Origin of the sequence: Spirillospora sp. NPDC048823 (assembly GCF_043198445.1) — a bacterium.
In the GTDB taxonomy this organism is placed as follows: domain Bacteria; phylum Actinomycetota; class Actinomycetes; order Streptosporangiales; family Streptosporangiaceae; genus Spirillospora.
Genome location: NZ_JBICUT010000021.1, coordinates 1 through 111825, shown reverse-complemented (window position 1 = coordinate 111825; position 111825 = coordinate 1). Strand labels below are relative to the sequence as shown.

Sequence of the window (111825 nt, the reverse complement as noted above, 5' to 3'; positions counted from 1 at the left end):
GGCGCGATCCTGTCGAGATAGACGTTGTGGAAGCCGCCGCGGTCTTCTTCGTGGTAGCTGATCTGGGCGCGATGGCCCTCGTACCTGTGGGCCTCCCGTCCTATCTGCGGGCGGAAGGTCGTGTACTCCGCACCATCGTCGTCCCGGACGACGTACCGGGTGTTGCCCGAGCGGCTCCGCACCTCCTCGACCTCTTTGACAAGAATTTCGGCTTTCATATACGCCGCCTACCCGAGCCGTTGAAGGCCATTCGCGCTTCTGAGGCTTGTCGACTACGGCCGGCACTCCCTGCTGGATGGCGACGTGGCGGGTGAACAGACATCGACCAGACGGGCATCACAGTGCTCTCCGCATCACCCGGCCGGGCCGCCGGTGTGGTCAGCCCTTGTCGCGGGCGTCGCGGATCATGTCGCGGACGCGGTCCATCATCGCGGCGGGCGGGCCGGCGAGCAGATTCTTGGTGGCGCTCTCGGTCCCGGGATGAGGGTGGGTGGGGGCGGTCGCCTCGGCGGCGCGGACGGCGGCGGCGAAGCCCTTGAGCTGAACCGGGCTGAACTGGCCGGCCAGCCGGTCGAACTCGTAGCGCTCCTCGGCGCGGGCGTGGGTCAGCACGTCGATGCGGAGCTTGTCGATCGACTTCAGGAACGCGGGGTCGTCGGTGTCCATGCCGTCCAGCTCGGACAGCAGTTCCTTGGCCTCGCGCTCTTCGGCCAGGCGGTCGTCCACGATCCCGTCGCCGCCGGGCAGTCTCCGGGCCACCGGGTGGACGATCTCCTCCTCGGCGGTCTCGTGCACGGCCAGCAGCCGGACCAGCGCCCGGAACGCCTCCTTGCGCTCCCGCCCTTCGGAGTGCATCACCTCGTCGAACAGGTCCCGGATCCGGCCGTGCTGCGCCTTCAGCAGGTCGACCAGGTCGGTCGTGGACGAGACGTCCGTCGTCTTGGTGCTCACAGGTTTCCCTCGCTTCGTCGATCGGTCCGCTACTGGTAGCGGTTCTGGCGCATGCTCGGGACGGGGTGCGGCCCCTCGGTCTCCAGCCGGTACTCCTCGCCGAACTTGTGCTGGTGGTCCTCCATGACCTGGTCGCTGGGCGGCCGCTCGGCGTTGATCTTGTCCTGGTACTCCTCGAACCGGCGGTGGGCCTCCTGGACGTAGCCGGTGCCCAGCGTCGTCCAGTCGATCTGGGTGGCCAGCAGCTCGCGGACGAGTTGCTTGTTCGGCTCGAAGGTGACCGGCTCGGGCAGCGACGGCGCCAGGACCTGTTCGGGGTCGCGGCCGTCGTGGCGGCGCATCAGGTCGCACGCGATGCGCAGGTGCTCCAGCTCCATGTTCAGGTGCAGTTCCCAGATGCCCTTGATGCGCGGGTCGGTCTCGGTCTGCATGAACGAGTAGTACAGGTAGCACTCGTTGTACTCGTGGTTGACCAGCCGTTCCCACCAGGTCTCCCCTGGGTCCACCAGCGACTCGTAGTGGGTGACGTGCTCCTCTTCGACCAGCCCGATCTCCTGGTAGAGCTGCCGGGCGATGGGCTCCATGTACATGGGGCCGACGTTCATGTAAAAGTTCATCGTCTGCTGCTCGGCCGCCATGATCGTCAGCGCGTGCAGCCTCGAGATCGGCGCGGCCGCCTCCCGATCGTAGGGCTCGCGGACGTTGTCGATCGGGTGGCGGTGATGCAGCCGCGTCGGCCGTCCCGGAATCGCCTCGGTGAGCTGATCGATGATCTTCTCGGCCTTGCGGTGCTCGATCATCTCGTACAGGTTGGCGTACCGGTACAGGTGGTCGAAGTCCTCCAGCAGCCCGAACTGGTAGGCCTGCTTGAGGTGGGGATCGGGCTCCTGCCGGGCGACCCAGCCGGTCAGGTCGACCGCGACCTGCTCGTAGGAGATCGTGGTCTCCAGCACCGACGCCTGGCCGGGCAGCAGCCAGTTGACGACCTTCTGCTGCTGCTGCTCGATGTTGCGGACCTGCGCGAGCTGCTGCTTGACCTCCAGATCCGGGCAGACCCGGTTGAAGTGGTGACTGAACATGATCGCCTCCACCTCGATGCCGTTCATCGCGATGATGCGGCACTTGGTGTAGGGATCGGAGGTGTCGGGATCGACGGGCGCGACGTCCAGCTGGCCCCAGTTACGCAGCTGGTCGTTCAGCGGGATACCGCGGTGTTCGAGCGGGTTGAACGCCACCAGGCTCACCCCTTCTGTGAGAGCGGATCGGCATGACGCTCGGGTGCGCCTACCCGGCACCACCCGTTCCGCACCTCCACAGCCGAACGACTTCAAGGTTTTGTCGCCTCCGTCCAACGGCTGAGGTCCGGCCTGCGAACCGGCCTCCCGCGACTCGTCGGCTACCCCTGGGGCACGGTGACCCTTCTGGTTCGAAGGCGGCGTGGGCCAGGCGACCTGGTTTGAAAGCCGGTCAATGGGAACCGGTGTTCGGTGCGATTCCCGGGGCTGCGAAGCCGTCTGAAACCTGTTGCCGGACGCCGATACCGGGGAGAGCGCCTCAAGCTGACGTTGAAGGCCGTCGTGGCGGCCTCCGTCGCATGGCTGGTGGCCAGATACCTTGTCGGTCACCCCCAGCCTTATTTCGCTCCACTGGCGGCGCTGCTCGGCGTGTATCCGACGGTGGCGTGGTCCCTCACAGAAAGCCTTGCCTACGGTGCCGGATTCGCCGTCGGTGCGGGCATCGCGATACCCGTCGGATTGTTGATCGGACCGAACACGTTCGGGATCGCCGTCGTCCTCTTCGTCGGGATGATGATCGCGGGCTGGCGCAGGCTCGGCGACCAGTCGCCGCAAGTCGCGTTCATCGCGCTGTTCGCGCTGCTGTTCGGGGGCCACCAGGTCGTCGATTATGTCTGGCCTCGTCTCGGCGATGTCGGGATCGGGCTTGCCATCGGACTGGCAGTGAACGTCTTGATCTTCCCCCCGCTGTACGTGCGGCGAGGCGAGTACGCCATCGCGGAAGCGCGGCACCCTGATCGACGCCATGGAGGCACTTGCCGAATACGTCGTCGAGCCCGACGAGTGGGGGCCGGTCTGGGATGAGCGCCAGTCGTGGCTGGTCACCGTCCAAGAGCAGGCACGGTATTCGGTCGAGCGAGGTAAGACGAGCCTGCGCGCCAATCCACGCGCGATGTGGTGGGGCTACCGGCTTCGCTGGCGCGAAGACTCGGATCAATGGTCTGCTCCCAGCCAGTTGAACAAGCTCGAACGCGATGTCGTACACACGCTCGATCGCCTGGACCTTTGCGTCTGGCTGCGGACGCGGACGAAGAACGCCTGCAGATCGACGTAGAGTTCCGGCGCGGCTACGCTGCCCTCCTCCGCAGGATCGCCGATCTCACGCGGATGCTCCCCGAGCCGCCGGACGAGGAGAAACTCGCCGAGGCCGAACGGATACAGGACGCGGTGGCGGGGCCCCGTCTCGGCCCGGGGGCGGATGTGTCCGGCCTCTGGGATCCGTACAGGAACTCTTGCGGCTCAGCCGCCAGCTGCTGGACCTGTTCCCCACTCACCAGCCCTGAGCCCGTTTTGTTCCGGTGCAGCCCGGCCATGCCCGCCGTCATCCGCACCGTGTGCCTCGGGCGCGAATCACCTGACACTTCGTCTACCGGCGACTTTGCAGTGACCCCTTTTCATCCTCGGGTGACCTCGTAGTTCTGTAGGACTGCGATTGCCTTGACGAGGTGGCCGGCCTTGCCAGGGCTGCAGCGGAGCTTGCGGAGCAGCTTCCATGACTTCAGTTGGGCGTTCGCGCGTTCACCGGGTCCGCGGAGCTTGGCGTGCGAGCGATTCGCCTGTTTCTGGGAGAGGGGCTTGTCCCGGCCCTTGTACGGGGTGATGACAACCTGGGCCTCGGCGCCTTGATATCCCTTGTCGGCCAGCGTGAGGACCCCGGCCTTGTCCAACTCGCGCAATATCCCCCACACGCGGGCGGCGGTCAGGTCGTGGGTGCGGCCGGGCAGCGCTCCCGAGGTCCACAGGATCGTCCCTTCGGGACCCGCGATGACCTGCACATTCATCCCATGGCAGCGGTGCTTGGCCGAGTAGTACGGCCGGTCGGCCCGCACCCGGTCGCACGCGATGAGCGTCCCGTCCAGTACCAGCAGGTGCAGCCCGTCCTTGGTCGCCTTTCGCAACGCCGCCGTCAGTTTCGGCGACCGCGCCGACAGCAGCGCCACCGCCTCCTCGACATACCGCCAGGCCGTGCTCGTCGACACCGCGAACCCGGCCCCGAGTTGGGCGAGGGGGTCCCCTTTGCGCAGGTGGACCATGACCAGCAGAGCCTGCTGCCCGGGGTTCAGTAGCCGCCAGGCCGACCCGATCGTCTTGCGGCGCCGCCGGATCAGCCCCGCCAGGTAGTTCAGCGTTGAACGCGACAAATCGACGGCGGCACGGTAAAACAGCATGCAGAGCCCCTGGTCCGGACGCGGTGGTTGTGGTGATCAACCCGTCTACCAGGGGTTTCTTTGCGTCATCGACCGAACGCCCACATCGCGATCATGCCGTGATCGGCGCTCGCCCAGACGGATGAAAAAGGGTCAGTCTTCGTTGTTTAGGCCCTCGGTTCTCGGCAATGTGTCGAAACACCTATAGGGGATTTCGTTCCCGTTGAACCGCAAGGCCGGTGTCTACGAAGAGGACGCCGCCGCACCCCCTGACGCTGCGCCGAAAGGTGCTTATATGCGTGTGCTCGGAATCAATGCGATCTTTCATGATCCGGCCACCGCGCCGTAGTCGCACTGACCGCGACCGAGGCGGTGCCGCCGGAGGCCGGGGTGCTGTCCACGCGCGTCGCCACGCTGGCGGACGCCGCGCGGACCCTGGCCGCCGACCCGCCGCGCGCCCGCCAGATGGGCAAGGAGGCGCGGGCCCACGCCGCCAAGCGGTACGGCCTGACCCGGTTCCTTCGCGACTGGCGGCGGACTCTCCAGGAGGTAACGCGATGAGGATAGCCATGATCTCCGAGCACGCCAGCCCGCTGGCCGCCAGGGGCGGCCCCGCGGACAAGGGGCTGGGCGGAGCCGACGGCGGCGGGCAGAACGTGTTCGTCGCGGAACTGGCCGCCGAGCTCGGCAGGCAGGGGCACTACGTCACCGTCTACACGCGGCGGGACGCGCCCGTCCCGTCCGGCCGGGTGCGGTTCGCCCCCGGCGTGAGCGTCGAGCGCGTCCCGGCGGGCCCGCCCGAGCGGATCGCCAAGGACGACCTGCTGCCGTGGATGCACGACTTCGGGCGCTACCTGGAGGAGCGCTGGGCCGCCGACCCGCCCGACGTCGCGCACGCCCACTTCTGGATGAGCGGCCTCGCGGCGATCCAGGCCGCGCAGCCGGCGGGGCCGCGGCGGGTGCCGGTGGTGCAGACCTACCACGCGCTCGGCACCGTCAAGCGCCGCCACCAGGGCGACAAGGACACCAGCCCCGCCTCCCGCGTCCGGCTGGAACGCGCGATCGGGCGGGCCGCCGACACGGTGATCGCGACCTGCTCGGACGAGATCGCCGAGCTGAGCGCGATGGGCGTCCCCCGCGACCACGTCCGGGTGGTGCCGTGCGGCGTCGACCTGAGCCTGTTCGCACCCGGCGGCGGCCCCGCCGGCCCGGCCGCGGGCCGGCACCGGCTCGTGGTGCTGTCGCGGCTCGTCGAGCGCAAGGGCGTCGACACCGCCATCCGGGCCCTGGCCCACCTCCCCGACGCCGAACTGGCCGTCGCGGGCGGGCCGCCGCACGGCGACCTGGACGGCGAGCCCGAGGTGCGCCGGCTCCGCCGGGTGGCGCGGGACGCGGGCGTCGCCGACCGCGTGGAGTTCCTCGGGCGGCTCGGCCGCGACGAGGTTCCCGCCCTGCTGCGGTCGGCGAGCCTGGTGCTCACCCTCCCCTGGTACGAGCCGTTCGGCATGGTGCCGCTGGAGGCGATGGCCTGCGGCGTGCCCGTGGTGGCCAGCGCCGTCGGCGGCCACCTCGACACGGTCGTGGACGGCGTCACCGGGACGCTCGGCCCCCCGCGCGACCCGGAGGCCGCCGCCGGGGCGGTCCGGGCGCTGCTGGACGACCCGGCCGGGCGTGCCGCGATGGGCGCGGCGGGCGGCGACCGGGCGCGCGGCCGGTACTCGTGGGCCCGCGTCGCGGAAGGCACCGCCGAGGTCTACCGGCACGCCGCCGCGCTGAGCGAGGTGGCGGCATGACGGCCCCGGCCGCGCACACCGGCACCGCGCGGACCAGGACCGCGACCGCGCAGGACCGGCGGCTGGAGGCCCTCGCCGAGGCCGCGCTGCGGTTCCGCGAGCACGTCCCCGCGATCGAGGAGTGGGGCCGCCACCTCGTCGGCGTGCTGCGCGGCGGCGGGCGGCTGCTGGCGTGCGGGAACGGCGGCAGCGCCGCCGAGGCGCAGCACCTGACCGCCGAGCTCGTCGGCCGGTTCGAGGACGAGCGGCGGCCGCTGTCGGCGATCCCGCTGCACGCCGACACCTCGTCGGTGACCGCGATCGGCAACGACTACGGCCCGGTCAACGTGTTCGCGCGGCAGGTGCAGGCGCACGGGCGGCCCGGCGACGTGCTGGTGTGCCTGTCGACCAGCGGCCGCAGCCCGAACGTGATCGCCGCGGCGCACCGCGCCCGGCAGCTCGGCATCACCGCGTGGGCCGTCACCGGGCCGGGGCCCAACGCCCTCGGCGGCGCGTGCGACGACGCGATCACCGTGCGGGCCTCCGCCACCGCGACCGTCCAGGAGATCCACCTCGCCGCGATCCACCTGCTGTGCGGCGTGGTCGACGAGGCCCTGGGGGTGAGACCATGACCGGCCCGCTGGTGGTCGCCGGCGACGTCCTGCTCGACATCGACATCGTCGGCAGCAGCAGCCGGCTCTGCCCGGACGCGCCCGTGCCCGTCGTCGAGCAGGCCGAGGAGCGGCCCCGCCCCGGCGGCGCGGACGCCAAGCTCAACCGCCCCGAGGACGTGGCGGCGACCGTCGCGTTGGTGCTTTCCCAGACCCCCGGTGCGAGGTGCGGGAGATGGTCGTTTGCCCGTCACAGGAAAGGTCGTGGCCGTAGCGGTCCATGCGTCGGCAGACTGGGCGCTCCACCTCGGCGACCCGCTGACCGCCCCCTGCCTTACGGGCGCTGCGGCGCGGAATGCCCGACATGCGGATCACGCTCGCTGCACCGGCCCTCCTCAGCCCCACTCGCCCTCGATATCCGCACGGTCGATGACGTCCTGCCCACAGTCGGCCCGTGAGGCCCGCTTCCGCTCAGCGGGCCCTTGGACCTCGCGATCAACCTACTTGGAAAGAATAGGCTCAGGTCGTCCGGTCAGCGCGGCCTGCTCCCGATCCATGCGGCACGCTGGCGGAGCTACCTCGTCCCCCGGATCGCGCCGCACGGCTCAGGAGCTCATTCCGGCGCCCGCTTCATCGATGGCCTCGTCCAGTCGGGAGGCGAGTTCGACGTCCAGAGCGGTGACGGCTTCCACGGAGGCGGTGCGGACGGCAAGTTGGACGCCGTCGGCGCCGCGGCGTACTTCAGGTCCGCGGCCCATCTCCTCGCGGAGCAGGTCGATTCTGCGCAGCACCCGGTCGAGGTTGCCGGGTGGGAGTACGAGGGTCCGCCGTAGTTCGCCGGTATCGCCCGACCAGTCCGGGAGGGCACCCAGTGCGGCGTCCACCTCCTCGGGGGTAAGCGGCGCCTCCTGTCCGGCGGGGCCGGTGACACCGCCGCCCACCGCGGGAGGAGCGAACATCTCGCGGAGCTGTTCGGGCACGTCCAGCTCCGCGATCAGGTCGGGTTCCTGTTCGGCCAGCGCGGCGAGGACCGCCCGCACCCGAAGCCGCGCCTCGTCGGGCGGCCGATGCGCCAGCAGCGAGACGGCGCGGACGAAATCCGCCTCATCACCCTTGCGCACCTGCTCCTCGACGGGTAGGCGTCCCTTCAGCTGACCTGGCATCGCATCCATGAAGCGGTCCCGGTCGGGTTCATCGAGCGTGCGGGCCAGCACGGTCACGGTCGCCTCCGCGGCCGCTCGCGCAACCCCTGAGTCCAGCCCGGTCTTCTCCGAGACCTACTCCAGAAGATCCTGATACTTGACGGCCATACTCGGTCCCCCAACTCGGTAGGCCCTGGTCAGGTCCCTCAGCGATACCCGCCACCCCTGCTCCTACGCCCCAGCTCCCACTCGGCGACTTCGACCTGAAAGCAGTCCCAAGGCTCACGCCAGGAGATCCGGACCCAGGCATGTGCGCCGGGAGCACTGGCGCCGCCTCCGAAAGAGAGACGACTTTCAGGTCCGCTTCACCCGCGGGGCCACAAGAACTCGAAGCTTTGCCTGGTCAGTCGCTGCCGCGGCCGGACAAGCGGTCGCGGACCCGGTCGACGAGTCCGGCACCGGGAGCCAGCAGCTTGTTCAGCGGCGGCGTGTTCGGCGCCGAGGGGTGCGGGCGGGTCGGCGCCACACGCTTGGCGGACTGGACCTTGTCGCCCAGTTCCAGCAGCTGGTCGGCATCGGCGTGCTCGGCGAGCTTGGGAAACAGATTCCCTTCCTCGTCCTCGACGTGGGCGGACACGTCCTCGATGAGCCGGTTGACCAGCGTATTGAAGCTTTCGTGTGCGGCGTCGGCCTTTTCGAGCTCCTTGAGGATCCGCTCCACTTCGGCGTGCTCGGAGATCTCCCTGTCGGCGATCTGATCGCCGTCCGGCACGACTTTGCGGACCGCGGGATACAGGTAAGCCTCCTCGGCGATCGAGTGCCGGACCAGCTCGATGGTGACGTCATCGATGATTCGCCGCCGCTCGTCCGCGTCCGTCGCGGCCGACAGTTCGTCGAACATCTCCTCGACTTCACGGTGATCGTGCTTGAGAACCTCGATCACATCGCGCTTCTCGTCTCCCATGAGACCTCTCCCTCTGGTGTTCGCGCTCGGGCCGGGAGAACACCGCGTGCCGCGCCGTAGGGCCGGCAGGCGGCAATGACCTGCGGTGATCCACCGACACGGCACCTGGTACCCGAGCGAGCGAGCCCCACTCGCCTTCAGAAGACACGGATTCGTCGGTGAGCCAGGGGTACCAACGGGAAGGACGCAAGCACTACTGAGGGGGGATCATGGCGGACAACCCGTCGTTCATCGAGGTGCAGAAGTCCTTGGCCGGGATTGACTACCCGGCGTCCAAGGACGACCTCGTCAAATACGCGCAGCAGCACGGCGCCGAAGAGGGCATCGTGCAAGCGCTTCAGGCGATGCCCGACCGGGAATACGACGGGCCCAGCGGCGTCAGCAAGGAGATCACCAAAACCTCCTGACGCCCGACGTATCTCAAGCGGCCGGGGCCGGTTAGGTAGGCTCGACCGGCCCCGGGCACGGTCGCTGGACGGGCCCGTTACGGCGAGGAAGCCGCGGGTAGAGGCACCGGCATGGCTGATATCGGAGACAGCTTCAAGCCCGGAGAACGCGCACCGGAAAGCGGCTTCTACCAATGCGACTGCCCCAACTCCCACCGCTGGAGCACCGACGTGGCAGGCCACCCACTTCCACCGCTTCCACAAGGATGCAGCGGAAGCCAATGGACCCTGAAGGAACGCCGCCCCGTCGCATGACCATCACCGGCGGGCGACCACGTCCGCGAGGAGCCGAGAAGCCGCCGTGAACGCCGAGGGGGCCGACACAGCCGCGAAGGAGATTGACCAGCGGGATGCCACCCGGTCGTCGGCCTCAAGAACGAGGGCCTCGCCAGCGCACTAAGTGAGTGGCGGCCGTGGCCGGTCAGGTGGATGCGGGCCGAATCCACAGCCAGCCCGCACCCCGGACGGTCACCGTCAAGACGGGGCAACGCCTATGCCGTATCCGCTGATGGACCGAGTTCGTATCCGTCGAATGGCCTTCAGCAGATGATCGAGGCCTCGTCTTAGCCCGACACCGCCGTGCCGACGAGCGAGGCGCCGGCGCTGGGAGAAGCCGACCGGACCCCGTGAGCCGCTCTCCCGCAAGGGTATGCGGCTTCCCCGACTCCGACCACCCGCTCAAGGCGGGCCCGCGGGCGTGACGATACTGCGCTTGCCCACCCGACCCCCCGCCGTCCCGAACAGGCCGTCTCTTGCAAACCGGTGACTGCTTCTTGAGCTTCGTCGGTCCGGTACGCCGGGCACTGTATGCGGCCGGATCCACTACGGGACGGGCTCCCACGTCCCGCAGGCCAGTCCTCGTCTCAGCCCTCAACCAGCGCCTCGATCGTTAGATGCGCCGAATCTGGGGCATACGGTCCGTTTCGGCCCCGAAGAAGGACGACATGAACGCCGAGGCTCAGAGCCTCGGCCGGGCGCCTCGGCGCGCCGTCCGGCGAGCCGGGGACGAAACCCGAGACGAGGCACCAGATGCACAAGACCGACCCGGACGCGGACCGGGCCAGGAGGCGGTTCGAACGGGACGCGTTGCCCTACCTCGACCAACTCTACGCTGCGGCATTGCGGATGACACGCAACTCCGCGGACGCCGAGGACCTCGTCCAAGAGGCCTATGCCAAGGCCTACGCCTCGTTCCATCAGTTCAAGGAAGGAACCAACCTGCGGGCCTGGCTCTACCGCATCCTGACCAACACCTTCATCAACGAGTACCGCAAGAAGCAGCGGCGGCCCGCCGAGGCGACGGGCGAGACGATCGAGGACTGGCAGCAGGCGGAAGCGGCATCGCACAGTCCCGGCGGACTCAAATCGGCCGAGACCACCGCGCTCGAACACCTCCCCGACTCGGAGGTGAAACAAGCCCTCGGCGACCTGCCGGAGGAGTTCCGTATGCCCGTCTATCTCGCTGACGTGGAGGGGTTCTCCTACAAGGAGATCGCGAACATCATCGCGGTCCCCATCGGGACGGTCATGTCCCGGCTGCACCGGGGTCGCCGCCGGCTGCGCGCGCAATTGGAGGACTACGCCCGCCACCACGGCTTCGCCGCCTCCGCCTGATCCCCTTTCTGTCAGACCGCTGAGATGATCTTCTCCGGCCCACCGCTCTCGGGCGACAGCGGCCGGGCGTGCGCCGGGAGGGCGGTTACCCAAGTTCCGCCGCCCAGCCGCCCGCCGCCATATCGAGACAACCCACAAAAAAGACCTTCAGGTACGCCGGTGGCTGGCCACTCCGAGGAAGACCGCGGTCGGAGCTGTCAGCCTTCGCCGACCTGCACGGCCTTGGCGTACTGGGCAACACCTCTTTGAACTTCAAGGGCACAAGTTTCATCAACACGATGTCGGACCTGGTGGAGTTTAGCTAGACACACGGTCTCGACGGGATGGTCGTGGGCGACACCTGGTACGAACGGCGCCGCCTATCACCGCGTGGACCAGGCTGAGCCGCATCAGCCGACCGACCTGGTCGCTCTGTCGCCATCACCATGCGGCTTGCTCCTCGTATAGGTGAAGCGTGGAGTCACGCCCAGCCACCGCGCACGACGGCGCCCACACCGGCCTGGAACGGCTGGCCCGCCAAGGCACCGGGCGCCTGTTCGCGGCGATGGACTGGGCCGTCACTCCGGGACGCCCGCCCGCGCGCGGAGCGCGGCCGGGTCGAGCTCGGGTCTGCCTCCGGGACGGCCGACGGTGTCGGCGGCCGCCGCGACGGCGAGGCGGGCCGCGCGTTCCGGGTGGTCACCGCCGGCCAGAGACGCGATCAGCGCGGCGGTGAGGGCATCGCCGGCACCGGTCGTGTCGGCCACCGGCGTGTTCTCCAGCGGCAGGACCAGGTGACCGCCCCGCCAGACGAAGACGTTCCCCGACTCGATGGCCAGGGCCGCCAGCGACGGGCCGCGCCGGACGATGTCCGCCCCCAGGCGCACCGCCGCGTCGGCGTCGGTGAGGCGGTCCCCGGCCAGCATCTCTGCCTCCCGGGCGTCGGCGCGAACGAGATGGGCGGTGGCCAGCACCGCATCACGGTCCGCGCCCGACGGCGCCCCATCCAGCGCGACCCGCGCGTCTGCCGCGTGTTCCAGCGCCGCCTGCACCGCCTCCGGAGGTTGCTGCAGCTGGACGCTCACCCAGGCGGCCTCACGCAGGGGGTGTCCGGCCGCCGCGACGTCGGCGCCGGTGAGCAGGACGGGCTCCGGCAGGTCCTCCAGGTAGCGCCACCGGCCCGAACCGTCGACGACGTCCACGATCAGGCCAGTCTCCGCGTCCTCGCGCCGGACGACGTGCGACACGTCGATCCCGTCGCGCCGTGCTTGACCGAGCAGGCTCGCGCCGACGGCGTCGTCCCCGGCGACCCCGACCAGACCGGGCCGGACGCCCAGTTGCGCGAGAGCGACCGCCTGGTTCGCGCCCTTGCCGCCGAGCATCTCCCGGCGCCGCCGGACGTTCGCCGACTCCCCTGGGCCCGGGACATCATCGACGACAAGGACGAGGTCGCGGGCGATCTGCCCGACCACCGCGACGTCGATCATTGGCCCGGTCACGTGCCCGCCGACGGTGGGGCCTCGATCGTGAGGGCTTCGCAACGTCCGCCTTGAGCGGGCAGCGCGGTGTGGCCGGTCTTCTCCAGTCGCTGCTGCCCGTCCTGTATGTCCCGGAGGAGGACGTGCGCACGGGCGTCCCCGATCCAGTCCAGGACCGGATCGAGATCCTCCTCGTACTCCAGCGGGAGCGCCGCCCCACGGATGCCGTCGGCATCGCTCACCGCGATTCCTTCCGCTCCCCCTTCGGGCCCTCACCCCGCTCACTGGCACGCCGGGGTCTGCGCTTCTCGTCCATCTGGAGCTCGTCGTTCGCGCGCTCGCCGGCCTCGGAGTCGGCGGCGAACCCCTCGTTCTCCATCCGCTTGCGGATCTTCGCGCGCTTGATGTCGTACTTGTGACTTCCTGGGCGTGGCATGACGTCGCCCCCTTTCCCCTCGTCCTCCTCGCCTTCCCCGGATCCGGGAATCGATGCAGCCGGACGGGCCACCAGCATCAGCTTTCGTTCCCCGATCGTCTTTATCCCAGTCACCGCGATGCCTCCGATCGGCCGTCGTCCAGGTTGAACGAGCCGGTCGCCCGACCTCAGGCGCCAAGGTCTCTGGCCCTGTTGTCGAGGCGGTGCGCAATCGCATCGAGCCTGTCCTCGGAAACGGCGCCCCCGAAGAGTTCCGCCTCGATCTCGTGACGGCGGGCAATCAATACTCCGGCGTTGGGGACGGCACTTCCAACAGAAACGATGACACACTCACCGTTAGTAAAGACCAGCGCAGCTTCAGGATCCGGGGACTTCGCCAACTCCCGGACAATCTCCCGGTCAACGAGTTTCATGAGCGCCCCCTCGATGTCACCCGTCTATCGACGGGTATCCCTTCCCTCCACACGCAGACATTCCCGAACGGCCGTCTGCCTAAAATTCAAACGCCAAGGGCAGCGGGCCTTCAGTGCGACCACTCCAAGCGGGGGCACGAGGCCGTAATGAATACTATTGCCCTGATGGCTAATGCCAGCGGCCGCATCGGTCACCTGGGGATTCCCGGCGGTGGCCACCGTAGTAACGCGCAGAAACCGCCGGGACCCCCGGTAGGAAACGGTGCTGATGTGCGATTCGGACTCAGTCCTCGCGGCGTCGCTTGGAGCCGGGGACGCCGTACCCGGGCTTGGGCTCGGGAGAACTCTCCTGCTGCTTGCCCTTGTGGATGTCCTCCAGCCGCTCGGCGTGATGGTGCGGCTCATGCTTGGGCCTGGTATGCGGCTGCTTGGACGCACCTGTGGTCACGTGCTCAGCACTCGGCGTCGAGCCGTCGGCCCGTGCCTCGCGAGCCTTCGCCCGCCGCTGAGCGTCGTTCCCCTCCATCTTCTTGCCTGGCATGTGTGCTCACCTCCATTCGTTGGACGCGGCCCAAAACGCCCCCTACCCATGAATCCCCAGGTCTATCGGTGCCCGCAGGCTGTTGGGATGGCGGCGCGACGGCTGTGGACGACCTCGATCTACGACCGGCTTGTGTGTGATCCAGCCCACCGGGGGTAGGCCGCCGGACGTGTCTCAGGTCGGCCGCCTTGCCCATCGGGTGCCGCCGTGTGGGCTGGTCCTGGCCATCGATACACCGCGCAGGCATCGGACTGGCGCCGGGGAAGGAGGAGTGATCATGGCAGGCGACGGACGCGATGTGATCAAAATTCTTACCCACGAGCATCGTGAGGTCGAGGACATGTTCGATGAACTGTCGGCCGCGACCGAGCCGGCCGAGCGGCGGCGGATCACCGATGACGTCACCATCGAGCTGGTGCGGCATTCGGTCGCCGAGAAGATGTATCTGTATCCGGCGGTGCGCCGGTTCGTGCCCGGCGGCGAGGAGCTGGCCGATAAGGAGATCTCCGACCACGCCGAGGTCGAGCGAATCCTCAAGGAGCTCGAACAGGTCGACACCGAGCACCAGAGCTTCACCACGCTGGTGCGGCGGCTCATCGACGACGTCTCCGCGCATGTCCAGGACGAGGAGGGCAACCTGTTCCCCCGGCTGACCGACAAGGCCACCGGCGATGAGCTGCGGGTGCTCGGAGAGCAGGTGCAGTCCGCCAAGCGCATCGCACCCACCCGGCCACACCCGTCAGCGCCGAACACGCCGCCGCTGAACAAGCTGCTGGCGCCCGGCGCCGGCCTGGTGGATCGCGTCCGCGATCACCTGTCCGGACGCGGACGTGGCTGACGCCGCCGTCCACGACACCGCCGTCCACGACACCGCCGTCCACGACACCGCCGTCCACGACACCGCCTTGCGCGACACCGCCTTGCGCGACACCGCCTTGCGCGACACCGACCCCAACGACCTCACCGCAAGCAGCAGGACTCGGGACGACACCATGACCGCCACGCCCACCGACCAGGTGAACCACACGGCGGCCGCTCCGAGGGCGGAGTGGCCCGCCAACCGGTTCGAGGATGCAGACGCACCTACCCATACGCTGCTGGAGGAACTTCACCGCTTGGGGCCGGACGATCCCCGCCGAGAGCAGCTGCGCACGGAGATCATCACGCTCAACGCCACCTTCGTGCGGGGCATCGCGCGCCGCTATGCCGGCCGCGGCGAACCCTTGGAAGATCTGGAGCAGGTCGCGTTCATGGGGCTGGTCCAAGCCATCAACCGGTTCGACCCGACCCGGGGCATCCGTTTCTGGGGGTATGCCTACTCGGTCGTGCTCGGTGAGGTCCGCCGCCACTTCCGGGACAAAACCTGGGGGGTGCGGGTCCCGCGCCGCCTCCAGGAGTTGCGGCCGCTGCTGCAGCGCGCCATCGCCGCCCTCACCGCCGAACTCGGCCGCTCGCCCACCACCACCGAACTCGCCGACCGGATCGGCATCGACCAGGAAGAGACCGTCGAGGCGCTGCTGGCCGCCGAAGGCTACCGGCCGCTGTCGCTGGACGCACCGGCCGGTGGACCCGCCGACACCGACCCCGGCACGGTCGGTGAACACATGGGCACCGACGACCCAGACCTGGAAGACATCATCGACGAGCACGCACTGCGCCCCCTACTGGCCCGGCTGCCTGAACGCGAACGCACCATCGTGCTGCTGCGGTTCTACGGCAACCAGACCCAGACACAGATCGCCACCCAACTGGGCATCTCCCAGATGCACGTCTCCCGGCTCTTGGCCACCACCCTGCAACAACTCCGCCACGGCCTGCTGGCCGGACCGTGACGCCGGTCCGGGAGTTGGCACAAGGGACCGGACCGGCGGGCGGGCGCCCGGAGACAGACACAGGCAGCACAACCCGGGCTTGTCGTGCGAACCCCCGATCAACCTGTTGACTCCCTGAATTATGTGGTGCGTCCCGTGGTCGTCCGGGGTGATCAGGTTTACGGTGCGGGCATGGGTGATCTTCCTATTCCGTCACCGGAGATGGTGCACGCCGCGCGCGCCCATCTGACCCGCCGCTTCGGGAAGGGAGTCGATGCCCTGTTGTGGCAGGAACACGATCACCCGCTGCCGGACGTGGACGCCGTCGCCAAGACGATCGCCGCGATCCGCGCTGTGCACGCCGACGGGCAGCAACCACCGGACCCCACCGACCTGGGCGCGGCCCTCCTGGTGCTACAGGCCGCGCGACTGGACATGGACCGGCTGGAGGCCGATCTGCTCGCCGCCGTGCACGAGGCCGGTTTGAACTGGGCGCAGATCGCCGCGGTGCTGGAGCTTCCCGACGCTGCGGCAGCCCAGGAGCGGTTCGAGAAACTGCGGCCGCGACTGGATGCGCCGGTCGACCAGGTCGAGCCGCCCAAGCCCGGTGCCGATTCCCCGGCGCCCAGTCAGCCGCAGGACGATACCCCCGACTGATCAGCGATCACGAGGAAACCACGTCCGGTGCTGGGCCAGCCCGACGCAGCTCCGCTCCCTGCGAGGGTGACGGCGGTACTTCGGGCTGAGGCGAACGGGCGGGTTAGACGGGTTGCGGTCTTGTGGTTCTGGTGGGCCGCGAGCGGGCGGCCCTGCTGGTGGCACTGCCGGTTGCCGGGGTGCTTACGGTTGGTCTTGGTCGCCGAGTCAGACCGGATCAGGATCAGGCTCAGGCGCGGCGTCGGAAACAGCAGGTAATGCTGAGCAGATGCGCAGATGGCGGTCCAGTCCGACCCTGTCCAGCAACTCGGCCAGCCAGGCACGCGGACGCAGCAGCACCAGTTACCCGCCGTCGGCGGCGGCGCGTTTCCACAGCCGGACGAAGGCGTTGATCCCCGAGGAGTCACAAAAGTCCACCTGCGACACCTCCAGCGCGACATGCGGCGGTGTGTCCTGCGCGATCAGCACGCCGACCTGGTCGAGCAACGCCGGAGCGGTGGCCCGTCCGCAAGCCGCTATCTCCGCCGGCCGTTCGCGTGCTGTCCGCAGACTCCCACACGCGGTGTCCATCGGCCGCGGTCCGACTGGACCCCTCGCAAGCCCTACTTTGGGGCTGGAATCAACTTCGGGATCAAGACGCCTACACCGAACGCAGCCCGCCACCGCCAGAATCCGATCCTCCTCGCGGGCCAGTGCGACACGACTCGGCACAGTCCCCGAACGCGGCGATGTCCGGCGGGGGGGCACTCACCCTCCCAGGAGTCACCCAATGTGGTGGAGTATTCTCACTTAGTGATGTGTGACGTCGGTGCCCCGGACACCGGCCATGAACGGCGCGAGGCCGCCGAGCTGGCCGCCATCGCCCGCGACATCCTGGCCGCGCTGACCCGTCCGCCCGCCGGGGCCAGTCCCGCCGTCCTGGCCGTTGTATGGCGGCAGGCCGCGCCCGCCTGCCGTCGGCTGGCCCAACGTGAAGTGCTGCGCGACACTCTCGACGCCCCGGGGGCGGCCGACCGCCGCCGGCGACTGGCGGAGATGGCGGTCCGCCTGGCGGTCAACGCCGAATGGGCGGCGGTTGTCTGCGATGGCCACACCACCCCGATCACCTCCCTGCCCTTCGCCGCGGCCCGTGACTGGGCTCGCGCCCGTGACGCGCTGCGCCACACCACCCTGGGCATCCTGCTGCATCTCCCGATCAGCCACGGCATCACGACCTGAACGCCTCTACCCGCGCGGTCATGATCAGGTTTATGGTGCGGGCCATGAACGATCTTCCTGTTTCTCGCCGGAGGCGGTGCAGGCCGCGCGGGCACACCTAGAACCGTTGGGTGGGGCCTACTGGGCAATGTCAGGCGCGTGACGTGGGTCTGCGGTGTCAGCCATATCCGTCCCGTTAGCACCGGTGTTGCGGTTGTCGGGTGTGGCGCCGGGTGAGGGGAGCCGCAGGGCCAGCAGTGCGACGTCGTCGGTGGACTCGGCGGCCATGCTGTCCAGGAGTTGATCGCACAGATTCTCCAGGGGATGGCGGGCCAGTGCGGTGGCGTGCTGGCGCAGCCGGGTCAGGCCTTGGTACAGGGGTTCGCTACGGCGTTCGATGAGCCCGTCGGTGTAGAGCAGGATGGTGCTGCCTGCGGGCAGTGCGCGGGTGGTGCTGACTCGTGGGCCGGCGTCGACGCCGAGGAGGGGACCGAGGGCGTCGTCGAGGTAGGAGGTATCGCCCTCGGGTGTGATCAGGAGCGGTGGAGGGTGGCCGGCAAGTGCCCAGTGCATTTCCCAGGGGCCGCCCTGTGGGCCGCTGATCAGGGCGTATACGCAGGTGGCGGTGATTTCGTCGTACAGAGCGTTGATCGCGGCGTCCAGGCGTCGGAGGATGTGGCCGGGTGGTTCCTGGCGGTCGCAGGCGATTCCGCGCAGCATGTTCCGCAAGTGGCTCATGGTGACGGCAGCACGGAGGTCGTGGCCGGTGACGTCTCCAATGATGAGGGTGGTGTCGCCTTGGGGCAGTAGGAAGCTGTCGTACCAGTCGCCGCCGACCTCGGCGGTGGTCGCTGCGGGGGCGTAGCGGGCGGCGATCTGCAGGTCGCCGGCGTCCGGCAGGTCGGGTAGCAGGGACAGCTGCAGGCGTTCGGCGATCCGCTGGGTCTCGTGGTGCAGGCGGGCGTTGTCGAGCGCCAGCCCGATGCGGTGCGCCAGATCCTCCACTAGCGCGAGGTCTTCCTCGGCCAGGGGCGGGCGATCTGCTGTGCGGACCACGGTCAACGCGCCCAGGACCTGCCAGCGTGTCCGCAGAGGTGCAACGATCATGCTGTCCACGCCGAGCTGGCTGAACAGCTTGAGGTTGTGGGCGTGGAAAGGGTCGGTGGACTGGCCGGGAGTGAGGAGGTCGGCAGCCGACAGCAGCATCGCCCCGGCACCGCTCAGCACCCGCGACAATGGCCCGACCGTGGACTCGGGCAGCGTCGGCAAAGGGCCGAGCAGACCCGCCAGCGGCGCCTCTCGGTCCATGTGGGTAATGCAGACCCGTTCCACGGTTCCGGTCTGATTCACCAGGTCCGCCACGCACCAATCCGCCAGTTGAGGCACCAGGATCCGGCACACTCGCCGAAGCCCCTCCACCGCATCAAGTGTGCCGACCAGCGCAGTGGCCGTATCGTTCAGCAGCGTCAACCGGTCCAGCGCCCGCTGCAACGCCGCATCCACGTCATAGTCATCCATGGACTGATCCCTGCCCGAGGATCTCTTCACACCCTCGGTTTGACACCGCCAGGGACCGCCGCATCATCTGCGCGTGGAAAGGGTGTGGTTGCGAAGTATCGCTTTGGCACGAGCATGTGTTCGCGTTCGGGTAGAGCGGCCAGCCGGGGCCGCAGCGCCTGGCCGTCCCCATGTGTGGTCGCATGCCGATGGCTTTTCGCCGGGGGAGCCGCTCGGGACATCGGCCATCGCCCGGGTAGAGGGCGGCCATGGACATTAACCATCCGCGGGCGCCCGACCGGATAGAGGTGACGTACCGGAACCTTCCGTGCGGGCGGATGCGGGCGCGAACGGTGGGGCAACCGGTGCCCGGCGTGCCGGAGGTCGTCCTGGTTCAGGGGATGGCGGTGTCGGACTACCTCATGCCCGCGCTGGCATGCCTGGGCGAATGGACGCGTGCGCACCTGGTGGACCTCCCCGGCCTGGCCGGCAGCGGCGATCCCCCGCACGAGCTGGACGTTGCGCAGTACGGCACGTCCGTGGCGCAGTGGCTGGACGCCGCCGATCTCGGGCCGGTGATTCTGGCCGGGCACAGCAGCGGGACGCAGGTCGCCGCGCACACCGCCGCGCAACGACCGAACGCGGCGGCCGCGCTTGTGCTGGCCAGCCCGACGGTCGACCCGATCGGGCGGTCGCTGGCGCGGCTGCTGCTGCGGTGGCGGGCGGACGCCCGGCATGAACCCGGCGATCTCAGCCATTCGCACCGGCCGGAATGGCTGCGCGCGGGCCCGCGTAGGCTGCTGCACATCGTCCGGGCCCATCTCGACGATCACCTTGAGGACGTCCTGGCCGAGATGCCCGTCCCGGTGCTCGTCCTACGGGGCCGTGAGGACCGGCTCCTCACCGCTGGGTGGGCGCGTGACCTGGCCCGGACGGCGCCCGACGGAAGATACGTTGAGGTACCCGGAGCGCACACCTTCGTGTGGCCCCACCCCGACGCGTGGTCGGAACCCATCAGGCGGCTGCTCGCATGACCACCGGGGGGCATGAAGTCCCCCGCCGGTGGTAGGGGACGGGGATGCCCTCTCCTGCACGCCAGGTCGCCGAGTTCGACTCGGCCACCGCGATGCTCCGCGTCCTGGCGCGGTGCTTGGACGGCCGCGACGCGCCCCTGCTCGGGATCATGCCCGGCTACCTCCAAGCGCCGATGTCGGCTCTGCTGCGCGCCGCCATCCGGTTACCGAGCCGGGTGACCGAGAAGGCGTACGCGATGTCGGGCTGGGCTGAGGCGCTGTCCCCGGGCCGCACCGGTGACATCCGTTCAGAGGCCCTGGCCGAGTGGATCGTGTCGCATTACCCGCGCCGCCGGTACCCCGCCGTGTTCATCGGCTCCTCCGACGGCGCACTGGTCCACCTCGCCGCCGCCCTGGGCGTCCCATGGCTTCCGCAGACCGTCCTGGTCCCGGTGCGGCGCCGCGGCGGCCACCCCGACGACTCGTGCGCGGGGCTGCGGCTCTCGGAGCCGGCCGGCCACGCCCTTGTCAAAGCCAACCCCGATCTTGTCCTGCACCACATGCACGACGCCAACCAGGACAGGCTCATGATCGCCGGAATGTCCTACTTCCGCGTCAAGTGGCGCCGCCTGCCCGCCGCCTACCGCGGCTTCCTGCGCGACTGCCTTGCCCCCGGCGGGACCATCATCGTCACCGACTGCGGGCTGCGCTGGCCCACAACCCGTATCGGCGAGCGCTATGTCTTCCAGCACGGCGCCTACGGCGGCATCACCGCCGAGGAGTTCCACGAAGGCAGCCCCCGCGTCACCGACTTCCTCGCCCGCAACGGCTCACCACACCGCACCTGGCACGCTCCCGCCCCGGACGGCGACAGCCCCGAAGCCGAATGGGGCTTCGACCCGTCCCTGCTGGCCGACCTGTCGGACTTCCCGGTCCACCGGCTGCGGTTCCCCGCGCCGCAGGCCCTCAGCCCGGCCGTCGCCGACCTGTACCGCGCCTGGTACCGGCAGCGCGGCATCCCCGACACCCGCATGTTCGCGTCGTGCTTCCTGCTCCTGGAGCCGTGGTGGACGCTGCGCACCGGCTCGGTCCCGTACTGGCTGACGTTCAACACCGAACCGGCGCGCCGGAACCTGCTCGAATACCTCGACGGCACCGACCCCTACGACGAGATCCGCATGACCCTGTTCTCCAACGGCGTACCCGCCCTGGGCCAGGCGCCGATCCAGGCCTGGCGCGAGGTCCTCACGCGAGCCCACGCCACCGGTACGTTCACCGGAGTGGACCCCGCCGCCTACCCCAGGGACTTCGCGGCGTTCGCCCGCATGCACCAGTCCCTCGCACGGGTGCGCCCCATCTACCCCATGCCCGACCCGCTCGATCTCGATTTCGCCCTCGACTTCCTCACGCACCACTCGTAACCCACCCCGCCGTCCGTCAACCCTCCGCCCACGGCCCCACCCGATCACCGTGAACGGCCACCGGCCGTAGAGCCGGCAAGGCGACCCGGCGCCGCCGACTCCGGTATGTTCCGCTCGGCGACCAGCCCGGTCTCCTCTTCGGCACAGTGCAGGAAAGAACTGCTTGCGCGCGAAGCCCGACCTCCCCATGTGGCGGCGGTCAGCAGCGACAAGATGCGGACCAGTTCCCGCTCGTCACAGCCACAAAGAGCAACCACAAAGAAACAAGCCGGGCTGCTGGCTGCGGCCGCGCCCTTTTGACCCACGACAGTTCACCGCCGGTGAACCGGGCGCCATCCCTCCGCACGCGCGTCCGCAGGGAAAAGGCCCAGCCATTCGAAGGGAATTCGCGCCAGACCAGTACAACCGCACTCCCCCCGATACCCGAGCCCCAAAAACGAATGCCTACAAGTGCCTGGTTTGGGCATCAGCACCGTGGAGAACCGGCCGACTCCTCACACAGGCGGAACCCGTGCCGGTGCACTTCCACGAAGCCGAAGGAGGGCACGATGAACGAGGCAACCGGGCCGCTGGCCCTGGTCACCGGTGCGTCCAGCGGGATCGGCCGCGAGCTGGCGGCGGAGTTCGCCCGGCACGGCTTCCACGTGATCATGGCGGCCGAGAACGAAGAGATCGCGACCGCCGCGCGGGAGGTCGGCGAGCACGCCGAGGGCGGCACCACGCCGGTCCGGGTTGACCTGGCCCACCACGAGGGCGTCGAGGAGCTGTACACGGCGGTGGTGGCCACTGGACGGCCGCTGGACGCCGCGGCGATCAACGCCGGCGTCGGCGTCGGCGGTGACTTCGCCCGCCACAACGACCTGGCCGACGAGCTCAACCTCATCGACCTCAACGTCCGGTCCTCGGTGCACCTGGCCAAGCTCGTCCTGGAAGAGATGGTCCACCGAGGCCAGGGACGGCTGCTGTTCACCTCCTCGATCGCCGCCACCACGCCCGGCCCGTACCAGGCGACCTACGCGGCATCCAAGGCCTTCCTGTACTCCTTCGCCGAAGCGCTGCGCCACGAACTGAGCGACACCGGCGTGACCGTCACCGCCGCCCTACCAGGCCCCACCGACACCGCCTTCTTCGAACGGGCGGGCGTGCTGGACACCAAGCTCGGCCAGATGCCCAAGAGCGATCCCGCGGACGTCGCACGCGAGAGCTACCAAGCCCTCATGGCGGGCAAGGATCACGTCATCACCGGCTCGACGAAGAACAAGGCACAGGTGGCGGCGGCCAAGGGCATGCCGGAAACGGCAAAGGCCAAGATGCACGCCAGGGTCTCCGAGCCTGGCTCAGGCAACGCCTGAACCTCATTCGGTCCACAGACCATCTTACATGCACACCAACGACCAATCCTGCATATCGGTACACTGCCCAATCAATATAGGATTGATAATGGCGGGTAACCCCATAATTCATTGATGTTCCGAAGTGCCTTGTCGGAGCGGAAGCCGTGAATCCCGTGACGGGCAGCACTTCCGGAAAAGTGCCAAGACCTGCGATGGACAGATGCGTTCCAGGGCCGGATCTTCCCCGTCGCGGCCGGGCTTGCCTGCCCGAGCGATTACTCGGCTCGGTGCCGGGTAGCGGCACCTGTTGCCGGGGCTGATCTTGGCTCCGCCGCACGTGCGCTTGGAAAGGGAGAGATCATGGCCGCCACTACCGACCGCACCGGCACCAACGCCGGACCGGCCAGTCTCCAGTTGCCGGGGATCGTGCTAGGGGTCGGTCTCGGCGGCTTCGTCGACGGAATCCTGCTGCATCAACTCCTGCAGTGGCATCACATGCTCACCAGCACCAACACCGACAACATCGGCGTGAAGTACTACAACCCCCACACCGTCTCCGGACTGGAGATGAACACGGTATGGGACGGGCTGTTCCACGTGGTGTGCTGGCTGGCGGTGCTGACCGGCCTGGCCATCCTGTACTCGCGGGTGACCCACCGGCGCCGCCGAGTCTGGACCTCCCAGGTCCTGTGGGGATGGGTACTGGCCGGCTGGGGCCTGTTCAACCTCGTCGAAGGCATCATCGACCACCACATCCTTGGCATCCACCACGTGCATGGCGGCCCCCACCAGATCTGGTGGGACATCGGCTTCCTCCTGCTGGGCGCGGTCCTGGTGGCCGTCGGATGGCTGGTGCAGCGCACCGGGACGCCGTTCGACCCCGACCCCCCTGACACCGCCACCCGCCCACAGAGCGTGTGATGCACGATCACCCGCCACCCGCTCACCCGATGCCCGCACACAACGGCGGGGGGTGGGACACCGTACTCGCGGTGACCGGCGTGGTCGCTCTCGCGGTCGTCTACCTGCTGCTGGCACACCGCGGAACCGACCGGGCGGCCCGGCCCAGGGACCGGTGGCGCACGGCGATGTTCCTGACCGGATGCACCCTGCTGGCGGCGGCGCTGCTACCGCCGATCGCGCCATTCGCACACCACGACTTCTGCGGCCACATGCTCCAGCACATGCTTCTGGGAATGTACGCACCGCTGGCCCTCGTCCTGGGCGCCCCGATCACCGTGCTACTGCGCGCACTGCCGACCCAGCGGGCCCGGAACCTGACCGGCGTGCTGCGCAGCAGGCCGATGGCAGTGCTAGCCCACCCGATCACCGCACTGACGCTGAGCACCGGCAGCCTGGCCGTGCTGTACTTCACCCCGCTGTACGACGCCACGACCACCCGGCCAGCCCTGCACTGGCTGCTGCACGCGCACTTCGTGCTCTCCGGATGCCTGTTCGCCTGGGTCATCGCCGGACCCGACCCCGCACCATCGCGTCCCGGTGTCAAAGCACGGCTGCTCGTCCTCGGCGCGGCCATCGCCTTGCACGCCGCCATCGCCCAGCTGATGTATGGCGGGTTCTTCACCGACGTACACGCACCTATCGCCCAGGTCCGCGGCGGCGCGGAGATCATGTACTACGGCGGCGACATCGCCGAACTCCTGCTCGCCGCCGCCCTCGTCGCCAGCTGGCGCCCCGGCCGCCGCAACACTGCCAGTCGACCGCGCCCACAGCGCGCCCCCGGCGCCACTGCTCGATAACCCGCGATCGGAACATATCGACATCGCGGAACAGAACGCTACGCAACGCTGCCGTGCTCGGAGCCTGGTCGCGGTCCTCCAAGCTAGCGCCCTGACGCTGCAGTGGCCGATAGGCGGCGTGAGGCGTTATGAGCGAAGGGGCGATGGGTACCGCGGTGCTAGAAGGGGGTCGGGGGCGATGCCAGTGCCCGGCCCGCCCCGGTGGGCGTTGTTGCCGTGCGTTCTGGTTCCCCTATCTCTTGGTCGGGCCAGCTGCCCTAGCGGTGCCCGCCATGCTCCCTTGGTGCCCGTGCGTAGCCTGCGTTCGACGTAATTCAGCGGGCTGGAGTCGCGAATCTGGGTCCTGACCTGGGGTGACATGCTTGTGGCCGCCTGGAGGGCGTTTCTCTAGGCGGTGGTGTTCGTGCTGGTCAGCGGGGTGTCGGGTTGAGGTCGATGACCTGCTTGGGGGCGGGGATGTCGAGCGCGGACAGCAGATCGGCCTGGGGCTTGGTCAGGGTGGTGGTCCGGCGGAACACCCCGGTGGGGCCGGTGAAGGTGCCCAGGTGGACCCGGTCGAGCTCGCGGCGGATGTTCGGCCAGGTGGCGCCGGTGGTGGTCTCGGTGATCCGGATGAGCAGCAGAGCGAGCCAGCAGAGGACGACATGGGCGCGGATGCGTTCTTCGAGCCGGTGATAGACCGGCCGCAGATCGATGACCTGCTTCATGTCGCGCCAGCCCCGCTCGACCTCGAGGAGCTGCTTGTAGCCCAGGGCGATGTCCTCGGCGCTCAGGTGCGGGTCCGAGCAGCGCAGCAGGTACTTGCCGTCCAGGTTGGCCTCGGCCTTGACCTTGGCGGCGTCGATGCGGAGCTTGCCGGCCGGGGTGGTGCGCAGATACCGGTTCAGCCCGGGCTTGGCGGTGATCTTCCCGCGCAGTTCGCCCCGCTTGAACTCGCTGAGGGCGTCCGACCCCTCGATCACCTCGGCCAGCTGGGCCAGGAGCTGCTCGCGCATGTGCTTGTCGCGCTCGGCGGCCTCGGGGGTGTGGCAGATGACGAACCGCTCGGTGTCGCTGATGCGCACCTCCTTGACCCGCATGTTCCCGGCGATCTCGGTGTAGCGGCCCTGTCTCGACAGGGCGGCCTTGATCTCGGCCGATCCGGAGCGCAGCTTCTCGCCGATGATGTAGGAGTGGTCGCCGCTGCGCAGGTAGCGCCGGTTGCGCGACGAGGAGAACCCGCGGTCGGTCACCCACACGATCTTGGACAGGGTCCAGTCCCGCATGTCGTCTTTGACCTGCCGGATGACGACCTGGTCGGAGGCGTTGCCGGGCCAGCACCAGACCCGGACCGGGATCCCGTCGCGGGTGACGGCCATGCCGATCACGATCTGCGGCAGGTCGTCGCGCGAGTCCTTGGACTTGCCGTGCGTGCGGAACCCCACCGGGTCGCCGCCGGCGGCCGGTCGACCGCCCGCGGCCAGGACCTGGCCGCGTTCGTCCCGCTCGACGGGCTCGTCGGCGTCCTCCAGCTCGAAGTAGGTGCTGGTGGTGTCAAAGAACAGCAGGTCGACCTCGAGGTTGAGCAGGGTGGCGACCTCGTCGAACACCTGCTTCTCCACCTCGTCGCGCACCCGGTGCAGCCAGTCCATCGCCCGGTAGCAGGCCTGCTCGCCGATCTCGGCCAGGCCCTCGATGTGCACGTCGCGGGTGATCCACTCGGCGGCGGCCAGCTTGGAGGACGGGGCCAGGGCCCGGTTGGCGACCAGGGCGAACAGCACCCGCTCGGTGGTGGTCATGTCGCGGCGCCGACCGCGCTTGGGCCGGCCGGCTCCGGTGACGATCCGGTCGATGCGCAGCCGCCGCCACAGGTGGTCCAGGACGTAGGCGCCGCCGAACGGGACCGATGCGCTGAACTCCAGGTCCGAGGCCGCCGTCGCGGCCGGGGTCTGGCCCGGTTCCAGCAGCCTCGATAGAGACGCGATCAGCCGCTTGACCGCGTCGCGGTCCAGTTCGTCCTCGCGGCCGAAGGTGAACAGCACCTTCGGCACGGCCCGGCCCTTGGCCGGGTCCCACTGGTTGTGGGCCAGGTGCAGGTAACGGACCGTCCCGGACTTGTTCTCCCGCTTGGTCGTCTTCACGTACACGACTCCAGACGATAGAGCCGCGCCCCTGGTCGCCGCATGCTAATCCTTGAAATCGCGTCTCTAGGCGATTCTGGCGCTTAGTCCAGCCCTCGACCCGCTGACCTGCAGGTTCAGGCGGTGGAGTGCTCCAGGACCCCCGAATTATGTCGAACGCAGGCGTAGGCGCCGCAAGGTTTGGAGCAGGAGCCGGGAGACGTGCATCGGTGCGAATCGGGGGACTGTAGGCGTCGAAGACCTCGTCGGGGGTCGCGGGCAGATCGCAGGTTCGGTCAGATGATGGCCTGCGCTTGGCCAGTGTCGACTGGAGTCTTCGCCAGTGCCGACTGGGCTCGGACAGCTGGGGCATTCGTGAGGCCGTGACCTGGCGCCGTCCACGAGCAGCCGGCCGGAGTAGCTGATCAGCGGCCTTAGCAAGGCGCGCAAGGAATACCGCCGTTCGGGTCCGTTTCATACCGGTATGCCAAAGTGGGCGGGGGGCGAGCGTTGTCCCGGGTGGAGGTTGGGAGGGATTTCTCAACTCTGTTGTGGGCCGTGGCTGGTCCACAGCACTGTGGCCATTAGTTCGTCCAGTTCGGCCGGGTCGGTGGGCGCCGGATGGGGTTGATCCAGCAGGGCGGTCAGGCGGGCGACGTCGGGGTCGCGGGTGTTGGCCTTCAGCCAGCCGGCGCAGTCGGCCACCGCCGCCAGCAGCCGCTGCAGTGTCGGCGGTCCGATCCGGTCGGCTTGCCCGGGTCAGGTGGGTCAGCTGGTCTGGCGGCCGTCGACGACCAGGGCGGTGTCGGTGGTGAACGCGGCGTCTTGGGAGCACAGCCACAGCACTCCGGAGGCGATCTCCTCGGGGGTGCCGAGGCGGCCGATGGGTTCGTCGGCGATGAGTCCTTCGCGGCCGCCGGGGCGGGTGGCGCCGAGGTGACACCGGTCGGCTCGATGTGCCTATGGGTTTCCTACAGGATCGAGGCGGCCGGTTGCTCCGGCCTGTTTGACCAGGCGTCCCCAACCTTCGCGGCGCCCGAAACGCTCCGCGATCGTCTTTCCCGAGGGAAGGTCACCCGCCGCTGTGCGGTTGGCCAGCGCCCACTGCCATGCCTGGCGTTGCAGCCCCGAGACCGGCCGGCCGTGTCGCGGATGAGCCCGTGTCGCTTCTCCGGAATCCTCACCCGCTGCGACCTCGTCTGCGTTCCGTGTGAGGTTCGCAGCGCTGCTCGTCTGAGCGTCGTAGAAGTCATCCGGCGGATTCGATTGGTCCGTATGAGCTTCGTATGAAGCAACCTCTTCCTTCGTCAGGTTCGTATGAGGGCCCATATGAGTCCCATATGAGGCATCCAACTTCTCTTCCGCTTGCCGTGGGGACTCGTATGAGGCGGCCAGGACCTTCCGCTGCGAACCGTTCCTGTGCGAACCGTTCCGGACCTGGCGCATCAAGAGCTCATACGCTCCGATCAGAGCGCAACTCGGCCAGGCGGCAATCAGCCGCCCGACCACAGAAGGCTCGGCGACAGCGACGTTGGCCGCCAGGCTCGCGGCGCTGCCCAGCACCACCAGCGTCCACGGCAACAGCCCACTGCGGCGGCCCTGCCGCGAATCGACCAGCAGCGACATCGAGGCCACCACGATCATCCCGTCCACACTGACCGGCAGCAGCGCCGCCGTCCAGGAGGTCTCCCCGTACTGCAGCACAAGCTGATACATGTGCTTATAGGAGATCACCGCAGCGATACCGGCCAGCACGATGACACTGACCGTGGAGGCTGACCGGATCACCTGATCTGCAGGGGAAGTCTTTGCGCTCCCGCCATGACCGCTCAGCCCTCCGGCTCTTCGACCAGGGCGGAAAAATCGAGAGGGACGTAGCCGAGTGGTAGAACAATGGTGGGAAATTGGTTCGACTCCGGCCCCGGACACAATCCGCCTGTTGTGCAGGCTTCAGTCCCCTCACGAGACAGTGACCGGTGTTCACCCCCACCGCACGCTCCGGGCGGCCGAGCGCGGGGCATGCCACGGCCCAAGCAGCGCTGCCCCTACCCGGGTCCGACTCGTGATGGGGCCGCCTTGCACCACGGCCGACGGTCCGGACGGTGTACCACAACGACCCGTACAAGGATTCGGGCGGAATTCACAAAGGAGAGACCCGTGATAAAGATCGAACCCGCCAAGGTCCGCGGCGCCATCATCGGCGGTATCTACGCAGCCTGCCTGGTCGGCGTACCCACGTCCTGGTGGCTTCACCTCACCGGCGCGGATCATGCAGGCACGTTCCTCAAAGCCGTCGTGGTCTGCGCAGTCTTCGGCGCGATCAGCGGACGCGGCGCCGGCGCGCGGCCTCCGTTGCTGGGGCTCCGCGAACTGATCAAGTTCAGCATCGACATCGGTGTCGTGAACTATGCCGCGACCTTCGGGCTGCTGCTACTGGCGGCGACCCCGCTGACCGACGCGCTCGTCCTCAGCTTCAGTAGCGCCGCCTCCGTGGTCATCGGTTTCACCGCCGACCACTGGTCTCGGCGCCGGTTACCTCGCTGCACCGCCCGTCAGGGGCGGCCAGCACCGACCTGCGGGGGTCTCGGCGACAACGTCGAGGCCCCCGACCCTTTAGTAGCGCCGAGCCGCCCGGCAAGACCTGCCTGCTTGACCAAGCGCCCCCAACGTTCGCTTCGCGAAAACTGACGTGCGATCACCTTCCCAGGCGGAAGGTCTCCTTCCGTCGTCCGATTGGCCATTGCCCAAAGCCACGCGCGCTGTTGAAGATCAAGATTTTCCCTATCGCGGGTGCGTTGCGTCGACTGCCTTGCCTGTGCGCTGTCGCCCGCATCAACGGGATGAAGCCCCTCTGAAGAACGTATGAGTTCGAAAGCGCGCACCCTACGAACTTCCTCTGAGTTCTCACCTGGGCCTATGTGATCCGTCATAGAGGCAGTCGAGGATGCCGTAGCGACGCGTGGCGCTTTGTGAGATCTCCCAGCCAACCTGTGAGTTGCCTCGGAGCCAGCGTGAACGTTGTCTGAGGCTGCGGTGCCGGACTCGGCGTCCGGTCCAGCACCGTGACGGACCTGGCGCATCAACAGCTCGTAGGACCCGATCAATGCCGCCGATGGCCAAGCCGCGATCAGCCTTCCCACCATCGAGGGCTCGGCCACGGCCACGTTGGCGGCCAGGCTGGCGGCGCTTCCGGTCACCAGCAGTGCCCACGGAAGAAGGCCACTGCGCCGCCCCTGTCGGGAGTCAGCCAGCAAAGTCATGGAAGAGACCGCGATCATCCCGTCCACCGACACCGGCAGGAGTGCCGCTGTCCAAGAGGTCTCGCCGTACTGGCGGACCAGCATGTACATGTGTTTGTACGACAGCACTGCCGCGATCCCGGCCAGCACGATGACGCTGATGGTCGTCGTCCACCGGATCGCCCGATCGCTCCAACCCTCAGTCACTGCCGTTCCCCCTCCCCCGCGGCTTACCAGGTAGGGAGAACCGCTCTTCCACGATAAGAAGCCTGGTCGAGCTTGTTCCCATGTTCTGCGTGCCCTGCAGGGGGCACCTCAGATGATCTCGGAAAACCCCGGTTGACCAGGCGCTTCGCCAGGCACCGGGGTTTGTTGCGTATGCAGCCATGTGCCAGCGGAAGCCGCCGATTGTCACGGTTCCCGGAACATACGCGGAACGCGGTTGAGGCCATCTGCCCAGGTCACCCCCAGAAAAGTGCCCCGGTGCGGAACCGGGCCCTAGGTTAGCGGCGTAGCGCCGCATCCATCCGTTCGAACCAGTGTCGTTCTTGGCGTGTTTTCCGGAGTAGTAGGGGCGGTCGGCCCGGACCCGGTCGGTGTGGATGAGCGTCCCGTCCAGCACCAGATGGGTCAGCCCGTCCCTGCTCGCCTTCCGCAGCGCCTTCGCGAGCTTGGGTGAGCGGGCCGACAGCAGCATGACGGTCTGGTTCAGGCGACGTGATTGTGGTGATCAACCCGTCTACCAGGGGTCTCTCTGTGTCAGGCTCCCAACCGACGCATCGCGATCATGCTGTGACCAGCGGACTGCCGCCACAGGGATGAAATGGGCTCACTACTGTCGTTCGTGACCACCAATCCCGCCCGAGCCGCCGGATTGGAATCGCGAAAGGGACACATCGGCATCGGAGCCGACGCTGAGCCGACGCAGACCTCGTCGTCATCGATCCCGACATGAGAATCGAGCACGTGATCGCGTGGCAGGCATCTGGTCGACCACGGCCGCCCGACCATCACGTCCCTTTTCGAACAGGGCGCCGGATGACCGCCACCACGTGGCCGAAGTAGCTGTTCAGCTCTCGGGCGATGCCCAGCGGGGTATGCGCGGTGGGCGCTTCCCACAGCGCAGGCGGGTCGTCGAGCCGTGTGTTCACGTCGGCCCCGGCGGCCACGAGCAGTTCGATGGCGCCGGGTGTCATCGGCTGCCCGTGGTGTCGCCCCGATTGCGTGTCCGCCTGAGAGAGCGCGACCCGCTGGAGTGGAATCCAGCGGTCACGGGTTCGGTGCGGTTCGAGACCTACGCCCGGGTGCTCAACGAGGCCGTCACCGGGATGATCCACTCGGCTCTCGGAGCCGGCGCCATGCGGGAGATCGCCTACGACATCGCTCTGGGCGACCTCGGAACCGTGGCGGTCGCGGGTCTGCGCGCCGCGACCACCGGCCTTCCGGGCCTGACCGCCACCCCCGGCCGGACCGGGGTGTGCCGGGAACGGCCGACCGCCCGGCCGGCGGGTGCCGCGAATCGATGACGCCCGCCCCGCGCCGGCGCCCCCTCAGCCTCGCCGGGCCCGGCGAGGCTGAGGCGCAAGGCCGAGGCGCAGCTGCGGCAACTCGTCGGTGACCGCATCGAACGAGAGGGACGGCGGCGAGATGCCGCTGCGCGGGGGGACGGGTTCGGTGAGCTTGCGGGTGACGGCCGTCAGCAGCAGGCGGGTGCCGTGCCGCGTCTTGTACAGTTCGTCGCCCGGCCCGACGAGAATGGCGAATCCGCCGGTGGTCTGATAAGTCGACACCTCGTCGTTGAGGATCTTGTCGAGACGGTCGGCGAGGAATCGCAGCACCATCGTGGCCCGCTCGCCGTCGAGCGTCGCGAGTTCCCCCACGTGGACGGTCACCATTGCCCAGTAGCCCTCCCGCCCCGACGCCAGGACGCGGTGCAGGGCGCGCTCGTCCGGCAACCCGATGCGCCGGTCGCGAGGGATCCCGCGGACGGTCCTGATGGGAACGACGCTGTCCAGCAGGGCGCTCCCGGCCCTTCGGAGTTCCAGCATGAGACTCTCCAAAGTGTGCTGTCGCAGGTCGGACGCTCACTCCCCCGCCATGCCTTCGACGCCGGGCGGCTTCCCGCGACGGTGATGTCGTGGGGACCGTCCGGCTGACACACCATCTGTCAACACCGGGTCACCGAACCTCCGAGGCCGATCGAGGTCCGGCTGCCGGCCGCGCCGGTGCTGTCAGGTCCAGTGGCGTCAGATGTCGAGCTGTCCGATTCGATGCCGGACGAACTCAGTGGTGGTGCTGGTGCACGACCGCGTGTCCCTTGCCACGGGACATCATCCAGCGGTTGACCGGGGTCGTGAGCAGGAACGCCACGAGGAGCGCGAAGGCCAGCGCGCCCCAGAACAGCGGGCTTGCCAGGCCGGTGTGCATGGCCCCGGGGACGGCGAGCATGACCCCGTTGTCCAGCACCTCCATGACCGCGATCGATATCGTGTCGGCCGCCAGGGCGACCCTGAACGCCGCGCCCAAGGGCAGGCCCGCCTTGAGGACGCCGCGCATGGTCAACGCGTACCCGAAGACGAACGCCAGGAAGACCGCCAGGACGATGGTGGGCAGGTTCGGCCAGCCGAGCGCCGTACCGATCACCATGCCGAGCACCTCACCGATCGCACACCCGGTCAGGCAATGCAGGGTGGCCTGAGCCGCCATGCCCCAGCTCACGCCGCCGCCGGTTCCGTGGTGCTCGTGACCTGCACGCTCATGATGGTGGGCGCCGTGTTCGGAACCCGTCGCGGACGGCGGTGGAACATGCCGGTCATGCGTGCTCATCCGGAATCTCTCCCATTTCGGCTGACGGCCGGGTGATCGGTGTATCGGGGTGGGCGTCGTCGCCCGTCCGCGTCGGGTGTCGACGCGGACGGGTCCGGTGTTCAGCCGCGGTAGGTCTCCAGGAGCCGGAGCCAGACCTCGCTGAGGGTGGGGAACGACGGGACGGCGTGCCACAGCCGGGAGATGGGGACCTCGGCGGTGATGGCGATCGTGGCCGAGTGGAGCAGTTCGGCGACGCCCGCCCCGACGAAGGTGGCGCCGAGGAGCGTCTCGCGGTCCAGGTCCACCACGGCCCGGGCGCGGCCCCGGTAGCCGTCGGCGTGCAGGGCGGCACCGGCCAGACCGCCGAGGTCGTAGTCGACCGCCCGTACCCGGCGCCCGTCGCGGGCCGCCTCCTCCAGGGTGAGGCCGACGGACACGGCTTCGGGGTCGGTGAAGACGACCTGCGGTACGGCCCGCTCGTCCGCGGTGGCCACGCTGCGCCCCCAGTCGGCGGTGTCCAGCGGACGGCCGGCGGCGCGGTCGGCGATCACCTCGCCGAAGACGCGTCCCTGGTACTTGCCCTGATGGGTGAGCAGCGCACGACCGTTGACGTCCCCGGCCGCGTACAGCCACCCGTCCGGGACACCGGCCGCCAGGCCGGTGGAGTCCACCTCGACCGGCCGGCCCGGTTCCAGGCCGACCGTGTCGAGCCCGAGGTCGGAGGTGGCCGGCACCCGGCCGGTGGCGAACAGCACCTCATCGGCGGTCACCGTCTCGCCGCCCTCCAGCGTGAGCGTCAGCGATCCGACGCGGCGCACCGCGGTGACCGACGCGCCGAACCGCACGTCCACCCCCGACGCCCGCAGGCTCTCGGCCACCAGTTCCCCGGCGAACGGCTCCATCCGGGGCAGCAGCCGTGATCCGCGCACCAGATGCACCACTTCGCTGCCGAGCGCCCGCCAGGCCGTGGCCATCTCACACGCCACCACGCCGCCGCCGACCACGGCCAGCCGCGGCGGCACCCGCGGGGACGCGGTCGCCTCACGGCTCGTCCAGGGACGGGCCTCGGCCAGTCCCGGCAGATCGGGCAGTGCCGCACGGGTGCCCGTGCACACCGCGACGGCGTGCCGGGCGGTCAGCACCCGCTGCCCGCCCTCGGGAGTGCGCACCACGACGCGCTTGGGTCCGTCCAGCCGGCCGTACCCGCGTACCAGGACCAGTCCCGCGCTCTCCACCCAGCCGGCCTGGCCGTCGTCCTTCCAGTGCGCGGCGAACCCGTCCCGGCTCCTGAGGACCGCCGCCGCGTCCAGCCGTCCGGAGACCGCCTCGCGGGCGCCGGGCAGACGCCGCGCGTCCGCCAGCGCGGCGGCCGGGCGCAGCAGCGCCTTGCTGGGCATGCACGCCCAGTACGAGCATTCCCCGCCGACCAGATCGGCCTCCACGACCGCGACGCTCAGCCCACCGGCGTGCGCCCGTTCCGCCAGGTTCTCCCCCGTCGATCCGGCCCCCACCACCACGACATCGAACTCGTCCACAACGCCTGCCTCTCGTTCAACGCGACCTGCTGGTCGTGCATCTTCCTTGGAGTCCGTGCACCGGGCGTCCGGTCACCGTCATCGCCGCCGGCCCCGACCACGCCGCCCGGTCGCCGGGACGGCGGGTGCGGCCGGTGCCGGGGGGCGGTCAGTGGCGGACGACCGGCCAGTCGATGTCGGTGCCGGCGGCCTTGTTGAAGTAGTTGGTGAAGACGTTGAGCGCGACGTGGCCCACGACTTCGGCGATCTCTTCGTCGGACAGTCCCGCCTGGCGGGCCTGCTTGACGTCGGTGTCCTCGATGCCGCCGCGGGTGCGCAGCACGGTGGCGGCGAAGGCCAGCACGGCCTCGGCCTTGGGGTCGCCGGCGCGGCCGCCGCGGGCCGCTTCGGCCTCGTCCTGGCTCAGCCCGGCCAGCTTGGTGCCGATGTAGGTGTGCGCGGAAAGGCAGTAGTCGCAGCCGTTCTGCTGGGCGACCAGCAGCGCGATCCGCTCGCGCACCGCGGCCGGCAGCACGCCGCCCGACAGCGCGCCGGAGAACTCCAGGTAGGACTTCAGCACCGCGGGGCTGTTGGCCATCGCCTTGGTCATGTTCGGGGTGACGCCCAGCGCCTTCTGCACACCGGCCAGCAGCTCGGCGGCCTGGGCGCCCGCGGTCTCCGGCTGGATCAGGGGAAGTCGGGACATGGTCAGGTCCTTTCAAGCGGGGGATCGGGAACCGGTGAGCACCGGTGATCTCAAGCTAGAACCGACACAACTCCCGACACAGGGACCGAATACGCCACCGACAGGACCAAACCCGCCATCGCCTCTCGCGCCGCGGACAGCCGGGCAGCCTGGACGGGCGTGCCTTACGCGGACCGGCCCTCGCGACACCGGCGATGGCCGGGTCACGGCCGTCACCAAACCGCTTACGTACACGCTCGTACATGCCGAGCACGGCGGCGATTTGAGGGGATGAGTGGTCGCGGCCGGTTCGGCCGGCAGGCGCTGGCCGGGTCCTTCGGTCAAGTGCGGTGGAGATAGCCCCCAGCACCCTGCGTGGATCAGACACGCCAAGGAATGCCATGTAACTTCGCGCTCCGTGATCGTCCCTTGCCATGCCTCCTACCTCGAAGGCGCCGTACCTCTCAATGAGGGCGACGAAAACCGCAGGCAGGGCAGTGCCCAGCTCGATGAAACACGGCGAGCCGTCGATGCTGGTCGATTCATCGGCCGCTGGTCTTCCGTGCGGGCGGTCACCGGGTCGGCGCGGTCGAACCACTCGGGGCGGATCGCAGTCCGCCCCTGTGCTCGGACGGGCCCGTTCTTGCGGTGGTGGCCGGTGAGGAACCCGAACGCGAGCGGACTCCAGGTCAGCACGCCCATGCTCTCCCGCTCCGCAACCGGGAGGACGTCGCGTTCGGCGCCGCGGGCGAGCAGGTTGTAGGGCGGCTGTTCGGTGCGGAACCGCATCAGCCCTCGCTGCTCGGCCACCCGGTGGGACTCGACGATCTCGAAGGCCGGGTACGTCGAGCATCCGAAGGTACGGATCTTACCCGCGCGGATCCGCTCCGGCGTCCTCGCGGGCGACTGCTCGCCCTAACGCGTCCCGGCGCGGGTCAGGCGGGGTCGAGCCGGTAGAAGCGCCACAGGTCGTGGTCGATGGGCAGCTCGGTGCAGCTTCCGTAGCCCGCCTCCTCGGCATACCCGCGCACGACGTGGGGCCGCAGCACGGTGCCGGCCTCCACGGCGGTGCCCTCGGCCCGTGTGACGGGCAGGCAGTGCAGGACGCTGACCGCGTAGTTCAGCCGTTCCACCAGGTCGCCCGGGGCGGTGAAGTGCTCGGCCACCTTCTCGTCGCCGATCAGGACCGCTCCGCCGGGGGCGAGCCTGTCCCGCGCCGCCCGCAGCACCGCCACCGGATCGGCCATGTCGTGCAGCGCCTCGAACACGCACACCATGTCGTAGCGTCCGCCGGCTCCGGGGTCGGCGGCGTCCCCGAGCGCGAACGTCACCCGGCCGTCCAGCCCGCGCCCGGCGGCGTTCCCCGACGCCTCCGCGACCGATGCCTCGTCGAGGTCGATGCCGTGCACGCTGGCGGACGGGAACGTCTCGGCGAGCGTGATGGCCGACCAGCCGGTGCCGCAGCCCAGGTCGAGAACCTTTCCCGGGCCGCCGGACAGCCGCGCCGCGATGTCCGGCATCGCCGCGACCCAGTCCGCCAGGCCCGCGCGGAACATGGGCCGGTTGAGCCCGCCGATGCCGTGCCTGGTCCCCGCCCCGTAGGCGGCGTACGGGATGCCGCCGCCGGACTCGAACGCCCCCGCCACCTCCGGCAGCACCTCGGCGATGGACGCCACCATCCCGGGCAGCGTCCCCACGAAGAACGGGCTGTCGGCTTCCAGCAGCGCCTCGCCGGCGTCCGCGGGCAGCGCGAAGGCGCGTCCGTACGGATCATGGTCGTCGGCAGCCACGGTGAGCATGCCGCTCACGCCCTGCTGTTCGAGCCATTCGCGCGCGTAGCGCGGGTGGACGCCGGTGGCCTTGGCCAGGGCGCGGGCGTCGGCAGGGCCCTCTGCCAGCGCCTGGTACAGCCCCAGGCGGACGCCCAGCGCGACGTTGAGCATCTCGATGGTGGTCACCGCGTCCGCCATCAATCGCTCGGTGATTTCCTCGGTCGCCATTCTTCCTCCCCGTGTCGGTGGATCCCCCGCATCCTCCGGGTGGCGCCTCACCGCAGGTTCACACCGCGCCCACACCGGTCTTACCCAGGCCTTACCCCGGTCGGGACCGCCCGATCGCGGACACGAGCCGGGTGGGTGTCGATTTGGGGGCGGGGCGTTCGTGTAGGGGGTGAGACGTCGAAAAAGGGAGTGTGATCACGATGGGTGAGGTCCGGACGCTGGTCGGCGGGCGGGGGCTGGTGGAGTCGCCGCGCTGGCACGGGGACCGGTTGTACTTCTCGGACTGGTCCGCGGGCGAGGTCGTCGCCGTGGGCCTGGACGGCGGCAGCGAGGTGGTCGCGCGGGTGGAGTCGCTGCCGCTGTGCACCGCCTGGCTTCCGGACGGGCGGATGGTGATCGTCTCGTCCGCCGACGGGCGGCTGCTGCGGCGGGAGCCCGGCGGGGCCCTGGCCGTGCACGCGGAGCTGGGCGAGCCGGGGTGGAACGACATCGTGGTGGACGGCCGCGGCAACGCCTACGTCAACCGGATCGGGTTCGACGCGATGGCGGGGGACGAGGTCAAGCCGGGTTTCGTCTTCCTGGCGGCCGCCGACGGGTCCGTGCGGGAGGTGGCCGGCGACATCGGCTTCCCCAACGGGATGGCCGTCACGCCGGACAACTCCACGTTGATCGTCGCGGACTCCTACCGGAGCGCCCTGGTGGCCTTCGACGTCGGCGCCGACGGGGGGTTGTCGAACCGGCGCGTCTGGGCCGACCTGGGCGAGGGCGCCCCGGACGGCATCTGCCTCGACGCGGAGGGCGCCGTCTGGTACGCCGACGTGCCCCATCAGCGGTGTGTGCGCGTCGCGGAAGGCGGCACCGTCCTGGACGTGGTCGAGCTGGACCGCGGCGGGTTCGCCTGCGCGCTGGGCGGCCCGCAGGGCACGACGTTGTTCGTCGTGGCCGCCGAGTGGCGCGGCATGACCGAGGAGAACCCGGTGGCGCCGGGAAGCGGCCGGGTGCTCGCGACCGAGGTCGATGTTCCGGGTGCGGGCTGGCCGTGACCGTCAGCGGGTGAGGCCGGGGTGCGAGGCCCAGCCCCCTTCGAGGTTCTCGCGGGTGATGCGGGCGAGTTCTCTCCGGGCGAACGGCGTTCCTAAGTGGAGCGGACGGCCCTCAACGATTCCTTCAGCGAACTCACCGTGCTGAAGACGGCCGTGGGCTCGTAGCCGCAGTGGGCCATGCAGTTGGCGCAGCGGGGGTCGCGGCCCCGGCCGTAGGACTCCCAGTCGGTCTCGTCGAGGAGTTCCCGGTAGGTCTGGGCGTAGCCGTCCGACATCAGGTAGCAGGGACGCTGCCACCCGAACAGGGAGTACGACGGGATCGCCCAGGCCGTGCAGGGAAAATCGATCTTGCCTTCCAGGAAGTCCAGGAAAAGGGGCGAGTGGTTGAGCCGCCACCGTTTCCGGTTCCCTCCTGAGAAGGCCTTGGCGAACAGTTCCCGGGTTTCCTGGACGCCGAGGAAGTGCTCCTGGTCGGGTGCCTTGTCGTAGGCGTAGCCCGGAGAGATCATCATCTCGTCGACCTTGAGGTCGTCGTTGAGGTAGTTGAGGACCTCGATGACGGTCTGCGGGGTATCGGTGTTGAAGAACGTCGTGTTCGTCGTGACGCGGAAGCCGCGGCGCTGGCATTCGCGGACGGCCGCGACCGCGTCGTCGAAGACGCCCTCCTTGCAGACGGACTCGTCGTGGCGTTCCTGGAGCCCGTCGATGTGCACCGCCCACGCGAAGTAGGGCGACGGCGTGAACTTGTCGAGCTTCTTGGGGATGAGCAGCGCGTTCGTGCACAGGAAGACGAACTTCCTGCGCCTGACGAGTTCACCGACGATCTCGTCGATCTGTGGGTGCATGAGCGGTTCGCCGCCCGCGATGGACACCATGGGCGCGCCGCATTCCTCGATCGCGGCGACGGCCTGCTCGACGGGCATGCGCCTCTTCAGCACATCGGCGGGATGCTGGATCTTGCCGCAGCCGGCGCAGGACAGGTTGCAGGCGAACAGCGGTTCCAGTTCCACGATCAAAGGGAACTTCTTTTTGCCGCGCAGCTTGTTGCGGAGAATGTAGGTCCCGATGCGAGCGCTCTGGCGTAGCGGCATGCTCATGGTGTCCCGACCTCCTTTGGCGAGATGGATTCCGTGGCCTCCACATAGCGGCCCAGGGCGCTGATCGGGAACACCAGCCGGTAGAGGTGGTAGTTGATGTAGAAGTCGCCGGGGAAACCGGTGCCGGTGAAGTGCTCCTCGTCCCAGTTCCCGTCCGGGCGCTGATGGTCGACGAGCCACCGGACGCCGCCGTCCACGGCCGCGGTGCGTTCACCCGCGGCGAGCAGCGCCAGCAGCGCCCACGCCGTCTGGGACGCCGTGGACGCCCCCCGGCCGATCCAGGACGGGTCGTCGTAGGAGCGCAGGTCCTCGCCCCAGCCGCCGTCGTCGTTCTGGTGCCGTTCCAGCCAGGCCACGGCGCGTCGGATCGCGGGCTTGTCCGGGCGGACGCCGGCGGCGATCAGCGCCGGCACCGCGCTTCCCGTCCCGTAGACGTGGTTGGCTCCCCAGCGCCCGAACCACGAACCGTCCGCCTCCTGGGCCTTCAGCAGCCACACCACGGCCCGTTTCACGACGGCCGTCTCCGCGAGGCCCTCCCCGGAGAGCGCTTCGACGACGTGTGCGGTGACGTCCGCGGACGGCGGGTCGATGACCGCGCCGAAATCGCAGAACGGCAGCTTGGTGCACAGCTCGCGGGTGTTGTCGGCATCGAAGGCGGCGAAGCCGCCGTCGCGGGAGGCCATGCCGGTCAGCCAGCGGACGGCGCGTTCGATCGGCGCCGCCGCGTCCGGGACGTCGGCCCTGCGGAGAGCGAGGATCGCCTCGGCCGTGTCGTCGGTGTCGGGGTAGCAGTCGTTGTCGAACTCGAAGGCCCAGCCGCCCGGCGGGACGCCGGGCCGCCGCACCGACCAGTCCCCCGGCCCCCTGACCTCCTCGCCGACGACCCAGGCGGCGGCCCGCACCATCGCGGGGTCGCCGCCGGGCAGGCCGGCGTCGCCGAGGGCGTTCATGGCCAGGACGGTGTCCCATACCGGCGACTGGCACGCCTCCATCCGCCGGCCCTTCTCGTCCCGGATCGTGAACCGGTCGAGCCCGGCGAGGCCGCGCTTCATGACCGGGTGGTCGAGGCCGTAGCCGAGTTCGTGCAGGGCCATCAGCGAGTACACCCACGGCGGCTGGATGCCGCCCCAGCAGCCGTCGGCCTCCTGGCGGGCGATGATCCAGTCGGCGGCACGGCGGAGCGCGGCGGTCCGCAGCGGGCGCACCGGCCGCTTCTCGTACACGTGCAGGACGCGGTCGAGCGTGTCGAACACCCGCCCCCAGCCCTTCGCCTCGTGCGCGGGGCGCACACCGCTGCGCAGCTCCGGCAGGTCGAACGGCAGGGCCCGGACGGGACGCAGTGACCCCAGAACCGTCAGCGGGACGATCGTCTGCCGCGCCCAGCAGGCCCAGTCGTAGACGTTCAGCGGCACCCGGCTCGGCAGGAACATCAGCTCGGGCGGCATGACGGGCAGGTCGTCCCACGACCACTGCCCGAACAGCGCCAGCCAGATCCGGGTGAACACGCGGCTTCCCTCGATGCCGCCCGCCTCCCGCACGTGCGCGGCGGCGCGCCGCATGTGCCCGGCGTCCACGGGGTCTCCGGCCAGCCGCAGCGCGACGTACGCCTCGATCGTCGTGGACAGGTCGGGCGGGCCGCCGTAGAAGTTCGCCCACGTCCCGCCGGGACTCTGCCGCGACCGGATCCAGCGTGCCGCCTCCCGGGTGTCGCCGTCGGAGCCGACGCCGAGGAACCGGCGGAGCAGCAGGTCCTCCGCGTCCATGGTCACGTTGGTCTCCAGCTCCGCCTTCCACCAGCCCTCCGGCGACTGGAGGCCGAGCAGGTGGTCGCGGGCCGCCGCGGCGGCGGCTGCGGCCGCGCCGGTGAGTCCGGGGACTTCGGTCGTGGTCATTCGCGCTCCTTCTCGCGTTCGCGTGCGTGCGGGGGGGCAGTGGTCCCGGGAGGTCGGCCGCTCACCTCGTCCGTGCTCGTGGACGTTCTCCGGTTCGTGCTCGGGTCGTTCAGGTGCCGGCGGACGAGGCGGGCCGCGCTGAGGCCGCTGCGCACGGCTCCCTCCATCGTGTCGGGCCAGCCCGTGTCGGTCCACGCGCCGGCGAGGAACAGCCACGGCAGCCGTGTCGCGGACGCGGGACGCAGCGCGCCGCTGCCGGGGCTCTGACGAAACGTGGCGTGCCGTTCCCGCGTCACGAAGAAGTCGGTGACGCGGGCGCGGCGGGCCGCCGGGAACAGCCGCTCCAGTGCGGGCAGGTAGACCTCCCGCAGTGCGGCGGCCGGGGTGTCGATCCAGCGGTCGGCCGCCGACACCGAGACCGCGAGGTACTGGCCGCCGGACGGGCCGTCCCCACCGGCCAGGCCGCTGACGCCGGTCCGGTCGAACACCCACTGGACGGGTGAGCCGACCGCCGCGGCGAACGCCTCCCGCATGACCGGCCGGTCATAGACGACGTGGACGTTGACGATGGGGCTGGAGCCGAGGCCCGCCCAGCCGTCCCGGTCCGGGCACGCCTCCGCGGGGACGAGCGCGGCCGCCGCCCGGTGGGGCACCGCGACGACGACGGCGTCCGCGCCGGCCGGCGAGCCGTTCACCACGAGCTTCGGCCCGGCCTCGATCGCCGACACCTTCGCCCCGAGTCGGATCCGGCCGCCGCCCCGCTCGATCTTCCACGCCGCGGTCGTCCCGTGCAGGTCGCCGAGCGGGACGGACGCGACGCCGATGTCGGCGGCGTCGGACCGTCCGAGCAGCGCCGTCTGGCACACCATCGCGGCGGGGCCGAGCGCGGCGTCGTCCAGGCCGGCGTTGAGCGCCGCCGTGACGAACAGCTCCCAGAGAGCCTCCCGGGCCCGGGGCCGCTGCCCGTGGCGGGCGAGCCAGCCGCCCATGCCGACCCCGTCGAGGGACGGGTCGCCCGGGTCGAGGCGGTCCAGCGCCAGCGACGCGCGGACGGCGCGCAGCCGGTCGGCCGGGGACAGCAGCGTGTAGCCGGCGAGCGCGGGCAGGAAGTGCAGCGGGCCGGGCGCCTTGGCGCGGCGGAGCCGTCCGCCCGGCCCGCCGGGGGTCAGGACGCGGACGTCGAAGCGGTCCTGGACGCGGACCCGGTCCAGCGCGTCCAGCCGCTCCAGCAGCCCCCGGTACGCCGAGCAGCACTTCAGGAAGATGTGCTGGCCGTTGTCGACGGTGAGGCGCCGCCCGGCCGACTCGCGTTCGAAGGAGTGCGCGGCGCCGCCGAGCCGGGGACGCGCCTCGTAGATCGTCGTCCGCAGGCCCGCCTCCTGGAGGGCCAGCGCCGCGGTGATCCCCGCGAGACCGCCGCCGACGACGGCGACATGGCCCGCTCCGGGTGCGTCGAGGCCCCCGGCGGCGCTCATCGGTGGATTCCCGACAGCGCCTTCGCGGACACGGCGGCCTTCTCCCACGCGGGCAGGGACGTGCGCGCGTCCAGCGCGGCGACGGGGTCGGCCGTGATGCGCCTCAGCAGGCGCCGGTAGATGCCCGCCATCGCACCGGTGCAGGCGGCGCTGCGGCGGTCGAGCATGGGCAGCAGCCTGAGCCCGGTGGCGTACCACTCCTGCGCACGGGACGCCTCGAACCGGACGAGGGACGCGAGCCGTTCCGGCGGATCGGTCCACCGGCCCGCCTCGTCCCGGTGCAGCGTGCACCCGAAGCGGGCCAGGTCCTTGGCGGGAAGGTAGACGCGGCCGTTCTCCCCGTCCTCCCGGACGTCGCGCAGGATGTTCGTCAGCTGCAGCGCGACGCCGAGCGCGTCGGCGCGCGGCACGGCCGTCCCGGGGGCGGAGGTCCCGAACACGCCGAGCGACAGGCGGCCGACGGTCCCGGCGACGCACCGGCAGTACCAGAGCAGGTCGTCGAAGGTGTCGAAGACGCCGCCGCGGACATCGGCCTCGCAGCCGTCGATCAGCTCCCCGAACGCGTCCAGCGGGATCGGATGGCGGCGTGCCGCGTCCGCCAGCGCCACCAGCACCGGATCGGACGGATGGGCGCCGGGGTCGGTGAGGTGCGCGCGCTCGTCCGCGAGCTTCGCGAGCCTGTCCGCGGCCGGCGCCCGATGGTCGTCGCCGATGTCGTCGATCCGGCGGGCGAAGGCGTAGACGGCGCTCAGCGCCCGCCGCTTCGGCGCGGGAAGCAGGCGGATCCCGTACGAGAAGTTGCGCGCCTGCGTGCGGACGACGTTCTCGCAGTGCCGGTAGGCACCGGCCGGCGCGGATTCGGCCAGGTCGTCGGCCATCTCGTCATCTCCTTCCCAGAGTCCGCGACCACTCGGCCAGCAGCCGCGCCTTCCTCGGCCGTGGCGGTGCCCCCAGGACGTCGTAGGCCCCGCGTTCCAGCGCCGACAGCGCCGCGAGTCCGCCCGCGACGTATCCGGCCACCGCGACCCGCGCGAAACCGCGGAGCCGCCCGGTGAGCACGGCGCCGTCGGCCAGCATCCGCCCGGCCCGTCCCGCCTGGAGGGCGAGCACGCCCCGCAGCCGGGTCGGGGTCACGGCGGCGCCCAGATCGCTCTCCTCGCATCCGAATCGGCGCAGGTCATCGCCCGGCAGGTAGATCCGCCCGTTCCGGTAGTCCTCCCCGGCGTCCTGGCAGTGCTCGATGATCTGCAGCGCGGTGCACACCCGGTCGGACAGTGCGAGCCGGTCCGGGGTGGCGGCGCCGAACACGTGCAGGACGATGTGCCCGACCGGATCGGCGGACAGCGCGCAGTAGCCGACCAGGTCGTCGAACGTGCCGTACCGTGAGACGGCCTGATCCTCGCGGTTGGCCCGCAGCAGCCGGCGGAACGGGTCGGCCGGGATCGCACGGGCGGCGACCGTCCCGGCCAGGTTGCGCATCGCCGGAAGCTCCGGCGCCTCCCCCGCGTAGATCCGGTCGAGGTCGCGTTCGACGAGGCTCAGCAGGGCGGCCCGCTCGCCGGGGGGCGCCTCGTCGCCGATGTCGTCGACGAGCCGGGCATAGCCGTACACGTTCAGCAGATGGGCGCGGTGCCGCGCCGGGAGCAGCCGCGTGGCGACCGGGAAGTTCTCCCGGGCCTGGAGCTCGTTCCGGGACCGGCGTTCCTCGGTCTCGTTCCACAGGCGGGTCTCGTTCCACAGACGCTCGCTGACGGACATGGTGTTCCTTCGAGGGCGGCGGCGTGGGGCGTCAACGATGCCCGGTAACCGGGTGGCCGACCGGCAAACATGGGCGTCGTCGCGAGCCCCTGTGGCCTACGTCCCCGAACCGCCGCGCCACCTCTCCCGAATATGCGTTATTTATGGGAACAGGCCGGAAGTGGTCAGCCGTGGATATGTGATCGTCGAACGGAACGGGACACTCCGTGCACGCGGAGAGTCAGTACGTGCCGAGGATCCCGGCGAGAATCCGCGGCGTGTGCTCGGGCGGGGCCGCCTCGGTCACCAGGGTGTTGAAGACGTGCCAGTGCCGCTCGATCTCAGCCCGCCGTACCGGGTAGACGGCGCTGTTGGCCCGCTCCAGGTAGACCATGTCGGGCAGGCCCTGCTGAGGGAACCGGACGAGGGTGAGCGGCCCGTCGCCGGCGACGCGCCCGCAGATCCCGAACGGCGCGATCTGGACGGTGACGTTCGGCCGCCGGCACAGCTCGACGATGTGCCGGATCTGGGCCCGCATCGTCTCCGGGTCGCCGATCGGACGCCACAGTGCCGCCTCGTCCAGCACGACCCACAGGTTGAGGGGACGCGGGCGGCGGCGCAGGACGCGCTGGCGCACCATCCGGAACTCGACCCGCCGCTCGACCTCCGGCTCGGGGCTGACGCGGCGGATCAGGGCACGCGCGTAGTCCTCGGTCTGCAGCAGGCCGGGGACGAACTGGGCCTCGAACGTGCGGACCAGTCTGGCCGCCTGCTCGGCGCTCAGGTAGGGCCGCACCCACGCCGGGACGATGTCGCCGTCAGCGGACCACCACGGACGCGCGGTGGTCCGCTCGGCGAGGGCCAGGAGCGTCGCGCGCTCGTCGCCGTCCGCGCCGTAGAGGGTGAGGAGGGCGGCGACGTCGGCGGGCCCGCACCCCGAGCGGCCCAGCTCCATCCGCCCGATCTTGGAGCTGGATCCGCGGATTTCCCGCGCCGCGTCCCTCCGGCTGATGCCGGCGGCCTCCCGCAGCGCGCGGAGCCGCCGGGCCAGGAGCATCCGGGGGACGAGCGGGTCCCCCTGGGCGTCTGTGGGCTGTCTTCTACCGGTGATCGTGACGGAGGCCAAGGGGACTCCTCATCGGGGGACAGGCGCGGACGAACGCCTCACTATACCTTTACGCATTGCGCCGGACACGGAACGGTGAGCGACGTGGTGGCTCCGCGTCAGGGTTTGCGCGCCACCGCGCAGAGGGTCGGGAGCTCCTCGCCCTCGACGCCGACCTCCGGGCGCCACGCCGCGCTGGTCACGAGCCCCGGCTCCTCGATCTCCAGGCCGTCGAAGTAGCCGCGGATGAACTCCGGGCTGCGCAGCCGGAACGGGATGGCGCCGGTCTCGTCGTAGGCGCGCTGCGCCGCGTTGAACGCCTCGTTGGTGTCGTTGGAGTCGTGCAGGATGAGGTAGCTGCCGGACGCGAGCGGCTCCATCAGCCCGCGGACGACGCCGATCGCCTCGTCCGGGTCGACGATGTGGCCCATGACGCCGATCAGCATCAACCCGACGGGCCGGGACAGATCGAGCAGCTCCGACGCCCTGGTCATGATCGTCTTCGGGTCGTGGAGGTCGCAGTCGATGTAGGCGGTGCGGCCCTCACCGCTGCCGGTCAGCAGGGCGCGGGCGTGCGCGAGGACGAGAGGGTCGTTGTCGACGTAGACGACCTTCGCGTCGGGGGCGGCGCGCTGGGCCATCTCGTGGGTGTTGTCGAGGGTGGGCAGCCCGGTCCCGCAGTCCATGAACTGGCGGATGCCGCGCTCGGCGGCGAGGTACCGGATCGCGCGGTCCATGAAATAGCGGCCGGCGCGGGCGATCGGCACTATCCCCGGATACAGCGAGAAGTACTGGTCGCCGGCCACCCGGTCGATCTCGTAGTTGTCGGTGCCGCCGAGCCAGTAGTTCCATATCCGGGCCGACTGCGGAACGTCAGTATTGATCTTCGTCTCCGGCGCCTGTTCCGGGCCGTGGGGGGCATCCGTCATCGGGTCTGACGCTCCTTTCACCGGTACGGCTCTGTCACTCGCACGCGTCGCTTACACGCGTCCTTTACACGGGCGTCACGGACCAACCTAGACCCGCCGATCCGGGGCGGCCAGAAGAACGCGGAATTCGGGCCTGTCCGCATTCCCATTGGGGACATTCCCGTTCGGGGACACTAATGAATACGCGAAGCGGACGTGACGCCGATCCGACATTTACCGCTATTTCGCAACATTCGGCCGATTCGGGCGATCCAGCCGATTCGGGCGATTATTCGGCTCAGCGCGCCACCCAGACCGCTATCGCCAGCGCCACCCGGTCGTCGAACCGGAGCGGGTTGCGGCCCGTGAGCGCCTCGATCCGGGCGAGCCGGTGGCGGAGCGTGTTCGGATGCAGGTAGAGGGCGCGGGACGTGGCTCCGACCGCGCCCCCCATGTCGAGGAACATGCGGAGCGTCTCGGTGAGACGGGTTCCGTGCGCGGCGTCGTACTCGCTCAGCGGGCGGGCGATCTGGTCGACGAACGGGGCCAGCTGGTCCGGGGTGAGGCGGCCGAGGAGCGCCTGGAAGGTGGCCAGATCGGAGGCGTGGACGATGCCCCCGGTGCGGCGCGCGGCGTCCAGCGCGGCCATGCTCTCGGTCAGCGACACCGGCAGGAACTCCAGGGGGCCGGGGCTGCCGACGCCCGCCGGTTCCGACCACGCGTGCTCGTCGTTGGTGACCAGGATGGCCGTGTCGCCGTCCACGCCGAGGAGACCTGGAAGATCCCCCTCCATCGCGTCCATCGCAATCGCGAGAAGCGACTCGTGATCGAGCCCGGCCTCGTCGATCCGGGGGCGGAGCACCTCCGCGGACGCGAGCCCCTCCCGGACCATGCGCAGCAGCCGCCCGATCTCCTCCCGCTCGTGCCGCTCGTCGTGGGTGGACGCGAGCCGTTCGGCGAACCACTCGGTGAAGCTCAGGAACGGAACCTCGGGCGGGACCTCCACGAGCGGCAGGGCGAGGCGGTCGCAGGCCCGGCACAGGGCCTCCGGAGCGGCGGCCGTCACGTCGCCGACGCCGTAGCCGATCGCGCTGGCGCGGCTGGCCTTGGCGGACCCGGCGAACGTGACGCACGCCTCGTCGTCCCGCAGTGACGCGCCGACCGTCAGGACGATCTCGTTGCCGCGCAGGTAGGGGCCGGGATCGAGCAGCTCGGTGGAGTGGGCCCAGCGGATCGGCCGGTCCAGGCCGTCCTCTCCGGCGACCAGGCGCAGCCGGAAGCGCGGCACCTCAAGGAGCTGCCGGACGGTGAGGCGCAGCACCGCGGGATCGCTGGTCACAGCCTCAGCCTCTCACCTCGATCCTGCGGTGGCCCGTGATCATGACCGTGTTTTGGAGAAGGGCACGACAGCCCGGGCATCGCACGGTGCATTTGGCCAAGAAATCACCATGGCCCTTGTCACCAGGGGTTATGGCGGGTTTGCCTGATGTCTTCCCCACCTGTTCGCCCGGCTGTTCGGAGGTCACATGCGGGAGCGAGTCGCACTCGTCACCGGAGCGGCGAGCGGCATCGGCGCCGCGATGGTGCGCGAGCTGGCCGGGCGCGGCTGGACGACGGCCGGCCTGGACCTGGGCCCGGCCGACGACGCCCATCACTCGGTCGGCGTGGACGTGTCGGACCCGGCGCAGGTGACCGCCACGGTCCGGCGGATCGAGCGCGAGCTGGGGCCGATCGAGACGGCGCTGTGCGCGGCCGGGCACTACGCGATCGTGCCGGTGCTCGACATCGCCTGGTCCGAGTGGCAGCGGATGCTCCGCGTGCACCTGGGCGGATTGGTCAACGTCTGCAGGGCCGTGACGCCGGGAATGACGGAACGCGGCCGGGGCAGCGTCGTCGCGGTCGCGTCGGAGCTGGCCATCGGCGGCGGGGACGCCGAGGCCCACTACTCGGCGGCCAAGGGCGCGGTGATCGGGTTCGTCCGGTCGCTGGCGGCCGAGCTGGCGCCGTCCGGCGTGCGGGTGAACGCGGTGGCGCCCGGCCCGACCGACACGCCGCTGCTGCCGTCCGACTCGCCCTGGCGCAGGCCCGCCTACCTGCAGACCCTCCCGGCGGGGCGGCTGACGACCGCCGAGGAGGTCGCGCTCGCCGCCGCCTACCTGGTCGAGGACGCGACGTTCTGCGCCGGCGAGATCCTGTCCCCCAACGCCGGGGCGGTGATCTAGATGACGGTCGCGCTCATCACCGGCGCCGGCGGCGGCCTCGGCACGGCCGTCGCGCGGCGGCTCGCGGCCGGCGGGCACCTCGTCGCCCTCAACGACCATCCCGACCGGGACGTGGCCGGTCTCGCCGCCGAGCTGGGCGGCGTGACGGCGCCGGCGGACGTGTCCGACCCCGAGGCCGTCGAGGCGATGGTCTCCGGCGTCGAGCGGCAGGCGGGCGAGCAGATCGCGGTCCTCGTCGCCGGGGCCGCCCGCCCGGCGATGGCGCCGTTCGGGGAGCACGACCTGGACGACTGGTGGCGGATCATCGACGTCAACCTCGGCGGGACGTTCGCGTGCGTGCGGTCCGTCCTGCCCGGGATGGTCGAGCGCGGCGGCGGCCGGATGGTGCTGATCTCGTCCGAGTGGGGGCTGATCGGGTTGCCGGGCGCGACCGCCTACTCCGCGTCCAAGGCCGGGATGATCGCGCTCACCAAGTCGCTGGGCCGCGAGCTGGGCCCGCTCGGCATCACGGTGAACGCCATCGCGCCGAGCGCGATCGACACCGCCCACCTGGAGGTGGACGCGAAGGCCGCCGGGGTGAGCGTCGACGAGATCCGCGCCCGGTACGCCGACCGGGTGCCGCTGGGCCGCATCGCCGCGCCCGAGGAGGTCGCCGAATCGGTCGCGTTCCTCGCCGACCCCCGGCTGCCGACGCTTCTCGGGCAGGTCCTGCACGTCAACGGCGGTACCACGATGGCCCGCGCGTGAACCGGCGCTCATTCACGGGTGCCGATGGCGCCGGCGATGTGAGACTTCACCCATCGAGCACACCGCCGACCAGTGCGCCTGGCTCTTCTACACCTCCGACTGGCATATCCAGATCCACCCCTCGATGGACGTGGGCATAGCCGCGCTCCGACCGGACCGTCGGACCGTCGCGATCCTCGCCGCCACCGACGCGGACTGAAAGGTTCGACGGACCGGCGATTTCGCCGATGTTCGCGGGGCGGGCGCCTGCCGACAATGGCGGCGTCCTGGAGCCGGCCCCCCGGCTCCACCCCCGTTCTGGAGCCGTTCCCCCCGGCTCCATCGCGAACAGGAGCGAATCGACGTGCTATCCACCCCCAGGCTCGCGGCGAAAATGGTGTTCGCCGCGGCGCTGACCGCGGGAGCCATCGCCGTCCCGCAGACCGCGCAGGCGGAGGACAATCCGTACGAGCGCGGTCCCGACCCGACGGAGTCGAGCGTCGAGTCCCCGCGCGGCCCGTTCTCGGTGTCGGATGACAGCGTCTCGTCGTGGTCGGTCACCGGCTTCGGCGGCGGGACGATCTACTACCCGACGACGACCTCCGAGGGCACGTTCGGCGCGGTCGCGATCGCGCCCGGGTTCACCGCGGACCAGTCCAGCATGTCGTGGTACGGGCCGCGGCTCGCCTCGCAGGGCTTCGTCGTCTTCACGATCGACACCAACACGCGCTTCGACCAGCCCGACAGCCGCGGCCGGCAGTTGCTGGCCGCGCTCGACTACCTCACCGAGCGCAGCAGCGTCCGGAACCGGATCGACTCCTCCCGCCTCGCGGTGATGGGGCACTCGATGGGCGGCGGCGGAACGCTGGAGGCGTCCCTCGACCGCCCGTCGCTCCAGGCGGCGATCCCGCTGACACCGTGGGACCTGAACAAGAACTTCCGCAACGACCAGGTCCCGACCCTGATCATCGGGGCCGAGAACGACTCGGTCGCGTCGGTGACCACGCACTCCGAGCCGTTCTACGAGAGCATCCCCGCGTCGTCGGAGAAGGCGTACCTGGAGCTGAACAACGCCAGCCACTTCGCGCCGAACACCTCGAACACGACGATCGCGAAGTTCAGCATCTCCTGGCTCAAGCGGTACGTGGACAACGACACCCGCTACGACCAGTTCCTCTGCCCCCCGCCGAGCCGCAGCAGCGACATCTCCGAGTACCGCGACACCTGCCCGAACTCCTAGCCGCCACCGCCGCCTAACGGCCGGGCCGCCCGTTGCCTCCCCGCACGGGCGGCCCTTCGCCGTCCTCGGGGCCGATGCCGTGCAGGCGCAGGGCGCTCAGCGCGAGAACGAGCTCGACCAGGTCGCGCGGGCGGGCCAGCGTCCGGCCGGTGAGCTGCTCGATCTTGCGGAGCCGGTTGAGGACGGTGTTGCGGTGGCAGAACAGCCGGTCCGCGGCGCGGGCGGCGGAGCCGTCGCAGGCCAGCCAGGTCCCGAGCGTCGTCAGCAGGACGTCGCGGAACGCGGGGTCGACGTCCGTGAGGCCGCCGAGCGCGACGTGCCCGAGCCGCCCGGCCAGGCGCGGCTGGGACAGCACGAGGGCGTCGGGGAGGCGGCGGTCCAGGCGGGCGATCTGGTTGCCGGGGCCGCGGCAGGTGCGCAGGGCCAGTTCGGCGAACCAGCGGGCGCCGCCCAGTTCGGCGAGGGAGCCGACGACGGGGCTGACGCCGGCGTGCGAGCGCGCGTAGGGGCGGACGGCGTCGACGAGGTCGTCGAGTTCGGCGGCGCCGAGCGCGACGAGCGCCACCTGGGCGTCGGTGCGCAGCCGCCAGATGAACCGCATCCCGGCCGTGTCGCCGGGGCGCCGTTCCGCGCCGTCCCCGAACCCGCTCTCCGCGCCGAGCATGACGACGGCGTAGCGGCCGGTCGCGGGCAGCCCGAGGACGGACGTGGCGGTGGACAGCAGCCCGCCGTCGGCGCCCTGGCCGTCGAGCAGCGCGTCCACGATCGCCTGGACGCGTTCCTCGCTGCGGCGGGCCAGCGCGAGTTCGGTGCGGTGGTAGGACGCGGCGGCGGCGCCGGACTGCTGGTCGATCGTGTCCCAGGTGCGGGTCGCCTGCCGGATCAGGGTCGGGACGTTCTCCGGGTCGTGCCGGTCGACGACCTCGACGACGGCCTCCCAGAACACCTTCCCGGCGAGCCGGTAGGACCGCAGCAGCTGGTCGAGCGGCTGTCCCTGGTGGGCGCGGCGCTGCCCGAGCCGCTGCGCCCATTCGAGGTCGGCGCGGCCGCGGCCGGGTTCGAGGATCGTCTCGAAGCCGTGCCCGAGCCCGGTGTGGCACATCTCCCACACATCGCGGGAGAACGACTCGTCGCGGTCGACGCCGTCGCCGGACAGGATCTCGGCGGTGAGCCGGTCGGCGAGGTCGGGCAGGCGGTCGGTGAGGCGCAGCACCGCCTTGCGCATGATCTCCCGGTCGGCCCGGTGGTCGGTGCCGCGGTCGGTGCCGCGGTCGGCGCCGCGGTCGGCGTTCATTCCGCCGGTCGTCCCGACCCGTCCTCCCATCATCGTGGGCCACCTCCAGCACAACGCGGGGGCCTCATCGTGCCATTTCGGGCACCTACCGGCCATCGTCCGGCGGCCAGACTGTGCCGGGGCACAATCGGGGCCCGCTCTGATTGCACCCCGTCCCCGAAACAGAACGGCGCTCTGGACCCGTCCGGGGGGTGCGTGCTGACCTATGGGCCCGCCCCCTTTTGAGGCCCCGTCCAATAGGTTTCATTGTAGAGGCTCGTTCTAGAGGTTTGTTCTAGTCGAGACCCCGGTCCGGTCGAGGTCCGCGCCTGGCCGAGCCCGCCCCCCGGCGAAGCTCCCAAGAGAGGCTCACACCAGGCGAGGCCTCGCACCGGCCAAGGTTCGTTCCCGCAGAGGAGGACCGGCATGGCACAGGCACACCCACCCCAACGGATCCACGGACGTGACCGCGAACTCGCCGCCATCGGCGAGACCCTCGACCGTGCCCGCGACGGGCACGGCGGCTCCCTGGCGATCGTCGCGGACGCGGGCATGGGGAAGACGACGCTGCTGGAGGCGGCGGCACGCCGGGCCGCGCCCGGCTTCCGGACGCTCGGCACCACCGGCGTCGCGCGCGAGACGACCGTCCCGTACGCGGGGCTGCACCGGCTGCTCCGGCCGCTGTCCGGCCTGATCGCGGAACTGCCGCCCGCGCACCGGGACGCGCTCGGCGCGGTCACCGGCGGCGACGCGCGGCACGGCACGCCGTTCGTCCTGTACGCCGCGGTGTGCGAGCTGCTGAGCCGGGCGGCCCGGGACCGGCCCGTGCTGTGCCTGGCCGACGACGCCCAGTGGCTCGACCGGGTGTCGCTGGAGGCGCTGGCCTTCGCGGCACGCCGCGTCCAGGACGAGCCGGTCGTGGTCCTGTTCGCCGCACGCGGCGACCGGCGGGACCCCGACGGCCTCGCCGGCATCCGGCGGCTGCGTCTCACGCCCCTCGACGAGGACGCCGGCCGCCAGGTGTTCCACGATGCGCTCGGGGACGCGATGGGCTGCGCGGTCCCGCACGGCTCGACCTGCGGTGACCTCGCCGAGGAGATCGTCGACCTCGCCTGCGGCACACCCCTGGCGATCCGCGAACTCGCCGCCGCGCTGACCCCCGGGCAGCTCTCCGGCACCGCGCCGCCGCCCCGCTCGCTCCCCGCGGGCAGCGTGCTGCGGGACCTGCACCGCCGCCGCTACCTCCGGCTTCCCAACGGCGCCCGGCGGCTCGTCCTCATGGCGGTGGCGGACGAATGGCTCAACGCCGCCACCGTCACACGGGCCACCCGCACGGACGGCGTGCTCGGCGGAGACCTCGGCCCGCGCGACCTCGACGCGGCCCGCGCGTCCGGGCTGCTGCGGTTCGAGGACGATGCGGTGACGGTGCGGAACCGGCTCGTCCGGTCCTCGCTGTGGGCCGACGCGTCCCGCGAGGAACGCCTCGACGCCCACGCGCTGCTCGCCGAGGTCCTCGTGCACGAATGGCAGCGGCCGTGGCGGCTGTGGCATCGCGCGGCCATGACCGGCGAGCCCGACGACCGCCTGGCGGGCGAGCTGGCGGCCGCGGCGCGGGCGTCGCAGCAGGCCGGCCGGTACGCCGACTCGTGGCGGGTCTGGCAGCGCGCCGCCGCCCTCACCGCCGACCACGCCGCCCGGACGGACCGGCTGCTGTCCGCCGCCGGCGACGCGTGGAGGAGCGGCCGGTCCCGGCGCGCCCGCTCACTGCTGCGGCAGGTCCGCCCGTTCACGTGCGCCGAGACCCGCGCCGCCCACGCCGGGCTGCTGCGCGGCGAGATCGAGGTGGCGACGGGATCCCCGGCGACGGCGGTCCCCATGCTCCGCGACGCGGCGGAACGGCTCGTCGGCGGCGACGCGGACGCCGCGGACGCCGCACTGACCGCGCTGATGTGGGCCGCCGAGGCCGCCGACGCGGCCGGCGACCACCGCGCCTACCTGGAGATCGCCGACCGTGCCGCGACGCTGCCCCGCGTCCCCCTCGGCGGCCATGCCGGGGCCGGGGTGCGCGGCGAGTTGATCCGCGCCCATCTCGCGGGCGTCGCCGCCACGATCCGCGGCCACTACGCGGAGGCGGTGGAACGGCACGGACGCGCCGTCCTGCTCGGCGCGGAGGTCACCGACCCGGCCGCGCAGGCGTGGGCGGCGCTCTCGGCGTTCACGCTCGGGGACGGGCCGTCCACCCGGACCCTCGCCGCCGGGGCCGTGGCATCCGCCCGGCGGGCCGGCAACGTGCCCATCGAGTCGTACGCGCTGGTGATCGCCGGACGCTGCGAGGCGCTCCTCGGGCACCCGCCGTCCCCCATCGCCGCCTGCCACGACGGGCTGCGCCTCGCCCGCGCGACCCGGCTGCACGCCCACGCGGCCGAACAACTCGCCACCCTCGCGCTCACCGCCGCGTTCAACGGCGCCGAGGACACCGCGCACGGGCACCTGGAACGGCTCACCGGCGCCGCCGACCGCCGCGGCCTCACCCGTGCCGCCGCGTTCGGCTCCTGGGCGCCCGCCTGCCTGGACCTCGCCGCGGACCGTCCCGCCGACGCGGCGGCCCGTCTCCGCCTGCCCGGCGGCGCCGGGCTCGCCCACCCGCCCGCACGGATGATGGCCGTCCCCCACCTGGTCGAGGCGCTCGTCCGCGACGGCCGGCGGGGGCATGCCGCCCGCGCGTTCGAGCACTACCGCCGCTGGACGGACGGCCTGAACGGGACGGCACGCGCCCCGGGCCGCACGGCGCTCGCGCGGCGCTGCCAGGCGCTCCTCGCCGACTGCGACACCGAAGCCGAGGAGCACTTCACCGAGGCGCTCCGCCTCCACGAGGCCGCCGACGCCGTGTTCGACCTGGCCCGGACAGAGCTGCTGTTCGGCCACCGGCTCCGGCGCGACCGCCGCCCCCGCGCCGCCCGCGAGCACCTGCGCGCCGCGCTGCGGATCTTCGAGCGCTACGACGCCGCCCCGTGGACCGGGCGGGCCCGCGCGGAGCTGCGCGCCGCCGGCGAGACCATCGCGCCGCCGCCCGTCCTCGAACCGGCCCCGGCGGCCGGCGCACGCGAGATCGGGGCGGACGGCGGCCCGGGCACCGCGACCGCGACGCGCACCGGCACCGGCACCGGCACGGCGAACGGCTTCGGGAAGCTGACCGCCCAGCAGGCCCACATCGCCCGGCTGGCCGCCGAAGGCGCCACCAACCGCGAGATCGCGGCTCGTCTGCTGCTCAGCCCGCGGACCATCGACCACCACCTCCGCAACGTCTTCACCCGCCTGGGGATCCGCTCGCGCGTCGAACTGGCCCGGCTGATCCGCTGACCGCCGGACCGGCCGACGCCACGGGTGGCCGGTCAGCGGACGGTCTCGTACTCCTCGGTCTCCTCCGCAGCGTCCCGCTTGCCCTTCTTGTTCTTCTTCCGGGCACGCTCCTCTTCGTCCATCGCTTCCTCGTGCGTCCGGACGACCTCGCTGTCGTGGATCTCGCCCCGCCAGCCCTCGACCTCGTCCTGGCGAGTGAGCGACTGCGTCATCACGTACCGGCGGAAATGCTTGAGCTCCAGCCGGACGCGGCGTCCCTGGGCACGCCAGAGGTTGCCGGTCCGCTCGAAGAAGCCCTGCGGGTGGTACTCCAGGACGAGCAGGACGCGGGTCAGGTTCGGGGACAGCTCGTGGAAGCTGACCGTCCCGTCCACGTGGCCCTTGGACCCCTTGGACCGCCACACGAGGTGCTCGTCCGGGACCTGCTCGACGATCGTGGACTCCCACGTCCGGCTCGACCAGAAGATCTTCGCCTTCCAGTTCAGCTTGTTCTCGTCGGCCTGGTCGACGCTGATGACCTTCTTCATGAAGGACGGGTAGTCCTGGAACTGCGTCCACTGGTCGTAGACGAGACGGCGCGGGGCACCGATGTCGGTGTGCTCGACGATGTTGGTGACCTTCACCTTCTTGCCGCCACCGCCCTTGCCGCCGCCCTTGCCTTCGTCCTCGCCCTCCTCGTCGTCCTTGCCGCCGCCCGGGATGGCGCCGCCGACGGTGTCCTTGAGACGTCCGAACACGCCATGGCCGTTCTTCTCACCGGCCTGCTCGTCGGACTCGTTCTTCGCCTCGCTCTTCTCCGAGGCGTTCTTCTGCCCGGACTTCTGCCCGGACTTCTGCCCGGGCTCTTCCGGGTTGGACGAGCCTTCCGCGCCCCGGCGGCCGCTGAGCGCCCGGCCCGCCGCGACGGCCGCGCCCGCACCGAGCAGGACGCCGCCGGCCGTGCCGATGGCCCGCCCGCCCGGCAGGCTCTTCACGATCCCGCCGCCGCCGGGGAGATTCTTGGTGATGTTGCTCAGGCCGGGCATCCGCTTGCGGCGCCCGCCCGGCAGTCGTTTGGCGATGTTCCCGACGGGCAGCCCGCCCAGCCGGCTTCCACGTTTCATCATGTGTTCCTCACTTGGGGGTTGTGACGGTCTCGCCGTCGCGGATCTCGCCGCGCCAGCCCTCGACCTCATCCGGACGGGTGAGCGACTGCGTCATCACGTGACGGCGAAAGTGCTTGAGTTCGAGGCGGGCACGGCGCCCCTGGGCGCGCCAGAGGTTGCCGGTCCGCTCGAAGAGGCCGACCGGGTGGTACTCCATGACGAGCAGGACGCGGGTCAGGTTCGGGGACAGCTCGTGGAAGCTGACCGTCCCGTCCACGTGGCCCTTGGACCCCTTGGACCGCCACACGATGTGCTCGTCCGGGACCTGCTCGACGATGGTCGACTCCCACGTCCGGCTGGACCAGAAGACCTTCGCCTTCCAGTTCAGCTTCTCGTCGGACTCCTGGTCGACACTCTCCACCTTCTTCATGAAGGACGGGTACTCCTGGAAGAGCGTCCACTGGTCGTAGACGAGACGGCGCGGGGCGCCCACGTCGGTCTGTTCGACGATGTTGGTCGGCCTCCCCCTTCGTCCACGCCCGAAGATGCGGGCGAGGGTCTCCTTCAGAGCCGTCCAGCCGAAGCTCAGCAACGCCCGCAACGGGGACTTGCCCTCGTGCAGCGCCCTGACCCCGGCCAGAGCGGCCTTGACGAGCGGACCACCCTGCTCGGCCTTGGCCGTGAGGTCCCGGACGGCGCTCTCCAGCCGCCGCTCAAGCCGCTGGACGATCCCGCCCACGACCCGGCGGCCCAGGCGCCGTACCGACAGCGCGGCCAGGGCTCCGCCCGCACCGACGGCCAGACCCGTCCGGAAGTTCATGTCGTATCCACCTCATCGTCCACTCACGTACGGCGCCGCATTACCCGGTCAAGCAGGGGCAAAACAGGCCGCAGGCCAGCGGGAGGCCGGTCGAGCCGCCGGGAGCCACCGCGACGACACCGCCGGCCGGGCGGGATAACGTCTTTCAGGCAGGTGAAGCCGGCCCATCGGCAAGGAGGGCAGGATGCCATTCCCGTTCTTCAAGCAGACAATGCGAATTCTTTCGGCATCGAGTGACACCAATGGCGTGCTCGGCGCCGTCGAAGTGGCGGGTCCGAGAGGGTCCGTGCCCCCTCTCCATGTGCATCGTCGCGAGGACGAAGCGTTCTATGTCCTTGAAGGTGACTACAGCGTCTTCGTCGGGGACGACGTGATCCCGGCGTCTCCGGGCACCTGGGTCTGGGGACCGCGAAACGTGCCGCACGGCTATCAGATCCATTCGGAGCACGGCCGCCATATGAGCCTCGTCATGCCGGGAGGCTTCGAGGCGTTCTTCGAGGAGGTCGCGGCGATCGCGACGCCGGACGCCGATCCCCAGAATGAGATCAGCAGACTTACCGAAATCGCCGCCCGGTACGGCGTCGAGCTCCTCGGCCCCGCTCCGGCACCGGACTAGCAGGTCCGCGCGGTGGCCGGCGTGCGCGGCGCGGGTGGCCGGTCGCCCTTCGTACGTGTTGGCTTACCGCATGGAGCACCCCTAGAGTCCGGTGGCCGGACTACCGGAAGGGGTGGCATGTCCGAGTCTCCGGGCGCGGCCGGCCAGAGTGACAAAGGGCTGCGCAGGACACGTGAGCGAACTCCATTGCAGCATGCGCTGATATGGGTGTGCCTCGCCGCGGTCTCGTACGGGCTCACGCTCACCGTAATCAGCGACACGTTCTTCTGGTTCGCGATCCCGGGATTGCTGGGTCTCCTCACCGCCGTGATGCTGGCCTTGCATGTGGTGTTGAACAGGTCGCCAGAGAACGATTCCAAGGATCTGGTGAAGCGCTATGCCGCGGTCCTGCTGGTCGCCGTCGTTATGGTGGCCGGGCCGATGGCGGTGGACGTCCGCTACCTCTATCCGTTCGTGGGGATAGGGATGATGACCTTCATCGTGGCGACGAAGACTCTGTTCGACCGGAGGCGCGCGGCCTGAACCGCGCCGGTGGGCGGCGGATTCAGCGGGTCCGGCTGAGTTGCATCGCTTCCCCGAGCCGGGCGAGTTTGTGCGGGTTGCTGACCGCGTAGATGCGGGTGATCCGTCCCCCTTCGATGACCAGGCTGACCGCGGTGTGGAGTTCACCTTCGAGATCGATCCGGAGTGCGGGGGCGCCGTTGAGCCACATGGCCCCGATGCGGGCGCCGGGGGCGAGCCTGGGGACGCCGGCGAGCAGCCTGGACACGCGCTTCGCGCCCCGCACCGGTCGCCGGACCGTTCGCACCAGCCCGCCGCCGTCGGCGACCAGCACCACGTCGGGGGCGAGGACGTCGAAGAGGCCTTGGAGGTCACCGGTCTGGATCGCCGAGCGGAACCGCTCGACGGCGGCCTGCTGCTCGGCCCGGCTCACCTCCATGCGGGGACGACGGTCCGCCACGTGCTGCCGGGCCCGGCGAGCGATCTGCCGGACGGCGGCCGGGGTCTTCTCCAGCGCGGCGGCGATCTCGTCGTAGGGGGCCTGGAAGACCTCCCGCAGAACGAACACCGCCCGCTCCGCCGGGCCGAGCGTCTCCAGCACCATGAGCATCGCGATCGAGACGCTCTCGGCGAGTTCGACGTCCTCGGCCACATCGGGACTGGTCAGCAGCGGCTCGGGCAGCCACTCCCCGACGTAGTCCTCCCGCCGCCGCGCCAGCGTGCGGAGCCGGTCGAGTGCCTGCCGAGTCACGATCCGCACCATGTAGGCCCGCGGATCGCGGACCTCGGCCTGGTCGACGGCCGCCCAGCGCAGCCACGTCTCCTGGACGACGTCCTCGGCGTCCGCCGCGGACCCGAGCATCTCGTAGGCGACCGTGAACAGCAGGCTGCGGTGGGTGACGAAAGGGTCGTCGCTCATGCCGGAGAGGTCACGTCCCTCCTGTCGTCGGCGGCCTCGACATGGAGACGCCGCACGCCGCCGTTCTGTGACAGCCGAGCGTATTCGGTCGCGGGACTTCGGCAAAGGTCCGGCTCGAGCGGCCGGGTCGGGGCGCTAGGAGTTCGTCCACACGGCGGCCGGCCCCCGCGCCGAACTGGAGGTCCTCGGCGACCGTCCGGCCGCACGCACCGGGGACGCCGACCCCCTGAAGCGGCTGACCCACAGGAACTGCAGGTCGTGCGGCTCGCGGCGGCCGGGCTCAGCAACCGCGAGATCGGCGCGCAACTCTACCTGAGCCCCCGCACCGTCGGGCATCACCTCTACAACGCGTATCCGAAGATCGGTGTCACCCGCCGTATGGAACTGGCGCGCCTGCTATCGATCACATGACTTAACCGCACCGCGGCGCCGGTGCCGCGTGCCCCTTCCAGAGCCAACCCGGATACGCGCATTCCCGCTCTGACCAGTGACGTTCGACACCCGTTCCCCGACTGATGCGGGCTGTCGGGTGGGGGCATCTGGGTCGGGATGGAGAACGAGCAGGACGGCCGGGACCGGGCCGGTAGGCCGCGCGGCTCACATGCGGGCGTCGAAGCGCCTGCGAAGCGGCTCGTAATCGTGTTCGGGAAAAATCTCCGGAAGGATGGTGAGGTAGAGCTCCAAAGCGTCGACGACGCGAGGATGCTCACGCAGAATATTGACGTCGGCGAAAAGGTACTGCCACTCGTGGGCGCCTGCGGTGAGCAGTACCGAGTCGAGGTAGCCGGTGTAGTCGATGTCCAACGGATCGAGCCGGTGTTCACCCGCATCGTAATACCAGACCTTCGTGTCCGCGCCGAGAGACAGCGGGCGGCGTTCGGGTACGGAGATCAAGACGACCGATCCCGACCCGGCGTGCGGCTCGAAGTCGATGGTGTAGAGGTCTGCCAGTTTGGCGTACTCCTCGGGAGGCATCGTCCAGTCGTCGGGACGCCACCCGTTCACCGCCCATTCGGTGATGTTCTGAAGGCAGAACTCGCCGCCGCGCGTGCTGTCGGCTGTCAGCCGCCACACGACGTGCAGTTTCTTGGACGGGAAGTACAGGCGGCGGAAGACCCGGTCCAGGTGAAGGTCATACTTCTCGGCCAACGTTGCGAACACGAGGTCGGCCCCGATGCCGTCCAGCACGTCCTCGCCGGACTCCTGGTGTTGGACAGAGACGAGCGGGCTTGCCACCAACTGCTCAACGACGCGGACATAGCGTTCCTGGAACGGGGCGAAGCCGTTCATCATCCTCCCCGTATGGTCGAAGATCGCGATCTCTCTGGATCGGCAGGGCGTGCGACACGAGACAGCTGTTTATTGACGTGGCTGGTGAGGACCAATGATCATGGTGCGCTGCCGCCGCCATCATAGAGACCGAGGCCGCCGGCGGTCACCTCGACGACCTGATCACGATTTCGGATGCTCGGGCTCCTCACCGTCGTGATCATCGCCACGCAGGCGGTCCTGAGCCGGGCGCCCGGGAACGACGATCTCAGGGTGCTTTCGAAGCGCTACGCCGGGATCGTGCTGGCCTCGGCCGTGCCGGTGGCCGTGCCGTTGGTGGTGGACGTCCGCTACGCCTACCCGCTGATGGGCGTGGGGATGATGGCCTTCGTCGTCGGCAGGAAGGTCGTGGTCGAGCAGAGGCGCCGCCCCCAGGCGCAAGGGGCCCGACGCTAGCGGCCCACGCGTTGGCAGGACTTCGACTGTTCACTTGGAGCCATCCTGTCGCGTGGCGTGCGTCGGTTGGTTGGCGCGCAGCTCGGCAACCTTCTGTCCAGCAACGCCTAGGACGGCGAAGCTCTTTTGCAGGCGCGTGCGGGCGGCTGCGGCTCAGGGTGTGATGATGAGTTTGCCGCGGGTGTGGGTGGTGCGGCTGGCGTCGAAGGCGTCACCCACCTGGTCCAGGGAGAACGTGTCGGCCACGTCCACCTTGAGGGTGCCGCGGTCGGCCAGGGCGGCCAGTTCGGCGAGCTTGGTTCCGTTCGGGCGGACCCAGATCCAGTGGCCGCCGTGCTTCTCCACCTCGTTGTCGGCGACGGAGACGTGGCGTCCATCCGGCTGCAGGACTGCAAGCGTCGTGTCGAGCTGGCCGCCGGCGAAGTCAGCCACCGCGGAGACGCCGCTGGGCGCCAACTCCCCGACGCGGTCGGCCAGCCCCTCGCCGTAGGTCACCGGCTCGGCGCCGAGTTCCCGCAGGTAGTCGTGGTTCTTCTCGGAGGCCGTGCCAATGACGCGGGCACCCCGCTCCCGTGCGAGCTGGACGGCGAGGCTCCCGGTGCCGCCGGACGCCGCATGGATGAGCAGCACGTCGTCAGGGCGGACCTCCAGGCGGTCCAGGGCTCGCTGCGCGGTCATCCCCGCGAGGGGCAGGCCGCCCGCCTGGTTCCAGTCGAGCGCGGCGGGCTTGCGCGCCACGTCGTCCGCCGAGACGGCGACGTACTCCGCGAACGTCCCCGCGCCGACGACGTCCTTGCGGGCGTAGGACATGACCTCGTCGCCCGGCGCGAACTCCGGCGTGTCGGGGCCGAGGCCGCGCACCACGCCGGCGACGTCCCAACCCGGGATGACGGGGAACACCGCCTCCATCATTCCGTCCAGGCCACCGGCCATCACCTTCCAGTCCACCGGGTTGACCCCGGCCGCGCGCACCTCGATCAGCACCTGGCCGGGGCCGACCTTGGGATCGGGCACGCCACCGACCGCCAGGCGCGAGTTGTCAGGGGAGAACGAGTCGTAAGTGACGGCACGCATGCCACCAGCCTGCCTCCGCGCCCACCTTCTAAACTCGCCGGGTATGTACGCGTAAGGAATTTCCTACACTTGACATGTAGGAGAAATCCTACATATCGTCGTGAGCATGAACATCACACATGTGCGGATGCTGACCGTGCCGGTCTCCGACCAGGACGCCGCCAAGACCTTCTACGCGGACACACTCGGGTTCGAGGTCGTCTCGGACCAGTCCACGGGGCCGGTCCGCTGGCTTCAGCTCGCCCCCAAGGGCGCGGAGACGAACGTCGTCCTGGCGAACCACATGCCCGGCATGGCGCCGGGCGGGGTCCACGGGCTGATGCTGGAGACGTCCGACCTCGACGCCGACTGCGAACGGCTGCGGCGCGCCGGGGTGGACGTCGACGGGCCGCAGGATCTGCCGTGGGGACGCCAGGCCGCGTTCACCGACCCCGACGGCAACGGCATCGTCCTGGCCGAGGCCGAGGGCTGAGGGCCGAGGTGGCGAGGACCGGAGAGGCGAAGGCCGACATGGACGTCTTCGCGGCGCTGGCGAGCCCCGTCCGCCGGGAGCTCACCGCACTGCTGCTGGACGGGCCGCAGCCCGTGAACGACCTGGCATCCCATTTCGCGATGAGCCGCCCGAGCGTCTCCGAGCACCTGAAGGTGTTGCGGGACGCCGGGCTGGTCAGCGAGCGGCGCAGCGGCCGGCAGCGCATCTACCGGCTGGAGGCGGGCCCGCTGCGCGACCTGTCGGAGTGGCTCGGCCCCTACGAGCGGTTCTGGCGGGAGAGGCTGTCCGACCTGCGCGAACTGCTGGACGAGGAGGACGACCTGTGACGCCGGTCATGGAGAACCCGGGGAGCGGCATGAGCGACGAACGCGCGGCGATCGAGGTGGACGAGTTCCTGCCGCATCCGCCCGCCAAGGTGTGGCGGGCGCTCACCGAGCCGGACCTGCTGGCCCGCTGGCTCATGCCGAACGACTTCGAACCCGTGGCCGGGCACCGCTTCACGTTCGCGACGAGACCGATCGCCGGCATCGGCTTCGACGGGACGATCGCGTGCCGGGTCCTCGACATCGACGAGGAGCGGCTGCTGCGCATCAGCTGGGGCGGCGGCGGGCTCGACACGACCGTGACCTGGCGGCTCGTCCCCGAGGGGCGCGGTACCCGGTTGTTCATCGAGCACGCCGGGTTCGATCTGGACGACCCCGTGCACGCCTTCGCGTTCCGCGGCATGGGCAGCGGCTGGCGCACCCACGTCATGCGCTCCCTCCTGACCGCGCTCGACGGACTCCGGCCGCGACCGGTCAGCCGACGGGCTCCAGGGGCGGCGGGCCGGACTGGTCGCTGAACTGGGTGCGGTAAAGGTCGGCGTAGCGGCCGCCGGCGGCCAGCAGTTCCTCGTGGGTTCCGCGTTCGGCGATGCGGCCCTCCTCCACGACGAGGATCAGGTCGGCGGCCCGGATGGTGCTGAGGCGGTGGGCGATGACGACGGCGGTGCGGCCGTCGAGGGCCTCCGCCAGGGCCTCCTGGACGGCGGCCTCGGAGGTCGAGTCGAGGTGGGCGGTGGCCTCGTCCAGGATGACGACGCGCTGCCGGGCCAGGAGGAGGCGGGCGATGGTGAGGCGCTGGCGTTCGCCGCCGGACAGCCGGTAGCCCCGTTCGCCGACGATGGTGTCGAGCCCGTCCGGGAGGCCCTGGATGAGGGTTTCGAGGCGGGCGCGGCGCAGGACGTCCCACAGGTCGTCCTCGGTGGCCTCGGGACGGGCGAGGAGGAGGTTCTCGCGGATGGACTCGTGGAACAGGTGCCCGTCCTGCGTGACCATGCCGAGCGTGTCGCGGATGCCCTGGAAGGACAGGTCGCGGACGTCGACGCCGCCGAGGCGGACCGTGCCGGAGTCGACGTCGTAGAGGCGCGGCAGGAGCTGCGCGATCGTCGACTTCCCGGCGCCGGACGAGCCGACCAGCGCGACCGTCTGGCCGGGTTCGGCGCGGAACGACACGTCGTGCAGGACCTCGACGCCGCCGCGGGTGTCGAGGGTGGCGACCTCTTCGAGGGAGGCCAGGGACACCTTGTCGGCGGACGGGTAGGCGAAGTGGACGCCGTCGAACTCGACGGCGACGGGGCCGTCCGGGACGGTGCCGGGCTCGGCCTTCTCGGCGACGAGCGGCTTCAGGTCGAGGACCTCGAAGACGCGCTCGAAGCTGACCAGGGCGCTCATCACCTCGACCCGCGCGCTGGCGAGGGCGGTCAGCGGCGCGTAGAGGCGGGTGAGCAGGAGGGCCAGGGCGACGACCGCGCCGGCGTCGAGGCTGCCGCGCAGGGAGAAGTAGCCGCCGAGGCCGTAGACGAGCGCGAGGGCCAGCGCGGACACCATGGTGAGGGCCGTGATGAAGACGTGCTGCACCATCGCGGTGCGGACGCCGATGTCGCGGACGCGGCGGGCGCGGGCGGCGAACTCGGCGGACTCGCGGGCGGGGCGGCCGAACAGCTTCACCAGCGTCGCGCCGGGTGCGGAGAAACGCTCGGTCATCTGCGTGCTCATCGCGGCGTCGTGTGCGGCGGCCTCGCGTTCGAGGCGCGCCAGGCGGGTGCCCATGCGGCGTGCCGGGAGGACGAAGACGGGGAGCAGGACCAGCGCGAGCAGCGTGATCTCCCACGAGATGCGGACCATCACGGCGAAGGTCAGCAGAACCGTCACCAGGTTGCTGACCACGCCGGAAAGGGTGTCGCTGAAGGCGCGCTGCGCCCCGATCACGTCGTTGTTGAGGCGGCTGACCAGGGCGCCGGTGCGGGTCCGGGTGAAGAACGCCACCGGCATGCGCTGGACGTGGTCGAAGACGGCGGTGCGCAGGTCGAGGATCAGCCCTTCGCCGATGCGGGCCGACAGCCACCGGTTCGCGAGGCCGAGGCCGCCCTCGGCGAGCGCGAGGAACGCGATCAGGATCGCGAGATTGACGACGGTGGACGTCGGGGAGTGCTCGACGATCGCGTCGACGACCTGGCCGGCCAGCACGGGGGTCGCGACGGCGAGGACCGCCATCACCACGCTGAGCAGGAGGAACAGCGCCAGCCGCCGGCGGTGCGGGCGCGCGAACCGGCCGATGCGGCGCAGCGTCGCCTTCGAGAAGGGCCTGCTGTCGCGCGCGTTCATCGCGTGGTGCAGCGACATCCACGCGGTGACTTCCATGTCCATGACGAACCCCGTTGATCGTTAGCCTGGAGGAGCAAGCATGCGACCTCAACGACGGTTGAGGTCAAATCGCCACCCGTGACCAGGGTCGCGCAGGGGTACGACATTTTCGAGGGAAGGGCGGCACGTGGACATCGGCAAGCTCCGGACCGACACCCCCGGCTGCGCAAGAGTGGCCCACCTCAACAACGCCGGCGCCGCGCTGCCGCCGCGTCCCGTGATCGACGCGGTGGCGGAGCACTTCACGCTGGAGAACACGATCGGCGGATACGAGGCGGCGGAACTGAACGCACCGGCCGTCGAACGCTTCTACGACGCGGTGGCAAGGCTGATCGGCGCGCGCGCGGACGAGATCGCCTACGTGGAGAACGCCACCCGGGCCTGGGACATGGCGTTCTACGCGATCCCCTTCGCCGAAGGCGACCGCATCCTCACCACGACGAGCGAGTACTCCAGCAACACCATCGCCTACCAGCAGGTGGCGGCGGCCAAAGGCGTGAGCGTGGAGGTCGTCCCGGACGAGGCCGACGGGACCCTCTCACTGGACGCGCTGGAAGCCGCACTGGCCGAGGGCGACGTCCGGCTGGTGTCGCTCAACCACATCCCCACGCACAACGGGCTCGTCAACCCGGCCGCCGACGTCGGGCGGCTGTGCCGGGAGCACGGCGTCCTGTACCTGCTGGACGCGTGCCAGTCGGTCGGCCAGCTCACCGTGGACGTCGGCGAGATCGGCTGCGACATGCTGTCGGCGACCGGCCGCAAGTTCCTGCGCGGCCCGCGCGGGACCGGGTTCCTGTACGTGCGGCGGCAGATCGTCCCGACCCTCGAACCCCCGTTTCTCGACCTGCACGCCGCCGCCTGGCAGGCCCCCGACGCCTTCGAGATGCGGGAGGACGCACGGCGCTTCGAAACATGGGAACGGTACGTGGCCGGGCAGATCGGGCTGGGCGTCGCCGCCGACTACGCGGCCGATCTGGGGATCACGGAGATCGAGGAGCACGTGACCGGGCTCGCGTCCGTGCTGCGCCGGAAACTGGCCGCCCGGCCTGCGACGACGGTCCTCGACAAGGGCGAACGGCCGTCCGGCATCGTCACGTTCACCGTGGACGGCCACGACCCCACCGCCATCAAAGCGGCCGCAAGGGATCGCGGTGTCAACGTCAGCGTCGCGATCCCCCGCGCACACGGATACGACCCGGACACCGTTCCGGCCGCCGTGCGGGCCTCCGTGCATTACTACAACACCGAAGACGAACTGGACCTGCTTCTGTCCGTCCTCCCCTGACCGGGGCGGGCGGGCTCAGGCGTTCGGGCGGGCGGAGCTGATGTCGGCGAGCGCCGATACCTCGTCCCTCTCCATCGCCAGGTCGCCGATCGACACGATGCCGACCGGGCGGCCGTCCTCGATGACCGGGAGCCTCCGCACCGCCCGCTCCCGCATGACCTGCGCGGCCTTGTCCAGCGGGTCGTCCGGCCCGACGGTCGCGGTCGCGGTGCTCGCGATGCCGCCGATGTTCAGCTGCGTCGGGTCACCGCCGGCGGCGAGCCCGCGAATCACCAGGTCGCGGTCGGTGACGAGCCCCAGGAGTTCGTCGCCGTCGGCCACCAGCACGGCACCGATGTCCTCATCGCGCATCGCTCGGGCCACGGTCACGATGTCGAGTTCCGGAGACACCGACGTCGGCGAACCGGTCATGATTTCGCGGATCTTCGTTGCCATACAACGCTCACTCCTTGAGCCTCGTGGGTCGTCGCCGGGGGCCCGGGATGACTCGGCCCTACCCGGCAGGGACGGGCTCACTCATCGCTCACTCCCGGAACGGCGCGAACAGCCGCTCGGCGGCCGCACGGTCCCACGCGAGCCGGTCACCACGGCGAGGAACTTCTCGAACCGCGCGGGATTCGTCCGCCGCTGCTCCTTGACCTCTCAAGCGAACCTTCTCGCTAAACTGCGCATCCTTCAATAAGCACGGGGTTTGCCGGGGAGACCGCTCCGTCTGCCGGAGGGGACCAGTCGAGAAGGGTCGGGCCATGGACGACGCCAAGGGGGAACCGGTGACGTCCGGCTCCGAGGACGAGCGCGAACCCGCGCGTACCGCCACCGCGGAGTTCCGCCTGCCCGCGAAGGTCTCCTTGACCAGACCGGACATCCCCATCCGCCGCTCCGCCAAGCCGAAGGGCGACTCGTCCGGGGGATCCGCCTCTCCCCCGACGGGCCCATGGTACGTCAAGCTCCCGAAGCCCCCCGAGGACAGCGTCGCAGAGGACGCCGCCGAGCCCGGCGCGCCCAATCCCGACGCGGCCGATCCCGGCACGGCCGAGCCTGACGCCGCCGAGGACACCGCGGCCGGCGCCCCGCCCGCCGCCGAGGACGAATCACCACAAGCCGCCTCCCCGTCCAAGGCCCCGCCCAAGAAGGACGCGCCTCCGTCCGGTGGGACCGGCCCTACACGGGTTGAGCGCCTACCGGTCCTCTCCTCCCACGCCCCGCCACCACAAGCCCCACCACCCCAGACCGCGACTCCGCAAGCCTCACCACGTCAATCCGCACCACGTCAATCCTCACCGCCGCAGCCCGCGTCTCCGCAGCCCGCGTCTCCGCAGGCCGGGGCTTTGCAGGCTGTGCCGCAGGAGCAGGCTCCGGTCGTCCGGTCTTCGGGTCAATGGACCGTGCCGTGGGACGGGGCGGCTCCTCTCGCTCCCCCGGCTCCGCCTGCGGCGCCGGCCGCGGAGGAGACGGGGGCCAAGCGGGGGCGGCGGGGGCTCATCATCCTCGTGGCCGTGTTGGTGCTGGTCGCCGGGGTCGTCACGGGGCAGCTCGTCCGGCCGGTCCCCGACCCGGCCGTTGATCTGGCCATCACCTCCAGTCACGCGTTCCCGGGGCAGGCCCCGGCGCTGCCGTGGCCGTCCGGAGGGCAGTCGGTCGTCCACGTGGACGGGCTCGGGACGATGGGCTCGTCAGGGGGGTCGGCGCCGACGCCCACCGCGAGCGTCGCCAAGGTGATGACGGCGTACGTGTATCTGCGCGAACACCCGCTGAAGCCGGGTGAGGCGGGGCCGGTGATGACGGTGTCGCCGCAGGCGGCGGCGCAGATCCCGATGCGCAAGCAGCGCGGGGAGTCGATCCTCGGGGTGACCGCGAACCAGAGGCTGACACAGCGCAAGGCCCTGGAGGCCCTGCTGGTCATCTCGGCGAACGACGTGGCGCATGAGCTGGCGCGGTGGGACGCGGGAAGCGACCAGGCGTTCGCGGCGAAGATGAACGCCGCCGCGCAGTCGCTGGGTATGACCGGCACCCGCTACACCGATCCGAGCGGCTACGACTCCACTACGGTGAGCACGGCCGCGGACCAGGTGAAGCTGCTGCGGGCGGCGATGCGGATCCCGGCCTTCGCGGAGATCGTGAGCAAGCCAGCATATGTTCCGGACGACGGCGGAGCGACGCGGCAGGGCGGCAACTACCTGCTGGGTCAGTACGGCGTCATCGGCGGGAAGACGGGGTACACGGACGCGGCGGGCGGGAACTTCGTGTTCGCGGCGCGCAAGGACGTCCAGGGCGTGAGCACCGTGATCGTGGGCGCGGTGATGGGGCAGCAGTCCCCGTCGGCGGCGGGCGCCGTCGACGCGGCGCAGCAACTCGTCATCGCGGCCGAGAACGCGCTGGTCGCGGCGACCCTCGCGCCGAAGGGCGCGAAGGTCGCACACGTCGACGACGGGCTCGGCGGCATGACGCCGCTGCGCGCCGCGTCCCCGGTGACCGTCGTCGGCTGGCCCGGGCTGACCGTGCCGGTCGGCGTCGAGGGCGATCCCCCGCGCCAGGCGGGCACCGGTGAGCGGGTCGGCACCCTGACGGCGGGCGCGGCGAAGGTTCCGCTGGAGCCGGCGCGGACACTGGACGAGCCGTCGATCATCGAGCGGCTGATCCGCCTCGGCTGAACCGCCCGTGCCGGGAGTGGGCGTCAGGCGTATGGGACGTCAGGCGTAGAGGACGGACAGGAAGCGGATCAGCAGGGCCTCGCGGGTGGCGGGCGGCAGGGCGTCCAGGATGGCGTTGACCACGGCCATCTCGGGTTGGGCGGTCGCGGGTTCGCCGCCGGCCAGGTCCACGCCGACGGACGCGAGGAGCCCTGCGAAACCGGCGTCGTCGATGCTGTCGAGGTCGAGGCCGGCGAGGGCGTCGACCAGGTCGGACGGGACGTCGGGCGGTCCGGCGGCGCGGGCGGCCTTGGTGGCGTCGGCGAGGGCCGCCAGCAGCGGTTCGATGTCGCTGACGCCGGTCAGCGTGAAGTGCAGGTTCGGCGGGATGTCCTGGTAGGACAGCTGCGGCTGGAAGAACCAGCCGCGTGACCGGGCCTCGTCGGCGATGACGAACACGTCGAGGCCGGGGTCGGAGGACGCGACGGCGACGAGCGGGGCGACGGGCTCGCCGAGGACGCGCAGGCCGGGGATCTCGGCGACGCCGGCGATGAGGCGTTCGGCCGCCTTCATCGCGTTCTCCGCGAGTTCGCGGTAGCCCTGGGCGCCGATGGCGTTGAGGGTCGCCCACGCGGCGCCGAGCGGCCCGGCGCTCTTGCTGCTCTGGACGGTCGCGTTGATGATCGTGTAGCCGGGCCATTCGGCGGCGGCGAAGTAGGCGCGGCGGCGGAGCGACTCGTCCGCGAACAGGACGACGGAGGCGCCCTTCGGGGAGTAGCCGTATTTGTGCAGGTCGCAGGAGAGGGACGTCACGCCGGGCACGGACAGGTCGAACGGCGCGACGTCGCGTCCCCCGTCCCGCAGCCAGGGCAGGACCCAGCCGCCGACGCACGCGTCCACGTGGCAGGGGACGCCGGCGGACGCGGCGATCGACGCGATCTCCGGGATCGGGTCCATGACGCCGTGCGGGTACGAGGGGGCCGAGGCAACGACGAGGACGGCCCGCGGGGTGAGGGCGGCGGCCGTCGCGGCGGGGTCGGCGCGGAACGACGCGTCGACGGGGACGTGCACGACCTCCATGCCCAGGTAGTGCGCGGCCTTGTGGAACGCGGGGTGCCCCGTCGTGGGCAGCACGATCTGGGGTTTCCCGTCGACCGGGCGGGCGTCCCGGGCCGCCTTGACCGCCAGCATGATCGACTCGGTCCCGCCGCTGGTGAAAACGCCGGAGCCGCCGCCGAGCTTGTCCGCGACGACGGCGACGATCTGGCGTTCGAGGGCGACGATGCTGGGGAACGCGGTGGGGTCGAGGCAGTTGACCTCCAGCATCTCCAGGTAGGCGGTGGCGGCGAGGTCGTGCACGGCCTCGCGTCCGGTGTCGTAGACGTAGGCGGTGACCTGGCCGCCGCGCACGGGAAGGTCGGCGTCCCGCAGCCGGGCGAGTTCGGTGAGCAGTTCCCCGGCCGGGCGGCCGTTCTCGGGCAGGTGGTCAGACGGCATGGCGTTGCGGTTCCTCAATGCTTGTGTGGGCGGCGGCCAGCCGGCGGTACGCCAGCAGCAGGGGGATGCTCAGCAGCAGGAGCAGGGCCGGGACGAGCGTGAAACCGGCGGTCAGGCCGGTCAGCGCCGACCCCGGCTGGACGACGGGGGTGTCGAAGACATTCTGGGGGGACGACCCCCCGGCGACAGCATCACGATCGGACGAGTTGAACGACGAGACGGCGAGGATCAGCGCGAAGACGCCGGGGCCGAGGGCCAGCGCGCCGGTTTCGGCGGCCGTCCAGAGGCCGGTGAAGGCGCCGGACTGCGCGTGCCCCGTCCGCCCCGCGTCGGCGTGGACGGTTTCGGGCAGCAGCGCGAGCGGGAGCAGCTGGACGGCCGCGTAGCAGACGCCGATCAGGGCGCTGAGCGCGAGGACGCCGCCCACCGAGGTGATCACCGGGTACAGCGCGGCGGCCGCCCCCGCGAACAGCAGCAGCCCCGCCAGATAGCAGCCGACCTCCCCGTACCTGCGCGACAGCCGGTGCCACATCGGGACGGCGAACGCGCTCGGGCCGACCATGCAGACGAACATCGCGGAGGTGAGCCCGTAGTCGTCCAGCCGGTAGGTCGCCACGTACGGCGCGCCGGCCAGCATGATCGCGACGGCGAGGGTGCTGGTGACGTAGGCGCCGAGCAGCATGAAGAACGGGCGGTTCCCGCGGGCGGTGCGCAGCGCGGCGACGAGCCCCAGCGGGCGGGGCCCGGGGCGGGACGGGATCCAGCGGTTCGCCAGCGTGCTCGCGATCATCGCGGCGCCCATGGCGAGCCCGACCACGGCCCCCATCAGCGCGTACCCGGCGCGTCCGCCTCCGCCCGCGTCCGCGAGGGCCGGGGCGAGCCCGCCGGCGACCAGGATGCCGAGGGTGAGGCAGACGACGCGCCAGGCCATCGCGCGGCCCCGCTCGGACGGCTGCGCGGAGATCTCGGCGGGCAGCGCCACGTAGGGCACCTGGAAGCAGGCGAAGGCGCTCGCGGCCAGCAGGAACATGATCCCGGCCCACGCGGCGGCGAACCCCGCGGATTCGACCGGCACGGCGAACATCGCGGCGAACAGCAGCGGCAGCGTCACGGCGCCGAGCAGCAGCAGGCGGGTGCGGCGGCCGGTCCGGACGGCCTCGCGGTCGCTGGCGGCGCCGACGATCGGGTTGAGCAGGACGTCCCACGCCTTGGGCACCACGAGGACGACGCCGGCGAGCGCGGCGGACACGCCGAGCACGTCGGTCAGGTAGAACAGGAGCAGCAGGCCGGGGACGGCGGAGAAGACGCCGGTGCCGACGGAGCCGATGCCGTAGCCGAGGAGGCGGCGCCGGGGCAGCGCAGTGGTCATCAGGCGTCCGGGCCGGTGGGCAGCCCGATCGCGTTGGAGACGAGGCGGCGGAGGTGGGCGCGGAACCGCGCCACTTCGCGGGGATCGTCCAGGCCGCGGCGGTGCCCGTCGGCGTCCATGACGCCGCCGGTACCGAATCCGTGGGTGCACCAGACGACCGTCCAGATGACGTACTCGACGTCGACGTCGTCGGGCACGACCTTGCGGGCGGCTGCGCCGACCAGGTCGAACTGCGGCCTGACGAACTGCGCCTCAAGGTCGATGAGGTCCCTGGCGTCCGACAGCCAGCGGTGCATCCACAGGGCGGGGATCTCCGGGTTCTCCACGCAGAAGTCGATGTAGCGGTCGAGGAGCTGCAGAATCCCGTCGGGCTCGGAGCCGATCTGCGCGATCGCGTCCTCCAGTGCCGCGCGTTCGGCCTGGTGGGCACGTTCCACGACGGCGAGGTACAGGTCCCGTTTCCCGCCGACGTGGTAGGCGACGGTGGCGACGTTGAGCCCGGCCGCCTCGGCGATCATGCGGGTGGAGGTGCCGTCGTAGCCGAGCGCGGCGAACAGCCGGGTGGCCGCGTCGAGGATGCGTTCCGGGGCTGCGTCGCTGCTGGTCATACGGCCAAGCTAGGCGGTGGCCCGCCCCCCGGTCAATCGATTGATTGAGACTGCTCGGGTGCGGTGAGCCAGACGGTCAGCGCCATCTCCATCTCCAGCCGCGTCTCCGGCGCGTGCAGCCGCCCTCCGAACAGCTCCTCCAGCTGGTGCAGCCGGTACCGGACGGTCTGCGGGTGGACGTGCAGGCGGTGCGCGACCTCCGTGGCGTTGAACCCGTTCTGCAGGCAGGCCAGCAGCGTGCGCATCAGCCGCTCGCGATGCCGCGGCCGGACCACCTTCAGCGGCGCGAGCCGCAGTTCGGCGACGGTCCGCACCAGTTCCTCGTCCTGGAACATGATGAGCACCGGCATGTGGTCGGCGCAGCGGATGAGCCCGTCGGACGGCAGAACGCCGCGGCGCGCGAGCGGCAGCGCCTCCCGTGCCCAGCGCAGCGACTTGGCCGCGTCCTCGACGCGGACGGTGGGGCCCATCGCGGCGACCCAGTCGCGCAGCGCCGGATCCAGCATCCGGCCGCGTCCCGGCCCCTCCGGATCGGGGATGATCAGGCACGGTTCGCGGCGGTTGAGGTCGGCGAGCACGTCGGGCGGCAGCGACGGGTACGAGAAGGGCTGCTGCCTCCGCTCGTACAGGACGACCGCCGCGACCGTCCGGGGGACGCGCCACTGCGCGAGGCGCGCCAGGTCGGCGATGGCCTGCGTGGCGGCGGGCGGTTCGGCGAGCAGCAGGTCCAGGAGCCGGCGGCGGCGGTGCTCCAGCTCGCCGGCCTCCTGCTCGCGCGCCTTGGTGTAGCCGTCGGTGGCGGCGCGGGCGATCTCGTCCAGGAACGCGAAGATGGCTTCGGCGATGCTGGCGAGCGTGCGGCGGGAGATGTTGTAGTGCTCCGACTCGGCGGCGAGCCGGCGCCAGGCGACGCGGGCGCCGAGCCGCAAGGACGTCTGCAGGATGTCGAGGTTGCGGCCTTCGCGGGCCTCGGCCCAGCCGATCTCCCGGTAGACGGCGGCGACCGGCTCCCACGAGCTCTCCGGGTCCATGATGAGGTCGACGAACTGGCGCAGCGCGCCCTCGACGGCGAGGCGCACGAGCCGCGCGTACTCCTCGTCCTGCGGGCGGGAGTACTCGGGGATCCCGGCGAGGATCTCCCCGATCATCTCCTCGGCGAGGGCGTCCAGATGGGGCCGGAACAGGTCGGACAGCTCACTCGGAACACCGGCCCATGGCTTGAGTGGCGAGCGCTCCCCAAGCGTCGAGCGCTCCCCAAGCGTCGTGGTCACCGTCGGCACCTCCCCCGCCCCCTCGGTGTGCGGGGCTCTCCGGAAGCTACCGATGACGGATCGGGCGGGGCTGCACCCCCGTGTGAACAATGCTTGGGGATGCTTGTCACCTGGGTGACAATTCGTCCGCGACCCCCGCCGGGAACGCCGGGCGGCGGGAACGCCGGACGCCGCGGGAGGTCAGGCGCGGCGGGTGCCGGGCGCGGCGAACACGGCGACGGCGCCGAGGCCGAGGTAGACCAGGCCCGTCGCGTACCGCTGCCGCCGCCGGAAGACCGGACGGGCGCGCAGCCATGTCCCGATGGAGCCGGCGGCGAGGGCGTATCCGATGTCGCTGACCAGGCCGATCAGCGCGGTCGCGACGCCCATCACCAGGATCTGCAGCGGGACCGCGCCCGCGCCCTGGTCGACGAACTGGGGCAGGAACGCCAGGAAGAACAGCACGACCTTCGGGTTGAGGATGTTCACGAACATGCCGTCGAAGTAGACGCGGTGCAGCGGCTGCGGCACGGGTTCCGGCTCACCGATGTCGTCGCGGCTGCGCAGCGTCCGGTAGGCGAGGTAGACGAGGTAGGCGGCGCCCGCGTAGCGCAGGAGGCCGAATGCGGTCGCGGACGCGGCGACGACGGCCGACAGCCCGGCCGTCGCGGCGGCGACGTGGACCAGCGTGCCGGTCTCGACGCCGAGCGCGGACGCGATGCCGGCCCGGCGTCCCTCGCCGATGCTGCGCGTGGTGATGTACAGGTGGTTGGGGCCGGGGATGGCGACAAGCGTCAGCGCGGCCAGCAGGAACAGCAGCGGATTCGTCACAGGAGCACGCTAGGGAACGTGGTGGTCCATGCGACAGGTCCAATCAGGCCCACGGAAAGTGGACCATCAGGGGGCGGTGGCCGCGGCGAGCGCACCGGCCAGCACCAGGCGGCCGGCCGTGCGGACCATCGTGGCGACCTCCTCGGCCGGCCGGCGCAGCGACGCCAGGCTGATCAGCGCGGAGAGCAGGATGTGGCCGAGGACGACCTCGACGTCGTCCCGCTCGGGCACCGGGTCGCCGATCGCCGTCGAGAGCCGGTCCCGCAGGAACAGGAACAGGATGGTGCGGGGGTCGTCGACGCTGGAGTCGTCCGAGGTCACCGCCTGGATGATGGCCGAGGTCAGCGTCGGCTCCTCCGCCGCCACGTACACGATGCGCTCCAGCATCGCGGTGAGCCGCTCCAGCGGGGTGCCGCCGACCGCGAGCGCGTCGACGTCGTCCATGACCCGGTGCGCCCAGGCCGCCGCGACCTCGGTGAGCAGGTGGTCCTTGGTGGCGAAGTACCGGTAGACGGTCGCGCGGGCGACGCCGGCGCGGTCCGCGACGTCGTGCATGGTGACGGCCGCGTAGCCGCCTTCGAGCGCGAGCCCGCGCGCCGAGTCGATCAGCCGTTCCCGCCGCGCCTGCTGATCCTTGCTCAGCGTCCGCGTGACGGTGAACCGCATGTCGCCGCTCAAGACGTCCTGCCTTTCCGCGTCCCCCGCTGTGCCGTGGCCATTTTCCATTCTCCCGTACATCCGCCTCGAACGCGTACATCAGGGGCCTTTCGCCCTTCCGGGCCCTCGCCCTTCCGGGCAACTTCCCCTTGCCGACCCCCATGACCCTCACGCCTCGCTAGCGGACGGCCGCGGGCGGCCGGTCGCGGTGCTGGCACAACGCTCAGCTCCGGCGGGCAACACGGCTCACCCTTGAGCAATCCGCTCAACTACGGTCACAGCATCTTGCACGACGCTCACCGATGGCGGCTCAATGAGTCCGATCGACGGTGAGAGGGGCCAGACCATGACCGGACGCACACGGGCACCGCGGTCCGCACTTCGTGACCGGCTCGAACTGGAGCGGGGCCGGATCGCGATCGGCGGGGTGCACGCGCTCGTCCGGCTGCTGCTCGACCAGCGGCGCGCGGACGCGCGGCGCGGCTGGACGACGGCCGGGTTCGTGTCCGGGTACCGGGGATCGCCGCTCGGCGGCCTCGACCAGCAGCTCATGCGGGACGCGAAGCTGCTGGAGGGCCACGACATCCGGTTCGTGCCCGGCGTGAACGAGGAACTGGCGGCGACGGCGGTCTACGGGTCCCAGCTCGTGGAGCACCTGCCGGGGCCGCGGTACCAGGGGGTGTTCGGCCTCTGGTACGGCAAGGCGCCCGGCGTCGACCGTTCGCTGGACGCGTTCAAGCACGCGAACTGGCTCGGCACGTCCGAGCGCGGCGGGGTGCTGGCGGTGGTGGGCGACGACCCGTCCGCCAAGTCGTCCACGCTGCCGTCGGCGACGGAGGGCGCGCTCGCGGAGGCGTTCATGCCGGTGCTGGTCCCGGCGTCGGTCGGGGACGTGCTGCGGCTGGGCCGGCACGGATTCGAGATGTCCCGGTTCAGCGGCGCCTGGACCGGCTTCAAGGTCGTCACCGATGTCGCGGACTCGCACGAGGTCGTGGACGCCGCCCAGGTACCCGATCCGGTGCTGCCGGAGTTCGCGTGGCGGGGCCGCCCGTGGAAGCCGACGCGCAGGCCGGGCGTCGACCTGCAGGACACGACGTCCCTGGAGACCGAGGTCCTGCAAGGCCGGCTGCAGGCCGCGACGGCATACTCCGCGGCGAACGGCCTCGACCGGATCGAGGGCGCCGCCGGCGACGCGTCCATCGGGCTGGTCGCCGCCGGGCGCACCTACCTTGAGCTGCGCGAGGCGCTCGACCGGCTCGGCCTGGACGACGCGGCCCTCGCCCGGCGGGGCGTGCGGCTGCTGCGGCTCGCCATGATCTATCCGCTGGACGGCGGCCGGCTGCGGGAGTTCGCGCGCGGGCTCCGCGAGATCGTCGTGGTCGAGGAGAAGCGCGCGTTCATCGAGACGCAGATCCGGGACGTCCTGTACGACCAGGCGGAACGTCCCCGGGTGTACGGCAAGAACGGGCCGGACGGCACCGGTCTCGTCCCGCCCGACGGGGGCCTGGACGCAGACCGCATCACCAGGGCCCTGGCCCGGCTCCTCGCCGACCGCGTCGGCGAGGAGCACCTGGACCTGCGCGACCCGGTGCTGCGTCCCCGCAAGCCCCGGATCGACCTGCTCGCCCCCGCCCGCACCCCCTACTTCTGCTCGGGCTGCCCGCACAACCGGTCGACGGTCGTCCCGGACGGGTCGGTCGCCGCGAGCGGCATCGGCTGCCACGTCATGACCGTGTTCACCGACCGCAGCATCGGCACGACCCAGATGGGCGGCGAGGGTGCGATGTGGGTCGGGGCGGCCCCGTTCAGCGACACCGCCCACATGTTCCAGAACCTCGGCGACGGGACGTTCTTCCACTCGGGGAGCCTCGCCGTCCGGCAGGCCGTCGCCGCCGGGACGAACATCACCTTCAAGCTCCTCTACAACGCGGCCGTCGCGATGACGGGCGGGCAGGCCGCCGACGGCGGCTCCGACCCGGCCGCGATCACCCGGATGCTGCACGCCGAGGGCGTCGCGGAGATCGTCGTGGTGGCGGACGATCCGTCCCGCTACCCGCGCGGGACGGACTGGGCGCCCGGCGTCCGGGTCCGCCACCGCGACGACCTCGACACCGTCCAGCGCGAGCTGCGCGAGGTGCCCGGCGTGACCGTGCTGCTGTACGACCAGGCGTGCGCGGCGGAGACGCGGCGCAAACGCAAGCGCGGGCTCCTCCCGGACCCCGAGAAGCGGGTGCTGATCAACGAGGCGGTCTGCGAAGGCTGCGGCGACTGCGGCGTGAAGTCGAACTGCCTGAGCGTGGAGCCGGTCGAGACGGAGTTCGGGCGCAAGACGCAGATCAACCAGACGTCCTGCAACAAGGACTACTCGTGCGTGGACGGCGACTGCCCGTCGTTCGTCACGGTGATCCCGGGCGGGCGGAAGGCGGCCGGCCCGTCGCTGCCGGAGATCGGTGCGCCGGCCGAGCCCGCCGCGCGGCCCGTGTCCGCGGACGTCCTGCTCGTCGGCATCGGCGGCACGGGAGTCGTGACCGTCAACCAGGTCCTCGCCACCGCCGCGCTGATCGACGGGCGGTACGCCCGCGCGCTCGACCAGACCGGGCTGAGCCAGAAGGCCGGCGCGGTCGTGTCGCACCTGCGGATCGGGGACGCCACCCGGGACCGTCCGGGCATGGTCGGCGCGGGCGGCGCCGACGCCTACCTCGTGTTCGACTCGCTGGCGGGCACGTCGGAGACGAACCTGCGCCGCTGCGCGCCGGGCCGCACCGCCGCGATCGTGTCGACCAGCGAGGTCCCGACCGGCCGGATGATCACGGATACGGCGGCGTCGCTGCCGCCCGGCGCCGCGCTCGTCCGGCAGATCGCCGACCGGACCGATGCCGGGCGCCTCGTCGCGTTCGACGCCCTGGCGCTGGCCGAACGCTGGTTCGGGAGCACGACCACGGCCAACTTCGTCGTGGTCGGCGCCGCGTACCAGTCGGGGCTGCTGCCGCTGTCGGCGGACGCGATCGAGGAGGCGCTGGCGCTGAACGGCGTGCAGGTGGAGGCGAACGTGCAGGCGTTCCGCGCGGGACGCCGCCTCGTCCTCGAACCGGGCTGGGCGGACGCGGCCGAGCCGGCCGCGCCGGCCGCGTCGCCGGCCTCGCCGGACAGGCCGCTGGACAGGACCGCGCGGGACGCGATGCGCCTCGTCGAGGGGTCGGGCGCGGACGGCGAGCTGGCCCGCGTCCTGCGGATCCGCGTCCCCGACCTGGCCGCGTACCAGAACCTCGCACTGGCCAGGCGGTACCTGGACACCGTCCTGGGCGTCGCCGCCGCCGAACACGCGGCGGGCGCCGCCGGGCAGCGGCTCGCGGTCGCCGTCGCACGCAACCTCTACAAGCTGACGGCGTACAAGGACGAGTACGAGGTGGCCCGCCTGCACCTCGACCCCGGCCTCACCCGGCGCGTCGAGGAGCAGTTCGGGCCGGGCTCCACCGTCCGGTACATGCTGCATCCGCCGATGCTGCGGGCGATGGGGCTCGACAAGAAGATCGCGCTCGGCCGGACGGCCCGCCCGGCGTTCCGCGTCCTGCGCGCGATGCGGCGGCTGCGCGGCACCCCGCTCGACCCGTTCGGCCCGGCGGCGCAGCGCCGCGCCGAACGCCGGCTGATCACCGGCTACCTGGCCGTCGTGCGGGAGCTGGCGGCCGGGCTGACCGCCGGGCCGGACGGCGCCGGGGAGCGGCTCGACGCCGCCGTCCGGATCGCGGAGCTGCCGGACATGATCCGCGGATACGAGGACGTCAAGACCGCGAACATCGCCCTCTACGAAGAGCGTCTGCGCGAGCTGCTGGCCGAGTGGCGTGCCGAGCGCTCCCCGGCCGGAGTCTGATCGAACCCCCGTCACCGGACGGCGCGTACCACCGGGCAAGCCAGGGACCACACCTGGCCAGGATGTGCGACGAGGGTTGGTTCGCGTGGAATCGGGCTTGCGGCTGACGGAACGCTACCGGCTGGTGGAGCGCCTCGACCACGGCGGTGCGATGGAGGTCTGGCGGGCGTGGGACGAGCTGCTCGGCCGTCCCGTCGCGGTGAAGCTGCCGGCGGTCGCGCACACCGATCTGCACCGCATGTTCCAGAAGGGCGTCAACCGCGCCGCCGGTCTCTCGCACGCCGCCCTGGAGACCGTCTTCGACAGCGACCAGACCCGCGACGCGTCCGGACGCCTCGTCTCGTACGTCGTCACCGAGTTCCTGGACGGCGAGCCCCTCGCGGAGCGGCTGCGCCTCGGCCCGCTCACCGCGTCCGAGACCATCGAGATCTGCGCCCAGGTCGCGGCGGCGCTGGAGGCCGCGCACGCGGCCGGCGTCACGCACTGCGACCTCGGACCCGGCAAGATCATGCTCGTCTGCGGCGAGGTGAAGGTCGCCGACACCGGCATCGGCGGGATCGTCCGCGGCGCCCGCGGCTCGCCCGGTCGCGGGAAGGCCGCCGACCCCGGCCGGGCCGCGGCCGACGAGACGAGGGCGGTCGACGTCCGCGCGCTCGGCGCCGTCATCTCCGCCTGCCTCCCCGCCGGGACGTCCGGGGAACTCGCCTCGCTCGCCGCGCGCTGCGCGGGCGCGACCGCCGGGTACGGCCCGACCGCGACGGAGATCGCCGACATCCTCGCCCGCGACGACGAGCCGCCGAACGCGGTGTTCACGACGGTGCGGAGCCAGGCGCCGTCCCGCGACCACCGCACCAGGGCGTTGCGTCCGCCCCCGCGCCCGCCCGCGCGCCCGCGCCGCCGGGGGGCGCGGCTGGCGGCGCTCGCCCTCGTGGTCGCCATCCCCGTCACGGGCGCCGCCGCGATCCTCGTCTCCGCGCCGCGCACCCCGGTCACCGTCCCGCCGCCGCCCGCGAGAGCGGACCGGACGGCGGCGCCGGCGCCCGAGCGCGGCCGCCGCGCGGCCGAGACCGGCGTGGCCGACGCGCTCGGACGGCTGCGCCCGATCGTGAGCCGCGGCTACACCTCGGGGGAGATCCGCTCCGACGTCGCCATCGACCTCAACAACGTGATCACCAACCTGGAGAACGATCTCACCGCCGACCGGGACGTCGACGTCGACCGGCGGATCGACCTGCTCCAGGCCAAGATCGTCACGCGCCGGCGGGAACGCGGCCTGTCCCCGGATCTCGCCGACGAACTGAACCGCATCCTGGCAACGATCCAGACATGACGGACGAACAAGACACCGGCGAGTGGCGGAGCGAAGAACTCCGCCCGGAGCAGCTCCGCCCGGAGCAGCTCCGTCCGGAACCACGCCGCCCGGAACGCGGATTCCACCTGCCATGGCTCGCGCTGATCGGCGTCGCCGCCACGATCGTCGCCGCGACCACCCTCGTCATCGGGATCGGCGACTCGCTGGGAGACGACCGCCCGGCCGGCCGCCTGCTCCCCCTCCAGGCGGCCTCGCCCCCGCCCTCGTCGGCGCCCCCGTCCGCGTCCCCGTCCGCGTCCCCGTCACCGGCGGATCCCGACCCTGAGGACTCCCCCGCCCAGACCCGCGAACCCGGCTCCCGCATCCACGAAGCGCTGCTCAGGCTCCGCTTCTCCGTGGACGAGGCGGTCGAGGAAGGCGACGTCCGCGACGACGTGGGCATCGACCTCGCCAACGTGATCGAGCGGATCCTCGACCGCCCCTGGTCCCCGCCCGAACGCCGCCGCGCCGACGTGGCCTACCTGCACCACAAGATCGACACCCGCACGCGGGAGGGCGGGATCTCCGGCCACCGCGCCGACGAGTTCCACTTGATCCTGGACCACGCCACGAACTAAGACCGCCCCCTGCGCGGCGCCCCGCCCCGACCCGGCCCGGACCCGGCTTGGTCCGGCCCGGTCAGACGCAGCCGTCGAACTGGGGGATCTCGATGATCGACAGGTCGAGGCCGGGGGTGCCGCCGAACCATTTGTCCATCAGCCTGGCGGCCGTCCCGTCCTGGTACATCTGGGTGATGGCACGGTTCAGCGCCTCGCACCCGTCGGGGTCGCCCTTGCGCAGCCCGATCCCGGTGTTCTGCTCGCTGATCCGGGCGTTCACCAGCCGGAACCCGTCGCCCGCACGCCGGATCAGCCCCGCCAGGATCACGTCGTTCGTGGTGATCGCGTCCACCGTGCCCGACTTGATCTTGGCCATGCACTCGTCGTAGTCCTTGGCGGGGACGAGCTTCGCGGTCATCCCGTGGATCGCGAGGAGCCGCCTGGTGGGGTCCGCGCCCTCCACGGCGCAGAACCTGCGTCCCTTCAGTTCCCGGACGCCGTCGATCCCGCGCTCGTCCGAGCGCACCAGCACGTCCTGGAAGGACATGTAGTACGGCCCCGCGAAGGCGATCTGCGTCTTGCGCTCCGGCGTGACCGACAGCGTGGCGAGCACCAGGTCGGCGCGTCCGGAGGTCAGCAGCGGTATCCGCTCCGCCGCCAGCGCCTGGACGAACCGCGCCTTCTTCCCGAGCCGGTCGGCCACATAGTTCGCCACGTCGATGTCGAACCCCTCGAACCGCCCGTCCGGCTGCCGGAGCCCGAGCCCCGGCAGGTCCGGGCGGACGCCGACCACCAGCGTCGACTTGTCGAGGATCGACTCCCGCTCACCCTGCCCGCACGCCCCGAGCAGCCCACCCGCCAGGACGACCGCCGCCAGCACCCGCGCTAAAGCCACGCCGAACCTCCAGAGCGTTCTCATCCCGGCGCGCGGGGCTGAGGTCCCGTCTCCAACGAGGCAACCTTAGAGCGCGGGCGCCCTGGCCGGACAGTGCGGCGGCGATCACTCCCAGGACGAGGATCCCCGCGATGACGGCCGCCGTCATCGCCAGGCACGGCCGCTATCGCCGGAGGCGCCGGCGGCTCATTGCGCGCGGGGCCCGAACTCGACGCAGCAGTAGCCGGAGTGCGGGGCGAGCGTCGCCTCGATGGACGACGCGCCGAGGCCGTCCACCATGCCGGCGAGGAAGGCGTGGTTGACGCCGCACACCAGGGCGGGATCGTCGCCCGCCATCGGGTGGAACGGGCAGTTGCGCAGCCGCAGGCGCGTGGGCGCCTCCCGGTCGGGTTCGAACCCGTGGCGTTCGAGGATCTCCGCCGCGCAGGTCAGCGCCCGCTCGGTACCGAGCCGGCCGCCCCGGACGGGACGGCTCTCCGCGGCCCCGAGGGCGCGGCCGCGTTCCGCTGCGGCCCGCAGCGCGGCGGCCTCCCCGCTCTCCCCCGCCTCCTGGCCCCGGACCGCGTCCAGCAGAATGCTCGCGAGCAGGCCGTGCTCGCGCGGCGGGATGCTGACCCGCACGTCGACGCCGGACGGCTCGTACACCTTGGGCGCCCGCCCGACCCGCCGGACCCCCGCCGGGCTGGCGTAGTGGGCGCGCAGCAGCCCCGCGTCGACGAGCTTGTCCAGGTGGAACGCGGCCAGCTTCCGGGAGATCCCGACGCTGGCGGCCGCCTCGTCCCGCGTCACGGGCGCCTTGGCCGAGCGGATGAACGCGTACATGCCGCGCCGCAGGTCGTCGCTCAGGATCGCAGCGGCCTCCAGCGCGGAGGAGTCTGAGGTCACCGGATCAGCCTAGCGCGCGATCACCATAACACCTAGAAATTTGGTCAAAACCGGGCGACGCACTGGATTGAACCGGGGCCATTGACGTATGTCTGCTATAACACCAATACATGTTGGTGAAATAGGAGGTCGTCATGGACGATCCGCAACACCGCGCCAAGCGGCCGGTGAGCACGCTCGCCGGGAGCTACGGCCACCCACTGCATCCGATCTTCGTGACGGTGCCGGTCGGGGCCTGGGTGGGCAGCCTCGTGTTCGACGTCGCGTCGCACCTGGTCGACGACCCGGCGTCCGCGGCCCAGGGCTCGCTGTGGCTCATCGGCCTGGGAATCGCCGGCGCGCTGGCCGCCGCCTCGGCCGGGTTCCTGGACCTGCTCGCCATCCAGCCCGGCACGCGGGCCTTCCGCACGGCGCTCGTCCACATGTCGCTGAACCTCGCCGTGACGTTCGCCTACGTGGCCGCGTTCGGCTGGCGCATGGGCGACGACACCGTCTCACCCGCCCAGATCGCGCTCTCGGCCGTGTCCTTCGCGGTACTGGGCGTGGCCGGGTTCCTCGGCGGGAAGCTCGCCTACCGCTACGGCGTACGCGTCGCCGACGAGAACACCCAGGCCGAGGGCTTCGCCGTGGACGAGCAGCCCCCGGCGAGCAGTCACGAAACCGAGCAGTCCTGAACACGGATCAGTCCTGAACACGGAGGAATCATGAGCGTCGCCGCACTCGTCACCTGGCTCGTCACCGCGCTGGGCGGCTTCTACATGCTGGGCACCTGGATCGCCCGCGGCGGGGCGAGGTCGGACGGCTCGTCCCGCCTTCCCGTCCCGGTGATCTTCGGACACTTCCTGCTGGCCGCCGCGGGCCTGGTCGTGTGGGTGATCTACCTGTTCGCCGACACCGCGGCCCTGGCCTGGACCGCCTTCGTCATTCTGCTGCCGGTCGCGCTGCTCGGCTTCGTCATGTTCGCCCGCTGGCTCGCCGTGACCCGCGCGCCCGCCGTCCGCACCGCCGCGGGCGCACCGGGCGCGGCGGCGGCCGACGTCCCGGCCGAGCGCGGCTTCCCCATCCCGGTCGTCCTCGGCCACGGTCTCCTCGCGGTCGTCACGCTGGTGCTCGTCCTCCTCACCGCCTTCCAGGCATAGCCGCCCGGCGGCCCGGCAGGAGATCGCCGCGTCGCCCTTGGCCGCGGGTTCTGCAGGTGCCCGAGGCCAAGGGCGACGCGATCAAACGGGACTTCCGGACGAACCGGACCTTGCGGTCCGGGTCAAGGCTTCGTCCGCAGCCCGGGTTCCCTGGTTATGAAGTACCGGCGACCACTTCCGTTTCTGTGTCGGGGACGGTGGGCGAGGACGGCTGCGGGCTGCGCGGGGTCATGCCAAGGGCGGCGATCGCGGCGATCACCATGAACCCGCCGACCATCAGCCAGGCGTTCACGAAGGCGTTGTGGGCGTCGGCGTAGCCGGCCGGGGTGCCGAGGACGGCGACGGCGAGGCTGACGCCGAGGACGGTGCCGATCTGCCGGCTCATGTTCACCACGGCGCTGCCGGTGGCGTAGCGGTGGGAGGGCAGGTCGACGGCGGCGGCCGAGAGGATCGTGGGCAGGGCGAGGCCGACGCCCGTGCCGCCGATGAGCCAGCCCGGCAGCAGCTCGGTGGTGTAGGCCGGTGCCGGGCCGAGGCTCATCGCGATCAGGACGACGCCGAACGCGCAGAGCATGCACCCGACGGCGGTGATCAGACCGACGGGGACCCGCGCGGCGGCCATCTTGCCGGCGACGATCGCCATGACCGGGACCATCAGCGGGCCGGGCGCGACGGCGAGCCCGGTCTTGATGGCCGAGTAGTCCCAGACCTGCTGCATCCACAGGACGCCGAGCAGGAGGTTGGCGGCGAACGCGACGCTGAACAGCAGGACCGTCGCGTTCGACCAGGAGAAGGTGCGCACGGCCAGCAGCGACGGCTCGATGACCGGGGCGGGGTGGCGCAGGGAGCGCAGCCAGAACCAGGCGAGGGCGAGGAGGGCGCCGCCCACCACGACGGTGGTCTGCTCGCCCGGCCACTCGTTGACCTTCACGAGGCCGAGGGCGAGGGCGGCGATCGCGAGGGTGAGGACCGTGGTGCCCGGCAGGTCGGGGATGCGGGCCGTGGCGCCCTCACGGGAGTCGGGGACGTACCGGAGCGCGAGGAGCGTCACGGCGATCCCGATCGGGATGTTGACCTCGAACACCCAGCGCCAGGACAGGTCGACGAGGACGCCGCCGACCGCCGGGCCGGCCGCGGCGGCGAGCGCGGCGGAGGCGGACCAGATCCGCACCGCGCCGCCCCGGCGGGCCGCCGGGTAAACCGACAGCAGCAGCCCGAGGCTGGTGGGGATGAGCGCGGCGGCGCCGGCGGCCTGCAGGACGCGGAAGCCGACGAGCGACCAGAGGTCCGGCGCCATCGCGCAGGCCTGGGAGGCGACGGTGAAGACGACGAGGCCGGCGATGAGGGTCGGCTTGCGGCCGTAGCGGTCGGCGAGCCGGCCGAGCGGGACGAGCAGCGCCGCGAAGACGATCGCGTAGGCGTTGAGGACCCAGGACAGGTCGGCCATGGGATGACCGGCGAAGTCGTGTCCGATGTCGGTGAACGCGACGTTGACGATGAACAGGTCGAGGCCCGCCATGAAGGAGGCGACGGAGAGCACCGCGAGCACCGGCCGTGGGCGTACCTGACTTTGTTCTCCCATAGTCAGGGAGGCTAGCGAGCAGGCTGACTTTGGTCAAGCAAAGTCAGAAGGTTTATAGTGGACCCGTGACAATCGCACTTGAGGGGCATTTCGCCGACCGCGACGCCTGGTCAATGCAGAACTGCCCGGTCGCGAGGACGCTCGCCGCGCTCGGCCCGCCGTCGGCGGTGCTGGTGCTCAGCGAGGCCTACTTCGGGACCAACCGTTTCGGCGACTTCGTCCGCAACCTCGCCATGACCGAGTCCGCCGTGACCGCACGCCTGCGCCACCTCGTCAAGGCCGGCCTGCTCAGCCGCGAGCCCTACCAGGAGCCGGGGCAGCGCACGCGCTACGAGTACCACCTGACGAAGATGGGCCAGGACCTCGCGCCCACCCTCGTCGGGCTCATGGAATGGGGCGAGACGTACCTGCCGGGCGACGAGGGGCGCCAGGTCATGCTGACGCACGCCGGCTGCGGGGAGGCGGTCACGGCGCAGGTCAGATGCGCGGACGGCCACGACGTCGGGGTCGACGAGATCATCATGCGCCCGCCGATGCCCGGCGACGACCCGAACGCTGCCGGCCCGAACGCTGCCGACCCGAACGCTGCCGGCCCGAACGCTGCCGGCCCGAACGGCGGCGGCCCGGCCCGCGCCGGCCAGGCCACCGACCGCCCGTCCGGCTAGTTCTCCGGGGTCGGGGCCGGGGTCCGCCAGGACCGGGTGCTCGTGGACGGCGGGCCGCCGGCGAGCCGCAGCGCGTGCTCGACGAGCGCGACCAGCACCTGCTTCGCCGACACCGTCCGGCGCGCGTCGCACAGCAGGACGGGCACGTGCGGGTCGATGTCCAGCGCCATCCGGATCTCGGGCGGGTCGTAGCGGTCGGCGTCGTCGAAGCAGTTGACGGCGACGACGAACGGCGTGCCCTTCTGCTCGAAGTAGTCGATCGAGGCGAAACTCGCCATCAGCCGCCGCGTGTCGGCCAGCACGACCGCGCCGAGCGCCCCGCGCGACAGCTCGTTCCACATGAACCAGAACCGCTCCTGGCCCGGCGTCCCGAACAGGTAGATCGCGACGCCGTCGCGCAGCGTGATGCGGCCGAAGTCCATGGCCACGGTCGTGGTCGTCTTGGAGCCGAGGCCGTCGAGGTCGTCGACGCCGACGCTCGCGTCGGTCAGCGCCTCCTCTGTGCGCAGCGGGCGGATCTCGCTGACCGCGCCGACCATCGTCGTCTTCCCGACGCCGAACCCGCCGGCGACGAGGATCTTCAGAGCGACGCGCGGGCCGTCCGCCCGCTCGTCGTGGCCCTCGCCCGCATCCGTGGCGTCGGGCGGGGGGTCAGAGCGCGCGGAGTTCATCGAGCACCCTCCTGAGCAGGTTCGCGTCGGTGTGCGGCTGGACGTAGGTCTGCCCGGACGGCGTGGACCACCGCTGGACGTCCACGAGGCCCGAGTCGAGCAGGTCGCCGGCCAGGACCCGGATCACGCCGAGCGGCAGGTCCAGGTCCGAGGCCAGGTCGGCGAGGGCGTGCGGGCTCCGGCACAGCGCCAGCAGGCGGCGCTGGTGGCGCGACAACCGGGCCGGCTCGGCGGGCCGCCGGCCGGTCGCGACGAGGATCGCCACGATGTCCAGGGGCTCGCCGCGGGGCTGGGTGCGGCCGCGGGTGACCGCGTAGGGGCGGACGATCGGTCCGGCGGCGGCGTCCAGCCACCGTTCCCGGCCGGGTCCCCGCGGGTCGCCGGGCATGTCGGTCGGGTCCATCGCGGGTCACCTGGGTCCGGGCCCGGGCCCGGCCCGTCTGAGACCCGTGGACAGCTGCCGGCCGACGCGCTTGACCAGCATCGTCATCTCGTAGGCGACGAGGCCCGCGTTGGCGCCGACCTCGCTCAGCAGCGCCAGGCAGCTGTTGGCACCGGCGGGGACGACGAAGAACAGGCCGTCGTCCATCTCGATGAGCGCCTGCCGGACCTCGCCGGACTCCAGCTGCGGCTTGGCCCCGATCGCGAGACTGTGGAACCCGGCGGCGAGCGCCGCCAGGTACTCCGCGTCCTCGCGGCCGACGCCCCGGGACATGCCCATGACGAGCCCGTCCCGCGACAGGACGACGACCTTGCGGATCTGCGGTACCCGGTCCACGAGATCGTCGAGGAGAAAGTTCAGCTCGGCCGCGACTCCCTGCTGGGTCATGATCTTCCCTCCATGGCGTCCGCGGGTCCCTCGTCCTCGTCCCTGCCGCGGAGCCATCCCGCCTGCAGGGAGGCGAACAGGTCCCGGGACGCCTCCGCTGAACGTTCCTCCCAGGTTGCGACGGCGTCGTCCTGGGCCGATGGCGCGGCGAACGGCTGCTCGTCGCGGAGTTGCGGCGCCATGTTCCCGCCGCGCACGCGGCGCGGCAGCGGGGCGCGCCCGCCGGGCCCCGCCTGGGCCTGCGCCTCACCGAACGACGCGGGCGCCGCGTACCCGGGCCCGCCGCCCGGGTCCTGGCCGTACTGCCCTGGACCCGGCTGCCCGGGACCCGGCTGCCCGGAACCCGGGTGCCCGGGACCCGCCGCCTGGAACGGGCGCGTCGCGTCGAACGGGGGCGGCGCCTGCCCGTAGGGCGGCGTGCCGTACGCGGACGACGGCGGGGTCCCGTACGACGGCGGGGTCTCGTACCCGTCGTACGACGGCTGATCCTGGAAGGACGCCGGTGCGTTGAACCCCACCGTCGCGTCATGGCCCGGCGGGTCCTCGAAGGACGCCGGAGTCTCCGGTGTCGCCGCGTCGTAGTCCGGCGCGGACGCGTCATAGGCGGCCATGTCATAGGTCGGCACGGACGTGTCATAGGTCGTCGGCGCGGCCGTGTCATAGGTCGGCGCGGCCGTGTCGTAGGGCGTCGGTGCGTTGAGCATCGCCGTCGACGAGGGCGCCGTCGGGGTGGGCCACGACTTCACCGAGCCGTTCCCGGATGCGCCGTTCTCCTGGACGGGCCTCGGCCGGCCGACGGGAACATCGGCGCCGGCGGCGCCCTCATCGTCGTCGGGCTGGTCGGCGTCCACGATCAGCTGCCGCGGGATCAGCACGACGGCGCTGACGCCCCCGTACAGCGACGGCTGCAGCGCGACCCTGATGCCGTGCCGCCCGGCGAGCCGCGACACGACGAACAGGCCGAGCCGGTCGGTGACGGCCAGGTCGAACTCGGGGGGCCGCGACAGCCGCAGGTTGAGCGCGTCCAGTTCGGCCTGGTCGAGCCCGATGCCGCGGTCGATGATGTCGACGGCGAACCCGTTGGCGCCCATCTCGCCGCGGACCAGGACCTCGGTCGGCGCGGGCGAGAACACGGTCGCGTTCTCGATCAGCTCGGCGAGCAGGTGGATGATGTCGGCGACGGCCTCGCCGATCACGGCGGCCTGACCGGACATCACGACGACCTCGACGCGCGTGTAGTCCTCGACCTCCGCGATCGCGGCGCGCAGCACGTCCTCGACGTGCACGGGACGGCTCCAGCCGCGGCCCGGGGACGTCCCGGACAGGATGACCAGGCCCTCCGCGTGCCGGCGCATGCGGGTGGTGAGGTGGTCGAGGCGGAACAGGTCCTCCAGGGCCTTCGGGTCGGACGCGCCGCGCTCCATCTCGTCCAGCATGCGGAGCTGGCGGTGCAGCAGCGACTGGCTGCGCCACGCGACGTTGAGGAACACGCGGCTGATGCCCTGCCGCAGGTACGACTCCCGGACGGCGGTGTCGATCGCGGTGTGCTGCACCTTCGTGAACGCGTCGCCGACCCTGGCGACCTCCCGGCTCTTGCCGATGACGAGCGGCGGCGCCTCGGCGGCCACGTCCACCTCCTCGCCGCGTCTCAGCCGGGCCACGACGGCGGGCAGCCGGTCCTCCGCGAGGTTCAGCGCGGCGCGCTGCAGGCCGCGCAGCTCACGCGACAGGCTCCGGGCCGCCAGCAGCGACAGGAAGATCGACGCGACCACCGCGAGCAGCCCGAACCCGCCCGCGAGGACGAGCCGCATGATGATCTGCTCGCCGATCGGCTCGGCCAGCTCGTTGAGCGCCAGGCTCGCCTGGGTGACCTTCTGCGCCCAGGCCTGCGACAGCAGCTGCGTGGTGGCCTGCCACTGCGCCGCCTCGGGCGGCAGCCTGTTGTCGTCGGCGTTGACGATCGCGGTCTCGGCCGCGCGGAACCGCTTGTACTCGTCGGTCGCGGCGAGCTGCTGCAGCGGCCCGCGGATCTGGTCGTTCAGGTCGGCGAGGCCCGCCTCGAACAGCCGCCGCCCCTCGGCCGCCCACTGCACGAACGCGGTGTGCTCGGCCGGGGTGAGCCGCCCGTTGCGCGCCATCGCGGCGGTGACGAGGGAGTCCTCCCGCAGCATGGTGGCGCGGGCGTTGCCGATGCTGATCAGCGCGCGGCCCTGCGTGAGGATGGCGACGTCGTTGACCGTCACCAGGCCGTTGAAGACCGTGATGACCTCGTCGAGGACGGCGCTGTAGGCGTTGATGACCTCCAGCGGCTCGGCGGACCCGGAGTCGACCTGGGCGCGCAGCCGCGGCAGCGTGTCCAGGGCCCTGATCGCGACGGCGAGCCGCTGCTTGGTCTCGGGCTCGGCGGCGTCCCGCGCCTCGGGCGACAGCGCGGTCTTGCGGAAGGACGCCTCCACGGCGCTCACCCGTTTGCGCTGGCCGCCGAGCTTCTTCGCGGCCTCGGCGTCGCCGGTGCTGAGCGCGACGACGCTGAGGGAACGTTCCGCCTGGAGCTGGTTCACCAGGTAGATGCCCGGAAGGCCCATCTTCTCGTACGTCGTGGAGAAGTCGTACTTGTCGAACGCGTCGCCGAGCGTGATGTTCGCGGCGAACGCCCACAGGGCGATGAGGGACACCAGCGGAACCAGCAGCAGGGCCGTGATCCGCAGGCGGATGGGACGTCTCCGCCGGCCCTTGCGGGCGGGCGCGGCGTCGGGGGGTTTGCTGTTCGAGGCGGCCGCGTAGGGGTCCGCCGGCCGACCTTCGGCGACCATCAGATCACAACCTCATGCGGGGGACGGGCCGCGGTTGAGCGCCCGTGCTACTCGGTCTGGGTCTGGTCTTGCGCTCGTGCTGGTCGATGCCGCCTGCAAGGCCGCCGTGCAGGGCGGCCGCTCGGGCGCGGGTCAGGCCCGCGCTTCGTCCATGGCCGCGCGGGCCACCAGCCCGCGGAGCCGGCTGGTGATCATCGAGACGGCCTGTGCGTGCCCGCGCACGGCCTTCTCCCGCGTGGTGTACTGCCCGATGTCGGCGTGCATCGTGGTGTCGGAGACGATCGTCTGCCACAGCAGCGGCCGCCCGTTCGCCGCGAACCCGAGATCGATCACGGTGAACCAGGTCGAGACGACCACGACGACGGCGCCGACGCGGATGACGTCCTGCGCGAGCAGGCGTCCCCGCACGTCGAGCAGCAGGCGCTGGGCCTCCTCCGCCGTGGCGCGTCTCCCGTCCGAGCGGTAGTAGTCAACGGACATGGCGCGCCTCCCATCGCGGAACCGGGGTCTGCGAGGGGAAGGGTCAGTGTCCGGAGTGTTCGTCCCGCGGCCAGGCCCGTATCTCGCACCAGACCGACTTGCCGGACGGGGTGTGGTCGGTGCCGTGCCGTTCGGCCATGACCGCGACGAGGAACCAGCCCCGTCCCGTCTCCTCCATGAGGTCGACCGGGCGCTGCCGCGGGACGGCGGTGCTCGGATCGTGCACCTCGATGCGGAGCCCGGTGCCGGCGCGCAGCATCTTCAGGCACAGCGCGGAGCCGGGGATCGTGGCGTGCCGGACGGCGTTGGTGACCAGTTCGGAGACCAGGACCTCGGCGTCGTCGGCGACGTGCTCGATGCCGGAGGCGGTGCCGACGGACCGGCTGAAGCGCCGCGCCCGCGGTACCGACGCCCGCTCGGCGGGCAGTGTCAGCTCGCCCAGCAGGGTCGTGGCGGGCTCCTCGACGGCGGACGGCCCGTGCGGTGTGGTGCCGTCGTACGTGGACGTTTCGTACGTGGACGTTTCGTACGGGGACGGGTCGTGCGGGGACGGGGCCAGGGTGCTAGGGAGTTCGATGGTGTGGTTTTCGCCCGACATGATGGACGCCTCCTTGACTAAGGCGTGTTGTCCCGATCCAGCCCTGCCGGGGTGCGGGGCTGGGGAGGGCGCGGGGGGTTGGTGCCGGTGCCGCCGCCGTTCGGGCATGCGGCGGCACGGTGCCGGAGGGGATGCGGGCCGCCGGTGCGCGGTGCACTTCGGTCATGACGGCTCGCCCCCCTCGGCCTGGGTGCCCGCCCGGTCTCGCAGCAGCCGGGCGGTACTGGTGAACCATTCGTAGTTCTCCTGCTCGAAGCGCAGGCCGCGCAGGCACGTCAGATACGGGCCCACGGGGGTACCGGTCCGCAGGAACGTCTCCTCGTCCAGGTCGCCGCGCAGGTGCTTCAGGGTGTGCTCGAAGACCTCGACCTTGGCGGCGGAGGCCACCGCCCGGTCCTCGAGCTGCGCGATGACGGACTCGGCGGAGATGTGGTCCACGGCCTGCACCATGACGAGCAGGTTCTCTCGGATGATTCCTGGCTTGGCGGGGGACGTCGCGAACCGCTCGAGTTCGTCGACGCCGGCCGGCGTGACGGTGTACACCCGCTTGTTGGGGCGGTCGTGCTGGATGATCTGCCGTCCGCTGATCAGGCCTTCGGTCTCCAACCTCGACAGCTCCGAGTAGAGCTGCTGCGGTACGGCATGCCAGAAGTTGGAGACCGACAAATCGAAGATCTTGGCCAGCTGGTAGCCGCTGTACTCGCCATCGAGCAGCGCCGCCAGCACCGCGTGACGTAGCGCCATCGGCCTTCTCTCCCCGCCTTGACTCAGGGTTGTGCCGACGGTAGCAGACAACGACATGATTAGTCATGCTTTTGACTAGGATTGGTTAGGCGCAGCGCGGCGACGCCCGGTTCGAGGTCGCCGGCCAGCTCGGTGATCTCCCCGCTGAGGAACGCCTCCCGGGTCAGGCGGCGCTGCATCTTCCCGCTCGTGGTCCGCCGCACCGTGCCCCGCCCGGACAGGACGACGCTCAGCGCCGGCAGCTCGAACGCGCGGGCCACGCGGGACTTGATGAGGGACGCCAGCTCGTCCAGCGGTGTCCCGGCGGCGGCCCTGGTACTGACCTCCTGGACGATGACGACCTGTTCCCTGCCGTCCACATCCCCGCCCTCGCCGGGCGGGGTCTCCGTGACGAACGCAGCGCCGACGAGGGCGGCGGGGTGGGCCGCCTGCGCGGTCTCCTCGATGTCGTGGGCGTGGATGTTGCGCCCGTTGACGATGACGAGGTCCTTGATCCGCCCGGTGACGTACAGCTCGCCGTCGGCGAAGAAGCCGAGATCGCCCGTCCGGAGGTAGGGGCCCTCCCCGTCCGAGGTGCGGGCCTCGAAGCCCTCACGGGTCTCCTCCGGGTTGCGCCAGTAGCCGCGGGCGACGCTGCCGCCGCCGACCCAGATCTCGCCCACACGCCCCTCTGGCAGCCGTGCACGGGTCGCGGGATCGACGACGCGGACGTCGAGGGCGATCGGACGTCCGCTGCTCACCAGCCGCCGCACCCCACCCCCTCCTTCACGTTCACCGCCGCCCGGTTCGTCGCGCGGGACGGCGGTGTCGCGGGTGAGGGCCTCGGCGTCGAAGTCGCGGACGACCGGGCCGCCGCCGATGGGCGCGGCGGTGATGAGGAGGGTCGTCTCCGCCATCCCGTAGCACGGCATCCACATCTCGGGGCGGAACCCGATCGGCGCGAAACGCTCGGTCACCCTCTCCAGGGTCGCGGCCCGGACGGGCTCGGCGCCGTTCTTGACCACGCGCAGGGACGACAGGTCCAGCCCGTCCATCTGCCGGTCGGTGACGCGGCGCAGGGCCAGCTCGTACCCGAAGTTCGGCGCGACCGTGATCGTGCCCCGGTGGCGGGTGATCATCTCCAGCCACAGCACGGGACGTTTGATGAACGTGATCGGCGAGGTGAAGACGTAGCGGCAGCCGAGGTAGAGCGGCTGGAGGAACTGCCCGACCAGGCCCATGTCGTGGTAGTGGGGGACCCAGCCGACCCCGACGGTGTCGGGTGTCCCCTCGATCCGCCGTTTGATCTCCTCGCCGTTGCTCAGCAGGTTGCCGTGGGTGACCATCACGCCCTTCGGGGCGCTGGTGGACCCGGAGGTGTACTGCAGGAAGGCGAGGGTTCCTGGGCCGAACTCGGGGGCCGTCCAGCCGCCCGGGTCGCCGCCGCCATCGTCCTCGGCGCCCTCCCCGGCGCCCTCGGTGTCGAGGCAGTGGACGCGTCCCCTCAGGCCGGCGTCGTCCAGCCACCCGTCGAGCGTCCCGCGGTGGGCGGTGTCGGTGAGGATCAGTGCGATGTCGGCGTCCTCGATGATCCGGCGCGTGCGTCCGAACCGTCCCGCGTCCAGGTCGGGCAGCGGCGCCGGGACGGCGACGACGCGCGCGTACAGGCAGCCCACGAACGCCGTCAGGAACTCCAGACCCTCCGGATACAGCAGCAGGACGGCCCTGTCGCGCAGGCCGCGCGCTTCGAGCCGGCAGGCCAGCGCGCGGGCCTTGCGGTCGAGTTCGGCGAATCCGAGCACGTTCTCCTTGTACTTGCGGCCCGGTTCCTCACTGATGAAGGTGAACGTCCGGTCGTCGCCGTGCTCCCGGATGTTCTCCCGGACGAGCGACACGAAATCCCTGTGTGCGTGCACGCGTCATCACTCGTCCTCTGCCAGCGACAGCAGGGAGAACCAGCGACGCTCGTCGAAGCCGCGGAACATGGCCTCCTCCAGCGACGGGAGGAACTCCTCGGACAGGACGGTGTCGGGCTGTGCGCGCTGCAGCAGGCGCTGCAGGCACAGCACGAGCCACTGCCCTTCGCCGAACGCGCCGCCGAACTCGTGCCGGTTGTGCAGCCACGTGAGGCAGCACGAGATCATCGCGTGCAGCTCGCAGTACCGCTTGGCACGTGCCAGCGCCGCCACCGAACCGGTGTCGCCCTCGCTCGCCCGGATGCCCTCGTCCACCTTGGCGCGCAGGCCGCCGATGCTGGACAGCAGGTCCTTCAGCTCCGCCGCGACACCGGGCGCCGCATGCGCGTTCGCCGCCGACAGCAGCTCCTCGGAGATCTCCTCGAAACGCTGCCCGACCTCGTCGCGGCCCTCGTTGGTGAGCTGCAGCATCCGGCCGTCCGGCTCCCACGCGGGCGGCGTCCTCGTCCAGCAGAACAGGTCGGCGAGCAGTTCCTCCTCGCCTCCCGTCTCCTCCGGCGGCTCGATCAGATACGGGAGCTGCCCGGCGACGTTGGCGAGGTTGACGTGCGTCGTGCCCTCGAAGATGCTCGCGATCGCATGGTCGCGCTGAAGCTTCTGGAACACCCCGTGCGCGACGCCCTCGCGCAGATAGCCGCGCGCCGCCAGCACGGTCCCGATGCTCGCCACGACCTCCTCACCCAAGACGGGGACGAAGTACTTCACGATCGACGACCACAGGCTCAGGCGTCCCGGCGCGACCGTCAGGCAGCGCGCCACCGGGATCGCGACGCACTCGGCGATCAGCAGATCCAGGTGCGTCTTGACGAGATGGTCGCGGATCACGGGGATCTTGTAGATGTCCGACCCGTACAGGGTGCGCTGGTGCGCGTACTCCATCCCGATGCGCACCACGGCGTCCATCGTCCCGACCGACAGCGCCGCGATCGCCGTCCTGGTGATCTGCAGCGTCTTCAGCGTCTGGACGAGCCCGGACCCGCGCCGCCCGATCACCCGCTCCGCCGGGATCCGCGCGCCGACGAACGCGACGCCGCTCAGGTCGTGGCCGCGCAGGCCCACCGTCCGCACCAGCGGCAGCGCCGCCCACATGTCCGGTTCGAGTTCCTGCTTGTCGACCAGGATGAGCGAGAAGTCCCGCGCACCGGTCTTGGCGTAGGTGGTGACGAACCGTCCGCGCGTGGCGTTGCCGACCGGCCATTTCGTCCCGGTCAGCAGCAGCTCGTCCCCGCGGATCTCGGCCTCGGACTCCGACGCCATCACATCGCTGCCGTGATCGGCCTCCGAGACGCCGAAGCAGGCCAGGTCGCCGTTCAGGACACCGTCCGCCACGGTCCTGCGCTGCCATCCGTCGCCCCAGAGCCAGACCGGGTTCACCGCCAGCAGCCCCGACCCGTACATCACCGCGACGGTGACGCTGCGGCGCGAGATGCCGCGCGTGACGAAGAACAGCTCCTCCAGCGTCGTCAGCCGGCCGCCGAGGCCGGCGGGCACCAGGTACTTCGGGAAACCCCAGGCCCGGACGGCGTCGACCGCGCCGGGCGGCAGCTCGTCGCGCTCCTCGGCCTCGACGATCGCCTTGTAGGAGAACGGCCCGGCCTCGTCGTCCATCGGATCGCCGAGACAGCCGTCCAGATCGGCGGCGATCCGGTGCGCCGGCGACAACGCGGCACGTCCGGCACGCACGGCGGGCGCCGGCCGCGCGGAATGCGCCGGGCCCACGGGGTCTGCCGGACCTGCCGGGTCTGCCTGAGGCACGGGGTCCGCCTGGGTCGCGGGTTCCGTCGTGTGTGCGGCGCCAGCGGGACGCGCGGCACCTGCGGGGCGTGCGGGGACCTTACTGTCCATCTCTCTTTCCACTCCCTATAGCTGGGCGGTGTCGGACGGGCCCCCCGGTCCCTCCGCTCCCTCCATCCGCCTCCCGACCACCCGCGCGAGCGTCATCGCGGCGGGCAGGGGGCGGACCATCACGGTCAGGCCGGTGACGAGGCCGGTGTCGCCGAACCTGAGCAGATCGAGCCCCTGGACGGCCTTGCCCATCACCCGCGCGTTGAAGATCAGCGCCTGGACGGGCGCGTCCTGCTCGGCGGTGCCGACGAGCTCGTCGGTGTAGTGAAAGTCCTCGAAGACCTCCAGCAGGACACCGAGCAGCGCGGCGACGGAGTCGCGGCCGCGGTACGGCTTCACCATCACCGGGCTGTGGAACTCGATGCCGGGATCGAGCGCGCTGGTGATCGCGGAGAGGTCGTGGGCCTCCACCGCCTTTCGGAACGTTCCGGGAACCGTCACCTGAGCTGTCCCTTCACTTGCCGTGGGTCGGGGTCAGTTCACCGTCCGGGGCGGGACGGTGTCGGCGGGGGGCGTGCTCTCGGCGGGGGCGGTCATGGGGGCGGCGGCTCGGGCGAGATCCTCGGCCCAGGCCCGGTAGCCGTCGGGGGACGGGTGGAAGCCGTCGGAGGCGAAGAGCCCGCGGTCGCGCGCCATCGCCTCGTCCATCGGAGCGTGGACCGCCCCGCCCGCCCGGGCCGCGTCGCGCATGATCCGGTCCATGGTGCGCGCCCGCGCGCCGAGGAACAGGCGCAGCGGCTGCGGGATCGCCGGGAACCGGTGGACGGGCGGCATTCCCGCGACGACCAGCGTCGCGTGCACGTACCTGCCCTGCAGGGCGGCGATGAGCCCGGCCATGTCGTCCGTCCACCGCCGCAGCGGACGCCGCCGGATCAGATCGTTGATCCCCACGGTGACGACCACGAGGTCCGGGCTCACGCCACCACCGTGGACGCCATCACCGCTGGCCGCACCACCGCTGGCCGCACCACCACTGGCCGCACCACCGGGGGGAGATCCGTTGCCGGGCGTGCCGTTCGCCGGTGGGACGAGCGCGGTCGCGACCCGGTGGGCCGTGGCGCCGTTCTCGCCGTTGACCGACCAGGCCACGCTTCTGCGCAAGCGCTCTCTCAGCGCCTCCGCCAGAAAGCCGGGCAGCGCCTGCGCATGCTGGGACGCCCCGACTCCCACGGCGGTGGACTCGCCGATCACCACGACCCGGTACGCCGGCCCGGCGCCGGGATCCGCGCCGGGCACGAAGCCGTACTCGTCCCCGGTCGCGGGGGCGAGCCGGGGCGTCCGGCGCACCGTCCGCCATGCCTGGACGGCCAGCACCGGCGCGAGCGGAATCAGCATCATCGACTGGGGGACGCGGGCGAAGGTGAATGGTCTCTTCATCTCTATCCCAGATGTGTGCGGTGGCCCCCGAGGCTCAGATGACCCGCTCGCCGAGCAGGCTTCGTGCGATGTGCGCGATCACCTCCGCCACATATGCGTGCCCTCTCGGGTTCAGGTGGATTCCGTCGGTACTCCACATCCCGGGGTCAGCGACTTTCGCCACCGTTTCACGTGCGGGAAACGGTATTCCGAACTCGCCGGTGGCGCGGGCGAGCTCCTCGTTGAAGTCGTGAATGCGCTGCACGGTCCGCTTCTTGCGGAACTGCGACATCGGGGCCACGTCGAGCAGCGGAGGGCGGGGCACCGGAATCGCCAGCGCGACGGCGCCGCGCTCGCGGGCCCAGCCGAACACCTCGTCCAGCCGGGCCGCCGCGTCCGCCCGCTCGAAGCCGCGCAGCGCGTCGTTCATGCCGCAGCCGAGCACGACGAGGCCCGGCCGCAGGTCCCGGACGGCGGGCAGCTGCCGGGCGGCCACGTCCTCGACGGTCGCCCCCGGGTCGGAGACATTGAGCATCTCCGCGCGGGAAACGCCCAGCTCATGGGCCAGCCGACCGGCCCAGCCGAGCCACCCGCCGGCCGGGTCCGGGTCGTTCTGCCCCTCGGCCACACTGTCGCCGAGGACCACCATGACGGGCCCGCCGTCCGGCCGGCCGCCCATCATGCGACGAGTTCGAGCAGGTAGTCGGTGAGCGCGGTCACCGTCTCCCGGCGCCGGGCCTCGGCCACGTCGACCTCGACCTGGAGGTGGTCCTCGATGTCGCTGATGATGCTGATGGCGTAGACGGAGTCGACGCCATAGCGGGCCAGTTCGACCCCTGGATCGATGTTTTCGGCGGGCCTGTCGAGGTAGAAGGCGATCCTGTCAAGAAGCCACGATTGCAACTCGCCGTGGGAAATTGTTTCCGATCTGGTCACCGCATTCCTCCTTATGTAAGAGGATCATCGAATCAATCGCGATAGCTATCGGAAGACGAGCAACACGCAAGATACAGGCAAATGGGAGACGTGTCTCAGGTCCGGATGTGAACGATCGGACACAACCATGTCTCTGTTTCGTAAATTAAGTCAGTGATACGGTAAAACGGCACCAGGTTACCAAACGGTAACCTCTTCCGTTAAGGGACCCACCCGCAGCCCGCCGGGAAACCCGCGGCACCGCAAGTCCCACCGGCCCCGTTCCTCCCCGCGGACCTCACGACGGCACGCGACCTGCACCGTTCCCCAGCAGGCCCGGTGCGGCCGGGCGGCGGCCGGCCACCGCACTCCGGCACGTTCCATGAGAATTTCGGTCAACCGCTCAGACCCACCCATGACGGGCAAGCCAGGTCCTTCTTCCCCTGTGGCGAGACCGACCTGTCTTCGGCGGAGTCAGTCCAGGTCAGAGGCACCGTCCAGCGGCACCGGCCCGTCCAGGAGGGAGACGACGGGATTGGGGTCGCGGGTCTGCGCGAGCCGGTCCAGCACCGCGTGCCCGCGCCGCGACCGCCACCGGTGCGCCGCGAGGCGGTGGAACCTGGCGAGCTGCGCCGCCGACGGACGCGGCACCCCCGACAGCGAGTAGCCGTGGTCGACCAGACGGGAGGCGAGGACGTGCTCGACGAGATCCGCCTCCCAGTCCTCAAGGCGCTCCCGCCACGCCCCCACATTGCGGGTGTTGGGCGCCTCATGCGTACGGAGGTGCCACTTGCGCGCGGACGGCACCGTCTCGCGGGCATGCCGGTACGCCTTCGTCATCGCCGGGTCGTACTCCTCGCCGAGGAACGCGCACAGCTTCACCAGCGCGTCCTCCGGCTCGGCGACGAGGTCCTCGTAGCGGAACTCGTAGAAGGTCTCCGGGCCGAGGCGCGCACTGAGCCGCTTGCCCGTGTCGACGGCCTCCCGCCAGGTCAGCGCGGCGGAGTACGTGTCGCCGTCGTACCAGGGCATCTTCTTCAGCGAGCTCACGGCGTCCCGTCCGTCCCGGACGAGGTGGATGAACTGCGCGTCCGGGAACATCCGCCGGAGCATCGGAATCCGGCGGAAGTAGCTCGGGCGCTTGTCGCCCCAGCGCGGCTTGCGGTGCTCGCGCGCGTACGCCCGGAAGATGATCGCCAGCGCGGACCCGAGCGTCGGGGGCCCGTGGACGATCTCCTCGATGATGTCCTCCGCGTCCAGCTTGAGGACATGGAACTTGGTGTCCTTGCCCTTGGCGATCCATTCGGCCAGCCTGCGCCGGTTCTCCTCCCGTTCCAGGTCACCGAAGGTGTGCCGTGCCTCGTAGGAGGTGTGCACGAACCTGGTCTCGGACGGGAACGCGATGCGCGGGTGCGAGTGCAGCATCTGCTGGAGCAGCGTCGTTCCCGAACGGGGGCAGCCGATGACGAAGATCGGCCGGCTGGTCTGCGAAGTCATGGCGCGCCAAAGTACGCCGGTTCTCTGAGCCGAACCCCAAAGCCACCTCAACGCAACCTGAAAGTTCGTCCAGACCTGACCCGGCCATGCTAGGCGTCCGTCCACCACCCGGTGCAACCCCCGCCCCTCGCTGAGCTGCGCGAACGGCAGGGCGAAAGGTGACGGCGGCGGGCCGATCCGGCGAAAGACTTCCCTTTAAGAGAGAAGTAAGCTAAAGTAACGACTGGTGTGCCGGGAAGCCTGGTCGGCGAGACAGGATATGTCTGCGATCAGGAGGGCTGATGAGTCCCCGGCACTTTTTCATTGCGCCGCCTTTGCCGGCGCCGCACGTTCCCACCCCGCCATACGGCCTGACCGCTATGGCCTGGGCGCACGACTTCCCAGATAGCTGAGCCGCATCCTCACCTCCCCTTAGCGGGCCTCTCTTCACGGGCCGGCGCGTATTCGGCGCGCCCGGCACGGTCCATGACGTCTCGATGCGGAAGCGTGCATTCAAATGAGTGAATTCGTCGATGTGGCGTTCGGTTTTCCGACCGCGCTTTTCAGCTTCTCTCTCCTGGTCGTCGCCGTTTACTGGGCACTCGTCCTGGTCGGCGGCCTGGGACTCGACCTCCTCGGCGCCGGCGCCGATGCCGATGCGGGGGCCGGCGCCGGCGCCGAGGACGGGGACGCCGGGGACGGGGGCGTGGCCGGCGGGCTCGCGCTCCTCGGGCTCGGCGGCGTCCCCGGCACGATCGTGCTCTCGCTGCTGATCGCGCTCGCCTGGTTCATCTCCCTGACGGGGGCGGCGCTGCTCGACGGCACCGTCCTGCGGGCGTTCGTCCTGGTCGCCGCGCTCGCGCTGGCCTGGCTCGGGACGCGGCTGGCGGTGCTGCCGCTGCGCCGCGTCTTCCAGAACCCGGCGGCGGCGTCGCTGCGCGACTTCGTCGGGCTGCCCTGCGTGATCCGCACCGGGCTGGTCGGGCCGGACTTCGGTCAGGCCGAGGTCACCGCCCCCGACGGCTCGTCCGCCATCGTCCAGGTCAGGCAGCCGGCCATGGACGTGGCCGTGGCGGGCGCGGCGCAGGGCGGCGGCCTCACCGCCGGCAGCACCGCACTGATCTTCGATTTCGATCCGGCCGGCCAGTTCTTCTGGGTCATGCCGCATGACGCGGCATTCGACCGCCCGGCCCTCTGATACCCCGCGCCCCGATCCCCCGCGCCCCGATCCCCCGCGACTCATTCCCCGCGACTCATCCCCCCGACGACAGGGATTCTTGATGGAAACCATCACCTTGGGAGCCGGTGTGCTCCTCGCGCTCACCCTGCTCATCATCCTCGGCCTGGTGCTGATGGTGAAGAAGTTGTTCCAGAAGGTCGACCAGGGCCGCGCGCTGATCATCTCCAAGTTCAAGAAGGTCGACGTCACCTTCACCGGCGCGATCGTGCTGCCGGTGCTGCACAAGGCCGAGATGATGGACATCTCGGTGAAGACGATCGACATCGAGCGGACCGGCCGGGAAGGGCTGATCTGCAAGGACAACATCCGCGCCGACATCCGCATCACGTTCTTCGTCCGCGTCAACAAGACCGCCGAGGACGTCGTGAAGGTGGCGCAGGCCATCGGCACCCAGCGCGCCAGCAGCCAGGAGACGCTGCAGGAACTGTTCGCGGCCAAGTTCTCCGAGGCGCTGAAGACCGTCGGCAAGCACCTCGACTTCGCCGATCTCTACATCCGGCGCAACGAGTTCCGCGACCACATCATCCGCGTCATCGGCACGGACCTGAACGGCTACAGCATCGAGGACGCGGCGATCGACTACCTGGAGCAGACGTCGCTGCTGTCCCTGGACAAGTCGAACATCCTGGACGCCCAGGGCATCCGGAAGATCACCGAGCTGACCGCGCTCGAGCACATCCGCACCAACGAGCACGCCCGCAACGAGGAGAAGGAGATCGCGCGCCAGGACGTGGAAGCGCGCGAGGCGATCCTGGAGCTGGAGCGCCGGCAGGCCGACGCCGAGCTGCGGCAGCAGCGTGAGGTCGAGACCGTCCGGGCCCGCGAGGAGGCGGAGACCGAGCGGGTCAAGGCGGAGGAGCGGCTGCGCGCGCAGGCAGCGCACATCCGCACCGACGAGCAGCTCGGCGTCCAGACCGAGAACAAGAACCGGGAGGTCTCGGTCGCCGCGAAGAACAAGGAGCGCGTCCTCGCGATCGAGAGCGAGCGCATCGAGAAGGACCGCCTCCTGGAGGTCATCGCCCGCGAGCGGGAGACGGAGCTGACCCGGATCGCCGCCGACAAGGAGGTCGAGGCGGAGAAGCGGGAGATCGCGAACGTCGTCCGGGAGCGGATCGCGGTGGAGCGGACCGTCGCCGAGCAGGAGGAGGGCATCAAGCGGCTGCGGACGGTCGAGGAGGCCGAGCGCGCCCGCCAGTCGGTCATCATCCACGCGGAGGCCGAGGCGCAGGAGAACCTGGTCAAGGACATCAAGGCCGCCGAGGCCGCGGAGGCCGCAGCCGAGCACCGCGCCCGCGAGGAGCTGACGATGGCGCAGGCCCGCCAGCAGGCCGCGGAGATGGACGCGCAGGCCAAGATCCGGCTGGCCGAGGGCCTGCGGGCCGAGGCCGCCGCGCCGGGGCTCGCCGAGGTCCAGGTGCGCCAGCAGGAGGCCGCCGCCATCGAGAAGGTCGGCCGCGCCGAGGCCGCCGTCGCACAGGAGAAGGCGCTGGTCGAGGCCGCCCGGATCCGCGAGAGCCTCAAGGCCGAGGCGGAGGGCCTGAACGAGAAGGCGGGCGCGATGGCGGCGCTGGACGAGGCGTCCCGCCAGCACGAGGAGTACCGGCTGCGGCTGGAGGCGGAGAAGGACATCCGGCTCGCCGGGATCGACGTGCAGCGGCAGGTCGCCGAGGCGCAGGCGAGCGTCGTCGCGGCCGGGCTGGAGTCGGCCGACATCAGCATCGTCGGCGGCGACAGCGTCTTCTTCGACCGGCTCGTCGGGTCGATCGCGCTCGGCAAGAGCGTGGACGGCTTCGTCGGGAACTCCGAGGTCGCGCAGTCCATCGCCGGCCCCTGGCTGGACGGGTCGGGCAGCTTCACCGACGACATGTCCACGCTGCTCGGCTCCATCGACACCGGCGCCGTCCGCGACCTGACCCTCTCCGCGCTCCTGCTGCGCCTGATCAAGGCGGGCGGCCCCGACATCGCCCGTTTCCAGAACCTCCTGGACACCGCCCGCAACCTCGGCATCGCCGACGCCCCCCTGTCCGAGATCAACGGGTCCGCCCTGACCACCACCACCTGACCACCACCTGACCACCACCAGCTGATGCCGGACCGCGGCGGGCCGCGTCCCAGCGACCGGCTCGCCGCCCCACCCCCGGCCGGACCGCACCGGTCCCAGGGGGGGAGGGCAGCGGTTTGTGCGAGGAGGCATGGGGGCCCGGACGTTGGAGGACCCGGCGAATGTGCGTGAACGAAGGACAGACGGGAGAGATGGGTGAATGAGGACGTGAGGGAGGCCGCAGGGGCGGAGGCCGGGCGGGCGGAACTCGACCACGGGACGTACGAGGTGCTGCGTGCACGGCTCGCCGAACATGCCGGGGAGCTGGCGCGGCGGGCGGAGGCGCTGAACGTCCGGCGGCTGGAGGTCTTCGGCGGCACGGAGATGCGGCTGGCGGGCACCGAGCAGATCCGGACGGCGCACAACTGCGTCCCGCGCGACGTGGTCGCGCTCGGCGGCGTGATGCTGTTCGGCTACAACGTCTTCCTCGGGCTGAAGCCGGAGACGACCGTCGACGACGTGTTCTCCCTGCACCGCTTCACGCGGGACGGGGACGGCATCGCGTTCGTCCCGGCCGGTACGGACGCGGTGCCGGGGCTGCTGGACGACCCGCGGTTCCAGCGCGACTTCACCGACATGTACCGGTACTACCGTCAGGCGCGGCTGCTGCAGCTCCGCCTGGTGGACGGACGCCTGCTCGCGGTGTTCCAGACCGGCCCGCGGCTCTCCGACCTGCGCGTCCTGCGGTGGCGGACGGCCCCCGACGGGACCGTCGCCTATGAGGACAACCAGGGCGAACGCGACCACGAGTTCCCGGCGGCGCACGACGTCGACTGGATCGAGACCACCCGGGACGACCACGTCCTCGGACGGCACCCGCACATCTCGATCGAGGGCGAGGTGTTCGTCGAGACGATCGGCGGGACCCTCACCGTCAAGATCGAGGACAACACCGGCACCGGGACGGGCATCTACTCCGAGCCCGTGGACGAGCCGCTGCAGTCCCTCGCCGACGCCGACGTCCTGCACGCGCGGGTCGGGGCGCTGATCCTGCTGCGGATCCGCCCGTACAACGAGACGGCGTGGCGGCACCTGGTGTTCAACGTCCGCACCAAGGGGATCGTGCGGCTCGACGGCATCGCGCAGGCGTGCCGGAGGCTGCCGGACGACCACGGGATCATCTTTCCGGGCGGCTACTACCTGGACACCGACGCCGCGAAGACGTTCGACACCGACGTCACGGGCCTGGAGTACGAGCGCGTCATCCGCTCCCCCAACGGCGAGGACGTCCTCTACGTCTTCCACTCGCGCGAGGACGGCCGGTCGCTGCTGCTGCCGTACAACGTGATCCGCAAGCAGGTCACCACACCCGTCACCTGCCACGGGTACTCGCTGTTCGAGGACGGAACGCTCGCCGTGATGCGGGCCTTCACCGACGAGCCCGCCCGCGTCCACCCGATGCAGATCTGGCGGACCCCGTACGTCTCCGATGCGCACGCCGCCGCGCAGCCCGTCGGGACGGGGCCGCTGGAGCGCGTCGGGAACGCGGACCTCGTCCGCGGAATCTCCGAATGCCTCTCCGTCACCCGCATGGTGGACGAGATGTCGCCGTCGACCCGGGTGTTCGAGGCGCTGATCTCGGCGTGCACGCGGACGTCCGACCTGTACCACTGGCTCGCCGACGCCGACCTCGGGGACGTGGCCGCGCCGCTCGCGGACGTCCGCTCGACCGCCGGGCAGGTCCTGGACGAGTACGAGAAGGTCCGCACACTCACCGACCAGGCGGTTTCCGCTGTTTCCGAGGCGGCCGACGACATCGCCGCGCTGATCCGCCGCGCCCGGACGGAGTCGCCGGAGACCGCCGAGGGCTGGATCAGCCGGCTCGCCGAGTTCCGCCGCGCCCAAGGCCACCTGGAAACTCTGCGCGACCTCCGCTACGTCGACACCGCCCGGATCGACGAACTTTCCGAAACCGCCCAGACCGAACTCCGTGACGCGGGCCGGGGCGCCGTCGAGTTCCTCCAGGGCGAGGACGCGTTCACCGGCTACCACACCGAAGTGGAGCGCATCACCGAGTCGGCGCAGGCCATCGAGACCGCCGCCGACGCCGTGCCGCTCACCGATCTCCTCGACGCGCAGAACGAGGGCCTGGAAGTCGTCACCGAGGTCGTCGGCGACCTCGACATCACCGACGCCACCGCCCGCACGGCGATCCTGGAGCGTGTCGGCGAGGTCCTCGGCGGCCTCAACCGCGCCCGCGCCGTCCTCGGCAACCGGCGCCGCGACCTCCTCGGACGCGAGGGCCGCGCCGAGTTCGCCGCCGAACTCGGGCTGCTCGACCAGTCGATCGCCGGCGCCCTGGCGGGCGCCACCACGCCCGAGACCTGCGACGAGCAACTCGGCCGTCTCCTCCTCCGCCTGGAGACCCTCCAGGCCCGCTTCTCCGACCTGGACGAATTCCTCGCCGAGCTGGAAACGAAGCGCACCGAGGTCTACGAGGCGTTCTCGTCCCGCAAGCAGACCCTGCTGGACGAGCGCGCCCGCCGCACCGACCGCCTCACCGAGTCGGCCGACCGCATTCTTTCCGGCGTCCGCCGCCGCGCCGCCACGCTCGCCTCCCCGGACGAGGTCAACACCTACTTCGCCACCGACGCCATGGTGGCCCGGCTCCGCGGGATCGCCGACGAGCTGCGCGCCCTGGACGACGGGGTCCGGGCCGAGGAGCTCGAAGGCCGCGTCAAGTCCGCCCGCCAGGAGGCCGGCCGCGCCCTGCGCGACCGCCTCGACCTCTACGGCGACGACGGCGGGACGATCCGGCTCGGCCGGCACCGGTTCGCGGTCAACACCCGCCCGATCGAGCTGACGCTCGTCCCGCACCGCGACACGGTCGCCTTCGCGATCACCGGCACCGACTACCGGGCCCCCGTCCTCGACGACGCCTTCGCCGCGACCCGCCACCTGTGGAACCAGACCCTGGTCTCGGAAACTCCGGAAACCTACCGTGCCGAGTACCTGGCGACGTCGATCCTCACGGGCGCCGACTCCGGCGAACTGCACCGGGCCGCAGCGGACGGCCGCCTGCTCACCCTCGTCCGGGAAGCGGCCGCGGAACGCTACGACGAGGGCTACGAGCGAGGCGTCCACGACCACGACGCCGCCCGCATCCTGGAAACACTGCTGCACCTCCACACCGACGCCGGCCTGCTGCGCTACCCGTCCCCGGCCAGAGCCGCCTCCCAGCTCTTCTGGACACACGGCACCATCCCCGCAGAACGCACCGCCCTGGCCACCCGCGCCCGCTCCCTCATCCGAGCCCGCCAGGCCTTCGGCCACACCGATGCCCTGACCGCCCTCACCACCGAACTCGCCACGTCCATCACCGTCTTCACCAACCGCGCCGACCTGCCTCCAACGGACGGACGGCTCGCTGCGGAGTACCTGATCGAAGAACTCGCCACCGCCCCCGACGGCTTCGTCACCAGCCAGGGTGCCCGCGACCTGCTGAAGAACTTCGGCCAGAAGAACCACACCGAACTGGACAACGACCTGCGCGCCCTCGGCGACGACCTCGCCGCCCGCCACCAGCTCGCCGAAGCCTGGCTCACCTCGTTCGCCGACGACCCGTCCGACCTCCCCGAAGCGGTCGCGATGCAGCTCTGCGCATCTGCGCGCTACGACTCCCCCGCCGCGCTGACCGCCACCATCGGCGACCTGCTCGGCGACCACCCGCGCATAGCCGACCGCCACATCGACCTGCGCCTGGACGAGCTGCTGGCCCGGACGGCGATTTTCCGCACCGAACGCGTCCCGGCTTTCCGCGCCTACCAGAAACAGCGGAACGACCTCATCGCGACCGAGGAGAAGCGCCTCGGCATCCCCGCCCTCAAACCCCGCACGATGAGCGCGTTCGTCCGCAACCGCCTGGTCGACGAGGTGTACCTCCCCCTCATCGGCGACAACCTGGCCAAGCAGCTCGGCGCATCCGGCGACGGCAAGCGCACCGACCAGATGGGCATGCTGCTGCTCATCTCCCCACCCGGCTACGGCAAGACGACCCTCATGGAGTACGTCGCCGACCGCCTCGGCCTGGCCCTGGTCAAGGTGGACGGCCCCGCCCTGGGTCACGACGTCACGTCCCTCGACCCCGCCCAGGCCCCCAACGCCACCGCCCGCCAGGAGGTCGAGAAGATCAACTTCGCGCTCGACATGGGCAACAACGTCCTCCTCTACCTGGACGACATCCAGCACACCTCCCCCGAACTCCTGCAGAAGTTCATCCCTCTCTGCGACGCCCAACGCCGCATAGAAGGAGTCAAGGACGGCGACCCACGTACCTACGACCTGCGCGGCAAACGCTTCGCCGTCTGCATGGCAGGCAACCCGTACACCGAGTCCGGGCAGCGTTTCCGCATCCCCGACATGCTCGCCAACCGCGCCGACGTGTGGAACCTGGGGGATGTCCTGTCCGGCAAGGACGAACTGTTCGCGCTCAGCTACATCGAGAACGCCCTGACCTCGAACCCCGTCCTCGCGCCCTTGACGAACCACGACCGTTCCGACGTCGAACTGCTCGTCCGCCTGGCCTCCGGCGACCAGACCGTCCGCCCCGACCGCCTGTCCCACCCGTACTCCCAGACCGAACTGGACGAGATCCTCTCCGTCCTGGAAAAGCTGCTCCACGTCCAGCAAGTGGTCCTGACGGTCAACCGCGCCTACATAGCGTCCGCGGCCCAGGACGACTCCGCCCGCACCGAACCCCCGTTCCGCCTCCAGGGCTCCTACCGCGACATGAACAAACTGACCGAACGCATCCTGCCGGTGATGAACGCAACCGAACTGGAAGCAGCCATAGACGACCACTACCGAGCCGAGTCCCAGACACTGACCTCGGACGCCGAAGCGAACATGCTCAAGCTCGCCGAACTCCGCGGCACCCTGACCCCCGCTCAGCAGACCCGCTGGACGGAGATCAAGGAGGCCCACCGACGAGCCCAAACCCTCGCCGGCAACCAGGACGACCCGTCCGTAGGCGCCCTCCTGCACCTGGCCGACAAACTGACAGCAATAGAGAAAGCCCTACGCCCCCACTGACCGACACACGGCGGACGCGCCGGGGACGCGTCCGCCACGGCACCCGATCGGTGGATGCCACCAACTGCGTCACGGTGCTCTCCCCGGTCTGGTTCCTCCCAGGCCGCCGCCACGGGGACGGAGCTGAAGGCGTCCAGCGCAAGGGAAGATGTTGACCAAGGCCTTCAGCGCGGTCCAGTTAAGCCGGACCGCTCAGCGCATCGAGCATGAGGAGCATCCGGTCGGCTTCGGCCTGTTCTGCCGGTTCTCCGACCTCGGCGGCGAGCCGGTAGGCGGCGCGTTCGCCCTCGACGTCCATTCCGCCGCGCAGCAGAAGCGCGAGGTTCAGGGCGGCTTTGCCGCTGAACATCGGCTGCCGCAGCTCCGCCGCGTCCCGATATGCCCGCTCGGCCCCGGCCCTGTCGCCGTTCTCCTCCAGCAGGGTCGCGAGGTTGAACAGCCCGCCCGCCGCAATCAGCGGGGCCCCGTCCGCGGCCGCAATGCGCAGTTCGGCGACGCCGCCTTCGACGTCGCCGAAACGCCGGGCGAGCATGGTCCCCAGGTTCACGGCCGCCATCGTTCCGGCCAGCTCCCCGGCATCTCGCGCCTGCCGGAGCAACGCCAGTGCACGGTCACGCTCACCGCGGTCAACAAGGATCATGGCAAGGTCGACCGCCGCCATGGATCCGAACCTCCGGTGACCGGACGCGACCGCCCGCTCCAAGACCTCCGTGGCCGCCCCGAGCTCACCGCGCATCGTCAGCGCGGATCCCAGGAAGGCGAGCCCTTCGGCGGCGATCGCCCCCGCCGGGGATCCGGCCGCATTCTCGAACGCCTCAATGGCGGCGTCAAGATCGTCCATCGAAGACCACAGCCTGCCCCGCGCGAGCGCCGCAAGACCGACGACCTCATCAAGGGTGGCGGGTGCCGTCCGGGGAGCGATGCCGTTCTCATCGAGCACCTGGATATTGCGCGCCGCCATCGCCGCCACGTCGCCCGCGGAGAACATCTGGTCCGCGTACCGGCTCATGACCTCCGCGTTCTCCGCGCCCCCCCCCGGCTCACCGGCCGCCATGACGAGCGAGAAAAGAAAGATCCCACTCTCCGGATCCGGCCTCGGCATCCTCCCGATCCTTCGCCCCATCCCCGCCACCAATCCACTCACCCAGCCCTGCGGGACGAGGTCGCCATACTCTCGTGCTCTGGTTACTACGCCCCGGCGATACGATTCCGGTGCCGATCCGAAGGTAGATCATCCCATCGAATGGCAGCACGGCCAGGCCGTCCTCTTCGTACCGGGTTCCCACTACCCGACGTCTCCCACCGGCTGCCGCTGCATCGAACGCCGGATGGTGCCGTTCCGCGATTCCGCCTCGACTCGGCCGGGTCGATGACGCGCATTCTGAGATGATCCCATGCCATGCGCGCCCCCTCCCCGAACATGATGTTCACTGCAGGAACCCGTTACCGATGGGACGACGGAACTCACTCGGTGATCGACGTTCAATCAGCCGGAGCGTTACGGCTCCCCACCGGTCACCTGATCGTCCAAGATCCGGGCTGGGGGGTCCAGCCTGAGGTGCAGCCCTTCATCGTGAAGGTCCCGCCGGGCCGCTATCCGGTGACTCTGTCGATCTCCCATTGGGAACGATCACCAGTTCCGCAGAGACCGTCCCCGATGCGGTTGGTGAACGCAGCAAGACTGAACATACGGGCCGAGTCGGCGGTTTCCTGGGAACTGGCCCTGCAGCCGGGGCAGGATGCGGAACTCCTCGAAGACGGCTCGTTCTTCGGGTTCTCAGTCGACTCTGGCGCCGGCTGCTTTCTTGACGCTTCGGCACGCGACCACCTCGAACTCGACCGCCCGGCAATGTCCAACGCCATTTATCGTACGATCCAGGTCGGCGGCATCGAGGTGCCCACCGACGATCCAGACCTGAACGTCATCGTGTTCCGGTGCGGTATGGGCGACGGGACCTACCCGACCTGGATCGGCCGCGCCAGAAATGGTGAGGTCGCCTGCTTCGTCGCTGACTTTGAACTGCTTCAGCACAGCCTGGGCACCCTATGACGTGGCCGATCGCACCGACGCGCCGACCCGGTAATCCGGGGGAGCCCGAGTAAAGCGAAGCCCCGGCGCACGGCCGGAGATTCTGCCTTCGAAGTCAGATGATCTTGAGGGTTTCGGGGAGGTGCCGGAGGTCGCCGGGGGTAGCGATCAGTTTGGGGCCGGTGTTGCGGCCGGCCTGGCGCCACACCGCACGGCTCAGACCAATCTCCTCCACCGCCCTACGGACCAGCAACTCCGGGGTCAGGGGTTTTCGAGCGTCTCGACGAAGCGGCGGAAATCCTTGCGGTTCACGAGAAGCTTGGGGCCACTGGGGTCTTTGCTGTCGCGAATCGCGATCAAACCGTTCACAGGCGCAAGTTCCACGCAGTTACCACCGTTCTCGGTGCTCCTGCTCGCCTTGCGCCAGGCAACGCCACTCAGGTCCATTTCTCCTCAATCACCTTTCTCATCAGGTCTCGGGACAGGCTGACCGGCAACGCGTTGCTCCTCAAGGTATCAAGTGTGCGCGCGACCCCTACAAGGTCCTGGAAGTCGTCGGTTGAAATTCCGCGTACGGCGGTTTCGAGGTAGGCCACCTCGCTTCGATCCTTCATCGTCGCCAGAACGAACGATCCCCCGTTCCCCGCAGGAGCGCCATCAACGTTCACGACGATCTGGATGGTCACGTTCGGTAGTTCACTCATGGCCAGCAACTGTTCGAGTTGCTGCCGCATGATCTCTCGCGAGCCCACATAGTGATGAAGGACGTTCTCGCTGAGCAACACGATGAAGGTGACTGGAGCGGGATCGTCCCGCTTGAGGATCTCCTGCCGGGCCAGACGAGCGAGCACGGCCTCGTCCGTGCCGAGGAGCGTGCGGGCGTATCCCTCGATCTGCAGAAGACCGGGGACCACGCTGTGCTCCCACGTCACCAGCACATCGGCCTCGGACTCCACCTCAGGCCAGTCGAACCACGTCGGGAAGCCCAGTTGGCCGTCACCGTTCAGGTCGTCGTAGAGGTTGAGGAGGACGCCACCCGCCTTGAGCTCCGGGTCCATGATCTCGACGAAGTCGCGTTTGCACCGCTTCTTCCCACTCTCGATCTGCGAGACGAAGGAGGCCGTTTTGCCGGTGCGCTGCGCGATGCGGGCCTGACTCAACCCGGCCCGCTCGCGGTGCCGGCGGAACTGTCGGCCGAAGGCGGCAAGCGCGGGGGATATCACTGCACGTCGTCGGGGGGATGCCATGCTCGCCACTCCTTAACGCATCGGAACCGGGGGTAACCCGCGCATGAAGATCATGAGCGAGATGGTGCGTCTTTCCGGAGGTTAACAGTGACTCTGTGTCGATGAGTGTCTTACTGAGAGATACGAGAAATCGACACGTCCAGAGGTCATACCGATGCCAACTGCAGCTCTCGCGCCGGAAACTCCGGCGCTCGTTCTCGAGCCGAGCGACCGGGCACCCGCAAAGGCGCGCCGCTACCTGACCGAGCGGTTCCGGGAACTGAAGATCGCCGACGACTACATCGGTCGGCTCGTGGTCACCGAACTGGTTACCAATGTCCACAAACACGTGGGGTTCGGCCACATCGTAATCCGGGTCTTCCCCGATGAGGAAGCCGATCTGGTCGTCATCGAGGTCCGGGACGAGGGCACGGGCCTGCCTGTCGTCGGGCCAGAAGATCATGACGCCATCGGTCCTGACTTGGCTCACTCGCTTGGATGTCGTCAGACCTTGAGCCTGTTGACCCGTGGATACGTGTTCGGGTGAGTGTGGTTTCACGCACTAAGCGGGGTGCTCGTAGGGTCGCGGGGTGGCGTTCATCCGGCGGGTTCGTACGGCTTC

110 protein-coding genes and 3 pseudogenes (1 of these 113 only partly in view) are annotated in these 111825 nt (G+C 70.7%); 44 read left to right on the top strand and 69 right to left on the bottom strand.

Features of this window, described 5'->3' with window-relative positions:
- The 3 genes from ACGFK0_RS34350 to ACGFK0_RS34340 all read right to left on the bottom strand — a co-directional run.
- Positions 1 to 218: the 5' end (the start) of a hypothetical protein gene (locus ACGFK0_RS34350; RefSeq protein WP_392912639.1), read on the bottom strand. The gene continues 232 nt to the left of window position 1, outside the view; the window shows 218 of its 450 coding nt (coding positions 1–218); it begins with the start codon at positions 216 to 218; the stop codon falls past the left edge of the window.
- A gap of 160 nt (positions 219 to 378) precedes the next feature.
- Positions 379 to 951 (bottom strand): hemerythrin domain-containing protein, encoded by a 573-nt coding sequence (locus tag ACGFK0_RS34345; protein WP_392912637.1) that lies wholly within the window; start codon positions 949 to 951, stop codon positions 379 to 381.
- A 29-nt stretch (positions 952 to 980) separates the two neighbouring features.
- Positions 981 to 2195: a hypothetical protein gene (locus tag ACGFK0_RS34340; RefSeq protein ID WP_392912635.1), complete on the bottom strand. Its 1215-nt coding sequence runs from the start codon at positions 2193 to 2195 to the stop codon at positions 981 to 983.
- 243 nt (positions 2196 to 2438) lie between these two features.
- On the opposite strand from ACGFK0_RS34340, the gene ACGFK0_RS34335 reads away from it, so the two are divergent.
- Together ACGFK0_RS34335 and ACGFK0_RS34330 are read left to right on the top strand one after the other, a co-directional pair.
- On the top strand, positions 2439 to 3050 hold the full coding sequence (locus ACGFK0_RS34335; RefSeq protein WP_392912633.1) for an aromatic acid exporter family protein: 612 nt from the start codon (positions 2439 to 2441) through the stop codon (positions 3048 to 3050).
- Positions 2992 to 3300: a hypothetical protein gene (locus tag ACGFK0_RS34330; RefSeq protein ID WP_392912662.1), complete on the top strand. Its 309-nt coding sequence runs from the start codon at positions 2992 to 2994 to the stop codon at positions 3298 to 3300. The genes ACGFK0_RS34335 and ACGFK0_RS34330 overlap by 59 nt, the downstream gene beginning before the upstream one ends.
- 340 nt (positions 3301 to 3640) lie before the next feature.
- Here the strand turns inward: ACGFK0_RS34330 and ACGFK0_RS34325 are convergent, their stop codons facing one another.
- Entirely contained in the window at positions 3641 to 4414 is a 774-nt protein-coding gene (locus tag ACGFK0_RS34325) for a transposase family protein (RefSeq protein WP_392912631.1), read from the bottom strand.
- Between the two features lie 369 nt (positions 4415 to 4783).
- Between ACGFK0_RS34325 and ACGFK0_RS34320 the strand changes: the two genes are divergently transcribed.
- From ACGFK0_RS34320 to ACGFK0_RS34310, 3 genes are read left to right on the top strand one after another with little or no spacing between them, the layout of a single operon-like run.
- Entirely contained in the window at positions 4784 to 4954 is a 171-nt protein-coding gene (locus tag ACGFK0_RS34320; RefSeq protein ID WP_392912629.1) for a hypothetical protein, read from the top strand.
- The gene (locus ACGFK0_RS34315; RefSeq protein ID WP_392912626.1) at positions 4951 to 6186 is read left to right on the top strand and encodes a glycosyltransferase; all 1236 of its coding nucleotides are present in this window, start codon (positions 4951 to 4953) and stop codon (positions 6184 to 6186) included. The genes ACGFK0_RS34320 and ACGFK0_RS34315 overlap by 4 nt, the downstream gene beginning before the upstream one ends.
- The gene (locus ACGFK0_RS34310) at positions 6183 to 6797 is read left to right on the top strand and encodes an SIS domain-containing protein (protein WP_392912623.1); all 615 of its coding nucleotides are present in this window, start codon (positions 6183 to 6185) and stop codon (positions 6795 to 6797) included. The genes ACGFK0_RS34315 and ACGFK0_RS34310 overlap by 4 nt, the downstream gene beginning before the upstream one ends.
- A gap of 584 nt (positions 6798 to 7381) precedes the next feature.
- Here the strand turns inward: ACGFK0_RS34310 and ACGFK0_RS34305 are convergent.
- The 3 genes and pseudogenes from ACGFK0_RS34305 to ACGFK0_RS34295 form a co-directional block, all read right to left on the bottom strand.
- Positions 7382 to 7735 (bottom strand): 4a-hydroxytetrahydrobiopterin dehydratase, encoded by a 354-nt coding sequence (locus ACGFK0_RS34305; protein ID WP_392912657.1) that lies wholly within the window; start codon positions 7733 to 7735, stop codon positions 7382 to 7384.
- A 33-nt stretch (positions 7736 to 7768) separates the two neighbouring features.
- Positions 7769 to 8041, bottom strand: a pseudogene (locus ACGFK0_RS34300) (DUF2267 domain-containing protein); the annotation flags it as partial.
- Positions 8042 to 8321: 280 nt separating this feature from the next.
- The gene (locus ACGFK0_RS34295; RefSeq protein WP_392912621.1) at positions 8322 to 8882 is read right to left on the bottom strand and encodes a hemerythrin domain-containing protein; all 561 of its coding nucleotides are present in this window, start codon (positions 8880 to 8882) and stop codon (positions 8322 to 8324) included.
- A gap of 209 nt (positions 8883 to 9091) precedes the next feature.
- Here ACGFK0_RS34295 and ACGFK0_RS34290 point away from each other — a divergent pair, with 209 nt between their 5' ends.
- Together ACGFK0_RS34290 and ACGFK0_RS34285 are read left to right on the top strand one after the other, a co-directional pair.
- The gene (locus ACGFK0_RS34290; RefSeq protein WP_392912618.1) at positions 9092 to 9289 is read left to right on the top strand and encodes a DUF2795 domain-containing protein; all 198 of its coding nucleotides are present in this window, start codon (positions 9092 to 9094) and stop codon (positions 9287 to 9289) included.
- Between the two features lie 1068 nt (positions 9290 to 10357).
- Positions 10358 to 10942 carry a sigma-70 family RNA polymerase sigma factor gene (locus ACGFK0_RS34285; RefSeq protein WP_392912616.1) on the top strand — a complete coding sequence of 195 codons (585 nt, stop codon included), beginning with the start codon at positions 10358 to 10360 and terminating at the stop codon, positions 10940 to 10942.
- A 557-nt stretch (positions 10943 to 11499) separates the two neighbouring features.
- On the opposite strand, the gene ACGFK0_RS34280 is transcribed toward ACGFK0_RS34285, so the two are convergent.
- From ACGFK0_RS34280 to ACGFK0_RS34260, 5 genes are all read right to left on the bottom strand, one after another.
- Entirely contained in the window at positions 11500 to 12420 is a 921-nt protein-coding gene (locus ACGFK0_RS34280; RefSeq protein ID WP_392912614.1) for a PfkB family carbohydrate kinase, read from the bottom strand.
- A complete protein-coding gene (locus ACGFK0_RS34275) occupies positions 12417 to 12641 on the bottom strand; it encodes a hypothetical protein (protein WP_392912612.1) in 225 nt (74 codons plus the stop codon). Before ACGFK0_RS34275 ends, ACGFK0_RS34280 begins: the two co-directional genes overlap by 4 nt.
- Positions 12638 to 12835, bottom strand: coding sequence for a hypothetical protein (locus tag ACGFK0_RS34270; RefSeq protein WP_392912610.1), 198 nt, complete (start codon positions 12833 to 12835; stop codon positions 12638 to 12640). Before ACGFK0_RS34270 ends, ACGFK0_RS34275 begins: the two co-directional genes overlap by 4 nt.
- 167 nt (positions 12836 to 13002) lie before the next feature.
- Positions 13003 to 13248 carry a hypothetical protein gene (locus ACGFK0_RS34265; protein WP_392912607.1) on the bottom strand — a complete coding sequence of 82 codons (246 nt, stop codon included), beginning with the start codon at positions 13246 to 13248 and terminating at the stop codon, positions 13003 to 13005.
- A gap of 283 nt (positions 13249 to 13531) precedes the next feature.
- Positions 13532 to 13789 (bottom strand): hypothetical protein, encoded by a 258-nt coding sequence (locus ACGFK0_RS34260; protein WP_392912605.1) that lies wholly within the window; start codon positions 13787 to 13789, stop codon positions 13532 to 13534.
- A gap of 277 nt (positions 13790 to 14066) precedes the next feature.
- Between ACGFK0_RS34260 and ACGFK0_RS34255 the strand changes: the two genes are divergently transcribed.
- The 3 genes from ACGFK0_RS34255 (at position 14067) to ACGFK0_RS34245 (ending at position 16257) form a co-directional block, all read left to right on the top strand.
- The gene (locus tag ACGFK0_RS34255) at positions 14067 to 14627 is read left to right on the top strand and encodes a hemerythrin domain-containing protein (RefSeq protein WP_392912603.1); all 561 of its coding nucleotides are present in this window, start codon (positions 14067 to 14069) and stop codon (positions 14625 to 14627) included.
- Entirely contained in the window at positions 14620 to 15621 is a 1002-nt protein-coding gene (locus ACGFK0_RS34250) for a SigB/SigF/SigG family RNA polymerase sigma factor (protein ID WP_392912601.1), read from the top strand. The genes ACGFK0_RS34255 and ACGFK0_RS34250 overlap by 8 nt, the downstream gene beginning before the upstream one ends.
- A gap of 171 nt (positions 15622 to 15792) precedes the next feature.
- A complete protein-coding gene (locus tag ACGFK0_RS34245; protein ID WP_392912599.1) occupies positions 15793 to 16257 on the top strand; it encodes a hypothetical protein in 465 nt (154 codons plus the stop codon).
- Positions 16258 to 16599: 342 nt separating this feature from the next.
- On the opposite strand, the gene ACGFK0_RS34240 is transcribed toward ACGFK0_RS34245, so the two are convergent.
- Positions 16600 to 16827 (bottom strand): STAS domain-containing protein, encoded by a 228-nt coding sequence (locus tag ACGFK0_RS34240; protein ID WP_392912597.1) that lies wholly within the window; start codon positions 16825 to 16827, stop codon positions 16600 to 16602.
- A gap of 225 nt (positions 16828 to 17052) precedes the next feature.
- Between ACGFK0_RS34240 and ACGFK0_RS34235 the strand changes: the two genes are divergently transcribed.
- Positions 17053 to 17475 (top strand): hypothetical protein, encoded by a 423-nt coding sequence (locus ACGFK0_RS34235; protein ID WP_392912595.1) that lies wholly within the window; start codon positions 17053 to 17055, stop codon positions 17473 to 17475.
- Positions 17476 to 17592: 117 nt separating this feature from the next.
- Here the strand turns inward: ACGFK0_RS34235 and ACGFK0_RS34230 are convergent, their stop codons facing one another.
- Entirely contained in the window at positions 17593 to 18972 is a 1380-nt protein-coding gene (locus tag ACGFK0_RS34230) for a PP2C family protein-serine/threonine phosphatase (RefSeq protein ID WP_392912593.1), read from the bottom strand.
- A gap of 344 nt (positions 18973 to 19316) precedes the next feature.
- Between ACGFK0_RS34230 and ACGFK0_RS34225 the strand changes: the two genes are divergently transcribed.
- The 5 genes from ACGFK0_RS34225 (at position 19317) to ACGFK0_RS34205 (ending at position 24479) form a co-directional block, all read left to right on the top strand.
- The gene (locus ACGFK0_RS34225; RefSeq protein ID WP_392912591.1) at positions 19317 to 19985 is read left to right on the top strand and encodes an alpha/beta fold hydrolase; all 669 of its coding nucleotides are present in this window, start codon (positions 19317 to 19319) and stop codon (positions 19983 to 19985) included.
- Between the two features lie 44 nt (positions 19986 to 20029).
- Positions 20030 to 21385, top strand: a complete 1356-nt coding sequence (locus ACGFK0_RS34220) for a hypothetical protein (RefSeq protein ID WP_392912589.1) — start codon at positions 20030 to 20032, stop codon at positions 21383 to 21385.
- Positions 21386 to 21933: 548 nt separating this feature from the next.
- Entirely contained in the window at positions 21934 to 22737 is an 804-nt protein-coding gene (locus ACGFK0_RS34215; RefSeq protein ID WP_392912587.1) for an SDR family NAD(P)-dependent oxidoreductase, read from the top strand.
- A gap of 342 nt (positions 22738 to 23079) precedes the next feature.
- Positions 23080 to 23640 carry a DUF2243 domain-containing protein gene (locus ACGFK0_RS34210; protein WP_392912585.1) on the top strand — a complete coding sequence of 187 codons (561 nt, stop codon included), beginning with the start codon at positions 23080 to 23082 and terminating at the stop codon, positions 23638 to 23640.
- Between the two features lie 71 nt (positions 23641 to 23711).
- Positions 23712 to 24479, top strand: a complete 768-nt coding sequence (locus ACGFK0_RS34205) for a cytochrome c oxidase assembly protein (protein WP_392912583.1) — start codon at positions 23712 to 23714, stop codon at positions 24477 to 24479.
- A gap of 410 nt (positions 24480 to 24889) precedes the next feature.
- On the opposite strand, the gene ACGFK0_RS34200 is transcribed toward ACGFK0_RS34205, so the two are convergent.
- From ACGFK0_RS34200 to ACGFK0_RS34185, 4 genes are all read right to left on the bottom strand, one after another.
- On the bottom strand, positions 24890 to 26605 hold the full coding sequence (locus tag ACGFK0_RS34200) for an IS1634 family transposase (RefSeq protein ID WP_392912580.1): 1716 nt from the start codon (positions 26603 to 26605) through the stop codon (positions 24890 to 24892).
- 513 nt (positions 26606 to 27118) lie between these two features.
- A complete protein-coding gene (locus ACGFK0_RS34195; protein WP_392912578.1) occupies positions 27119 to 27283 on the bottom strand; it encodes a hypothetical protein in 165 nt (54 codons plus the stop codon).
- A 63-nt stretch (positions 27284 to 27346) separates the two neighbouring features.
- Complete coding sequence (locus tag ACGFK0_RS34190; RefSeq protein WP_392912655.1) at positions 27347 to 27478, bottom strand: SDR family oxidoreductase; 132 nt, start codon at positions 27476 to 27478, stop codon at positions 27347 to 27349.
- Positions 27479 to 27538: 60 nt separating this feature from the next.
- Entirely contained in the window at positions 27539 to 28366 is an 828-nt protein-coding gene (locus tag ACGFK0_RS34185) for a DUF2637 domain-containing protein (protein ID WP_392912576.1), read from the bottom strand.
- A 369-nt stretch (positions 28367 to 28735) separates the two neighbouring features.
- Here ACGFK0_RS34185 and ACGFK0_RS34180 point away from each other — a divergent pair, with 369 nt between their 5' ends.
- Entirely contained in the window at positions 28736 to 29266 is a 531-nt protein-coding gene (locus ACGFK0_RS34180) for a hypothetical protein (protein WP_392912659.1), read from the top strand.
- A gap of 386 nt (positions 29267 to 29652) precedes the next feature.
- Here ACGFK0_RS34180 and ACGFK0_RS34175 read toward each other — a convergent pair.
- The 3 genes and pseudogenes from ACGFK0_RS34175 to ACGFK0_RS34165 all read right to left on the bottom strand — a co-directional run.
- Positions 29653 to 30024: pseudogene (locus ACGFK0_RS34175) on the bottom strand (DUF2637 domain-containing protein); the annotation flags it as partial.
- 346 nt (positions 30025 to 30370) lie between these two features.
- Positions 30371 to 30535: pseudogene (locus tag ACGFK0_RS34170) on the bottom strand (IS5/IS1182 family transposase); the annotation flags it as partial.
- A 292-nt stretch (positions 30536 to 30827) separates the two neighbouring features.
- A complete protein-coding gene (locus tag ACGFK0_RS34165) occupies positions 30828 to 31013 on the bottom strand; it encodes a hypothetical protein (RefSeq protein ID WP_392912574.1) in 186 nt (61 codons plus the stop codon).
- 24 nt (positions 31014 to 31037) lie between these two features.
- Here ACGFK0_RS34165 and ACGFK0_RS34160 point away from each other — a divergent pair, with 24 nt between their 5' ends.
- Positions 31038 to 31343, top strand: coding sequence for a hypothetical protein (locus tag ACGFK0_RS34160; RefSeq protein ID WP_392912572.1), 306 nt, complete (start codon positions 31038 to 31040; stop codon positions 31341 to 31343).
- Between the two features lie 24 nt (positions 31344 to 31367).
- Here the strand turns inward: ACGFK0_RS34160 and ACGFK0_RS34155 are convergent, their stop codons facing one another.
- The 6 genes from ACGFK0_RS34155 to ACGFK0_RS34130 all read right to left on the bottom strand — a co-directional run bounded on the left by ACGFK0_RS34155 (position 31368) and on the right by ACGFK0_RS34130 (position 36824).
- Positions 31368 to 31865 (bottom strand): hypothetical protein, encoded by a 498-nt coding sequence (locus tag ACGFK0_RS34155; RefSeq protein ID WP_392912570.1) that lies wholly within the window; start codon positions 31863 to 31865, stop codon positions 31368 to 31370.
- A gap of 235 nt (positions 31866 to 32100) precedes the next feature.
- A complete protein-coding gene (locus ACGFK0_RS34150) occupies positions 32101 to 32643 on the bottom strand; it encodes a DUF4396 domain-containing protein (RefSeq protein WP_392912567.1) in 543 nt (180 codons plus the stop codon).
- Between the two features lie 101 nt (positions 32644 to 32744).
- Positions 32745 to 34160 (bottom strand): dihydrolipoyl dehydrogenase family protein, encoded by a 1416-nt coding sequence (locus ACGFK0_RS34145; RefSeq protein WP_392912565.1) that lies wholly within the window; start codon positions 34158 to 34160, stop codon positions 32745 to 32747.
- Positions 34161 to 34308: 148 nt separating this feature from the next.
- Entirely contained in the window at positions 34309 to 34845 is a 537-nt protein-coding gene (locus ACGFK0_RS34140; RefSeq protein WP_392903609.1) for a carboxymuconolactone decarboxylase family protein, read from the bottom strand.
- A gap of 420 nt (positions 34846 to 35265) precedes the next feature.
- Positions 35266 to 35706 (bottom strand): aldo/keto reductase, encoded by a 441-nt coding sequence (locus tag ACGFK0_RS34135; RefSeq protein ID WP_392912653.1) that lies wholly within the window; start codon positions 35704 to 35706, stop codon positions 35266 to 35268.
- Between the two features lie 53 nt (positions 35707 to 35759).
- Complete coding sequence (locus tag ACGFK0_RS34130; protein ID WP_392912563.1) at positions 35760 to 36824, bottom strand: class I SAM-dependent methyltransferase; 1065 nt, start codon at positions 36822 to 36824, stop codon at positions 35760 to 35762.
- Positions 36825 to 37024: 200 nt separating this feature from the next.
- Here ACGFK0_RS34130 and ACGFK0_RS34125 point away from each other — a divergent pair, with 200 nt between their 5' ends.
- Positions 37025 to 37867: an SMP-30/gluconolactonase/LRE family protein gene (locus ACGFK0_RS34125; RefSeq protein ID WP_392912561.1), complete on the top strand. Its 843-nt coding sequence runs from the start codon at positions 37025 to 37027 to the stop codon at positions 37865 to 37867.
- Positions 37868 to 37959: 92 nt separating this feature from the next.
- Here ACGFK0_RS34125 and hpnH read toward each other — a convergent pair whose 3' ends face one another.
- From hpnH to ACGFK0_RS34085, 8 genes are all read right to left on the bottom strand, one after another.
- On the bottom strand, positions 37960 to 38964 hold the full coding sequence (gene hpnH / locus ACGFK0_RS34120) for an adenosyl-hopene transferase HpnH (RefSeq protein WP_392912559.1): 1005 nt from the start codon (positions 38962 to 38964) through the stop codon (positions 37960 to 37962).
- Positions 38961 to 40856, bottom strand: a complete 1896-nt coding sequence (gene shc, locus ACGFK0_RS34115) for a squalene--hopene cyclase (protein ID WP_392912556.1) — start codon at positions 40854 to 40856, stop codon at positions 38961 to 38963. The genes hpnH and shc overlap by 4 nt, the downstream gene beginning before the upstream one ends.
- The gene (gene hpnE / locus ACGFK0_RS34110) at positions 40853 to 42331 is read right to left on the bottom strand and encodes a hydroxysqualene dehydroxylase HpnE (protein ID WP_392912554.1); all 1479 of its coding nucleotides are present in this window, start codon (positions 42329 to 42331) and stop codon (positions 40853 to 40855) included. Before hpnE ends, shc begins: the two co-directional genes overlap by 4 nt.
- Complete coding sequence (gene hpnD / locus ACGFK0_RS34105; protein WP_392912552.1) at positions 42328 to 43209, bottom strand: presqualene diphosphate synthase HpnD; 882 nt, start codon at positions 43207 to 43209, stop codon at positions 42328 to 42330. Before hpnD ends, hpnE begins: the two co-directional genes overlap by 4 nt.
- A gap of 4 nt (positions 43210 to 43213) precedes the next feature.
- Positions 43214 to 44089, bottom strand: a complete 876-nt coding sequence (gene hpnC / locus ACGFK0_RS34100; protein WP_392912550.1) for a squalene synthase HpnC — start codon at positions 44087 to 44089, stop codon at positions 43214 to 43216.
- A gap of 220 nt (positions 44090 to 44309) precedes the next feature.
- Positions 44310 to 45194, bottom strand: a complete 885-nt coding sequence (locus ACGFK0_RS34095; RefSeq protein WP_392912548.1) for a helix-turn-helix domain-containing protein — start codon at positions 45192 to 45194, stop codon at positions 44310 to 44312.
- A gap of 98 nt (positions 45195 to 45292) precedes the next feature.
- Positions 45293 to 46102, bottom strand: a complete 810-nt coding sequence (locus tag ACGFK0_RS34090; RefSeq protein WP_392912546.1) for an SAM-dependent methyltransferase — start codon at positions 46100 to 46102, stop codon at positions 45293 to 45295.
- A 277-nt stretch (positions 46103 to 46379) separates the two neighbouring features.
- A complete protein-coding gene (locus ACGFK0_RS34085) occupies positions 46380 to 47420 on the bottom strand; it encodes a PucR family transcriptional regulator (RefSeq protein ID WP_392912544.1) in 1041 nt (346 codons plus the stop codon).
- Positions 47421 to 47607: 187 nt separating this feature from the next.
- On the opposite strand from ACGFK0_RS34085, the gene ACGFK0_RS34080 reads away from it, so the two are divergent.
- The 4 genes from ACGFK0_RS34080 (at position 47608) to ACGFK0_RS34065 (ending at position 50269) form a co-directional block, all read left to right on the top strand.
- Positions 47608 to 48303, top strand: a complete 696-nt coding sequence (locus ACGFK0_RS34080; RefSeq protein ID WP_392912542.1) for an SDR family NAD(P)-dependent oxidoreductase — start codon at positions 47608 to 47610, stop codon at positions 48301 to 48303.
- Positions 48304 to 49050, top strand: coding sequence for an SDR family NAD(P)-dependent oxidoreductase (locus ACGFK0_RS34075; protein WP_392912538.1), 747 nt, complete (start codon positions 48304 to 48306; stop codon positions 49048 to 49050).
- A gap of 10 nt (positions 49051 to 49060) precedes the next feature.
- The gene (locus tag ACGFK0_RS34070; RefSeq protein WP_392912651.1) at positions 49061 to 49249 is read left to right on the top strand and encodes a DUF6183 family protein; all 189 of its coding nucleotides are present in this window, start codon (positions 49061 to 49063) and stop codon (positions 49247 to 49249) included.
- Between the two features lie 174 nt (positions 49250 to 49423).
- Positions 49424 to 50269, top strand: coding sequence for an alpha/beta hydrolase family protein (locus ACGFK0_RS34065; RefSeq protein ID WP_392912649.1), 846 nt, complete (start codon positions 49424 to 49426; stop codon positions 50267 to 50269).
- Between the two features lie 13 nt (positions 50270 to 50282).
- On the opposite strand, the gene ACGFK0_RS34060 is transcribed toward ACGFK0_RS34065, so the two are convergent.
- Positions 50283 to 51596 carry a PucR family transcriptional regulator gene (locus ACGFK0_RS34060; RefSeq protein WP_392912536.1) on the bottom strand — a complete coding sequence of 438 codons (1314 nt, stop codon included), beginning with the start codon at positions 51594 to 51596 and terminating at the stop codon, positions 50283 to 50285.
- Positions 51597 to 51968: 372 nt separating this feature from the next.
- Between ACGFK0_RS34060 and ACGFK0_RS34055 the strand changes: the two genes are divergently transcribed.
- Positions 51969 to 54902 (top strand): AAA family ATPase, encoded by a 2934-nt coding sequence (locus ACGFK0_RS34055; RefSeq protein ID WP_392912533.1) that lies wholly within the window; start codon positions 51969 to 51971, stop codon positions 54900 to 54902.
- Between the two features lie 32 nt (positions 54903 to 54934).
- Here ACGFK0_RS34055 and ACGFK0_RS34050 read toward each other — a convergent pair whose 3' ends face one another.
- A complete protein-coding gene (locus ACGFK0_RS34050) occupies positions 54935 to 56008 on the bottom strand; it encodes an SRPBCC family protein (protein WP_392912531.1) in 1074 nt (357 codons plus the stop codon).
- A 7-nt stretch (positions 56009 to 56015) separates the two neighbouring features.
- Positions 56016 to 56807: an SRPBCC family protein gene (locus ACGFK0_RS34045; RefSeq protein ID WP_392912529.1), complete on the bottom strand. Its 792-nt coding sequence runs from the start codon at positions 56805 to 56807 to the stop codon at positions 56016 to 56018.
- 184 nt (positions 56808 to 56991) lie between these two features.
- Between ACGFK0_RS34045 and ACGFK0_RS34040 the strand changes: the two genes are divergently transcribed.
- Entirely contained in the window at positions 56992 to 57423 is a 432-nt protein-coding gene (locus ACGFK0_RS34040; protein WP_392912526.1) for a cupin domain-containing protein, read from the top strand.
- Between the two features lie 117 nt (positions 57424 to 57540).
- On the top strand, positions 57541 to 57945 hold the full coding sequence (locus ACGFK0_RS34035; RefSeq protein ID WP_392912523.1) for a hypothetical protein: 405 nt from the start codon (positions 57541 to 57543) through the stop codon (positions 57943 to 57945).
- Positions 57946 to 57967: 22 nt separating this feature from the next.
- On the opposite strand, the gene ACGFK0_RS34030 is transcribed toward ACGFK0_RS34035, so the two are convergent.
- Positions 57968 to 58843: an RNA polymerase sigma-70 factor gene (locus ACGFK0_RS34030; RefSeq protein WP_392912521.1), complete on the bottom strand. Its 876-nt coding sequence runs from the start codon at positions 58841 to 58843 to the stop codon at positions 57968 to 57970.
- A gap of 258 nt (positions 58844 to 59101) precedes the next feature.
- Here ACGFK0_RS34030 and ACGFK0_RS34025 point away from each other — a divergent pair, with 258 nt between their 5' ends.
- A complete protein-coding gene (locus ACGFK0_RS34025) occupies positions 59102 to 59254 on the top strand; it encodes a helix-turn-helix transcriptional regulator (protein ID WP_392912519.1) in 153 nt (50 codons plus the stop codon).
- Positions 59255 to 59440: 186 nt separating this feature from the next.
- Here ACGFK0_RS34025 and ACGFK0_RS34020 read toward each other — a convergent pair whose 3' ends face one another.
- Positions 59441 to 60133, bottom strand: a complete 693-nt coding sequence (locus ACGFK0_RS34020) for a hypothetical protein (protein WP_392912517.1) — start codon at positions 60131 to 60133, stop codon at positions 59441 to 59443.
- Between the two features lie 174 nt (positions 60134 to 60307).
- Between ACGFK0_RS34020 and ACGFK0_RS34015 the strand changes: the two genes are divergently transcribed.
- Positions 60308 to 60568, top strand: a complete 261-nt coding sequence (locus tag ACGFK0_RS34015) for a hypothetical protein (protein ID WP_392912515.1) — start codon at positions 60308 to 60310, stop codon at positions 60566 to 60568.
- Between the two features lie 153 nt (positions 60569 to 60721).
- Here the strand turns inward: ACGFK0_RS34015 and ACGFK0_RS34010 are convergent, their stop codons facing one another.
- On the bottom strand, positions 60722 to 61642 hold the full coding sequence (locus tag ACGFK0_RS34010; RefSeq protein ID WP_392912513.1) for an NADP-dependent oxidoreductase: 921 nt from the start codon (positions 61640 to 61642) through the stop codon (positions 60722 to 60724).
- 106 nt (positions 61643 to 61748) lie between these two features.
- Between ACGFK0_RS34010 and ACGFK0_RS34005 the strand changes: the two genes are divergently transcribed.
- The 3 genes from ACGFK0_RS34005 to ACGFK0_RS33995 are packed head-to-tail and all read left to right on the top strand — an operon-like array spanning position 61749 to position 62976.
- Entirely contained in the window at positions 61749 to 62114 is a 366-nt protein-coding gene (locus ACGFK0_RS34005; protein ID WP_392912511.1) for a VOC family protein, read from the top strand.
- An 8-nt stretch (positions 62115 to 62122) separates the two neighbouring features.
- The gene (locus tag ACGFK0_RS34000) at positions 62123 to 62461 is read left to right on the top strand and encodes an ArsR/SmtB family transcription factor (protein ID WP_392912509.1); all 339 of its coding nucleotides are present in this window, start codon (positions 62123 to 62125) and stop codon (positions 62459 to 62461) included.
- Positions 62458 to 62976: an SRPBCC domain-containing protein gene (locus tag ACGFK0_RS33995; RefSeq protein ID WP_392912507.1), complete on the top strand. Its 519-nt coding sequence runs from the start codon at positions 62458 to 62460 to the stop codon at positions 62974 to 62976. The genes ACGFK0_RS34000 and ACGFK0_RS33995 overlap by 4 nt, the downstream gene beginning before the upstream one ends.
- On the opposite strand, the gene ACGFK0_RS33990 is transcribed toward ACGFK0_RS33995, so the two are convergent.
- Positions 62933 to 64822, bottom strand: coding sequence for an ABC transporter ATP-binding protein (locus ACGFK0_RS33990; protein ID WP_392912505.1), 1890 nt, complete (start codon positions 64820 to 64822; stop codon positions 62933 to 62935). The two genes, ACGFK0_RS33995 and ACGFK0_RS33990, sit on opposite strands and share 44 nt — an antisense overlap.
- A gap of 124 nt (positions 64823 to 64946) precedes the next feature.
- On the opposite strand from ACGFK0_RS33990, the gene ACGFK0_RS33985 reads away from it, so the two are divergent.
- Positions 64947 to 66104 carry an aminotransferase class V-fold PLP-dependent enzyme gene (locus ACGFK0_RS33985; RefSeq protein ID WP_392912503.1) on the top strand — a complete coding sequence of 386 codons (1158 nt, stop codon included), beginning with the start codon at positions 64947 to 64949 and terminating at the stop codon, positions 66102 to 66104.
- A gap of 15 nt (positions 66105 to 66119) precedes the next feature.
- On the opposite strand, the gene ACGFK0_RS33980 is transcribed toward ACGFK0_RS33985, so the two are convergent.
- Positions 66120 to 66539 carry a CBS domain-containing protein gene (locus tag ACGFK0_RS33980; protein ID WP_392912501.1) on the bottom strand — a complete coding sequence of 140 codons (420 nt, stop codon included), beginning with the start codon at positions 66537 to 66539 and terminating at the stop codon, positions 66120 to 66122.
- 1061 nt (positions 66540 to 67600) lie between these two features.
- Between ACGFK0_RS33980 and ACGFK0_RS33975 the strand changes: the two genes are divergently transcribed.
- Positions 67601 to 68755: a D-alanyl-D-alanine carboxypeptidase family protein gene (locus ACGFK0_RS33975; protein ID WP_392912499.1), complete on the top strand. Its 1155-nt coding sequence runs from the start codon at positions 67601 to 67603 to the stop codon at positions 68753 to 68755.
- A gap of 39 nt (positions 68756 to 68794) precedes the next feature.
- On the opposite strand, the gene ACGFK0_RS33970 is transcribed toward ACGFK0_RS33975, so the two are convergent.
- The 6 genes from ACGFK0_RS33970 to ACGFK0_RS33945 form a co-directional block, all read right to left on the bottom strand.
- On the bottom strand, positions 68795 to 70231 hold the full coding sequence (locus tag ACGFK0_RS33970) for a pyridoxal phosphate-dependent decarboxylase family protein (protein ID WP_392912497.1): 1437 nt from the start codon (positions 70229 to 70231) through the stop codon (positions 68795 to 68797).
- Positions 70221 to 71600, bottom strand: a complete 1380-nt coding sequence (locus tag ACGFK0_RS33965) for an MFS transporter (protein ID WP_392912495.1) — start codon at positions 71598 to 71600, stop codon at positions 70221 to 70223. Before ACGFK0_RS33965 ends, ACGFK0_RS33970 begins: the two co-directional genes overlap by 11 nt.
- Positions 71600 to 72208, bottom strand: coding sequence for a TetR/AcrR family transcriptional regulator (locus ACGFK0_RS33960; RefSeq protein ID WP_392912493.1), 609 nt, complete (start codon positions 72206 to 72208; stop codon positions 71600 to 71602). Before ACGFK0_RS33960 ends, ACGFK0_RS33965 begins: the two co-directional genes overlap by 1 nt.
- 32 nt (positions 72209 to 72240) lie before the next feature.
- Positions 72241 to 73479, bottom strand: coding sequence for a PucR family transcriptional regulator (locus ACGFK0_RS33955; protein ID WP_392912491.1), 1239 nt, complete (start codon positions 73477 to 73479; stop codon positions 72241 to 72243).
- Positions 73480 to 73659: 180 nt separating this feature from the next.
- Complete coding sequence (locus ACGFK0_RS33950) at positions 73660 to 74289, bottom strand: LysE family translocator (RefSeq protein WP_392912488.1); 630 nt, start codon at positions 74287 to 74289, stop codon at positions 73660 to 73662.
- A gap of 66 nt (positions 74290 to 74355) precedes the next feature.
- A complete protein-coding gene (locus ACGFK0_RS33945; RefSeq protein ID WP_392912486.1) occupies positions 74356 to 74967 on the bottom strand; it encodes a TetR/AcrR family transcriptional regulator in 612 nt (203 codons plus the stop codon).
- Positions 74968 to 75292: 325 nt separating this feature from the next.
- Here ACGFK0_RS33945 and ACGFK0_RS33940 point away from each other — a divergent pair, with 325 nt between their 5' ends.
- From ACGFK0_RS33940 to ACGFK0_RS33930, 3 genes are all read left to right on the top strand, one after another.
- Positions 75293 to 78817 (top strand): indolepyruvate ferredoxin oxidoreductase family protein, encoded by a 3525-nt coding sequence (locus ACGFK0_RS33940; RefSeq protein ID WP_392912484.1) that lies wholly within the window; start codon positions 75293 to 75295, stop codon positions 78815 to 78817.
- An 85-nt stretch (positions 78818 to 78902) separates the two neighbouring features.
- A complete protein-coding gene (locus tag ACGFK0_RS33935) occupies positions 78903 to 80147 on the top strand; it encodes a protein kinase (RefSeq protein WP_392912482.1) in 1245 nt (414 codons plus the stop codon).
- The gene (locus tag ACGFK0_RS33930) at positions 80144 to 80746 is read left to right on the top strand and encodes a hypothetical protein (protein WP_392912480.1); all 603 of its coding nucleotides are present in this window, start codon (positions 80144 to 80146) and stop codon (positions 80744 to 80746) included. The genes ACGFK0_RS33935 and ACGFK0_RS33930 overlap by 4 nt, the downstream gene beginning before the upstream one ends.
- A 61-nt stretch (positions 80747 to 80807) precedes the next feature.
- Here ACGFK0_RS33930 and ACGFK0_RS33925 read toward each other — a convergent pair whose 3' ends face one another.
- Entirely contained in the window at positions 80808 to 81623 is an 816-nt protein-coding gene (locus ACGFK0_RS33925; protein WP_392912478.1) for a glutamate ABC transporter substrate-binding protein, read from the bottom strand.
- A 186-nt stretch (positions 81624 to 81809) separates the two neighbouring features.
- Positions 81810 to 82508, bottom strand: a complete 699-nt coding sequence (locus tag ACGFK0_RS33920; protein WP_392912476.1) for a helix-turn-helix transcriptional regulator — start codon at positions 82506 to 82508, stop codon at positions 81810 to 81812.
- Between the two features lie 134 nt (positions 82509 to 82642).
- Between ACGFK0_RS33920 and ACGFK0_RS33915 the strand changes: the two genes are divergently transcribed.
- Positions 82643 to 83182 (top strand): DUF2231 domain-containing protein, encoded by a 540-nt coding sequence (locus tag ACGFK0_RS33915; protein ID WP_392912474.1) that lies wholly within the window; start codon positions 82643 to 82645, stop codon positions 83180 to 83182.
- A gap of 30 nt (positions 83183 to 83212) precedes the next feature.
- Positions 83213 to 83647 (top strand): hypothetical protein, encoded by a 435-nt coding sequence (locus ACGFK0_RS33910; RefSeq protein WP_392912472.1) that lies wholly within the window; start codon positions 83213 to 83215, stop codon positions 83645 to 83647.
- Between the two features lie 154 nt (positions 83648 to 83801).
- Here the strand turns inward: ACGFK0_RS33910 and ACGFK0_RS33905 are convergent, their stop codons facing one another.
- Positions 83802 to 85229: an MFS transporter gene (locus tag ACGFK0_RS33905; RefSeq protein WP_392912470.1), complete on the bottom strand. Its 1428-nt coding sequence runs from the start codon at positions 85227 to 85229 to the stop codon at positions 83802 to 83804.
- Between the two features lie 65 nt (positions 85230 to 85294).
- Between ACGFK0_RS33905 and ACGFK0_RS33900 the strand changes: the two genes are divergently transcribed.
- Positions 85295 to 85894, top strand: coding sequence for a winged helix-turn-helix transcriptional regulator (locus ACGFK0_RS33900; RefSeq protein ID WP_392912468.1), 600 nt, complete (start codon positions 85295 to 85297; stop codon positions 85892 to 85894).
- Here the strand turns inward: ACGFK0_RS33900 and ACGFK0_RS33895 are convergent.
- The 14 genes from ACGFK0_RS33895 to ACGFK0_RS33830 all read right to left on the bottom strand — a co-directional run bounded on the left by ACGFK0_RS33895 (position 85891) and on the right by ACGFK0_RS33830 (position 99597).
- A complete protein-coding gene (locus ACGFK0_RS33895; protein WP_392912466.1) occupies positions 85891 to 86565 on the bottom strand; it encodes an ATP/GTP-binding protein in 675 nt (224 codons plus the stop codon). The two genes, ACGFK0_RS33900 and ACGFK0_RS33895, sit on opposite strands and share 4 nt — an antisense overlap.
- Complete coding sequence (locus tag ACGFK0_RS33890) at positions 86546 to 86968, bottom strand: DUF742 domain-containing protein (RefSeq protein ID WP_392912464.1); 423 nt, start codon at positions 86966 to 86968, stop codon at positions 86546 to 86548. Before ACGFK0_RS33890 ends, ACGFK0_RS33895 begins: the two co-directional genes overlap by 20 nt.
- A 6-nt stretch (positions 86969 to 86974) precedes the next feature.
- Positions 86975 to 87394 carry a roadblock/LC7 domain-containing protein gene (locus ACGFK0_RS33885; protein WP_358451622.1) on the bottom strand — a complete coding sequence of 140 codons (420 nt, stop codon included), beginning with the start codon at positions 87392 to 87394 and terminating at the stop codon, positions 86975 to 86977.
- Positions 87391 to 90207, bottom strand: a complete 2817-nt coding sequence (locus ACGFK0_RS33880) for a nitrate- and nitrite sensing domain-containing protein (protein ID WP_392912461.1) — start codon at positions 90205 to 90207, stop codon at positions 87391 to 87393. The genes ACGFK0_RS33885 and ACGFK0_RS33880 overlap by 4 nt, the downstream gene beginning before the upstream one ends.
- A 132-nt stretch (positions 90208 to 90339) precedes the next feature.
- Positions 90340 to 90687, bottom strand: a complete 348-nt coding sequence (locus tag ACGFK0_RS33875; RefSeq protein ID WP_392912457.1) for a hypothetical protein — start codon at positions 90685 to 90687, stop codon at positions 90340 to 90342.
- 43 nt (positions 90688 to 90730) lie between these two features.
- The gene (locus ACGFK0_RS33870; protein WP_392912455.1) at positions 90731 to 91285 is read right to left on the bottom strand and encodes an ATP-binding protein; all 555 of its coding nucleotides are present in this window, start codon (positions 91283 to 91285) and stop codon (positions 90731 to 90733) included.
- Between the two features lie 162 nt (positions 91286 to 91447).
- The gene (locus tag ACGFK0_RS33865) at positions 91448 to 92029 is read right to left on the bottom strand and encodes a PadR family transcriptional regulator (RefSeq protein ID WP_392912453.1); all 582 of its coding nucleotides are present in this window, start codon (positions 92027 to 92029) and stop codon (positions 91448 to 91450) included.
- Between the two features lie 59 nt (positions 92030 to 92088).
- Positions 92089 to 93924: a fatty acyl-AMP ligase gene (locus ACGFK0_RS33860; RefSeq protein ID WP_392912450.1), complete on the bottom strand. Its 1836-nt coding sequence runs from the start codon at positions 93922 to 93924 to the stop codon at positions 92089 to 92091.
- Positions 93925 to 93930: 6 nt separating this feature from the next.
- On the bottom strand, positions 93931 to 95667 hold the full coding sequence (locus ACGFK0_RS33855) for an acyl-CoA dehydrogenase family protein (protein ID WP_392912448.1): 1737 nt from the start codon (positions 95665 to 95667) through the stop codon (positions 93931 to 93933).
- A 177-nt stretch (positions 95668 to 95844) separates the two neighbouring features.
- Positions 95845 to 96270: a nuclear transport factor 2 family protein gene (locus ACGFK0_RS33850; protein ID WP_392912446.1), complete on the bottom strand. Its 426-nt coding sequence runs from the start codon at positions 96268 to 96270 to the stop codon at positions 95845 to 95847.
- 33 nt (positions 96271 to 96303) lie between these two features.
- Positions 96304 to 97206, bottom strand: a complete 903-nt coding sequence (locus tag ACGFK0_RS33845; RefSeq protein ID WP_392912444.1) for an SGNH/GDSL hydrolase family protein — start codon at positions 97204 to 97206, stop codon at positions 96304 to 96306.
- Positions 97207 to 97240: 34 nt separating this feature from the next.
- Positions 97241 to 97867, bottom strand: coding sequence for an SGNH/GDSL hydrolase family protein (locus ACGFK0_RS33840; protein WP_392912442.1), 627 nt, complete (start codon positions 97865 to 97867; stop codon positions 97241 to 97243).
- The gene (locus ACGFK0_RS33835; RefSeq protein WP_358451604.1) at positions 97864 to 98121 is read right to left on the bottom strand and encodes an acyl carrier protein; all 258 of its coding nucleotides are present in this window, start codon (positions 98119 to 98121) and stop codon (positions 97864 to 97866) included. Before ACGFK0_RS33835 ends, ACGFK0_RS33840 begins: the two co-directional genes overlap by 4 nt.
- Before the next feature lie 453 nt (positions 98122 to 98574).
- Positions 98575 to 99597, bottom strand: a complete 1023-nt coding sequence (locus ACGFK0_RS33830; RefSeq protein WP_392912439.1) for a sulfotransferase — start codon at positions 99595 to 99597, stop codon at positions 98575 to 98577.
- A 496-nt stretch (positions 99598 to 100093) separates the two neighbouring features.
- On the opposite strand from ACGFK0_RS33830, the gene ACGFK0_RS33825 reads away from it, so the two are divergent.
- The 3 genes from ACGFK0_RS33825 to ACGFK0_RS33815 all read left to right on the top strand — a co-directional run bounded on the left by ACGFK0_RS33825 (position 100094) and on the right by ACGFK0_RS33815 (position 107948).
- Positions 100094 to 100774 (top strand): hypothetical protein, encoded by a 681-nt coding sequence (locus ACGFK0_RS33825; protein WP_392912437.1) that lies wholly within the window; start codon positions 100094 to 100096, stop codon positions 100772 to 100774.
- An 82-nt stretch (positions 100775 to 100856) separates the two neighbouring features.
- Positions 100857 to 102878, top strand: a complete 2022-nt coding sequence (locus ACGFK0_RS33820; protein WP_392912435.1) for a flotillin family protein — start codon at positions 100857 to 100859, stop codon at positions 102876 to 102878.
- A gap of 195 nt (positions 102879 to 103073) precedes the next feature.
- Positions 103074 to 107948 (top strand): DNA repair ATPase, encoded by a 4875-nt coding sequence (locus ACGFK0_RS33815; RefSeq protein ID WP_392912433.1) that lies wholly within the window; start codon positions 103074 to 103076, stop codon positions 107946 to 107948.
- Between the two features lie 178 nt (positions 107949 to 108126).
- Here the strand turns inward: ACGFK0_RS33815 and ACGFK0_RS33810 are convergent, their stop codons facing one another.
- Positions 108127 to 108936 (bottom strand): hypothetical protein, encoded by an 810-nt coding sequence (locus ACGFK0_RS33810; RefSeq protein ID WP_392912431.1) that lies wholly within the window; start codon positions 108934 to 108936, stop codon positions 108127 to 108129.
- Positions 108937 to 109347: 411 nt separating this feature from the next.
- Between ACGFK0_RS33810 and ACGFK0_RS33805 the strand changes: the two genes are divergently transcribed.
- On the top strand, positions 109348 to 109998 hold the full coding sequence (locus ACGFK0_RS33805) for a DUF4241 domain-containing protein (protein WP_392912429.1): 651 nt from the start codon (positions 109348 to 109350) through the stop codon (positions 109996 to 109998).
- A 240-nt stretch (positions 109999 to 110238) separates the two neighbouring features.
- Here the strand turns inward: ACGFK0_RS33805 and ACGFK0_RS33800 are convergent, their stop codons facing one another.
- Together ACGFK0_RS33800 and ACGFK0_RS33795 are read right to left on the bottom strand one after the other, a co-directional pair.
- Complete coding sequence (locus ACGFK0_RS33800; protein ID WP_392912427.1) at positions 110239 to 110424, bottom strand: DUF397 domain-containing protein; 186 nt, start codon at positions 110422 to 110424, stop codon at positions 110239 to 110241.
- Positions 110415 to 111224 carry a helix-turn-helix domain-containing protein gene (locus tag ACGFK0_RS33795; protein WP_392912425.1) on the bottom strand — a complete coding sequence of 270 codons (810 nt, stop codon included), beginning with the start codon at positions 111222 to 111224 and terminating at the stop codon, positions 110415 to 110417. The genes ACGFK0_RS33800 and ACGFK0_RS33795 overlap by 10 nt, the downstream gene beginning before the upstream one ends.
- A gap of 154 nt (positions 111225 to 111378) precedes the next feature.
- Between ACGFK0_RS33795 and ACGFK0_RS33790 the strand changes: the two genes are divergently transcribed.
- The gene (locus ACGFK0_RS33790; RefSeq protein ID WP_392912423.1) at positions 111379 to 111750 is read left to right on the top strand and encodes an ATP-binding protein; all 372 of its coding nucleotides are present in this window, start codon (positions 111379 to 111381) and stop codon (positions 111748 to 111750) included.
- Positions 111751 to 111825: the final 75 nt, after the last annotated feature.

Coding starts and splice junctions, on each gene's coding strand:
- ACGFK0_RS34330 (WP_392912662.1), top strand. CDS start 2,992: ATGGAGGCACTTGCCGAATACGTCGTCGAGCCCGACGAGTGGGGGCCG.
- ACGFK0_RS34325 (WP_392912631.1), bottom strand. CDS start 4,414: ATGCTGTTTTACCGTGCCGCCGTCGATTTGTCGCGTTCAACGCTGAAC.
- ACGFK0_RS34315 (WP_392912626.1), top strand. CDS start 4,951: ATGAGGATAGCCATGATCTCCGAGCACGCCAGCCCGCTGGCCGCCAGG.
- ACGFK0_RS34310 (WP_392912623.1), top strand. CDS start 6,183: ATGACGGCCCCGGCCGCGCACACCGGCACCGCGCGGACCAGGACCGCG.
- ACGFK0_RS34305 (WP_392912657.1), bottom strand. CDS start 7,735: ATGTTCGCTCCTCCCGCGGTGGGCGGCGGTGTCACCGGCCCCGCCGGA.
- ACGFK0_RS34295 (WP_392912621.1), bottom strand. CDS start 8,882: ATGGGAGACGAGAAGCGCGATGTGATCGAGGTTCTCAAGCACGATCAC.
- ACGFK0_RS34290 (WP_392912618.1), top strand. CDS start 9,092: ATGGCGGACAACCCGTCGTTCATCGAGGTGCAGAAGTCCTTGGCCGGG.
- ACGFK0_RS34285 (WP_392912616.1), top strand. CDS start 10,358: ATGCACAAGACCGACCCGGACGCGGACCGGGCCAGGAGGCGGTTCGAA.
- ACGFK0_RS34270 (WP_392912610.1), bottom strand. CDS start 12,835: ATGCCACGCCCAGGAAGTCACAAGTACGACATCAAGCGCGCGAAGATC.
- ACGFK0_RS34265 (WP_392912607.1), bottom strand. CDS start 13,248: ATGAAACTCGTTGACCGGGAGATTGTCCGGGAGTTGGCGAAGTCCCCG.
- ACGFK0_RS34260 (WP_392912605.1), bottom strand. CDS start 13,789: ATGCCAGGCAAGAAGATGGAGGGGAACGACGCTCAGCGGCGGGCGAAG.
- ACGFK0_RS34255 (WP_392912603.1), top strand. CDS start 14,067: ATGGCAGGCGACGGACGCGATGTGATCAAAATTCTTACCCACGAGCAT.
- ACGFK0_RS34245 (WP_392912599.1), top strand. CDS start 15,793: ATGGGTGATCTTCCTATTCCGTCACCGGAGATGGTGCACGCCGCGCGC.
- ACGFK0_RS34240 (WP_392912597.1), bottom strand. CDS start 16,827: ATGGACACCGCGTGTGGGAGTCTGCGGACAGCACGCGAACGGCCGGCG.
- ACGFK0_RS34235 (WP_392912595.1), top strand. CDS start 17,053: ATGTGTGACGTCGGTGCCCCGGACACCGGCCATGAACGGCGCGAGGCC.
- ACGFK0_RS34230 (WP_392912593.1), bottom strand. CDS start 18,972: ATGGATGACTATGACGTGGATGCGGCGTTGCAGCGGGCGCTGGACCGG.
- ACGFK0_RS34220 (WP_392912589.1), top strand. CDS start 20,030: ATGCCCTCTCCTGCACGCCAGGTCGCCGAGTTCGACTCGGCCACCGCG.
- ACGFK0_RS34215 (WP_392912587.1), top strand. CDS start 21,934: ATGAACGAGGCAACCGGGCCGCTGGCCCTGGTCACCGGTGCGTCCAGC.
- ACGFK0_RS34210 (WP_392912585.1), top strand. CDS start 23,080: ATGGCCGCCACTACCGACCGCACCGGCACCAACGCCGGACCGGCCAGT.
- ACGFK0_RS34165 (WP_392912574.1), bottom strand. CDS start 31,013: ATGACACCCGGCGCCATCGAACTGCTCGTGGCCGCCGGGGCCGACGTG.
- ACGFK0_RS34155 (WP_392912570.1), bottom strand. CDS start 31,865: ATGCTGGAACTCCGAAGGGCCGGGAGCGCCCTGCTGGACAGCGTCGTT.
- ACGFK0_RS34150 (WP_392912567.1), bottom strand. CDS start 32,643: ATGAGCACGCATGACCGGCATGTTCCACCGCCGTCCGCGACGGGTTCC.
- ACGFK0_RS34140 (WP_392903609.1), bottom strand. CDS start 34,845: ATGTCCCGACTTCCCCTGATCCAGCCGGAGACCGCGGGCGCCCAGGCC.
- ACGFK0_RS34130 (WP_392912563.1), bottom strand. CDS start 36,824: ATGGCGACCGAGGAAATCACCGAGCGATTGATGGCGGACGCGGTGACC.
- ACGFK0_RS34125 (WP_392912561.1), top strand. CDS start 37,025: ATGGGTGAGGTCCGGACGCTGGTCGGCGGGCGGGGGCTGGTGGAGTCG.
- hpnH (WP_392912559.1), bottom strand. CDS start 38,964: ATGAGCATGCCGCTACGCCAGAGCGCTCGCATCGGGACCTACATTCTC.
- shc (WP_392912556.1), bottom strand. CDS start 40,856: ATGACCACGACCGAAGTCCCCGGACTCACCGGCGCGGCCGCAGCCGCC.
- hpnE (WP_392912554.1), bottom strand. CDS start 42,331: ATGAGCGCCGCCGGGGGCCTCGACGCACCCGGAGCGGGCCATGTCGCC.
- hpnD (WP_392912552.1), bottom strand. CDS start 43,209: ATGGCCGACGACCTGGCCGAATCCGCGCCGGCCGGTGCCTACCGGCAC.
- hpnC (WP_392912550.1), bottom strand. CDS start 44,089: ATGTCCGTCAGCGAGCGTCTGTGGAACGAGACCCGCCTGTGGAACGAG.
- ACGFK0_RS34090 (WP_392912546.1), bottom strand. CDS start 46,102: ATGACGGATGCCCCCCACGGCCCGGAACAGGCGCCGGAGACGAAGATC.
- ACGFK0_RS34080 (WP_392912542.1), top strand. CDS start 47,608: ATGCGGGAGCGAGTCGCACTCGTCACCGGAGCGGCGAGCGGCATCGGC.
- ACGFK0_RS34075 (WP_392912538.1), top strand. CDS start 48,304: ATGACGGTCGCGCTCATCACCGGCGCCGGCGGCGGCCTCGGCACGGCC.
- ACGFK0_RS34065 (WP_392912649.1), top strand. CDS start 49,424: ATGGTGTTCGCCGCGGCGCTGACCGCGGGAGCCATCGCCGTCCCGCAG.
- ACGFK0_RS34060 (WP_392912536.1), bottom strand. CDS start 51,596: ATGATGGGAGGACGGGTCGGGACGACCGGCGGAATGAACGCCGACCGC.
- ACGFK0_RS34055 (WP_392912533.1), top strand. CDS start 51,969: ATGGCACAGGCACACCCACCCCAACGGATCCACGGACGTGACCGCGAA.
- ACGFK0_RS34050 (WP_392912531.1), bottom strand. CDS start 56,008: ATGATGAAACGTGGAAGCCGGCTGGGCGGGCTGCCCGTCGGGAACATC.
- ACGFK0_RS34045 (WP_392912529.1), bottom strand. CDS start 56,807: ATGAACTTCCGGACGGGTCTGGCCGTCGGTGCGGGCGGAGCCCTGGCC.
- ACGFK0_RS34040 (WP_392912526.1), top strand. CDS start 56,992: ATGCCATTCCCGTTCTTCAAGCAGACAATGCGAATTCTTTCGGCATCG.
- ACGFK0_RS34035 (WP_392912523.1), top strand. CDS start 57,541: ATGTCCGAGTCTCCGGGCGCGGCCGGCCAGAGTGACAAAGGGCTGCGC.
- ACGFK0_RS34030 (WP_392912521.1), bottom strand. CDS start 58,843: ATGAGCGACGACCCTTTCGTCACCCACCGCAGCCTGCTGTTCACGGTC.
- ACGFK0_RS34020 (WP_392912517.1), bottom strand. CDS start 60,133: ATGAACGGCTTCGCCCCGTTCCAGGAACGCTATGTCCGCGTCGTTGAG.
- ACGFK0_RS34015 (WP_392912515.1), top strand. CDS start 60,308: ATGCTCGGGCTCCTCACCGTCGTGATCATCGCCACGCAGGCGGTCCTG.
- ACGFK0_RS34010 (WP_392912513.1), bottom strand. CDS start 61,642: ATGCGTGCCGTCACTTACGACTCGTTCTCCCCTGACAACTCGCGCCTG.
- ACGFK0_RS34005 (WP_392912511.1), top strand. CDS start 61,749: ATGAACATCACACATGTGCGGATGCTGACCGTGCCGGTCTCCGACCAG.
- ACGFK0_RS33990 (WP_392912505.1), bottom strand. CDS start 64,822: ATGGACATGGAAGTCACCGCGTGGATGTCGCTGCACCACGCGATGAAC.
- ACGFK0_RS33980 (WP_392912501.1), bottom strand. CDS start 66,539: ATGGCAACGAAGATCCGCGAAATCATGACCGGTTCGCCGACGTCGGTG.
- ACGFK0_RS33970 (WP_392912497.1), bottom strand. CDS start 70,231: ATGCCGTCTGACCACCTGCCCGAGAACGGCCGCCCGGCCGGGGAACTG.
- ACGFK0_RS33965 (WP_392912495.1), bottom strand. CDS start 71,600: ATGACCACTGCGCTGCCCCGGCGCCGCCTCCTCGGCTACGGCATCGGC.
- ACGFK0_RS33960 (WP_392912493.1), bottom strand. CDS start 72,208: ATGACCAGCAGCGACGCAGCCCCGGAACGCATCCTCGACGCGGCCACC.
- ACGFK0_RS33940 (WP_392912484.1), top strand. CDS start 75,293: ATGACCGGACGCACACGGGCACCGCGGTCCGCACTTCGTGACCGGCTC.
- ACGFK0_RS33930 (WP_392912480.1), top strand. CDS start 80,144: ATGACGGACGAACAAGACACCGGCGAGTGGCGGAGCGAAGAACTCCGC.
- ACGFK0_RS33915 (WP_392912474.1), top strand. CDS start 82,643: ATGGACGATCCGCAACACCGCGCCAAGCGGCCGGTGAGCACGCTCGCC.
- ACGFK0_RS33910 (WP_392912472.1), top strand. CDS start 83,213: ATGAGCGTCGCCGCACTCGTCACCTGGCTCGTCACCGCGCTGGGCGGC.
- ACGFK0_RS33905 (WP_392912470.1), bottom strand. CDS start 85,229: ATGGGAGAACAAAGTCAGGTACGCCCACGGCCGGTGCTCGCGGTGCTC.
- ACGFK0_RS33895 (WP_392912466.1), bottom strand. CDS start 86,565: ATGAACTCCGCGCGCTCTGACCCCCCGCCCGACGCCACGGATGCGGGC.
- ACGFK0_RS33890 (WP_392912464.1), bottom strand. CDS start 86,968: ATGGACCCGACCGACATGCCCGGCGACCCGCGGGGACCCGGCCGGGAA.
- ACGFK0_RS33885 (WP_358451622.1), bottom strand. CDS start 87,394: ATGACCCAGCAGGGAGTCGCGGCCGAGCTGAACTTTCTCCTCGACGAT.
- ACGFK0_RS33880 (WP_392912461.1), bottom strand. CDS start 90,207: ATGGTCGCCGAAGGTCGGCCGGCGGACCCCTACGCGGCCGCCTCGAAC.
- ACGFK0_RS33875 (WP_392912457.1), bottom strand. CDS start 90,687: ATGTCCGTTGACTACTACCGCTCGGACGGGAGACGCGCCACGGCGGAG.
- ACGFK0_RS33870 (WP_392912455.1), bottom strand. CDS start 91,285: ATGTCGGGCGAAAACCACACCATCGAACTCCCTAGCACCCTGGCCCCG.
- ACGFK0_RS33865 (WP_392912453.1), bottom strand. CDS start 92,029: ATGGCGCTACGTCACGCGGTGCTGGCGGCGCTGCTCGATGGCGAGTAC.
- ACGFK0_RS33845 (WP_392912444.1), bottom strand. CDS start 97,206: ATGAAGAGACCATTCACCTTCGCCCGCGTCCCCCAGTCGATGATGCTG.
- ACGFK0_RS33840 (WP_392912442.1), bottom strand. CDS start 97,867: ATGATGGGCGGCCGGCCGGACGGCGGGCCCGTCATGGTGGTCCTCGGC.
- ACGFK0_RS33830 (WP_392912439.1), bottom strand. CDS start 99,597: ATGACTTCGCAGACCAGCCGGCCGATCTTCGTCATCGGCTGCCCCCGT.
- ACGFK0_RS33825 (WP_392912437.1), top strand. CDS start 100,094: ATGAGTGAATTCGTCGATGTGGCGTTCGGTTTTCCGACCGCGCTTTTC.
- ACGFK0_RS33820 (WP_392912435.1), top strand. CDS start 100,857: ATGGAAACCATCACCTTGGGAGCCGGTGTGCTCCTCGCGCTCACCCTG.
- ACGFK0_RS33810 (WP_392912431.1), bottom strand. CDS start 108,936: ATGTTCTCCGCGGGCGACGTGGCGGCGATGGCGGCGCGCAATATCCAG.
- ACGFK0_RS33805 (WP_392912429.1), top strand. CDS start 109,348: ATGCGCGCCCCCTCCCCGAACATGATGTTCACTGCAGGAACCCGTTAC.
- ACGFK0_RS33800 (WP_392912427.1), bottom strand. CDS start 110,424: ATGGACCTGAGTGGCGTTGCCTGGCGCAAGGCGAGCAGGAGCACCGAG.
- ACGFK0_RS33795 (WP_392912425.1), bottom strand. CDS start 111,224: ATGGCATCCCCCCGACGACGTGCAGTGATATCCCCCGCGCTTGCCGCC.
- ACGFK0_RS33790 (WP_392912423.1), top strand. CDS start 111,379: ATGCCAACTGCAGCTCTCGCGCCGGAAACTCCGGCGCTCGTTCTCGAG.